This is a genomic window from Treponema parvum, from assembly GCF_017893945.1.
Classification (GTDB): Bacteria; Spirochaetota; Spirochaetia; order Treponematales; family Treponemataceae; genus Treponema_D; species Treponema_D parvum_A.
Genome location: NZ_CP054257.1, coordinates 1,038,089 through 1,153,431 on the forward strand (window position 1 = coordinate 1,038,089; position 115,343 = coordinate 1,153,431).

At 44.8% G+C, this 115,343-nt stretch carries 95 protein-coding genes and 6 tRNA genes (2 of these 101 running past the window's edge); 48 read left to right on the forward strand and 53 right to left on the reverse strand.

Going from position 1 to position 115,343, the window contains the following annotated elements; all coding sequences use genetic code 11:
- Positions 1-48, forward strand: partial view of a sodium-extruding oxaloacetate decarboxylase subunit alpha gene (gene oadA, locus HRI96_RS04660; protein ID WP_210118354.1) — the final stretch only. Its footprint begins 2,037 nt before the window's first position; 48 of the gene's 2,085 nt are visible here — the last part of the coding sequence; its start codon lies beyond the left edge, outside the window; its stop codon occupies positions 46-48.
- A 13-nt stretch (positions 49-61) separates the two neighbouring features.
- A complete protein-coding gene (locus tag HRI96_RS04665; RefSeq protein WP_210118355.1) occupies positions 62-1,489 on the forward strand; it encodes a sodium ion-translocating decarboxylase subunit beta in 1,428 nt (475 codons plus the stop codon).
- A gap of 121 nt (positions 1,490-1,610) precedes the next feature.
- Here the strand turns inward: HRI96_RS04665 and clpB are convergent, their stop codons facing one another.
- The 4 genes from clpB to HRI96_RS04685 all read right to left on the reverse strand — a co-directional run bounded on the left by clpB (position 1,611) and on the right by HRI96_RS04685 (position 9,781).
- The gene (gene clpB, locus HRI96_RS04670) at positions 1,611-4,202 is read right to left on the reverse strand and encodes an ATP-dependent chaperone ClpB (protein ID WP_210118356.1); all 2,592 of its coding nucleotides are present in this window, start codon (positions 4,200-4,202) and stop codon (positions 1,611-1,613) included.
- A 175-nt stretch (positions 4,203-4,377) separates the two neighbouring features.
- Positions 4,378-5,520 (reverse strand): hypothetical protein, encoded by a 1,143-nt coding sequence (locus HRI96_RS04675; RefSeq protein ID WP_210118357.1) that lies wholly within the window; start codon positions 5,518-5,520, stop codon positions 4,378-4,380.
- 27 nt (positions 5,521-5,547) lie between these two features.
- A complete protein-coding gene (locus HRI96_RS04680) occupies positions 5,548-8,655 on the reverse strand; it encodes an insulinase family protein (RefSeq protein ID WP_210118358.1) in 3,108 nt (1,035 codons plus the stop codon).
- A complete protein-coding gene (locus tag HRI96_RS04685; protein ID WP_210118359.1) occupies positions 8,639-9,781 on the reverse strand; it encodes a flagellar motor switch protein FliG in 1,143 nt (380 codons plus the stop codon). The genes HRI96_RS04680 and HRI96_RS04685 overlap by 17 nt, the downstream gene beginning before the upstream one ends.
- A gap of 204 nt (positions 9,782-9,985) precedes the next feature.
- On the opposite strand from HRI96_RS04685, the gene HRI96_RS04690 reads away from it, so the two are divergent.
- Positions 9,986-11,518: an exonuclease SbcCD subunit D gene (locus HRI96_RS04690; protein ID WP_210118360.1), complete on the forward strand. Its 1,533-nt coding sequence runs from the start codon at positions 9,986-9,988 to the stop codon at positions 11,516-11,518.
- Entirely contained in the window at positions 11,515-14,694 is a 3,180-nt protein-coding gene (locus tag HRI96_RS04695; RefSeq protein ID WP_210118361.1) for an AAA family ATPase, read from the forward strand. Before HRI96_RS04690 ends, HRI96_RS04695 begins: the two co-directional genes overlap by 4 nt.
- Positions 14,695-14,720: 26 nt before the next feature.
- Here the strand turns inward: HRI96_RS04695 and HRI96_RS04700 are convergent, their stop codons facing one another.
- A complete protein-coding gene (locus HRI96_RS04700) occupies positions 14,721-15,806 on the reverse strand; it encodes a 23S rRNA (adenine(2030)-N(6))-methyltransferase RlmJ (protein ID WP_210118362.1) in 1,086 nt (361 codons plus the stop codon).
- Between the two features lie 2 nt (positions 15,807-15,808).
- A complete protein-coding gene (locus tag HRI96_RS04705) occupies positions 15,809-17,845 on the reverse strand; it encodes an NAD(+) synthase (RefSeq protein ID WP_210118363.1) in 2,037 nt (678 codons plus the stop codon).
- Between the two features lie 682 nt (positions 17,846-18,527).
- Between HRI96_RS04705 and HRI96_RS04710 the strand changes: the two genes are divergently transcribed.
- The 4 genes from HRI96_RS04710 (at position 18,528) to tyrS (ending at position 24,159) form a co-directional block, all read left to right on the forward strand.
- The gene (locus tag HRI96_RS04710) at positions 18,528-19,097 is read left to right on the forward strand and encodes a TetR/AcrR family transcriptional regulator (protein WP_210118364.1); all 570 of its coding nucleotides are present in this window, start codon (positions 18,528-18,530) and stop codon (positions 19,095-19,097) included.
- A gap of 93 nt (positions 19,098-19,190) precedes the next feature.
- The gene (locus tag HRI96_RS04715; protein ID WP_210118620.1) at positions 19,191-20,999 is read left to right on the forward strand and encodes an ABC transporter ATP-binding protein; all 1,809 of its coding nucleotides are present in this window, start codon (positions 19,191-19,193) and stop codon (positions 20,997-20,999) included.
- Positions 20,996-22,708, forward strand: coding sequence for an ABC transporter ATP-binding protein (locus HRI96_RS04720; RefSeq protein ID WP_210118365.1), 1,713 nt, complete (start codon positions 20,996-20,998; stop codon positions 22,706-22,708). The genes HRI96_RS04715 and HRI96_RS04720 overlap by 4 nt, the downstream gene beginning before the upstream one ends.
- Before the next feature lie 206 nt (positions 22,709-22,914).
- Positions 22,915-24,159, forward strand: coding sequence for a tyrosine--tRNA ligase (tyrS, locus tag HRI96_RS04725; protein ID WP_210118366.1), 1,245 nt, complete (start codon positions 22,915-22,917; stop codon positions 24,157-24,159).
- A gap of 55 nt (positions 24,160-24,214) precedes the next feature.
- Here tyrS and HRI96_RS04730 read toward each other — a convergent pair whose 3' ends face one another.
- From HRI96_RS04730 to HRI96_RS04755, 6 genes are all read right to left on the reverse strand, one after another.
- On the reverse strand, positions 24,215-24,631 hold the full coding sequence (locus HRI96_RS04730; protein WP_210118367.1) for a ParB N-terminal domain-containing protein: 417 nt from the start codon (positions 24,629-24,631) through the stop codon (positions 24,215-24,217).
- 26 nt (positions 24,632-24,657) lie between these two features.
- Complete coding sequence (locus HRI96_RS04735; protein ID WP_210118368.1) at positions 24,658-27,240, reverse strand: penicillin-binding protein 1A; 2,583 nt, start codon at positions 27,238-27,240, stop codon at positions 24,658-24,660.
- 284 nt (positions 27,241-27,524) lie between these two features.
- The gene (locus tag HRI96_RS04740; RefSeq protein ID WP_210118369.1) at positions 27,525-28,523 is read right to left on the reverse strand and encodes a hypothetical protein; all 999 of its coding nucleotides are present in this window, start codon (positions 28,521-28,523) and stop codon (positions 27,525-27,527) included.
- Between the two features lie 33 nt (positions 28,524-28,556).
- Positions 28,557-29,528 carry a M23 family metallopeptidase gene (locus tag HRI96_RS04745; protein WP_210118370.1) on the reverse strand — a complete coding sequence of 324 codons (972 nt, stop codon included), beginning with the start codon at positions 29,526-29,528 and terminating at the stop codon, positions 28,557-28,559.
- Between the two features lie 4 nt (positions 29,529-29,532).
- Positions 29,533-29,913, reverse strand: coding sequence for a hypothetical protein (locus HRI96_RS04750; RefSeq protein WP_210118371.1), 381 nt, complete (start codon positions 29,911-29,913; stop codon positions 29,533-29,535).
- 74 nt (positions 29,914-29,987) lie between these two features.
- Positions 29,988-30,158: a DUF362 domain-containing protein gene (locus tag HRI96_RS04755; RefSeq protein WP_210118372.1), complete on the reverse strand. Its 171-nt coding sequence runs from the start codon at positions 30,156-30,158 to the stop codon at positions 29,988-29,990.
- A 178-nt stretch (positions 30,159-30,336) separates the two neighbouring features.
- Between HRI96_RS04755 and HRI96_RS04760 the strand changes: the two genes are divergently transcribed.
- Positions 30,337-31,305, forward strand: a complete 969-nt coding sequence (locus HRI96_RS04760) for an MBL fold metallo-hydrolase (protein WP_210118373.1) — start codon at positions 30,337-30,339, stop codon at positions 31,303-31,305.
- A gap of 8 nt (positions 31,306-31,313) precedes the next feature.
- Here the strand turns inward: HRI96_RS04760 and HRI96_RS11865 are convergent, their stop codons facing one another.
- The 3 genes from HRI96_RS11865 to HRI96_RS04770 all read right to left on the reverse strand — a co-directional run bounded on the left by HRI96_RS11865 (position 31,314) and on the right by HRI96_RS04770 (position 34,689).
- Positions 31,314-31,466, reverse strand: a complete 153-nt coding sequence (locus HRI96_RS11865) for a pyrimidine-nucleoside phosphorylase (protein ID WP_346267168.1) — start codon at positions 31,464-31,466, stop codon at positions 31,314-31,316.
- Complete coding sequence (gene deoC, locus HRI96_RS04765) at positions 31,459-32,004, reverse strand: deoxyribose-phosphate aldolase (RefSeq protein ID WP_346267169.1); 546 nt, start codon at positions 32,002-32,004, stop codon at positions 31,459-31,461. The genes HRI96_RS11865 and deoC overlap by 8 nt, the downstream gene beginning before the upstream one ends.
- A 63-nt stretch (positions 32,005-32,067) precedes the next feature.
- The gene (locus HRI96_RS04770) at positions 32,068-34,689 is read right to left on the reverse strand and encodes a hypothetical protein (protein WP_210118374.1); all 2,622 of its coding nucleotides are present in this window, start codon (positions 34,687-34,689) and stop codon (positions 32,068-32,070) included.
- A gap of 293 nt (positions 34,690-34,982) precedes the next feature.
- Here HRI96_RS04770 and thrA point away from each other — a divergent pair, with 293 nt between their 5' ends.
- Genes thrA through ilvN form a run of 3 tightly spaced genes read left to right on the forward strand, consistent with a single transcriptional unit; the run spans position 34,983 to position 40,025 of the window.
- The gene (gene thrA, locus HRI96_RS04775) at positions 34,983-37,487 is read left to right on the forward strand and encodes a bifunctional aspartate kinase/homoserine dehydrogenase I (RefSeq protein WP_210118375.1); all 2,505 of its coding nucleotides are present in this window, start codon (positions 34,983-34,985) and stop codon (positions 37,485-37,487) included.
- A 13-nt stretch (positions 37,488-37,500) separates the two neighbouring features.
- Positions 37,501-39,501 (forward strand): 3-deoxy-7-phosphoheptulonate synthase, encoded by a 2,001-nt coding sequence (aroF, locus tag HRI96_RS04780; RefSeq protein WP_210118376.1) that lies wholly within the window; start codon positions 37,501-37,503, stop codon positions 39,499-39,501.
- Between the two features lie 11 nt (positions 39,502-39,512).
- Entirely contained in the window at positions 39,513-40,025 is a 513-nt protein-coding gene (ilvN, locus tag HRI96_RS04785; RefSeq protein WP_210118377.1) for an acetolactate synthase small subunit, read from the forward strand.
- Positions 40,026-40,144: 119 nt separating this feature from the next.
- Here ilvN and HRI96_RS04790 read toward each other — a convergent pair whose 3' ends face one another.
- The 3 genes from HRI96_RS04790 to HRI96_RS04800 form a co-directional block, all read right to left on the reverse strand.
- Entirely contained in the window at positions 40,145-41,506 is a 1,362-nt protein-coding gene (locus tag HRI96_RS04790) for an MATE family efflux transporter (RefSeq protein ID WP_256729301.1), read from the reverse strand.
- Positions 41,507-41,722: 216 nt separating this feature from the next.
- Entirely contained in the window at positions 41,723-43,234 is a 1,512-nt protein-coding gene (locus HRI96_RS04795) for a CoA-acylating methylmalonate-semialdehyde dehydrogenase (protein WP_210118378.1), read from the reverse strand.
- A 124-nt stretch (positions 43,235-43,358) separates the two neighbouring features.
- Positions 43,359-44,180 (reverse strand): DeoR/GlpR family DNA-binding transcription regulator, encoded by an 822-nt coding sequence (locus HRI96_RS04800; RefSeq protein WP_210118379.1) that lies wholly within the window; start codon positions 44,178-44,180, stop codon positions 43,359-43,361.
- A gap of 303 nt (positions 44,181-44,483) precedes the next feature.
- On the opposite strand from HRI96_RS04800, the gene HRI96_RS04805 reads away from it, so the two are divergent.
- The 7 genes from HRI96_RS04805 (at position 44,484) to HRI96_RS04835 (ending at position 51,389) form a co-directional block, all read left to right on the forward strand.
- On the forward strand, positions 44,484-45,356 hold the full coding sequence (locus HRI96_RS04805; protein WP_210118380.1) for a ketose-bisphosphate aldolase: 873 nt from the start codon (positions 44,484-44,486) through the stop codon (positions 45,354-45,356).
- A gap of 3 nt (positions 45,357-45,359) precedes the next feature.
- Entirely contained in the window at positions 45,360-46,376 is a 1,017-nt protein-coding gene (iolC, locus tag HRI96_RS04810; protein ID WP_210118381.1) for a 5-dehydro-2-deoxygluconokinase, read from the forward strand.
- A gap of 90 nt (positions 46,377-46,466) precedes the next feature.
- Entirely contained in the window at positions 46,467-47,495 is a 1,029-nt protein-coding gene (locus tag HRI96_RS04815; RefSeq protein WP_210118382.1) for a TRAP transporter substrate-binding protein, read from the forward strand.
- Positions 47,496-47,570: 75 nt separating this feature from the next.
- On the forward strand, positions 47,571-48,047 hold the full coding sequence (locus HRI96_RS04820; protein WP_210118383.1) for a TRAP transporter small permease: 477 nt from the start codon (positions 47,571-47,573) through the stop codon (positions 48,045-48,047).
- A 60-nt stretch (positions 48,048-48,107) separates the two neighbouring features.
- On the forward strand, positions 48,108-49,388 hold the full coding sequence (locus tag HRI96_RS04825) for a TRAP transporter large permease (protein ID WP_210118384.1): 1,281 nt from the start codon (positions 48,108-48,110) through the stop codon (positions 49,386-49,388).
- A gap of 20 nt (positions 49,389-49,408) precedes the next feature.
- Positions 49,409-50,251 carry an SDR family oxidoreductase gene (locus HRI96_RS04830; RefSeq protein WP_210118385.1) on the forward strand — a complete coding sequence of 281 codons (843 nt, stop codon included), beginning with the start codon at positions 49,409-49,411 and terminating at the stop codon, positions 50,249-50,251.
- 121 nt (positions 50,252-50,372) lie between these two features.
- The gene (locus tag HRI96_RS04835) at positions 50,373-51,389 is read left to right on the forward strand and encodes an alcohol dehydrogenase catalytic domain-containing protein (protein ID WP_210118386.1); all 1,017 of its coding nucleotides are present in this window, start codon (positions 50,373-50,375) and stop codon (positions 51,387-51,389) included.
- Between the two features lie 383 nt (positions 51,390-51,772).
- Here HRI96_RS04835 and HRI96_RS04840 read toward each other — a convergent pair whose 3' ends face one another.
- The 6 genes from HRI96_RS04840 to HRI96_RS04865 all read right to left on the reverse strand — a co-directional run bounded on the left by HRI96_RS04840 (position 51,773) and on the right by HRI96_RS04865 (position 57,881).
- Positions 51,773-52,153 (reverse strand): DUF1667 domain-containing protein, encoded by a 381-nt coding sequence (locus HRI96_RS04840; RefSeq protein ID WP_210118387.1) that lies wholly within the window; start codon positions 52,151-52,153, stop codon positions 51,773-51,775.
- Positions 52,150-53,397 carry an NAD(P)/FAD-dependent oxidoreductase gene (locus HRI96_RS04845; RefSeq protein ID WP_210118388.1) on the reverse strand — a complete coding sequence of 416 codons (1,248 nt, stop codon included), beginning with the start codon at positions 53,395-53,397 and terminating at the stop codon, positions 52,150-52,152. The genes HRI96_RS04840 and HRI96_RS04845 overlap by 4 nt, the downstream gene beginning before the upstream one ends.
- Before the next feature lie 6 nt (positions 53,398-53,403).
- The gene (locus tag HRI96_RS04850; RefSeq protein WP_210118389.1) at positions 53,404-54,852 is read right to left on the reverse strand and encodes an NAD(P)/FAD-dependent oxidoreductase; all 1,449 of its coding nucleotides are present in this window, start codon (positions 54,850-54,852) and stop codon (positions 53,404-53,406) included.
- A gap of 81 nt (positions 54,853-54,933) precedes the next feature.
- On the reverse strand, positions 54,934-56,214 hold the full coding sequence (locus HRI96_RS04855; protein ID WP_210118390.1) for a TRAP transporter large permease: 1,281 nt from the start codon (positions 56,212-56,214) through the stop codon (positions 54,934-54,936).
- Between the two features lie 2 nt (positions 56,215-56,216).
- The gene (locus HRI96_RS04860) at positions 56,217-56,699 is read right to left on the reverse strand and encodes a TRAP transporter small permease (RefSeq protein WP_210118391.1); all 483 of its coding nucleotides are present in this window, start codon (positions 56,697-56,699) and stop codon (positions 56,217-56,219) included.
- Between the two features lie 174 nt (positions 56,700-56,873).
- On the reverse strand, positions 56,874-57,881 hold the full coding sequence (locus HRI96_RS04865; RefSeq protein WP_210118392.1) for a C4-dicarboxylate TRAP transporter substrate-binding protein: 1,008 nt from the start codon (positions 57,879-57,881) through the stop codon (positions 56,874-56,876).
- Between the two features lie 386 nt (positions 57,882-58,267).
- Between HRI96_RS04865 and HRI96_RS04870 the strand changes: the two genes are divergently transcribed.
- Positions 58,268-58,927, forward strand: a complete 660-nt coding sequence (locus HRI96_RS04870; protein WP_210118393.1) for a GntR family transcriptional regulator — start codon at positions 58,268-58,270, stop codon at positions 58,925-58,927.
- A 342-nt stretch (positions 58,928-59,269) separates the two neighbouring features.
- On the forward strand, positions 59,270-59,674 hold the full coding sequence (locus HRI96_RS04875) for an HIT family protein (RefSeq protein WP_210118394.1): 405 nt from the start codon (positions 59,270-59,272) through the stop codon (positions 59,672-59,674).
- A gap of 48 nt (positions 59,675-59,722) precedes the next feature.
- Here the strand turns inward: HRI96_RS04875 and cysK are convergent, their stop codons facing one another.
- The 4 genes from cysK to sufC form a co-directional block, all read right to left on the reverse strand.
- Complete coding sequence (gene cysK, locus HRI96_RS04880) at positions 59,723-60,655, reverse strand: cysteine synthase A (RefSeq protein WP_210118395.1); 933 nt, start codon at positions 60,653-60,655, stop codon at positions 59,723-59,725.
- A 184-nt stretch (positions 60,656-60,839) separates the two neighbouring features.
- Positions 60,840-62,048 (reverse strand): SufB/SufD family protein, encoded by a 1,209-nt coding sequence (locus HRI96_RS04885; protein ID WP_210118396.1) that lies wholly within the window; start codon positions 62,046-62,048, stop codon positions 60,840-60,842.
- Positions 62,048-63,454, reverse strand: coding sequence for a Fe-S cluster assembly protein SufB (gene sufB / locus HRI96_RS04890; RefSeq protein ID WP_210118397.1), 1,407 nt, complete (start codon positions 63,452-63,454; stop codon positions 62,048-62,050). The genes HRI96_RS04885 and sufB overlap by 1 nt, the downstream gene beginning before the upstream one ends.
- A gap of 15 nt (positions 63,455-63,469) precedes the next feature.
- Positions 63,470-64,273 (reverse strand): Fe-S cluster assembly ATPase SufC, encoded by an 804-nt coding sequence (gene sufC, locus HRI96_RS04895; protein WP_210118398.1) that lies wholly within the window; start codon positions 64,271-64,273, stop codon positions 63,470-63,472.
- A 285-nt stretch (positions 64,274-64,558) separates the two neighbouring features.
- Here sufC and pncB point away from each other — a divergent pair, with 285 nt between their 5' ends.
- From pncB to rhaD, 4 genes are all read left to right on the forward strand, one after another.
- Entirely contained in the window at positions 64,559-65,776 is a 1,218-nt protein-coding gene (gene pncB / locus HRI96_RS04900; protein WP_210118399.1) for a nicotinate phosphoribosyltransferase, read from the forward strand.
- 50 nt (positions 65,777-65,826) lie between these two features.
- Positions 65,827-67,005 (forward strand): pyridoxal phosphate-dependent aminotransferase, encoded by a 1,179-nt coding sequence (locus tag HRI96_RS04905; protein ID WP_210118400.1) that lies wholly within the window; start codon positions 65,827-65,829, stop codon positions 67,003-67,005.
- Between the two features lie 152 nt (positions 67,006-67,157).
- Positions 67,158-68,405 (forward strand): L-rhamnose isomerase, encoded by a 1,248-nt coding sequence (locus tag HRI96_RS04910; RefSeq protein WP_210118401.1) that lies wholly within the window; start codon positions 67,158-67,160, stop codon positions 68,403-68,405.
- Between the two features lie 47 nt (positions 68,406-68,452).
- Complete coding sequence (gene rhaD / locus HRI96_RS04915; protein WP_210118402.1) at positions 68,453-69,283, forward strand: rhamnulose-1-phosphate aldolase; 831 nt, start codon at positions 68,453-68,455, stop codon at positions 69,281-69,283.
- Between the two features lie 87 nt (positions 69,284-69,370).
- Here rhaD and HRI96_RS04920 read toward each other — a convergent pair whose 3' ends face one another.
- From HRI96_RS04920 to HRI96_RS04935, 4 genes are all read right to left on the reverse strand, one after another.
- A complete protein-coding gene (locus HRI96_RS04920) occupies positions 69,371-70,633 on the reverse strand; it encodes a BamA/TamA family outer membrane protein (RefSeq protein ID WP_210118403.1) in 1,263 nt (420 codons plus the stop codon).
- 261 nt (positions 70,634-70,894) lie between these two features.
- A complete protein-coding gene (locus HRI96_RS04925; protein ID WP_210118404.1) occupies positions 70,895-71,971 on the reverse strand; it encodes an ABC transporter ATP-binding protein in 1,077 nt (358 codons plus the stop codon).
- Positions 71,972-72,001: 30 nt separating this feature from the next.
- Positions 72,002-73,699 (reverse strand): ABC transporter permease, encoded by a 1,698-nt coding sequence (locus tag HRI96_RS04930; RefSeq protein ID WP_210118405.1) that lies wholly within the window; start codon positions 73,697-73,699, stop codon positions 72,002-72,004.
- Positions 73,700-73,769: 70 nt separating this feature from the next.
- Positions 73,770-74,819, reverse strand: coding sequence for an ABC transporter substrate-binding protein (locus HRI96_RS04935; RefSeq protein ID WP_256729302.1), 1,050 nt, complete (start codon positions 74,817-74,819; stop codon positions 73,770-73,772).
- A gap of 277 nt (positions 74,820-75,096) precedes the next feature.
- On the opposite strand from HRI96_RS04935, the gene HRI96_RS04940 reads away from it, so the two are divergent.
- Together HRI96_RS04940 and HRI96_RS04945 are read left to right on the forward strand one after the other, a co-directional pair.
- Complete coding sequence (locus HRI96_RS04940; RefSeq protein ID WP_210118406.1) at positions 75,097-76,596, forward strand: sensor histidine kinase; 1,500 nt, start codon at positions 75,097-75,099, stop codon at positions 76,594-76,596.
- Positions 76,593-77,282 (forward strand): response regulator, encoded by a 690-nt coding sequence (locus HRI96_RS04945; RefSeq protein ID WP_210118407.1) that lies wholly within the window; start codon positions 76,593-76,595, stop codon positions 77,280-77,282. The genes HRI96_RS04940 and HRI96_RS04945 overlap by 4 nt, the downstream gene beginning before the upstream one ends.
- Positions 77,283-77,313: 31 nt before the next feature.
- Here HRI96_RS04945 and glpK read toward each other — a convergent pair whose 3' ends face one another.
- Positions 77,314-78,810: a glycerol kinase GlpK gene (gene glpK, locus HRI96_RS04950; protein WP_210118408.1), complete on the reverse strand. Its 1,497-nt coding sequence runs from the start codon at positions 78,808-78,810 to the stop codon at positions 77,314-77,316.
- Positions 78,811-78,849: 39 nt separating this feature from the next.
- Here glpK and HRI96_RS04955 point away from each other — a divergent pair, with 39 nt between their 5' ends.
- Entirely contained in the window at positions 78,850-79,500 is a 651-nt protein-coding gene (locus HRI96_RS04955) for a glycerol-3-phosphate responsive antiterminator (RefSeq protein WP_210118409.1), read from the forward strand.
- A 4-nt stretch (positions 79,501-79,504) separates the two neighbouring features.
- Here the strand turns inward: HRI96_RS04955 and clpX are convergent, their stop codons facing one another.
- The 9 genes from clpX to HRI96_RS05000 form a co-directional block, all read right to left on the reverse strand.
- Complete coding sequence (gene clpX, locus HRI96_RS04960; protein ID WP_210118410.1) at positions 79,505-80,776, reverse strand: ATP-dependent Clp protease ATP-binding subunit ClpX; 1,272 nt, start codon at positions 80,774-80,776, stop codon at positions 79,505-79,507.
- A complete protein-coding gene (locus HRI96_RS04965) occupies positions 80,760-81,377 on the reverse strand; it encodes an ATP-dependent Clp protease proteolytic subunit (RefSeq protein WP_210118411.1) in 618 nt (205 codons plus the stop codon). Before HRI96_RS04965 ends, clpX begins: the two co-directional genes overlap by 17 nt.
- A gap of 217 nt (positions 81,378-81,594) precedes the next feature.
- On the reverse strand, positions 81,595-82,953 hold the full coding sequence (gene tig, locus HRI96_RS04970; RefSeq protein WP_210118412.1) for a trigger factor: 1,359 nt from the start codon (positions 82,951-82,953) through the stop codon (positions 81,595-81,597).
- A gap of 80 nt (positions 82,954-83,033) precedes the next feature.
- Positions 83,034-83,105: transfer RNA gene (locus HRI96_RS04975), tRNA-Gly, on the reverse strand.
- 185 nt (positions 83,106-83,290) lie between these two features.
- Positions 83,291-83,362, reverse strand: a tRNA-Gly gene (locus HRI96_RS04980).
- A gap of 32 nt (positions 83,363-83,394) precedes the next feature.
- Positions 83,395-83,474: transfer RNA gene (locus tag HRI96_RS04985), tRNA-Leu, on the reverse strand.
- A 46-nt stretch (positions 83,475-83,520) separates the two neighbouring features.
- Positions 83,521-83,593, reverse strand: a tRNA-Lys gene (locus tag HRI96_RS04990).
- Between the two features lie 26 nt (positions 83,594-83,619).
- Positions 83,620-83,693 (reverse strand) — tRNA-Arg (locus tag HRI96_RS04995).
- 38 nt (positions 83,694-83,731) lie between these two features.
- Positions 83,732-83,805 (reverse strand) — tRNA-His (locus HRI96_RS05000).
- A 295-nt stretch (positions 83,806-84,100) separates the two neighbouring features.
- On the opposite strand from HRI96_RS05000, the gene HRI96_RS05005 reads away from it, so the two are divergent.
- From HRI96_RS05005 to csrA, 16 genes are all read left to right on the forward strand, one after another.
- Positions 84,101-85,144, forward strand: a complete 1,044-nt coding sequence (locus HRI96_RS05005) for a 2-keto-3-deoxygluconate permease (RefSeq protein WP_210118413.1) — start codon at positions 84,101-84,103, stop codon at positions 85,142-85,144.
- 65 nt (positions 85,145-85,209) lie between these two features.
- Positions 85,210-86,481: a nickel-dependent lactate racemase gene (gene larA / locus HRI96_RS05010; protein WP_210118414.1), complete on the forward strand. Its 1,272-nt coding sequence runs from the start codon at positions 85,210-85,212 to the stop codon at positions 86,479-86,481.
- 193 nt (positions 86,482-86,674) lie between these two features.
- Positions 86,675-87,583: an NUDIX domain-containing protein gene (locus tag HRI96_RS05015; RefSeq protein ID WP_210118415.1), complete on the forward strand. Its 909-nt coding sequence runs from the start codon at positions 86,675-86,677 to the stop codon at positions 87,581-87,583.
- 162 nt (positions 87,584-87,745) lie between these two features.
- Entirely contained in the window at positions 87,746-88,945 is a 1,200-nt protein-coding gene (locus tag HRI96_RS05020) for an FAD-dependent oxidoreductase (protein ID WP_210118416.1), read from the forward strand.
- Positions 88,946-88,975: 30 nt separating this feature from the next.
- On the forward strand, positions 88,976-89,974 hold the full coding sequence (gene dctP / locus HRI96_RS05025; protein ID WP_210118417.1) for a TRAP transporter substrate-binding protein DctP: 999 nt from the start codon (positions 88,976-88,978) through the stop codon (positions 89,972-89,974).
- 33 nt (positions 89,975-90,007) lie between these two features.
- Positions 90,008-90,541, forward strand: a complete 534-nt coding sequence (locus HRI96_RS05030) for a TRAP transporter small permease (protein ID WP_210118418.1) — start codon at positions 90,008-90,010, stop codon at positions 90,539-90,541.
- Entirely contained in the window at positions 90,538-91,830 is a 1,293-nt protein-coding gene (locus HRI96_RS05035) for a TRAP transporter large permease (protein WP_210118419.1), read from the forward strand. Before HRI96_RS05030 ends, HRI96_RS05035 begins: the two co-directional genes overlap by 4 nt.
- 25 nt (positions 91,831-91,855) lie before the next feature.
- The gene (locus HRI96_RS05040; RefSeq protein WP_256729303.1) at positions 91,856-93,193 is read left to right on the forward strand and encodes a mandelate racemase/muconate lactonizing enzyme family protein; all 1,338 of its coding nucleotides are present in this window, start codon (positions 91,856-91,858) and stop codon (positions 93,191-93,193) included.
- 23 nt (positions 93,194-93,216) lie between these two features.
- Positions 93,217-94,146: an RraA family protein gene (locus HRI96_RS05045; protein ID WP_210118421.1), complete on the forward strand. Its 930-nt coding sequence runs from the start codon at positions 93,217-93,219 to the stop codon at positions 94,144-94,146.
- Between the two features lie 17 nt (positions 94,147-94,163).
- Positions 94,164-94,892 (forward strand): SDR family NAD(P)-dependent oxidoreductase, encoded by a 729-nt coding sequence (locus HRI96_RS05050; protein ID WP_210118422.1) that lies wholly within the window; start codon positions 94,164-94,166, stop codon positions 94,890-94,892.
- Between the two features lie 63 nt (positions 94,893-94,955).
- Entirely contained in the window at positions 94,956-95,900 is a 945-nt protein-coding gene (locus HRI96_RS05055) for an AraC family transcriptional regulator (protein ID WP_210118423.1), read from the forward strand.
- A gap of 65 nt (positions 95,901-95,965) precedes the next feature.
- Positions 95,966-96,409, forward strand: coding sequence for a hypothetical protein (locus tag HRI96_RS05060; protein ID WP_210118424.1), 444 nt, complete (start codon positions 95,966-95,968; stop codon positions 96,407-96,409).
- 11 nt (positions 96,410-96,420) lie between these two features.
- Positions 96,421-98,292 carry a flagellar hook-associated protein FlgK gene (flgK, locus tag HRI96_RS05065; protein WP_210118425.1) on the forward strand — a complete coding sequence of 624 codons (1,872 nt, stop codon included), beginning with the start codon at positions 96,421-96,423 and terminating at the stop codon, positions 98,290-98,292.
- A 97-nt stretch (positions 98,293-98,389) separates the two neighbouring features.
- Positions 98,390-99,634 carry a flagellar hook-associated protein 3 gene (locus HRI96_RS05070; protein WP_210118426.1) on the forward strand — a complete coding sequence of 415 codons (1,245 nt, stop codon included), beginning with the start codon at positions 98,390-98,392 and terminating at the stop codon, positions 99,632-99,634.
- 34 nt (positions 99,635-99,668) lie between these two features.
- Entirely contained in the window at positions 99,669-100,118 is a 450-nt protein-coding gene (fliW, locus tag HRI96_RS05075) for a flagellar assembly protein FliW (protein WP_210118427.1), read from the forward strand.
- Positions 100,112-100,339, forward strand: a complete 228-nt coding sequence (gene csrA, locus HRI96_RS05080; RefSeq protein ID WP_210118428.1) for a carbon storage regulator CsrA — start codon at positions 100,112-100,114, stop codon at positions 100,337-100,339. Before fliW ends, csrA begins: the two co-directional genes overlap by 7 nt.
- A 137-nt stretch (positions 100,340-100,476) precedes the next feature.
- Here csrA and tsaB read toward each other — a convergent pair whose 3' ends face one another.
- From tsaB to HRI96_RS05135, 11 genes are all read right to left on the reverse strand, one after another.
- Entirely contained in the window at positions 100,477-101,196 is a 720-nt protein-coding gene (gene tsaB, locus HRI96_RS05085; protein ID WP_210118429.1) for a tRNA (adenosine(37)-N6)-threonylcarbamoyltransferase complex dimerization subunit type 1 TsaB, read from the reverse strand.
- Complete coding sequence (gene tsaE, locus HRI96_RS05090) at positions 101,159-101,590, reverse strand: tRNA (adenosine(37)-N6)-threonylcarbamoyltransferase complex ATPase subunit type 1 TsaE (RefSeq protein WP_210118623.1); 432 nt, start codon at positions 101,588-101,590, stop codon at positions 101,159-101,161. Before tsaE ends, tsaB begins: the two co-directional genes overlap by 38 nt.
- Positions 101,590-101,850 carry a hypothetical protein gene (locus tag HRI96_RS05095; RefSeq protein WP_210118430.1) on the reverse strand — a complete coding sequence of 87 codons (261 nt, stop codon included), beginning with the start codon at positions 101,848-101,850 and terminating at the stop codon, positions 101,590-101,592. The genes tsaE and HRI96_RS05095 overlap by 1 nt, the downstream gene beginning before the upstream one ends.
- Positions 101,851-101,919: 69 nt before the next feature.
- Entirely contained in the window at positions 101,920-103,026 is a 1,107-nt protein-coding gene (locus HRI96_RS05100) for a PilZ domain-containing protein (RefSeq protein ID WP_210118431.1), read from the reverse strand.
- Between the two features lie 7 nt (positions 103,027-103,033).
- A complete protein-coding gene (locus tag HRI96_RS05105) occupies positions 103,034-103,627 on the reverse strand; it encodes a hypothetical protein (RefSeq protein ID WP_210118432.1) in 594 nt (197 codons plus the stop codon).
- Positions 103,628-103,648: 21 nt separating this feature from the next.
- The gene (gene fliD, locus HRI96_RS05110; protein WP_210118433.1) at positions 103,649-105,721 is read right to left on the reverse strand and encodes a flagellar filament capping protein FliD; all 2,073 of its coding nucleotides are present in this window, start codon (positions 105,719-105,721) and stop codon (positions 103,649-103,651) included.
- A gap of 31 nt (positions 105,722-105,752) precedes the next feature.
- Positions 105,753-106,121 carry a flagellar protein FlaG gene (locus HRI96_RS05115; protein ID WP_210118434.1) on the reverse strand — a complete coding sequence of 123 codons (369 nt, stop codon included), beginning with the start codon at positions 106,119-106,121 and terminating at the stop codon, positions 105,753-105,755.
- A 106-nt stretch (positions 106,122-106,227) separates the two neighbouring features.
- On the reverse strand, positions 106,228-107,082 hold the full coding sequence (locus HRI96_RS05120) for a flagellin N-terminal helical domain-containing protein (RefSeq protein ID WP_210118435.1): 855 nt from the start codon (positions 107,080-107,082) through the stop codon (positions 106,228-106,230).
- Between the two features lie 308 nt (positions 107,083-107,390).
- Positions 107,391-108,251 carry a flagellin N-terminal helical domain-containing protein gene (locus HRI96_RS05125; protein ID WP_210118436.1) on the reverse strand — a complete coding sequence of 287 codons (861 nt, stop codon included), beginning with the start codon at positions 108,249-108,251 and terminating at the stop codon, positions 107,391-107,393.
- A gap of 277 nt (positions 108,252-108,528) precedes the next feature.
- Positions 108,529-109,281, reverse strand: coding sequence for a non-canonical purine NTP pyrophosphatase (locus tag HRI96_RS05130; protein ID WP_210118437.1), 753 nt, complete (start codon positions 109,279-109,281; stop codon positions 108,529-108,531).
- A 252-nt stretch (positions 109,282-109,533) separates the two neighbouring features.
- Positions 109,534-110,574 (reverse strand): helix-turn-helix domain-containing protein, encoded by a 1,041-nt coding sequence (locus HRI96_RS05135; protein WP_210118438.1) that lies wholly within the window; start codon positions 110,572-110,574, stop codon positions 109,534-109,536.
- Between the two features lie 502 nt (positions 110,575-111,076).
- Here HRI96_RS05135 and HRI96_RS05140 point away from each other — a divergent pair.
- The 4 genes from HRI96_RS05140 to HRI96_RS05155 form a co-directional block, all read left to right on the forward strand.
- Positions 111,077-112,156 carry a LacI family DNA-binding transcriptional regulator gene (locus tag HRI96_RS05140; protein ID WP_210118439.1) on the forward strand — a complete coding sequence of 360 codons (1,080 nt, stop codon included), beginning with the start codon at positions 111,077-111,079 and terminating at the stop codon, positions 112,154-112,156.
- Positions 112,157-112,300: 144 nt separating this feature from the next.
- Positions 112,301-113,803, forward strand: coding sequence for a sodium:solute symporter family protein (locus tag HRI96_RS05145; RefSeq protein ID WP_210118440.1), 1,503 nt, complete (start codon positions 112,301-112,303; stop codon positions 113,801-113,803).
- A gap of 240 nt (positions 113,804-114,043) precedes the next feature.
- Positions 114,044-115,282 carry an AGE family epimerase/isomerase gene (locus HRI96_RS05150; protein ID WP_210118441.1) on the forward strand — a complete coding sequence of 413 codons (1,239 nt, stop codon included), beginning with the start codon at positions 114,044-114,046 and terminating at the stop codon, positions 115,280-115,282.
- Positions 115,279-115,343 carry the beginning of a hypothetical protein gene (locus tag HRI96_RS05155; protein ID WP_210118442.1) on the forward strand. The gene runs 1,189 nt beyond the window's last position, so the window shows 65 of its 1,254 coding nt (coding positions 1-65); it begins with the start codon at positions 115,279-115,281; its stop codon lies off the right edge, out of view. The genes HRI96_RS05150 and HRI96_RS05155 overlap by 4 nt, the downstream gene beginning before the upstream one ends.

Sequence of the window (115,343 nt, forward strand, 5' to 3'; positions counted from 1 at the left end):
CCCGGTTCGCAGATCAGTGCAGGACAGCTGCTCGCTGAGATCAAATAGGACGGATCGTAAAATGAATGATTTAACAAATAAAAAAAGCACTCAGTTTATGAAAGCCTGTCTGGTTTTGTTCGGAATTACGCTGGTGCTTTCTTTTGCAAGTACCGTTTTTGCATCCAATTCTCACAGGGAAGTCGCTTCGTTTAGAACGATGTCAACCGCAATAATAAAAGGGTCGGAGAACATTCCGAATATCTCGGTTTCAAAGTTTTTGATGAACCTTTATAAGACCACCGGTATTTATAAAATAATTCATACGGAAACGGCCGAAGAGATGGCTCTGGAGGAAGTTCAAAATGCGGCGCAGCACTCGGCTGCCGCTGCGGATCCGTTTGCAGGCAAGATCGTCCCAGGCTGGCAAAGGCTGATCATGGTAGCGATCGGGTTCCTGATCGTCTATCTCGGGGCTGCGCGCGGATTTGAACCGCTTCTTCTCATTCCTATAGGATTCGGGACAATTCTTGTAAATATTCCGGGCGCGGGAATGGGGGACGCTCCTCACGGAATGCTGCACATAATATACTCTTCCGGCGTAGGAAACGAATTCTTTCCGATGCTGATCTTTATGGGAATAGGCGCAATGACGGACTTCGGCCCGCTCATCGCGAATCCTAAATTGGCGCTGCTCGGCGGCGCTGCCCAGTTCGGAGTATTTTTTACCTTGTTCGGCGTTGCGCTTATGAACCTTATTCCCGGAATCGATTACAACATGAAACAGGCCTGCGCTATCGCAATAATAGGCGGCGCGGACGGACCTACTTCGATATATGTTTCAGGAAAGCTTGCTCCCGAAATGATGGCCGTTATCGCCGTAGCTGCATATTCGTATATGGCTTTGGTTCCTATGATCCAGCCTCCGATTATGAAACTTCTCACGACCAAAAAAGAACGCCATATCACTATGGATCAGCTGCGCATCGTTTCTCCGATTGAAAAGACGCTGTTCCCCATGGTTTTGCTTATCCTTGCCATATTGCTTCTTCCTCCCGCTGCGCCTCTTATCGGTATGCTGGCTTTCGGGAATTTCGTAAAGGAATGCGGCGTAGTTTCACGTCTTTCAAAGACTATGGAAAACGAATTGATGAATATCGTTTCGATACTGCTTTCTTTGGGAGTGGGTTCTCAGATGACGCCTGAAAAGATCATGAACATGAACTCGATAGGCATTATTTTCTTAGGTCTGTTCGCCTTTGCAATCGCTACGGCTGCCGGCGTTCTCATGGCCAAATTTATGAACCTGTTCCTCCGCAAGAAGGTTAATCCTCTGATAGGTTCTGCGGGAGTTTCCGCCGTGCCTATGGCGGCTCGCGTATCGAATAAGGTGGGAATGGAATATGATCCTTCAAACTTCCTTTTGATGCACGCAATGGGACCGAACGTCGCAGGCGTTATCGGTACTGCCATCGCCGCAGGCGTGTTCATAGCGACTTACGGCGGCTGATAAAGCACATTTTTTGACGGCGTAAGTTCGGAACAAAATAAGACAAAATAATGGGCGGGATTTCAAAAGTGCTCTTTTGAAATCCCGCCCTTCTTGTTTTTGAGCGGCCCCTCTAACCGATTTAATTGAATTTAAGTCCTTCTTTTCCGGCGCTCACTTTTATAATGCTGTTCTCGGCAAACTTTCCGGCTAGAAGATCCTTCGCAAGGGGATTTTCAACATAATTTTGGATGGCGCGCTTTACCGGACGCGCTCCGTAAGCCGGCTCATAGCCTTTTTCCGCAAGGAACGAAAGCGCGCTGTCGTCGAACGTAAGTTTTATTCTTCTGTCTTCCAGTCGTTCGGCAACTTTTTTAAGCTGATTGCGTATGATTCCTTGTATACAAGACATGTCGAGCCGTTTGAACATGACGATTTCATCCAGCCTGTTTAAAAATTCCGGCCTGAAAGTCGATCGCAAAAGCGACATGACGGCGGGCCTTACTGCTGCCATTTTTTCTTCACTGTCTGCGTCGATAATTATGTCGCTTCCCAAATTGCTGGTCATTATTATGATCGTGTTCTTAAAATCCACAAGGCGGCCTTGTCCGTCGGTCAAACGCCCGTCGTCGAGAACTTGCAGCAATATGTTGAATACGTCGGGATGAGCTTTTTCAATTTCATCGAACAGGACTACGCTGTACGGGCGGCGCCTTACGGCTTCGGTAAGCTGACCTCCTTCGTCATAGCCTACATAGCCGGGCGGCGCGCCTATGAGCCGGGAAACCGAAAATTTTTCCATGTACTCGCTCATGTCGATCCTTGTCAAGGCTTTTTCATCGTTAAACAGGAAGTCCGCGAGTGTTTTCGCCAGTTCGGTTTTTCCTACTCCCGTAGGCCCTATGAACAAAAAGCTGCCCTGCGGCCTGTTGGGATCTCCCATTCCGGAGCGGTTTCTTCTGATTGCGTCCGAAACTACTTGAACGGCTTCGTCTTGTCCTATTACGCGCTTGTGCAATACGTCTTCCAGCTGCAAATATTTTTGTTTTTCGGAAGAAAGCATCTTTGCTACGGGAATTCCCGTCCACGTGGAAACCACGCGTGCAATATCCTCTTCGGTAACTTCCTGCCTTAAAAGCGAACTTCGTTCGTTGTTGTCTTCGTCGGCGAGTTTTTTTTCGGCGACCTGAGCTTCTTCGAGCTGTTTTTCAACGGCGGGAATTATGCTGTATTTTAATTCCGCGGCTTTTTCCAAATTGCCTTCGCGCGTATATTTTTCAATGTTGAAACGCTCTTTTTCAAGCTGCTCTTTTAGAGCTCTTATCTTGTCTATGTTGGACTTTTCGTTTTTCCATTGAAGTTTCATAGCGTCGCGCTTCGATACAAGGTCGGCAAGCTCTTTTTCAAGCTTGGCGAGCCTTTCTTTTGACGACACGTCTTCTTCCTTTGAAAGAGACTGTTTTTCAATCAAAAGCTGCAGTATCTTCCGTTCGGCCTGATCAAGCTCCGTAGGCTGGCTTTCTATTTCCATTTTTAAGCGGCTCGCCGCTTCGTCTACCAGATCTATCGCCTTGTCGGGCATAAAGCGGTTCGTTATGTAGCGGTTCGAAAGCACTGCCGCAGCGACGAGCGCTTCGTCGTTTATCTTTACGCCGTGATGAATTTCATATTTTTCGCGTAAACCGCGCAGTATCGCTATGGTATCTTCGACCGAAGGTTCGTTACAGTAAACCTGCTGAAAGCGCCTCTCCAGAGCGGCGTCTTTTTCTATATATTTGCGGTATTCGTCCAAAGTCGTAGCGCCGATCGCGCGCAATTCTCCGCGGGCAAGGGCGGGCTTTAGAAGATTCGAAGCGTCCATAGAACCTTCGCTTGCACCTGCGCCTACGATTGTATGCAATTCATCTATAAAAAGAATGATTCTGCCTTCGGACTTTTGAATTTCGGTGATTACGGCCTTAAGTCGCTCTTCAAATTCTCCGCGGAATTTCGCACCGGCTACAAGGGAACCTAAGTCAAGCGACAGGAGCCTTTTGTTTTTAAGGCTTTCGGGAACGTCTCCCGACGCGATTCTTCTTGCAAGGCCTTCTACGATAGCGGTTTTTCCTACGCCCGGTTCGCCGATTAAAACGGGATTGTTTTTTGTGCGGCGGCAAAGAACCTGCATCACGCGCCTGATCTCTTCGTCGCGTCCTATCACGGGATCGATCTTATCCTGCCTTGCGAGGGAAGTTAAATCCTTCGTGTATTTTTCAAGAGCCTGTATTGTATTTTCAGGATCTTGGGACGTCACTCCCTGATTCCCGCGTACGTCTTTCAGAGCTTTTAAAACCGCTTCATGCGTAATTCCTGCGGATCTTAAAACCTCGGCCGTCCGTCCGTCGGATTTTGTAATTGCAAGCAGAATATGTTCCGTCGAAAGGTAGCGGTCGTGAAGGTCTGACATTTCCTTTTCAGCCTTGGCGAGAATTTTCTGAGCTTCGTTTGAAAGAACCGTCTGTGTGTTTCCGCTGATTCTCGGATCGGAATCGAGAAGTTCCTGCGTTTTTTGAATCAACGATTGAACGTTTGCCCCTATGCGTTCGATGAGAGGCGGAACCAAACCGTCTTTTTGCTGCAAGAGCGCCATGAGGATATGTTCAAGTCCTATTTCACTGTGATCGTTTTGTTGCGCAAGGGCGTTTGCGGATTGCAATGCGTCCTGCGCTTTTAGTGTAAAATGTTCTAAATCCATACTTTTAAATTACAAATGAAATACGAGAAATTCAAATTTTTATTTAGGCTGCGCGGGCGGGGAAAACTTGCCGACCGATGCTTTCCTGAGTTCCGCCAACGTTAACGCTCCCCTCCAATCCTTGCCGTAAAAAATTTGGCGTTGCTGCAGTCGCACAGGACGTGCGAACCGGACGCTATGCGTTTATGCTGTCTTCTTCGCCGTATTCGCAGAACGCGTTTGAAATTTTAGCGTATTCGAGCAGTTCTACCGTTTTTTTTATTTTTTTATACAGCCTGAGTTCTCCGCTTGTGTCTCCGCTTTCGAGGATCTTAAAAATTTTTCCGTAAACGGCGGCGGACTCGTAAGTGCGAACGCACATGCTGCTTGTTTTGCAGAATATATCTATGTCGATTATGTATTTTTTGTTATGAAGACTTACCGACCAACGCAGTTGGTCGTCTTCGTCATTTTTTGGCATTTGAGTGCAAGTCCATTCCGACGAATATGAATTTTTTCCTTGAACGAATACTATGCGGTCCGACAAAATTTTTATGAACGCGCACAGCTTATTTTCGTATAATCCCTGTATGGTAAAGCAGGTGTTTTTAAGTTTTTTTCCCGTGATGAGGCTTGTCATTGAAGATGCGGAAATATGAATGAAGGGTCTCGGAAATGCGTCGCCCCAAGTTTTATCGGTGTATCCCGAACATTTTTTAGGATTTACCGTATAAACGTTTCCGTCTACGCTTATCGCACCTGAAAAAACGGTTTCCGCTCCTGTAGGAATCCAATTGTTTCCTTTTTTTATATAGCCTGCGGGAAAATCTATGAGCCGTTCTATGTTAAGATCCCATGTTATACATCCCGCCGCGCTGTAATATTCGGGATGGCGCAGTCTGTCGTCATTGGAAAGCTCTATCTTTCCGCGCAGTTCCGAATGCGAAAAATAACAGCCCGGAAGACTTATGCTGTGTTTCTTTTTGTTATATGCAAGGTCTTTTGTTTTAAAATAATTGCTTATATACTTGGCGTTCGTGCCGTACATTCCTGCGCGCACCGCTACATACGACGGAGCTTCTACAGTCTGACCGCTTTCCTGCGAATACAGCATTTCGGAAAGTTGTTCTTGGGAATATTCGGTTTTTAACTTGGTCGAAAAAGACATTTTGTCCGGCGATATGTAAGGATTTACGACTTGAAGCTCTAAAAAGAAACTTCTTTCTTCGCCGGTCGAGTCGGACTGGGCGCACATAAAATAAAGCCAGCGCTCTATGCCTTTCTTTTTAAAAAAGCCGCCTAATTTATATGAATCGTTACGGATATTTAATTTTGACACTGCCATATTTTAGGTATCGGTATTTTTTTAGATCGGTAAAAGCATTATTTTACCGGAAGAATCTTTTGCATCGCCTGTAATGCATACCTTCGTGCATTTTTCACTCTGCGCCACCAGCCGATCGAGAGCGTTTTTAACGTCTCGTTCGGTGACGGAAAATAAGAGCTTTATTTTATGCTCGCGGTCTTTTTCCGTTATTCCGTACAGACAGCGCAAAAATCCGGTAAAGCCTCTTCCTCCGGGGGACTGCGGCTGAATTTCCTTGCTGTAGCATCCGACGACGGCTTTTTTAAGCGTTTCTTTGCCGAACGCGCCGTCCTTTCCCGAAATTTCCACCGCCGTCTTTTTTAAACACTCTAAAAGCGATTCCGCCGTTTTTAGAGGATCGGGATCCCTGTACGATGTAAAAGAAAATGTGCCTTCAATAGGATCGCTTGAAGCGTAAGCTCCGTAGGCTCCTCCTATGGTTCTAAGCTGCTCCCATAGAACTGTAGTTGAAAGCCAATGCGCCAAAACGGTTTCTGCAGCGCTTTCTTTTGTGAGCCATGCGCTTGCGGGAAACGTTTGGGCTGAAAATCCTACTTCAGTACGCGTAGTAAAAATTTCAATATCGGATTTTGCCGTGTTGCCGCCGAAGCTTATCGCGCCGCCGTCTGTTGTGCCGCCGTCGGTACGACTTCCGATGGGCCGTTCCTGTTCGCTGCTCAAATCGGCGCCTGAGCCGAAGGTTTCGGGCACGCTGTCTGCCCCTGTAGACTCCGGCGCTCTGCCGATCGCGGTAAGACCTGCGTATTTTACAAAATCTTTAAGTTTGGGCAGTGCGTATTTTAAACTTTCATCGTCCGCCGTTATGTGTAAAACAGTTCCGCCTTTTTTGATCTTTTCCAGCATGGAATTAAAACGATTCGTAAGTTTTTGCACTTCGTTGATTTTATGAATTTCAAAGAGCTGACTTAAGCCGTTCCATACTTCGTCTACGGCCTTGCTTCTGTTTACGCGTCGTTCGGCGCGTATGGCGCAAAAGCTGTGCCCCGAAGGAATGACCGATTCGTCAAGATCGTTGCGGTATTCATTTAACAGGTCTTGAAGTCTTTTTGCGTCGGAAAAGTCCGTGGAGCAAAGACAGTCCGAAACCAATTTGAGAGCGTCTTCCGTCTTCTCTTTTAGCATTTTTACGCGGAATATGATCATGTCGCGTCCGGTATAAACGGATTTTTTGCATTTCGGAGGAACGGAAGACGTAATAGTTGTCGCTTCAAATCCGCCGCAGTGCATAGCCGTAAGACCGGCCGTTTCGGCCCATGTTTTTCCTTTCCATCCGCAGTTTGTAACGGCAATTGAAAAAAGCGGTATGAGCGGATAATCTTCGTTAGAAATGACGTCTAATGGAAAGGCGATATCCGCGTACACTATTCCGTTAGTTTCTTCTTTATTTATAAAAAGCGGAATGTCGCCGTTTTTTGATTCGACATAGTCTTGTTTTGTAACGATCCTGTCAATTTTGGCCGGCAAATCGGAAGGGGATAAGTGCGGCAAGCATTTTATATCTTTTTCCGTTTCCGCCTTTTGCTGGACCGCATGAAGTTTTTCATTTTCTTGCATTACCGTTTCAGGCATCTTTGATTTTTTTCTTAATTCTATTATGGTCTGTTCAAAAATACTTCGTTCTTTTGCATATTGTTCGTCGGGAATTACCGAAACAAGCGAACGATGCATGTTCGCGATCAAGTATTTTTTTATAAGCTCCGAAACATAGCCGGGAGAAGAAAGGATCTGCTCTTCGAGCTTTGCAAAAGTTTCTCTGACCAAAAGCATGTCGGCCGGTTCTTTGCCGTAATTCCACGCTCGAAGAGCCCTGCGCAGAAGAACAAGCGAATAAGGTCCTCCGGCTCTTCTTACTTCACGGTTTGCAAAGTTAACCGACATCAAAGCTGAATCTATGTCGCTTTTAGGTATCTCTCCTGACGATAATTCGTTGAGCGTTTTAAATATCAGTCTTTCAACTTCGCGGATGTTTGAGGATTCTACGCCCCTGAGCCCGGCTGTGAACATAAGGTCGTGCATTTCATTGTATAGTCCGCTGTTGGGAGCGATGTCTTCGCCCAAACCGGACTCAAGAAGAGTGCGAGTGAGAGGAGAACCGTCATGTCCGCATATGACTTCCGAAAGAAATATGCATTCCATGTAACTTTTTAGATCGCAGGACGGGCACAAGAGCCAGTTTTCCATAACCGTTGCGCCGTGCGTATTATTTGCCGACGACGGACCTTTTTCTTCCACGAATATGGGTTTGGAAAACGGACTGACTGTTTCACGCGATAATACGGCGTCGAGTGAAAATTTTTCTTGCGCCCTGCTTGAGTGAATCTCCGTTTCGTCGAAGGTTTGTTTTTCTATGCGGTGAAGAAATTCTTTTTCAATAAAGTCAAGCTGTTCTTCCGTAGGAATATTTCCGTATAGGAACACTAAACAATTATCCGTCCGGTAGTATTTTTCGTGGAAATTTTTAAGCTTCGCATGTGTTATGTTCGGAATTATTAGAGGATCGCCGCCTGAGTCAAGCGAATACACCGTGTTTGGGAACAGACTCTTTACTGCGGCGTCGCCTGCAACGGAATCGAAGGAGGAATAATTGCCCTTCATCTCGTTGTAGACTACGCCTTGGATGGAATAGTTTCCGTTTTTATCGATTTCCAGCCGATGGGCTTCCTGCAAAAAAATTTCAGGATCGAGGCGGGGAAAAAACACGGCATCGCCGTATACGCTCATAAGGTTAAAATAATCCGCCTTTACTTGGGAACTTGCGGGGAACACTGTTTTGTCCGGAAAAGTCATAGCGTTGAGAAACGTCTTTATGCTCTGGTTTATAAGCCTTACGAACGGATCTTTTAAGGGATATTTTTGCGAGCCGCACAGAACGGAGTGTTCGAGTATGTGAGCCTCTCCGGCCGAGTCTTCCGGCGGCGTTCTGAATGAAAATGCGAACAGATTTTCTTCGTCGTCATTTAAAAGATGAAAAACTTCGAGACCCGTGCCGTTATGGCGAAGATAAATTCCGCTTGAAGCGCAGTCGGGAATATCGCGGACGGAAATAACCGTCCAATTTTTATATTTTGAATCAGACGTAAATTTCATCGTTTCTGCCCTTTATCATGAATTTTCCTTCTTCATACGCGCTTCGCATTGCGCTAATGAAAGCCGAAGTAACCTTGTCGCTGTCGGCGCGCGTAACGGGTTTTTTCAGCTGCTCCGTTTCAAGTATGATATCGCCTCGTGTCTTTGACACGTTATAAAGTATTTTTTTTCTAAAACCGTCGGGTTTTCCTGCTATGAGGACGGCGATCTTATCGTCGTCCATTTTGTGCAGCTGTTCTTGTATAAAACGGTCGTCGGCGTTGACTATGTCGTCCAAAGTAAAAAGCTGCTTTCTCAGTTCCTTTTCGAGTTCAGGCTCGCCTTCGGCAAGGTTTTGAAGTATGTCGTTTTCGGCTTTGGGAGACATCTTTTTTAAAATCTGCACCAGAGCTCCTCGTCCGTCAAGAGCATTCGATCTTTCAGCCGCCAAGGAGGAAACTTTTTCTCGCATCGTCCTGTCCACGCGCCGCAAAACTTCAGGTGAAATTGATTGCATTTTTGCAAGGCGCATTACGGTTTCCTTTTTATCCTCCGCTTCCATAAGGTCGATTATTTTAGCCGCCTTTTTAGGCTTTAAATTTGAAAGAACCAGAGCCTTGACCGCGGGAAGTTCGTCTTTAAGTAAAAGAAGAATGCGGCTTTCGTCTTCGTCTTCAAGGTATTCAAAAGGCTTGCCTTCGGCAGGATGTACCGTTTTTTCGATCATTTTTGAAGCGCGCTCGCTGCCGAACGCTTTTGACAGAATATTTTTTGCGGTTTCTATTCCGCCGCCTTCTTTTGAGCGCTGTATGAGCGCCTGAAATTCTGCGAGTATCGCGGCCGCCTCGTCGTCTTCAACGGTACGTATGGATGCGATTTCAGGAATTATTTTTTCAGTTTGCGCTTCGGACAGGTGCGGAAGAATTTTTGCCGCTTCGTCAACGCCTATGAGCAAAAGGAATTTCGCCACTCTGCGGTATACGCTGTCGCTCCCATCCTTGTTTTTTGTTTCGGTAACTTTTAAAAGACCGCCTGAAGTGAGCGCGGCTGCCGCCGTGCGCACAGCCGTGTCGGAAGCACGGTCTGTTTCGGCATATTTTTTTGCCGCATTTTTGTATGCGTCAAGGCGGTGTTCGTTTAAATTCATAAAGAATATAATACTACAGCGGCGTTTTTTTGGAAAGTATCGGTTTTTTTCGTTTTGCGTCTTTGTGTGGCCGCAAGTGCGCCGGAAAATGCTTTCACCGTCTCTCGTGTTGTATAAAAAAGGCTGCACTCACGGCAGCGTCCTGCCGTTCGCACTCGGCACAGCTCTTGTGTATTTTTTCTATCGATATGTTATAATTTTTGCATGAAATTTTTGCAGACGGGCGACTGGCATTTGGGAAAGGTTTTTTACGGCCAATCCCTGACTGAAGACCAGGCGTTCTTTTTGGAACAGATATTCGGTGAGCTTGAAAAAGCTGAAAAAGAGCTGAAACCCTATGACGCTCTCGTCGTCCCCGGCGACATTTACGACAGAGCGGTTCCTCCTGTAGAATCGGTGACGCTTTTAAGTTCTTTTTTGTCGAGGACGCATGAAAAATTTCCTGATTTGGAAATGTTTTTTCTGGCCGGCAATCACGACAGCGCGTCGCGCCTTTCTTTCGCTTCGGAGCTTTTGGGAAAAAGCAACGTTCATATCTGTACGGATACGAAACACTTGGAAGAACCTGTTATAGTGGGAAAAGGGAATGAAGCGGCGGCCGTATATCAGATACCTTTTTTAATGCCGGGATCGATAGCGGCCGCCGCTCCTGCCCATCCCGCTGCCTTTTCCGCCGATGCGGCCGGCAGAACCGACATGCCCGACAAAACAGGCGGCGCCGGGCCCAATGTCGCCGGAGCTGGCATGCCTGACAAAACCGCCCGCGCCTGCAGTGCTGGCATGGCCGATACGGCTGGCAGAACCGACAAAATAGGCGGCGCCGAGCATAATGCCTCCGACCGTAATTTTGCCGAACCGCTTCAGTTAAATGAATTTCCCGCTGCCGAGGATACTCTTTTTGCGGCTTCCGATGAGCCTGAAATTTTGCCGGATGAGCCGCTTGACTGGGATGAAGAAAAAATCCTGCGCTCGCAGCAGCAGCTTGCCGCCCAAGCGTTCGATCTTATCCGTAAAAGCCACTTAAAAAACTATCCTTCGATGCCGAGCGTAGTATGCGCCCATATGTTTGCGACGGGTGCTTCGGTATCCGAATCCGAAAGGTCGTGGGTGGGAGCTGCGGAGCAGGTGGACGTCCGTGTTTTTGAGGGCATTACATATACGGCGTTAGGCCACATCCACACGGTTCAGCGCTTGGGCGGCAGAAACGCTTGGTACTCCGGTGCCCCTCTTGCGTATTCGTTTTCGGAAAATTCCGAAAAATGCATGCTCAGCGTTACGGTTTTGCCGCCTCGCACGGATAAGGGCTGTCCCTTAACGGATATTTCTGATGTCAAAGTTGAAAAAATAGCGATAAAACCATTGCATCCGGTTGTCCGCCTTACAGGAGCCTTTGAAGAATTTTACAAGCAAGTTGTTTCAGGCCTTGAAGATAAAAAACTTAAAGAATCTTACGTTGAAATTCAATGCACCGACAAACTTCCGCATGAAAACGCGATTCAGCTTTTGCGGGCCGGCTATCCTTATCTTCTGTCTTTTACAAGGGCGTCGGAAATTTCAGATGAAATTCAAAATACGGTAGAAGCGCGTAAAGCGATCCTTTCAAGCGGCAAAAAGGACGAAGGCGGCGTTTTTGATCTTTTTATGAAAGAAACTTCAAATACCTATCAGGAAGATCCTTCTTTTTATAAAAAAGAAAGGGAACTGTTTATCGCGCTTTCGAAGGAGTCTGAAAGATGAGGCCGCTGTATCTGCATCTGGCCAACGTAGGGCCGTTTTGCGACGAAAAAATCGATTTTACCGCTCTGGACGACATGTTTTTAGTCTACGGAAAAACCGGTTCCGGAAAAACCACTATTTTTGACGCGATAACCTATGCGCTTTACGGCGATCTGTGCGGTTCAAGAAAAAAAATGGCGGCGAATTTCGTTTCCGACTTTGCGAAACCCGATGAAAAATCCTTCGTTCAATTTGTTTTTGAACTTTATAACTGTAAATACAGAATAACCCGCTCGCTTCCAGCCGTAAATTCAGGCGGAAAGAAATCTGGAGTCGAGCTTGTTTTTGAAAAGGCGAGGGACATAGGCTCTTCGGATAAGACAGGACAGGAATTCGAGAGGGTTGAAGGTCTTTTGTCGGAGTTAAATAAAAGAATCGAATCGCTTATAGGACTTTCCATAAACGAATTTACGCGGATAGTGCTCCTGCCGCAGGGCGCATTCGCTCAATTTTTAAAAGAAGGCTCCAATAATCGCCGAGAAACCCTTTCAAGATTGTTTCCCATAGATTCTTATATAAAAATTATGGAAAAAGCCAAGGAAAAGGCGGCGGTATTCCGCGAAAAGCAAAAATACTTGGAAATGCAGTCTGCCGAGCTGTATAAAATCTTTGATCCGGAAAAGGCCGCCGCCGAATTTTCAGAGCTTTCCGGCGAACTTGAAATTCTTGAAAAGAAAAGAAGCGAAGTTTTTTCACGCATCGAAAAAAAAAGCGCGGAAACGGAAAATCTGCGTCAAAAGCTTGAAATATCGGAAAACGCCGCAAAGCTGAAAGAAGAATTTTTAAATCTTGAAGCAAAAAAGAATCGCATCACGGAATTGGAAAAAAAGCTGGAATCGAGCGATAAGGCCGAAAAGCTTTTTGTTTTTATAGAACGGACAAGATCTGCGGAAGAAAAAAAGACCGTTTCCGAAAATAATTTTTATAAGGCTGAAAAACATCTTGAAGCTGAAAAGAAAAATTATGAAGTTTTGGAAGCCCAAAAAAACGATATCGCCGCTCTAAAAAAAGAAATGGAAGGCGGCAGAGAAAGAAAAAAAGAATTTGAAACCCGCATGGAAAATATTTTAAATCTTGCTGCGGCCAAAAAAAAGCGCAGCAAGGCCTTTGCCGAAAAAGAAAGCTCGGAAAATTCCGTTTCGAACAAAGAAGACGACATAAGGCGGCTGGAATCGGAACTGATTCTCGCTTTAGGCGACGGCGGGCTGGAACATGTTTTGCCTGAAAAAACGGGATCCGAAAATCCTATAAAATTCGATGCCGACGAGGTCGTTATGCAGCTTTTTCATGCGGCGGAAACTGCAAAATCCGAAAGCGCCGCCGCCGGTAAAACTTTGGAAGCCGTAAAGGATCTTGCCCAAATACAAAAAAAGATCGATGACGCGAAAACCGATACGGAACAAAATCAAAAATCCGTTTCGGAAAATAAGCGACTTTTGGAAAACGCAAAAAAGTGCCTGGACGATTTTGTTGTCCAAAAAGAAATTCAGGAAAAAAATAATTACGCCCTCGCCCTTGTTCCGTTTTTGGAAGCCGGAAAACCTTGCCCGGTTTGCGGTTCGATTGAGCATCCCAATCCCGCCGTCGTTCTGCCCGAATCTCTTGACATAACCGAAAAAATTTCATTGCAGGAAAAACTCATTGAAAAGATCGAAATAGAAAATCTTGCGCTTGAAAAAAAATCTTCATCGCTGAAAACGCTTCTGAAGGCTCTTACGGAACAGCATGAGCAATCGCGCAAAGAATTGCAGGCCGAACATGATAGTCTTCCCGCTTACGATGAAGCTCAAGCCGCTTTTGAGGCTGCAAATAAAAAATCTTCTGAAACGGCCGCTTTTTATGAAAAGGCTTCGGCGATATGTTCCGATATAAAGCGGAACGGCAAACAGCTCGATGAACTAAAAACCGCCGCCGCGGAGTTTTCAAAAACGCTTGCCTTGTTCGACGGAGAAGTTTCGGCTTTGGAAAGGCAAATTTCGGGCGGTGAAAATATGCCTGAAAGCGCGAAAGAAAAATCCGGCTGCAGGGGTGAAAATGGTGAAGCCGCGCTTATTCTTGAGTCCGAAGATCTTAAATTGCGCATAAAAAATATTGAAGAAAAACTTATAAACGATGAAAAAATCGTGAGTTCGTTTGAAGAAAATTTCAGTAGGGCCTTGGAAAATTTCGCTTCGGCAAAGACGTCTTTTGAAGAATTGAAAAAGATCGTGCAGCAAGCGAAAAAGGAATACGGCGAAGCCTTGCTTAATCAAAATGAAAATATCTTAAAGTCCGATTTCGATTCTGCGGAACACGTTGTATGTTCTATTTTGCCTTTAGGGCAAAAAGAAGAAATTCAAAACGAAGTTGATCGATGGAAAACCGACATGCACAGCGTTGAAGTTCGGCTTGAAACCCTTAAAGACGCTCCCGATCCCGAAGAGTTAAAAAAGAGTTTGGATGCGGCTAAAAAAGATCTGGGCGATCTTCGAAATTCTTATAATGCGTTTGACGACGACATTCGTAAAAAGACGGAACAAAAAACCGAGCTTGAATCGACAATAAAAAAATCCGCCGATTTGGAAGAAGAGCGCGAAAAGCTCTTGCAGGAAGGCGCTCATTGCATAAGACTTTCGGATGATCTTGAAGGACACGGTGCAAACATAAAGAAAATTCCGTTTGACGCGTGGGTGCTGGGAATGTATTTTGCCGAAGTAGTGCATAATGCAAATCCGCGCTTTGAGCGTATTTCAGGCGGACGCTATCGTTTTAAAATACAAGAATCCTCCGGTGGAAACGCTTTTAAAGGTTTGGATTTAGCGGTTTTCGACAGCTTTACCGGACGCGATCGGGACACCGCCACTTTAAGCGGCGGCGAAACATTTATGGCTTCAATCAGTTTGGCTCTCGCTTTGACGGACGTCGTTCAGGAGCAAAGCGGGGGCATACGGCTTGATTCTCTTTTTATCGACGAAGGGTTCGGCTCTCTTGACGGAGAATCGCTTGATATGGCAGTTTCGATCCTTCAAAATATCGGAGAATCCCGCATGGTGGGTATCGTCTCGCATGTGGAATCGCTTTTGCAGGCAATTCCGTCTCACCTTGAAGTTGTAAAAACTGCGGACGGCTCTCATATTAAAAGCGCTCATACTTTTTAAAACAGTACCGTGTTCGCCGCGGACAATCATGTTTTTTTTATCGTGAAAGAGCCTGTGCCGTTTCCGTCTGCAGAAAATTCTTTTACCAAAAACGGAAGAATTGTTTCCAGCCGGGTATCCAACATATACGGCGGATTTATAAAAAAAAGTCCGCTTCCGTACATACGTGAAACGGTCGTCTGCGCTGGAAAAGCCGCCGTGTTAGGCGCCGCTATTGTCGTTTTAGTGACCGCTCCCGCTGCTGCGGCTGCTGAAGCGCAATGCAAGCCGGCGCAATTTTTTTGCAGGCTTTCGTATTTTGCCGCCGTGCCGTAACGTTCTTTTGACGGATCCGTAATAAATTGGACGTCGAGGGTTTCACTCATATTATTGCCCGACTGTGCCGCCGCCGTAATAAAGCGCTTCATGTCCGAAATTTCCTGTATTTTGTGCGTCAAAAGCGGATACCACAGCATGATCGTTCCGCTGCTCCATCTTTTATGAACTTCGGCAATGCATTGTGCCGTGTCGCTGAAGTCGCTTTGCACTTCATAGCTCGGATCGATCACTGCAAATCCGCGCCTTATATTAGGCGGAGAAAGCGCTCTAAGCGCTTCGTATCCTGATCTGTGGTGTATATGAGGTCTTACCGGTCTTAGCTTCTCCGTTGCGCCGCTTCGGCTGTCGTCTACATCGCCCTCGTTTTCATCCTTAGGCCGGATTTGAAGCAGAGGTTCTTTTTTCATATTTTGTTTAAGAATGTCTATTTCCGTATTGTGAAGTTCCGTCAAAATAAGGGCGTCGTTTTGCGTCATAAAACACCTCTCTATTTCGGGCGACCCGGGATAAAGCCCCCTTTTGGCATAGGCCCTGCATATGTCAACGTAAGTATGCATTTCGCCGGGAAGCTCCGAGTAGGGCAGGGAAAGCAATTTTTTAATACCGCTGTCGGCTTCTCCTGTTTTTACAGCTCTTTCGTCACAAAGATCGTATATCCCCGCGCCCGCATGAGTGTCAAAAACCGTAAACGGCTTAGCCTTTGATTTGAATTTTTCAAGCGCCAGCGTTAGAGCGATGTGTTTAAGTATGTCTGCGTGATTTCCCGCATGGAAGGCGTGTCTGTAGCTGAGCATGATTATTTAAGTTTTTCAAGCTCGTCAAGCCATATCTGTGCGTTTGCGTCGCTCGGCATTTTTAAGTCACCCCTCGGTGAAAGCCCTACGGTTCCGACCTTCGGGCCGTCCGGCATACACGAGCGCTTAAACTGTTGGCTGAAAAATCTTTTGTAAAAAATCTTAAGCCATTTAAGGATTACCTTACCGTCGTAAACTTTGTAAAACGCCTGTTTTGCCAAAAAAAAGATTTTTGCGGGCGAAAAGCCGAAGCGCAGCATGTAATAGATGAAAAAATCATGAAGCTCATAAGGACCCACAAGATCTTCGGTCTTTTGTGCGATATTTCCGTTTTCAGGCGGTAAAAGTTCGGGGCTGACTGGAGTATCGAGAATATCTTTAAGCACTTCCGCCGTGCGTTTTTCATTGTTTTTTAGAGCTTCTTCGGCAAACCATGCTACAAGGTGACGTACCAATGTTTTCGGGATCGAACCGTTTACGTTGTACATGGACATGTGATCACCGTTGTAGGTCGCCCATCCCAACGCGAGCTCCGACAGATCTCCCGTCCCGATAACAAGCCCTCCCGTCATATTTGCAATATCCATTAGAACTTGAGTACGTTCGCGGGCTTGAGCGTTTTCGTACGTAGAATCGTGTTCGTCTTCGCTGTGGCCGATGTCGTTTAAATGCTTTAGGACGGAGTCTTTGATGTCTATCGTTTTTAGATCCGCTCCCGTTTGTTTTGCTAAAGCGCAGGCGTTTTCGTAAGTTCTGTCAGTCGTCCCGAAGCACGGCATTGTGAGAGCTTTTATTTTGTTTCTGGCGATACCGCACATATCGAACGCTTTACATGTGACAAGAAGCGCCAGTGTGGAATCAAGTCCGCCTGAAAGTCCTATTACCGCATGTTCCGCTCCCGTATGGCGGATTCTCTTTGCAAGACCTTCGGCTTGAATATCAATAACTTCACGGCATCTTGCCGCTCTTTCCTCTTTATCTGCGGGAATAAAGGGATGAGGATCGATGTTCCGTTCAAGTTTAATGTCGTTTTTTGAAGACTCCGGCAAGTTTACCCATACGGTTTTATATGAATTGTTTTTTGATAAAAAGCTTGACGTATCGCCGCACTGAAAAAAGGCAGATGCCTTTGATCTTTCCTGTGAAAGTCTTTCCAAATCTATGTCGGCAAAAATCAGAGAGCCGTTTTCATCGTTTTTTTCAAACGCTTTTGATTCGGATAATATCGTTCCGTTTTCGCAAATAATATTTTCGGATCCGAACACCGCATCCTGTGTGGATTCGCCGCGGCCGGCTTCCGAATACACATAGGCGCCCGCAATCCGCGCCGAATGGGAAGACACGAGGAGTTTTTTGTATTCGTTTCCGCCGATGATTTTGCTTTTTGCCGAAGGGTTTGCGATTACATTCGCTCCTAAAAGCGCGTGGCGGGAAGAAGGCGGCGTTAGAGCCCATAGATCTTCGGAAATTTCCACCGCCATAGCGAAGTCGTCGTTCCATGAAATTTTAAATATTATGTCGGTCGTAAAAGGAATTTCACAAGCTTTACCGGATCCGCTTTTTTTAGCCGATTCCGATGTTCCGTTTTGCACGATCCTTTCAAGATTTATAAAAACCGACGTTTCGCCGGCGTTTTTTAAGGCGGAAGAAAAATACCGCTCTTCATAGAATTCGCCGCCTCCGGGTATGAACGTTTTGGGAACAAGAGCCAAGAGCTTTCCTCCGCTTACAACGGCCGCACAGTTGTATAAAAATCCGCTTTCGGCAAAGGGTAGGCCGAGCACTGAAATACAGCCGTCTTTTTCCGTTTCCTTTATTATGCGGAAAAGTTCTTTCAGTGCGGAATCAAGCAAAGCCTTTTGCCAAAACAGATCCGCGCATGTGTAAGATGTGATACACAGTTCCGGAAAGACGACAAGCTGCGCGCCTCTTTCGTCGGCCTTGTGTATGCATTTTATAATACAATCCGCGTTAGTCTTACATTGAGCCACCGTAACATCGGGGCTTGCGCTGCACACGCGAAAAAATCCGTATTTCATAAAATCAATATAGCACAAAAATCATAATTTAAGAATACGAACAAAAATATTTCTTGTTTCTGCAGCATTAGGTAGCCGGCTTCCGTCGCACAATAACGTCTCTGTAGTCTGCCGCATAGTTGCCGTTTGCCGCAGTTTTTGTTCCGGCGCCGCGGTTGAGGCGCAAGGTTTTCCCTGCAGAATGACCCTTGCCGCGCGGACAACCCTTGCCGCATTTCCGGCGCCCGTTTTGTCGGCAGCGTGAACTCAAGCGGATATAATTTTACTTTTTCGCGCATGCAAAAAGGTCAAAAAATGCTCGGCCTCTGTCTGGATAAGGGCGACGCTAAAGCCTCAGAAAAAATCGACGAATGGGTAAAAGAGGTAAAACCGGCTTTTTCCGTATAATGTTGTTCAGCAGCTGCAAAAATTAAAGATTCTCACAGTCTCAGGCGGTCGGCACTTCGGCCGCCTGATTGAATTTTATCGAATCGACAAATCGGCTTATCAAAAACTTGGCCGCAGCCGCAAAATTTCCGAACGGTATATCCGTCGGTTTCGCTGTTGATAGACTTCATGCTATGCATAAGTCATGTGTGCTTGTTTTTGATAGTGTGCGCTTATATAGGCTCTTGACCGTATTTGTAAAGTCGTATAATTTAATACTGAATATTAATTCTGTTTTGAACGGAACTGTTTTACAATGCCACAAGTTTTAAAAGAAGAAATCTACGATCGCATTTTTCGAGCCGGAATCGAAGTTTTCTATGAAAAAGATTTCCGCAGCGCAAAAATGCAGGACATTGCGGAAAAAGCGGATATTCCGGTAGGCCTTATTTACACTTATTTTAAAAATAAAAAAGAGCTGTTTGAAAAAATCGCTGCATCCGTTCCTGTCGATTTTCAGCGGATCATTAAGGAAGAAGAAATGGCAAAGGGGTTGCCGTCCGAACGATATGAAAATATTGCCGAAGGTTATCTGCTGGAGCTGTTGAAGCACCACAAGGTTTTTGTCATCGTGATGGATAAAAGCCGCGGGACAAAATACGAAAATGCAAAAGAGGAAATGATTGTCTCCATCGGCGCCCATATCAAACGGGAGCTTTCCAAAAAAACGAAGCGTGTTTATCACAATATGCTCATTCATATTCTTGCGTCCAATTTTACCGAAAGCCTTTTGGAAGTTGCGCGCCATTACGAAACGCAGGAAAAAGCAAAAGAACTGCTGCGCCTCCTAACGCAATGCTATTATGAAGGGGTAAACTCGCTGTGAAAAACGGTATTTTTACCGATTTTTTATTTTGTTTAAAACTGAATATATATTCGGTATTTAAAATACAATGACCGAAATTGGAGGATGAATATGTTGGAGCAAAAAAAACTTGTCCGTCAAGTAAAAGCAAAAAACAGGATTTCCAATATTGCGCTCTGTTTTAAAATTGCGCTCGATCTTATTCCGCAGGCGCTGATTATTCATTTGATCGCTTCGGCGTTTTCGGGACGGCTTTCGCTTCGGCTTATTGCGTTCTATACAGGTGCGATGCTGGCATGTTTTGTTTTAAAAGCTGCGTGCGGGTATCTTGCTGTATGGAAGGCGCACGAGGCCGCATACAATGCGCTGACGGATTTGCGGATGCGGATTATCGAACACTTGAAAAAGCTGCCCTTGGGATTTTTTCAGGAGCGCAAAACCGGCGATCTTACAAATATCGTTGAACATGACGTAGAACAGGTGGAAGTATATTTGGCGCACGGCTTACCGGAAATTACGGCGGCGCTGTTGCTGCCTGCGCTGATTTTTGCCGTTATGCTTTTTATCGAATGGAGGCTTGCGCTTTTGATGATTGCGGGTATTCCTCTTATGGGGCTTACTCAGTTCGTTTCACGGCCGCTGTGGAAGAAAAACTTTAGAATTTTTGCGCAAAGCACAAAAGAAATGCAGGAAAACCTCATGGAATATGTTGCAAACATTTCCGTGATAAAGGCGTTCGGTAAAGAGGAGCGCAAAACCGAAAAAACAATCCGTTCGGCGAAAGATTATGTGTATTGGGTAAAAAAATCGATGACGGGAATAAGCGTACCGATGGGGCTGATAGACTTTTTTATGGAATCCGGTGTCGTCCTCGTCATGATCCTCGGAACACTGCTGTTGGCCTCAGGTTTGCTGTCTGCTGCGCGTTTTATCCTTTCCGTTATTTTGGGTGCCGCCTTTACGGCTTCCGTCGCAAAAACGGCGACATTTCAGCACTACGGCGTGGTATTTAATCAGGCAATGGCGGGTATCGGATCTATCCTCAATGTCGCCCCTCCCGAAAAAAAATCCGCATCGGATACGCACGCAAAGTTTCCGGCAGCAGAGAAAAAAAATCCGGCAACATCCGAGATGAATACCGTTCCCGGTGCAAGTGTGCCAAATGGCGATATAGAAATACATGCTGTGGATTTTTCATACAAGGGCACACAAAAAACTTTAAAACACATCAATTTGACGTTCAAAAAAGGAAGTAAAAATGCGCTGGTCGGTTCTTCGGGCTGCGGCAAAACGACGCTTGCGAATCTTTTGATGGGCTTTTGGCAGCCGGACAGCGGGAGCATTCGAATCGGCGGGACGGATATACAAAGCCTTTCGGACACACAGGTCAATTCGCTTTTTTCTATCGTGCAGCAAGAAACATTTTTGTTCAACTTGAGCATAGAAGAAAATATCCGCATCGGAAAACCGGGTGCATCGAAAGACGAAATTATCGAAGCGGCGAAAAAAGCGCGCATTCACGATTTTATCGTGTCGCTGCCGAAAGGCTACGATACGGCCGCAGGGGAAGCGGGCGTAAAATTTTCCGGCGGAGAAAAACAGCGCATTTCGATTGCGCGGATGATTTTGAAGGACGCGCCGATTATCATTTTGGACGAAGCGACGGCAGCCGTCGATGCCGAAAACGAAGCGGCAATACAAACCGCTATTGAAGCTCTAAGCCGTGATAAAACCGTCATTACAATTGCGCATCATTTGAATACGATTCAAAATGCGGATCAAATTGTCGTAATGGATGCGGGAGCGGTCATCGACAGCGGAACGCACAAAGAATTGATGCGGCACTGCGCGCTCTATCAAAAAATGGTGAGCGATCAAAATAAAGTGGATCACTGGAACATAAAAGAAGGAGTGTCGCTATGATTAAAGAAATATGGAATACGCTCACCGGCAAGGGAAAGAGATCGCTTTTGTTCAGCATTGCATGCTTTACCGTGTATGCGCTGTCAGGGACTGCGATGATGCTTTTAACGCTGCACGCAATAAAAGCGATTTTTGCGGGAAATGTAAGATTGCATCGCTATTGGCTGCTGCTTGCGCTCTGCCTTTTCGTCAAGGGCGCGAGCAATATGATTGCGGATATGCAAAAGCACTTTGCAGGCTTTGACCTTGTGTATGAAATCAGAGCAAAAATCATTTATCGATTAAAGACGTTTTCGCTCGGCTTTTATACAAACGAGCGGCTGGGAGAAATCGGTACGATTATCCATAGAGATGTAGATAATATGGAAATGGTTGTCGCTCACGTGTGGACGCGGATGTGCGCCGATTTTATTGTGTCGCTGCTTTTGCTCGTCTTTCTTTTTTCCGTAAATGCGGCGATGACGCTGATTATGCTCGGCGTTCTTCCGTTTGCGCTGTTGTTTCTTTCGCATGCATTAAAAAAAGCCGATACGCTTGAAGAAAAAACGGGCAACAGTCTTGCCGATATGGTGAGCCTTTTTGTGGAATATGTAAAAGGTATTCCGCTTTTAAAAGCCTTTTCCGGAAGCAGGCAATTTGATGAAAAACTTGCCGCGGCAACAAAGGACTTCGGCGCACACAGCAAAGGGGCTTCAAAAAACAAAGCGGCTGTGTTGTCCGTATACGGCTTTTTTATCGATTTTGCTTTCTTGCTCACGGCTTCGGCGGGTATTATTTTTACTGCACGCGAATCGTTGTCGATAGCGGAATATTTGATTTTTATCGTTTTAAGTCGGGAATTTTATAAACCCTTTGCCACAATGGACATGCACTGGGCGAATTACTTAAAAGCGGCGGACAGTTTTCGGCGTATCAAAAAAATCACGGAAGCGCCTGCGGTAATCGAAATTGCCGAACCCGAAAAGCCGGACGGATTTTCCGTTACCTTTGATAAAGTCGGCTTTGCGTACGAAGCGGACGGCTTTGCACTGAAAGATATTTCTTTTCATACGCCGGAGCATACGCTCACCGCCCTGGTCGGGGAATCCGGTTCGGGGAAAACAACGGTAACCAATCTGCTGCTCCGTTTTTGGGATACGACTGCGGGCGCGATTAAAATCGGAAATATCGATATTCGCGATATGAGCTATGACGAACTGCTTTCTTCCGTCAGTATTGTAATGCAAAACACACAGCTTTTTGCGGATACTATCGAAGGAAATATCCGGCTCGGAAAGGCCGATGCAACGGAAGCGGAGGTTGTTGAAGCGGCAAAAAAAGCGCGCATTCATGATTTTATCATGTCGCTGAGCGACGGTTATCGGACGCTTGTCGGAGAAAACGGCGCAGGGCTTTCGGGAGGACAAAAACAGCGGATTTCCATCGCGCGCGCTTTTTTAAAAGACAGTCCCATTTTGCTCCTCGATGAAATGACGAGCAATGTCGATCCCGTGAACGAAGCGCTGATACAGGAAGCTGTTTCCGAGCTTGCCGCTCACAGAACGGTGCTCGTTATTGCTCATCATTTAAGTACGATACGCTCCGCCGATCGGATATTGGTCTTTAAAAACGGCGCGATTATGCAGGCGGGAACACACGACACGCTGCTTGCCGATACAAGCGGTACTTACTATCGGCTGTGGAGACAAGGGGTAAGGATATTTAGCTGAGTGATAGAGGTTCGCGTTTATGGCGTAAAGTCGATAATTGAGAGTTGAATATAAACCGAGTGGCTGCATTATGCATAAGCCCTGACGAAATTCTCACTCTCCCGTATTTCCTCATGTAAAAATCTAAACTAAATGCGTCTCCTTGAAGTTCCGGTCATGATTTGTTAAAATGTTGCCGTTAATCTGATTTTGTCGAGGTTTGCGAAATGAATGCGGCGCTTGAAATTTTAAAAGAACGAGGATTTTTTTCCCAGTGTACCGATATTGACGGCCTTTCAGCTGCTATGGATAAGGGTCCTGTAACCTTTTATGTGGGATGTGATCCTACGGGGCCGAGCCTTCACATAGGACACATGGTTCCGTTTTTTGCGCTGCGTCATTTGCGCAGCGCCGGGCACATAGGTATTGCGCTTATAGGCGGGGGAACGGCGAGAATAGGAGATCCCAGCGGCAAAACCGAAATGCGTAAGATGATTTCATATGATCAGCTTGCAGAAAATGAAAAACACATTGAAGCTCAGTTAAATAAATTTGTCGGGTTTGACGGTAAGACGGCGTTCAGCGACAATAATAAAAATTGGCTTGCGGATCTTAACTATATTGATTTTTTGCGCGATATAGGCTCGTGTTTTAGCGTAAACAAAATGCTTTCTTTTGAGGCGTATAAACAACGCCTTGAGCGCGGGCTTTCGTTTATCGAATTTAACTATCAGCTTTTGCAGAGTTATGATTTTCTTATGCTGCATCAAAGACACAACTGTACGCTGCAAATCGGCGGCGACGACCAGTGGGGAAACATAACTGCAGGGGTGGATCTTATTCGCAGAAAGCTCGGCGGAACGGTAGAATTAAATAAAGAACACGAAGTTTTCGGCCTTACCTTTCCTCTTGTAACGCGTTCGGACGGAAATAAGATGGGAAAAACCGAAAAGGGCGCCGTCTTTTTGGATTCAAAAATGACAAGTGTTTTTGACTTTTTCCAGTATTGGCGCAATGTTTCCGACGAAGACGTAAGAAAATTTATGCTTTTATTTACTTTTTTGCCCGTCGCTGAAATTGACGCTTTGTGCAGCGGAAATATCAATAAAGCTAAAGAACGTCTTGCCTATGAAGTCACTCGTATCATTCACGGTAAAGAAGAAGCCGACAATGCCGCTTCTGGCGCAAGAGCCGCTTTCAGCGGCGCAGGCGATAAGGAACATATGCCGTCGGCGGAAATTTCAAAGGCGGAACTTGAAAAAGGAATGGGCGTAATAGATCTGTTTTTTGCGGCAAATATGGGTTCTACAAAGAGCGATGTGCGCCGTCTTGTTCAGCAGGGCGGGGCTGCCGTAAACGGTAAAACCGTAGACGATATAAAGGCCGTGATTTCAATTGCCGACCGCGATGAAAACGGAGACCTTATCCTTCGTTCCGGAAAAAAGAAATTTGTCAGAATAGTGTTAAAATAAAATCCTTAAAATGCGGCATTGCAGAAAACATCAATTTGCAGGATATTTTTAAAGCTTATTTTATGCTCTTAGGAAACACTCTCTTTATTCCGTTTATGATCCAAGTGATTACGGATATGATGAAATTCCATATCCTTTTAAAAAATCCCGGATTGCGAAGTTTTTCGAGCCTTTTGTAGCCTGCAAGCAGTTCCGCGTTCGAAAATTCTTTTCTCTGGTTATTTTCTTCGATTTCAATTTCAAGTTCGGAAACAGGATCTACGCCGTCTAAAATTACGGCGTCTATGCTTGCCCAGCCGATAGCCTTTGCCGCTTCGAGGCGGCGCTCTCCGGCAATGAGCTCGCGTTTTTCATTGAGAGTTATGGGGTTCAAAAGTCCGTATCGGCGAAGGCTGTCTTTTAAATTTTCAAGATCGCCGAGATCCTTTCTTACTCTTTTTTTTACCTTTATGCTATCTATATTGACAAGCATTATTTCTCCTGTTTACAGTATAACACCTAATTCAGCAAAAAGTTATAGTCCGGGCCTTTTTTATAGTCGTCTCGGTCTTCAAATTCGTCTTCATCATCTTCTTCCTGCACGGAACCTTTCCCTTCCAAAAAGCTCAAGTCGACTTTAAGAGGATTTGTGTCTAAAATTTCCGTACGTTTGGCTCCCGACTGATACATTTCCCGTTTTATGCGCCACAGGGCGAGCGATCTGCTGTCGGAATTTCCTCCGTGTACGCTGCATAATTGCGTAGGCTGTGTCCCTTCAAGAAACCACTGCCTTGTGGTATTTTTGCCGCATTCGGGGGTTACAAGTCCTCCGCTTTCGGAACAGATCGTTACTTCTATTACGCCGTTAAGCGGTTTTGTAAAATCTTTAAACGGCAGGCCGCTGTGTATCTCCCCAAAATAGTCGCCCCATGCCACGCCCGCTAAGGTTGAACCTGTGATGCTAAGTCCCAAAGACTGACCGGGTTTGTCGAACCCGAACCAAAAGGCCGCCGTATAATAAGGCGTGTATCCTACAGTCCATGCGTCGGCCCAGTTTTGCGTCGTTCCCGTTTTGCCTGCGGCGGGGATCCTATAGGTTTTCCCTTTTTCATCCTTGTAGGAAAGTTTTGATCCGGAAGGTTCCTTCCAGTTTGTAGATTGACGGTTCAATCCCCATGCCAGCGTACCGGAGTCGACGGTATTTTGAAGAAGTTTCGTCATGACAAAGGCCGTTTGAGGAGTGATTATTTGAGCCGCTCCTCCTTTGTTTTTTTGTTTTTCAAGGATGTCCCGTTCCGGATTCAAAATCACATTTCCGTTTTTGTCTTCGACGGAGCGTATTGCGATCGGAGTGATTTCTCTTCCGCCGTTTGCAAAAATCGCAAAAGCGCGCGCCATTTCTATAGGCCGCACGGCGCAAACCCCAAGACCCAAAGGATACCCGGGTATAAATGCGCGGGAAGGCAATTCTTCCTTAGGAATGCCTAAGAGCGCGACGGAGCGTTTTATCGCCGCGTCGAAACCTATTCCATCAAGAACTTTTAGCGAAGGAACGTTCATGGAATGGGCTAGGGCGTACCAGAGCTGCACGTTACCCATCCATGCGCCTTTAAAGTTTTGAGGAATGTAAGGCTTGCCGTCGGCGGTATAAAAAACAACTGGAGTGTCGGAAATTTCCGTTGCAGCGGTAAATTTTTTGGAATCTATGGCGGCGGAATAATAAAGGGGCTTAAAAGTAGAACCGGGCTGAAGCTTTGCCTGCACTGCGCGGATAAACTGATTTTCCTGATCGAATTTGCTTCCGCCCACGAGGGCCGTTATGTAGCCTGTTTCGTTGTCGATGGAAATCATCGTTCCCTCTATCGTCGTCTTTTTTTCCGCCTGTTTTGCCAGTGAATTTGTTCTGTTTACGACGCCGATTTTAACGCCTTCCATTCCGAACATCAGCGACATAATATCTATTACGGGATTTATTTCATTTATGTACTTCGAACGTGAAACCGCCTCCGTCCTCTGTTCCGAAACCTTTATTGCCGGTAAGTCGAACGTAAGCGATAAAAGTTCGGTTATGGGGATATATTTACTGAATGAAGTCGACATTCGGCCGCTGCTTGACTGCTGATAAAGCCTGTTTGCGCGGGCGATATATGTGTCCATAACTTCCTGTGCCGCTCTTTGGTGCCTTAGATCGAGCGTCGTATTTACGGTAAAACCGCTTGTGTAGATGTCTCCCGCGCCGTAGATCATGTTTCCGAGCTCGCGTCTCACGTATTCGCTGAACCACGGAGCCTTATCGTCCCTCATAAAATAGGCCGACGTGCTGGTTCTCGTATAGTCGAAGTCGAGCCAATAATTGTTAAAAGATTCGTCCGCTTCCGCGCGGGTTAAATATCCCGCTTCCACCATGGAGTTAAGAACGTCCTGCTGGCGGTTCATCGCCCTGTTGGGATGATCGAAAGGATTGTAAAACGCGGGATTCGACAGCTGTATGACAAGTATTGCGGCTTCCGCAGGAGTTATTTGAGTCGCGTCATGCCCGAAATAATATTTTGAAGCGGCGTTGACGCCGTATGTTCCTCCGCCGAAATATATGCGATTCAAATACAGCTCAAGTATTTCATTTTTTGAATATCGCCTTTCCATCTGAATCGCCCACCACAATTCTTTTATCTTTCTCATAAGCGATATTTCGGTACGGTCGCAGTAAAGAGTACCCGCGATCTGCTGCGTAAGAGTGGAGCCTCCCCCTAAGGACCGACCCGTAAGCTTTCCGGCTACGGCTCTCAAAACGGCTTTTACGCTGAACCCTCGGTGCTCAAAAAATATTTTATCTTCTCTCGTGATCAAAGCGTCTATCATATGCTGCGGGAGGCGCTGCAAGCTGATTATTTCACGTTTTTCATCGGAAGCGAATTCCGTTATGAGTTCTCCGTTTATATCTAAAAGTTTTGTTGACAGTGCGGTTGTAAATTCCGTAAAATTTTCATTATTTTTTATGTTTAAAGTCGCTGCGATTCCGGCTCCGAGTGCAGCTCCTATGCAAATTGCGCCTAAAAACAAAAGCGCCGCCAAAACAACGGTGGCCCTGCGTATTTTTACCATAGATAAAAGAATAGGAAAATTATATCTCTTTGTCAATTAAGCGTTGAATCGCTCTAAACATGCGGCATTAAGGGGCGCCATGTGACGCGAACATGGAAAGTCGAAAAGCCGCGCATTGAATCGTGCTAAGGGGCGTCATTTGCGTGCAATCCTAAAAGCCGTAAAAAAAATGGCCGGTGTGAACCGGCCAATGCCCCATCAGGCAGCCGGAAACATGGGTGGGAGGGGAAATGTTCCCGGCATTTAAATTATCGTCTTTACGGTTATAAAACTTTAAACAAATATCAGTTTTCTTCCGAAACCACGGCTTCGATATTGAGCGAAATGGCATACGATTGCCCTTTTATTGCGGTAAATTTTTTTACAACTTCATAATTTCCTAAGACAAAATTGACGGTGTGCTCGCCTTCGGAGATGACGAATTCTTTTACACCGGATCCGATCCTGTTCCCGTCAAAAAAGACCGCCGTGCCGTCGGGCGCATTCAAAATCGCAGTCGGTTCAATGCTTCTCAGCCGGATATGCATCTCTGTGGTCTTCGCCTGTTCAACATGAATGGTTCTCACTTCGTTGCGGTAGAATTCCGAAATCAAAGAAAGCGTATGATTGCCCGGATCCAAAAAACTCTCTCCTGCGGTTAAGTCAAAGGGTTTTTCATCGAGGAAAAGGGAATAGGCGGAAACTTCTTTTCCTCCGTCAGGATTAACGATTTCAAGCTCAAGCTTTCCCTTATTGATAAGAATGGGTTTTACGGTTATTTCAAATATCAGGTTGTCGAATTCGTCGGGAGTGCCTTTCATGACTTGCTGCAAGCGCAAAAGAATAAATCCGCTTTTGGTGTCGGGAATAAAACCCATCTTCGCCGAATACGGATTGTCTTTTATCGTGTTTTTTTCAATGAGAGGAATCGAAACAGACCACGAAAGCCTTTGCGGCAAAAGTCCCGAGGCGATCGAAGTTCCTGAATAGTCGATGCCGTTTTCCGACGGGGCGGGGCTTAATTCATCGAACAGCGACCACGCCATTGAATCCTGCCATACGGCCGCCATAGAAGGAATTTTTACGTCTATGTAAAGTCCCTGTAAATATGTCATGTCTTTAGGGAAAAAAACGGCCAGAGCGTCGTTTATTCCGAGCTTTAACGGCGGATTTTTACCCGTTACGCTTAGATCAGTGACGACGGTTTTATGAACCCGGAACATTTGCGCTTTAAGCAGAATTCCCGAGGATAAAAAAAAGAAACAGAGAATAAAAAATTTTTTAGAAAAAGAATACTTTTTCATACTTTTAAGGAAATTTATCCCCCTGTCAACGGTTTATTTTTTTATCATTTTTTGCGGGTCGGAAGGCACGTTGTTTACACGGATCTCAAAATGCAGATGGGCTCCGGTCGCCATTCCCGTGTGTCCTACCTTTCCTATCACCTGTCCACTGTAAACCGTTTCTCCTTTCTTTGCAATTATCCGGGACAGGTGAGCGTAGATGCTCGTTATTTTGCCGCCGTGATCTAAAATTATATAGTTGCCGTAAATTCTGTCTCCGTATTCGCAGACGGCGACAGTCGCATTCTTGCACGCCATTACGTCCGTTCCTTCAGGAACTACAAGGTCTATCCCCTGATGAAAGTGCCACTGCCCCGATATGGGACTGATCCTTTTTCCGAACACGGAAGAAATTTGAGCGTGAGCGACGGGAATTCTCATCATCGAATCCAGAAAAAAGGCGCGCTCGGTAGGACTGAATCTTTCCTGAGGAAAAAAATAATATTTTTTCTTGCCGATATTATAGCATATTACATCGTTTTTTTCCAACAGCCGTCCGTCGTTTTTTGCGTAGAGAAGTTTTTCAAAAGGATATTCGGGAGGATCGCAAACAAAAATTCCCGCTGCGGTAGGCAGTAAAAGTTCTTTGCCTTCCAATGAAACGTTTTGATCTTCTATTGAATTCACGGTAGCAAGCGTTTCGTAGGGAATGGAACAGCGGGAAGCTACGGCAAACAGGGTATCGTTTTTTGAGCCGGTATAGATATAGAATGACTGCAAAGGTTTTTTGTTTTTTGCAAAGTCCATGTACGCCTGTTCCGTGTCGCTGTTGTATTGTTTGAAAAGTTCGTCTTTTGCCGACAGTCGATATATGCGCGGCATGTGATTCTTGTCAATCGTTACGGATCTTACCACGGCGGCCGTTTGAGACGGCGCTGTTTGTCCTTCTGCCGCAGCACAAATCGTATGAACGGATAAAATAAAAAACAATGTGAAAATGCATCCGGCCTTTTTTGTCATAAGCATAAATTCATTTTTGATGCAGGCCGAATTTTACGATTCCGAAACTTATAAAAAAAACGACTGATGAAAGCAGAGCGAGAAGCCGCTGCCCTTTGAACACAAAATATACGAAAAAAAACAATCCTGCAAAGACCAGCAGGGCTTGAATAAAGGTGAAAAGCACGGACTTTGCAGAACTTTTTTTTATCGAACGGATAATTAAAACGCAGATAAAGATAAGAGCCAGAGCTAGAGTACACAAGGTGTAAATGTGCGGGGCTTTGCTTGCAAAATACCACAAAGGCCAAACCGCGCTAAGAGCGGCGAGCGTGCAGAATATAATAAGCGACAGGATTTTTATTATGGAAAAAAAGAAAAGCTTATAGCCTTTTAAAACATTTTGTAACATATTCCGAATAAAAAAGAACGGAGCTGCCCAAAAACTTCAGTTTTCGGACAGTGTCCATTCTAAACTATTTGCACTCAGCCTGCTTCAATCGCATTTACAGGACATTCCGGTGCACAAGTACCGCAGCTGACGCAGCTTGCTTCGTCAATCACGCGCGCCGTTCCCGTCTCGCTGATCGCTCCGACCGGGCAAACAGGTTCGCATGATCCGCAGTTTACGCAAGCGTCCGTAATCTTGTAAGCCATATACGACCTCCTGATCGTCAAAATTTGTTTCCCTACGGATAACTATACTCTAAAACAATGACGCTTGCAAGCGTAAATAGGTTAGTATAAAATTATTGTGCACATTAAAAACGCGCACCGCCGCTTGAAGTTTTGCTGCGGTTCTGCGGCGAGTTTGTTGGCTTTATGGATAAGAATTATGGATAAAAATCTGAATCGCATATGTGAAAACGTGTATTTTATTTCCGACAGCACCAACATAGGCGTAATAAGCGAAAAAACTCCAGACGCCTTAAATATTTACCTTGTAGACGCCGGATGCGCTCCCGACAGAGGCAAAATCATACTTGACATTCTTGAAGAGTATTTTTATAAAAAGGACAAGACGAAATGCAAGATCAAGGCGGTTATTTGCACACATGCCCACCAGGATCACGTACACGCCGCTTTTTATTTTAAAGAAAAGACGGGATGTGAAATATGGTGTACGCGAAAAGAACGAGGAAATCTTGAAAACCCTGAATATGAACAGGCGATCATCTGTGGCGGCTTCCCCTTGCCGGAACTTGAGGCGCCTCTTTACAAAGCAAAACCCGTTTACGACGTTAAGATCGTAGAACCCGACAGCGCTTTTACTCTTTCGGACGGAACTGAAATAAACCTGATTGGACTGCCGGGCCATCATTTTGAAATGATCGGAGTGCTTGTAAAGACAAAGACAGAAAAGACCGTGCTTTTTGCAGCCGACGCGATATTCGGCCGCGCTCATATGAAAAAGTATTGGATCCCGTTTTTGCTTGACGAAGGAAGATTTAAAATGTCGCTTAGGAAGATAACGGATCTGCATTCGGACTATCTTTTGCCCAGTCACGGGGAGCTATTAAACAGCGCAGAGGCCGAAGCGCTTGCAGAATTGAATCGCTACGCCTTGGTTTCGACGGAAAAAGCCGTACTTGAAATTCTTAAAAAACCGCACACTGCTGAAGACCTTTTAAAAGCGATAGCGGACATAAATCATATCAATTTGGGCTTGGCGCAATTTATCCTTATAGGCTGTACGATAAGGTCTTATCTATCGTATTTATACAGGTCGGGTAAGATAAGCTTTTTTATAAAAGACAACCGCATGCTTTGGCGTGCGGTTAAGTTAAAGAAAGGCGGTCAATAACCGGCTGCTCAATTTAAACTTTTTAATTCCTGTAAGATCTTTACTCCGCTTGAAGTTCCGATACGGCTTGCGCCCGCCCTTATCATTTCCAAAGCTTTTTCGGCGTCTCTTATGCCTCCGCTCGCCTTTACGCCCATTGAGTCTCCCACGGTCTTACGCATGAGGCGGACATGATCTGCCGGAATCTTTTGGCGTTCCGAATCCAGTAGAAGTCTTTACGAAGTCCGCTCCTGCCTCTTTCGCCGCAGAACAGCAAAAAACTATTTCATCGTCGGTTAAGTAGCAGGTTTCGATTATGACCTTAACACGAACCTCTCTTTTAAGCGCTTTTCCGTTTTTACGCGCGATGTCAACAACAGTGCGGATGTCCTTTTTTACGTCGTCAAATCTGCCTTCTTTAGCGGCTCCTATGTCAATCACCATGTCGACTTCACAGGCTCCTTTGTTTATCGCATTTTCCGCTTCAAAAGCTTTTACTTTTGAGGGTGAGGCGCCGAGAGGAAATCCTATTACGGTGCAGATTCCTACGCTGGATCCTTTTAACAGTTCCGCCGCATAAGCAACGTGTATGGGGTTTACGCATACGCAGGCAAACCCGAATGATATTGCTTCGCGGCACAAGGCTTCGATGTCGGATCTTTTTGCAAATGCGGATAAGAGAGTGTGGTCTATCAATCCTGCGATTTCTTTTTCAGTCATAAACTTTAACAACTCCTTAAAATTTCAGCTGCCGGCACCGCCCAGAAAACTAAGCCGCGGCTCCTATCTTTCGTGCGCGCTTAAGCCTTCAAATAAGACGGTTTTTTTATCGGACGCATAGATTGTAATTGCCGAGCCGTCCCAAGAAAAATATCCGCCGTTTTTTATAAATTCTTTTAGACGTTTTTCCATTTTAGTCTTATCTTTATTTTCCGTCATAGAGCGCAAGGTCGCATAGCATCTTATGTTGTCTTTTTGCTGTGTAAAAATTGCGTTTATGAGGTCGGGGATTTCTATGAGTATGATAAGAGAATCGTTTTTCGTATTTATGGAAAGCTGCATTCCAGCGTACAGCGGAATGTCGGGATAGCGCTCAATAGTCGCCTTAGCCGACATCAACGGCGAATATCCTTCTTGTTTTGGAGGAAGTCCCGCTTCTTCAAAGTATTCAAAATAAGAATTTTTTAGGCGGGGATCTATGCGGCCGGTTTTGCCTTGGAGAATATCTTTGAGCAGTTTATCGTAAACTTCGATCCGCTTTTGTATAAGTCTTGTAATAAAAGGATATATGAACGAACGGTATTCGGCCAGCGATTGCATGGAAGCGGCGTTTGTAGTCATTATTGTGTTACCGTAAGAGGTCAGGGTCTTTATTTTGGGAAAATCTATCTTGTTCAGCAGCGTTATCGTCGTAAGAAAATCGACTAGACTGTATCCCCAGCGGGATCTTGTAGCGTTTCTGCTGTAAGCTTGAAAAATTTCTTCATCGCTTGAAAGTTTTTGTATTTGTTCTTTATTGTTTTGTATCTTTTTATAAATTTCCGGTGCGTCAAAGACCGTGTAGGTCTTGTTCAGGGGCAAAAGCAATTCCGATTCTTTTACGCTGTTTTCAACCAGCGGATGCTTGAAATAAATGTTTGTCTTATACTCCGCAGGCGAAAGGTCGGTTTCTTCTTTTGTAAGAAATATATTGTAATCCATGGAATTTTTGCAGTCTATTTCAATGTAATCCGTCGTAGCGTGGGCGGTAAAAGCGTACAATTTTTTATTAGTGCCGTCAAAGATTTCTCTAAAAATATCGGTCAACGAAGGATTTTGGCCGGTGTTTGCAGATGCACCGGGGAGCAAAGGAGAAGATGCGTCCGACATTATGACCGAATGCATGCCGAAGTCCGCCGGAGACGCGCCAAGGCCGGAAGGCTCAGAAACGGGAGGCAGCGTCATCATATCTTTTTGATTCGCTTGTTCCGCAGAACGTTTTTCTTGATCTTCCAGCAGTTCCTGAGAAAATTCGGGCGTTATAAAAAAATTACGGGTAGTACCGTCGAACCCGGGATCGTCTTGAGTGATATAGGTCCAAATTTCAAGCGGATAAAACAGCGCCCTCTTTTTTTTCTGCGTTTTTTTATCATATATTATAAACGAGCAAGAGCCTTCGGTGGTAAGCGTAAAATCCGGAATACGGCATGTAAAACCGTCGATCTTTTTATCGCCTTTGTAAATATGGCCTACGTATGAAAATTCGTGCTTGTTTCCTCTAAGCGACGCTCTTATCGATTTGTCTGTTGAGTTTTTTTGATCCGCATACGGTAAAAACGAAGTTTGCTCGAGATGCAGGGCGGCGCTCGTAAATTTCCAGTCGCTTTCATCTATCTGTTTGTGATAAAAACCCGTCTTTCCTTCCGGCGAAAGCCCCGCAACCCTGAGTTCCCTTGCGGAATTTCCTCTTCCGTTTTGTATTATGCTTATGTATTTTGAAAGACGCGCACGGCCTGTAAGCGGAATGTCGGGCTGTTTTTTCCAGTCTTCGTTGGGAAGCCCCCAAGGCGTATAATTAGAACGGTAATCGGTGCCGGAATATTTATATTTTTCGTCATTATACGTGTATTTAAAAAACATCGGATCGCAGCCCATAGTGTCGTAATCTATGAGGCGGGTATACATTTCACCCGCGCCGTTTATCAAAAACAGCGTAGAGCCGCTTACGCTCATGTTTTCGGAAATAAAGCTACCGCGTTCAGGGCCTAAGATCGTTTTGCTGAATGCCGCAGGAAGTCCCGAATCCGTAAAACGTATTTCTTGTCCGTTTTCGCTTAAAAAATAGATCGTTTCAAGTCCCATCGTGCCGTAGTGATGTTCGTTGCCGTAGCGGTCGGTATACCATAAAACGTCTTTTCGCCTTACGCCTATTCCCCAGCTTCTCGCTTTTAAAAAACGAGCGTCTTTTTTTAAGATCTGTTTTTGCGGCCAGCCGAAGTTGTTCAGCCATTCAAAAGGTCTGTCTGCTGTATAATCTTGCGTATAGCAGCGGTACATTAAGTCTTTATCGTCGAAGGCGAATACGGCGTCTCCGTCGGCGGCGATCTGTTTTATTGACGCTGCCGGAGCAAACCAGTCTTTGCCTGCAAGCTGAGGAGTCTTAGGATTGTAAGGAACGCCGGTACCCAAAAAAAGCGACCATTCTTTTTGTTCGGGCTTTTTTGTCCAAATTTTTCCGTCGTAGACTGAAAATTCAAATCCTTTGCAAAAGGCTTGCGTAAGGGTGGAAATATACAGCGTTTGCGGCATAAAACCGTTTATGTTCGAGTTCTCATTTTTATGCGCGCTTTCCTGCGTGTTTCCCCGGACAAACGAGACGCTGAAAAATAGGATAAAAATAAAACAATATTTTTTGACCCCGATCATCACAGTATACTATACAAAAAAAATGTTTAAATTTCCATAGGCTTATAGGACGTGTGGCCTATGGATATGGCGCCGACATGGTACGCCGTACGAAACTCGCCTGCATAAATTTTGACCGCAGCACATAATCGCCGCTCAATGTACGCCGCCAGCACTAGCCGCGACTAGGCAGCAGCAGCGCATTGCAACGGCACATAGCCGCCGCATCTAGCTGTGCCCGCTCTATTTCCCTTAATTGATACAAATACGCGTTTTCGGTATCATGTATGTGATTTCGGATCAAGGAGAGGTCTATGATAACACTTAAATTCGGCGGAACTTCTATGGCAAGCGCAAGTCGGATCATGAATTCGTCGGATATTATTATAGGCAGGGCGAAGAAAACTCGGGTGAGCGTAATTGTTTCTGCGGTTGCAGGAATTTCAAACAGCCTTCAGGAAAGCATTGACAGCTGCATAAAAGGAGACCTTTCGGAAAAATTCGTTACGCATGTGCGATCGGCGCATGAAAGCATATGCAGGGAACTTGAATCCGAGCTTCCCGGATTCGAAGCCACTTCGGTTATGCAAAAAATCGAACCCTTGCTTGCGGAATATAAAAAGCTTTTGCAGGGAATAACCGTCTTCGGCGAATGTCCCGAAACGGTTCATTGCCGCATAATGGGAATGGGAGAGCTTATGAGTTCACCCGTCATGGAAGCCGTGCTGCGCGCAAAAAAACAGAGCGTAGTGCTGTTGGATTCCAGAAAATTCATCATTACAAGCGGGGATCAAAAAGAAGGAGACCCCGACTATGTTTCTACGGGAAGTCTCTTGCAGCCTTACCGCGACGGAGAAGATAAATCGCAGACGCAGATACTGCTTTTCCCCGGATTTATATGTTCGTGGATAGGAGGAACGGGCAAAGAACCAGTTCCTGGCCTTTTAGGTAGAAACGGATCGGATTTTTCCGCTTCCATAATAGGATCGTCCTTAGGCGCGGAAAAAGTCGAATTTTGGACTGACGTCGACGGCATTTACACTGCCGATCCCCGCATTGTCAAGGACGCCCTCGTCGTTGACGACATGAGTTATGAAGAAGCGATGGAGCTTTCTTTTTTCGGTTCCAAGATACTTCACCCCAAAACCCTGGCTCCTTTGGCGGCCAAAAATATTGAAGCGTGGAGCCTTAACAGCTTAAAACCTTCCGTCCGTGGAACAAGGATAGGAAGAGGTCCTTTTGAAAAGTCGGGAGTTATAGAAAAAAACGCCGTCAGAGGTATTTCATGTCTTAAAAACGCTTCCATGATCAGCGTCAGCGGTACGGGCATGAAGGGCAGGGCAGGCATGGCAAGCCGCGTTTTTGCGGCCGTTTCAAGAGTCGGAGTTTCCATTCTTCTTATAACTCAGTCTTCTTCCGAATATACTATTTCTTTTTGCGTTCATAGCACGCAAGCTAATACGGCCTGCGATTCGATCGCAAAGGAATTTGAACTTGAAATACAGGAAGGCATTATAGATCCCGTGGAAATTCAAAAAGATTGCGCTATTGTTTCCGTCGTCGGCGACGGAATGATCGAAAAGCGCGGAACGGCCGGCAAATTCTTTGATTCGCTTGCCACATACGGTATCAACATAATCGCTATAGCTCAAGGGTCGTCTGAAAGATGTATTTCCTGCGTCATAAAAGGAGATTCCGGCGATTTGGCCGTTAGAGCTGCGCATGTGTTTTTCTTCCATTCTTCTCAATCTATACAGCTGTTTGTTTTCGGAGCGGGCGGGATAGGAGGCGTTCTTCTTGACCAAATATGCGCGCAGCAAAAAAAACTGCTTGCCGATCAAAATATAGAAATAAAGGTTATGGTGATCGCGCGATCAAAATTTATGGCGATGGATCCGTACGGAATAAAACTTAAGGCGTGGAAAGAGACTCTCGCCGCTTCCGAAAAAAAGACCGGCATTGAAGATGTTCTCAAATTTGTAAACGAGACAAAACCTCTCAATCCAGTCTTTGTGGACTGCACAGCGAGCTATGAAATTGCAGAGCGGTACGTCGATCTTCTCAATATGGGGATGCACATAGTGACGCCCAACAAACGCGCAAATTCGATGTCGATGGATTATTATCGAAGTATCCGTTCTGCGGCAAATACCATGCACCGCCGGTTCTTGTACGAAACGAATGTGGGCGCGGGGCTGCCTATAATCGACACCCTGCAGAATCTTTTTAAAAGCGGCGACCGCCTTACGGAATTTAAAGGAATAATGTCAGGTTCGCTTTCTTATATTTTCGGGCAGTTGGATGAAGACGTTCCGTTCAGTCGGGCTGTGATCGAAGCCAAAGAAAAGAAATTTACCGAACCCGATCCCCGCGACGATCTCAGCGGTATGGACGTGGCCAGAAAGGCGCTCATAATCGCCCGCGAGGCCGGTCTTGAGATTGAACTTCCGGACATAGTTATAAACCGCGTTTTCCCTGAAAATTTTAACACCGAAGGCAGCGTCGACGAATTTTTGCACAGACTGCCTGAAATAGACTCTTATTTTACAAAAAAGATGAGCGATCTTAAAAAACAGGGCAAAGTTTTGCGTATGGGCGCTTCGATCGCGGGCGGAAAGTGTTTTGTCGGTATGCTCGAAATTACTGCGGACGATCCTCTGTACGGTGTAAAAGGCGGAGAAAACGCTTTTGTATTCCATACGGAACGCTATAGCCCGATTCCTCTTACGGTTCGCGGGTACGGCGCCGGCGCGGCGGTAACTGCGGCGGGCGTATTCGGAGACATACTGCGTACTGTAAATTTCAATTCCGAACTTTAGACTTGGAGAAATTATGGTAATCGTATTAAAAAAGAGCATTACGCCCGCAGAAAAAGAAAAACTCGCTTCGTTTTTAGGATCCCAGAATTTTAAAACAAATGAGATAGTCGGAGAAGAAACTACCATTTTAGCCGCCGTAGGTAAGCTTAAAATGGATCCGCGCGAGGTTGAAATATTGCCCGGCGTCGAGCGGGTTATTCCGATAAGCAAGCCGTACAAAATGGCGAGCCGGGAATTCGATCCTCACGACACGATAGTTGAAATTCCGAACAACAGGGGGCAAATCGTACGTGTGGGCGGGCAGCGCATAGTTGCGATCGCAGGGCCGTGCGCCGTAGAAAGCCGGGCGCAGATGATGAGTGTCGCTGCAAAGGTTGCCGAAAGTGGAGCCGTAATGCTTCGCGGCGGCGCATATAAGCCGCGCACGTCTCCTTATTCTTTTCAGGGATTAGGTGAAGAAGGAATAAAAATTCTAAAAGAAGCGGGAGACGCTTTCGGGCTTCCCGTAGTTACAGAAGTGGTAGCGTCCGAATACTTACCTGTCATGGAATCGTACGGAGTTGACGTTTACCAAGTGGGCGCGCGCAACATGCAGAATTTCGAACTGCTTAAGCGGCTTGGAAAACTGAACAAACCCGTCATCCTGAAGCGCGGGTTGAGCGCAACTATCGAAGAATGGCTTATGTCTGCCGAATATCTTCTTTCAGCCGGAACCGACCGCGTTATTTTGTGCGAGCGCGGAATACGTACGTATGAGCAGGCTACGCGCAATACTCTTGATTTAAGTGCCATTCCTATACTGAGAGGCCTTACCCATCTGCCTATAATAGTAGATCCGAGCCACGCAGTGGGGATCCGCGATAAGGTAAGCCCTATGGGGCTTGCAGCGGTCGCCTCGGGCGCCGACGGAATAATCGTCGAAGTTCACTGTGATCCTGACAAAGCGCTCTCTGACGGCGCTCAATCTCTGTATCCGGAACAGTTTGACAAACTTATGCGCGACATAGAAGCTATGTCTCCCGTGCTCGGAAAGCAAGTGGCTCACATCCGGCAGGAACGCCATGCAATAAAAGTTTCGGGGCGGGCGGATAAGCGCAACGGTAAAACCCTTACCTGTTCGTTTTGCGGAAAACGCGGCGCGTATGCGGAACAAGCTATAGAAAGCTATTTCGGAAAAGAAGCCGAAGCCGTTTCGGTAAATTCTTTCCGTGAAATTTTTAAAAGCGTCGTTTCAGGAGAATCGGATTACGGCATGGTTCCCATTGAAAACAGCCTTGCCGGTTCCGTTTATGACAATTATGACAACCTCGTTCAATTTGCCGACATAAGTATCGTAGGTTCCGTAACGTTAAGAATTCAGCATTCGCTTTTGGGCATAAAAGGCTCGTCGATCGATAAGATAAAGACAGTCTATTCACATCCTCAAGCGTTTTCGCAGTGTTCCGATTTTCTTTCGTCCCACGGCGACTGGACAAAAATCGATTCGGTTTCTACGGCTTCAGCCGCCGAATACGTCGCGAAACTAGGCTCGAAAGATACCGCGGCCGTCGCCAGCCCGTTAAACGCAAAGTATTACGGACTTGAAATTCTGCAGGAAAATATCGAAAACGATCCCAGAAATTATACGCGCTTTGTGCTGATAGCGTCCGATGCGGCGACGTCAAACACGGCGGCGCCAAATAAGCCGGCGACGGCTAAAAACATCACCGAAGCCGCATTCATAAGTCAGCGCGTAGCGGGAGTTCGGCCTAATATGGCGTCGTTTGTTTTCAGTGTAAAAAACGAACCCGGCGCTTTGTACACGTGTCTTGGAATTTTCAATAAACATAACTTAAATTTGACAAGGCTTGAATCGCGGCCCATCTTGGGTAAACCCTGGCGCTACTGGTTTTACGCCGATGCGGAACTTAAGAATGAAGGCGAACAATCCGAAGAATATGTGAGCAGGGTTCTTGACGAACTTAAAAATACCGCAGAAGACGTTCGCCTTCTCGGAGTTTATGCAGGCGTATAACGGGGGAAAAAATGACCGATCAAAAAAAAGAAAATAAACAGTATGTCCTTTCGGTATTGGTTGAAAACCATGCCGGTGTTCTCAGCCGAGTTTCAGGGCTTTTCAGTCGTCGCGGATACAACATCGATTCTCTTACAGTCTGTGAAACTCATAATTCGGGGCAGTCGAGAATGACGATCGTCGTCCGCGGGGACGAATACATCTTGGAACAGATAGAAAAACAGTTGTCAAAGCTTGTAGAAGTCATTTCCATAGAGAACTGTAATTCCGACAACTTTTGCCAAAGACAGACGGCTCTCATAAAGGTAAAAGCCGTAGGCAATAACCGTGCGGTGATCATAGAAACCTGCAATATTTTTAGAGCTCATATAGTAGACGTGAGCGTAGAATCCGTCATTGTAGAAGCGACGGGAAGTGAAAATAAGATAGAAAGCCTCATACGCCTTTTGGAACCGTTCGGCATACTTGAATTTGCAAAGAGCGGACTCACGGCTATGTCGCGCGGCAAAGAAGTGATGAAATAGATTTCGCTTTCGGATAGTGTGCGGATCGCACTGCACGCCGCTGCATTGCGCTTCTTGCCCCAGTGTTACGATTTTCCTGCGGTGCTGCGCTTCTCAGCGTGCCTTACGGCGCAACCCCGTCACATATTCCGCAATTTTTTGTTGTAGATCCGCCGCAGGAACAAAAAACAGCATAAAAGCGAAATCACTTCCGCTATGATAAAGCAAAACCAAACATTGTCGATCTTTCCCGTAAATGAAAGAAGATAGGCGATGGGAAGCAAAACTATCAGCTGCCTTGTGAACGAAATTAACATGCTGTACACAGCGTTTCCCAAGGCTTGAAAAACGCTTATGAGAATTATTGCAAATGCGGCTCCGAAAAAACTCGGCGCAATGGTTCGGAGCGCCGGTATTCCGATTTCAAGCATTGCATTGGAAGCGTTAAACAGCTTCAGAAGCGCAGCCGGCGCCGTTTCAAACAGTATAACTCCTATTGTCATTATCAGCAAAGACAGCGAAAGAGCGCTTTTGATTGTTTTTATGATCCGGCTGCGCTGTTTCGCGCCGTAGTTAAACGCAATTATAGGAATCATTCCGTTGTTTAGTCCGAAGACGGGCATAAATATAAAACTGTTGAGTTTAAAGTAAACACCGTAGACGGCGATGGCCGTTGAAGAGAAAATCCCCAAAACCAAATTCATTCCGTACGTGGTTATTGAATTTATGGACTGCATCAAAATGGTCGGAACTGCGATCTTGTAGATGTGCAATATTATCGTTCCGTCCGGACGGAATTTTTTGAATTTGAATTTAATGTCGTTGTTAAAACGCATGTTAAAAATGAATGAAAGAATTCCGCCTAAGATCTGTCCGATAACGGTCGCAAGGGCCGCGCCCTGCATTCCCATTTTAGGGAAAGGCCCGATCCCGAAAATAAGGATAGGATCAAGAATGATATTTGTCAGGGCTCCCGTTATCTGCGTTATCATAGTATAAAAAGTGCGCCCCGTAGATTGAAGAAGCCTGTCAAACATTGTTCCCAAAAATGTTCCGAGTCCCAAAACCACAATGATCTGCATGTATTCCACGCCGTAAGCGATTATCCTTTCATCGCTTGTCTGAGTTGAAAAATACGCCCTCAAAAGCGGGAATACTATTACGGCAAATCCTATATAATTGCATATTCCGAGGAATATACCGTTTACGGCCGTTTTATTTACGGCTTCTTGATTTTTTTCTCCGAGCCTCATGGACAAAACCGCCCCTACGCCGACGGAAGTGCCTATCCCGAAGGCCATCGCCAAAGTCTGTAAAGGAAAGGCAATGGAAACGGCGGTAAGAGCTTCTTCGCTTATCATCGATACGAAAATGCTGTCTACGATATTGTACAAGGCCATTACGAACATCGATACCATTATGGGAAGCGACATGCTTACGAGAAGCCTTGTGACGGGCATATTGCCCATCCGGTTTTCTTTAGATAAATTGCTTGTACTCATAAGCGATAATGATATACAAATAATTAATAATGTCAAAGAAAAATGCTGCTATTTGTTTACAAGCATAGCAAATAAAATTGTTAAACCGCTTTATGTAATGGTAGAAGCGCTGTGAATCCGTATCCTAGCAGCAAAAAACCGGACGCATTCTGTATCATCGGCATTTTTTTGATAGTACAGAATTATGTCCGGTACGCTCGCTTTTCATTACAACGGTCAGATTGTACCGTCCCATGTACTTACTGTCGTCGACTTACCTTCTTCTTCATCGAACCAGCGAGTTGTTACCGTTTTGCTGTCGGTAAAGAAACGGTAACCGTCTTTTCCAAGTACATGCAGATCTCCGAAGAATGATTTTTTGTGGCCGGAAAAGGTAAAATATCCAACAGGAACAGGAATACCAACGTTTACACCAACCATTCCTCCATCAGTGTGGCGGACAAATTCCCGTGCATAATGACCGCTTTGTGTAAAGATAACTGAACCGTTTGCAAAGGGATTTGCGTTCATGATAGCCAGACCTTCCTCAAAGGTTTTAACACGTTTTACGCAAAGAACAGGCCCGAATATTTCCCTGTCACCTACGGTCATCCCCGGTTTTACGTGATCAAAAATTGTCGGACCGAGATAGAAACCGTCATCGTGCCCGTTCACTTTTACATTCCGACCATCAAGAATCAGTTCTGCACCTTCTACTATCCCTTTTTCTATCCAGTCAAGAATGGATTTTTTGTGCGCCGCATTTACTACCGGACCTAGTTCCGTTGTTTTGTCGTAAGCAGGACCTACTTTAATATTTTTTGCCTGTTTGACAATTTCATCAACCAGTTTATCTGCGATTGCTTCTTCAACGACAATGACAGGTAACGCCATGCAGCGTTCACCGGCACAGCCGAAAGATGCATTGATAATACCTGCTGCAGTTCTTTCTATAGGAGCATCTCTCATGATCAATGCGTGATTTTTTGCTTCGCAGAGGGCTTGTACCCGTTTTCCGTTTGCTGCCGCAGTAGCATAGATGTACTGCCCGATTTCTGTTGAGCCGACAAAAGTTATGGCTTTTACATCAGGATGCGTTAAAAGAATTTCTGCTTCATGACGTGAACAGGTAACGACATTTACGACACCGTCGGGTAATCCAGCTTCCTTATAGAGTTCTGCAAAACGTAGTGCCGACTGAGGGGTAAACGTTGCGGCCTTAAGAACAATCGTATTTCCGCAGGCAATACAGATTGGCGTCATCCAGCCCATCGGTATCATGGATGGGAAGTTGAACGGAATAATACCGGCGCAGACTCCGAGTGGTACACGATACAGGGTCGTATCATACCCTTTGGAGGCATCCATAAGACTTTCGCCCATCATAAGCGACGTTGCTGCGATAGCTTGTTCCGTTCCTTCCTTTGCTTTCAGAACATCCCCTTCAGCTTCTTTCCAGTTTTTCCCATTTTCCTGTGCAACCAGATACGTTAGTTCTTCCATATGCTCTATAATAAGTTCCCGTACCCGGTAAAGAATCTGTACCCGTTTGGAAACCGGCACGGCAGACCATTCAGTGAAAGCCGCTTTTGCACTTGCTACGGCTTTTTCAACTTCATCCGGAGTACAGCGCGGTACTTTTGCAATAACTTTTCCTGTGCTGGGGTCATATGCGTCATTATATACATCTGTTGACGATTCCACAAATTCACCGTTGATAAATGGTTTCAGCTTTTTAACGTTATCCATTCTTTCCTCCATAAATAGTGAATATAAATTGATTATATTATGATTATATTGTGGTCTTTAAAAGATGTAAAGCAAAAAAAATGTAAAAATACGGTCAAGACACTGTCAAAATATTTCCCACAGTCTATTCGGCAATGATAATACGGACTCCATGCGCGTTCATAAAATCACAGATGTCGTTTGACGGCTGCGCATCGGTAACAAGTGCGTCGATTTTATCCAGAGAACAGTATGTCATGAGCGAGATGACACCGTTTTTCGAACTGTCCGCCAGAAGATATGTCTGCTGGCTTCTCTGTACGGCAGTCTGTTTTATTTCTGTTTCCAGCGGAGACGAATTTGTTACTCCGTTTTCAACTGAAAAACCCGTCGCAGCCATAAAAGCTTTTCCTATATTATAGTTTTGCAGAACTTGTGCCGCCATCATACCGGTGAAAGACAGTGTTTTTCTGCTGAGCGTCCCTGACAGCGAAATAATTTTGATGTCTGGGTACGGTACTGCCTGCACAATGATTTCAAGATTATTGGTAATTACGGTTATATCTTTTTTTTCTTTCAATGCTTCTATCATATGAAACGTTGTCGTACCGGAATCGATGAAAATAATATCGCCGTTTTCGACAAGCGAAGCTGCCTTAATGGCAATCCTCTCTTTTATTTCTTTGTTTGCTATGTTCCTTTCATCGAATGGAACCAGTTCTTTTCGTTTTGTTGTTGTTACGCCGCCGTATATTTTTTTTATATCTTTTTCCTGCAGAATTTCTTCAAGATCTCTGCGGAGCGTGCTCATTGACACTTTAAATTCCCTACAGAGTTGTTCAAGAGTTACTGTTTTGTTTTGATAGATATAACTTTTTATTTCCTCAATTCTTTTTGGTCGTATCGGCATACTGCTTATCTCCTGATAATTATTTTTCCCTTCTTTATTTATAATGAATCTGACCATATGTTGCAATTCATTTTTTATTTTTGGAATAATTTCTCCTGTTTCGACTTTTATTTTTTTTCTTGCTATCCATCATTTTATGTCATCATAGTATTGTTTTGAATAATGTATGATCATGTTATTGCTTTGAAACCCATTTTTATGAATTTATTTTGATAATTATTTAAATAAAAAAGTTGACAAATGATAAAAACATGATAAACTTTTTATAAAGTTGGTCAGTTTCTGAGTGGTAAGGTTATTACTGCTGATCGGAAGAATTTAAAGTGCTGATTAGTTGATTAGTATAGAGGAGTTTTGAAAATGTCACTTTGTTTAATGCGTGAGTTACTAGATCTTGCCGATAAGAATAACCGTGCTGTCGGCGCGTTCAATGTCGTCAATATGGAAAGTGTTCGGGGAATTGTTCAGGCTGCTGAAGAAGCTCAGACTCCTGTCATTTTGCAGATAGCTGAGAAACGTCTTGCACATGTACCTCTTGAATTGACCGGTCCCATGATGATGAGTGCAGCACGTGAATCATCTGTTCATATTGCCGTTCATTTGGATCATGGTAGTTCTGATGTGGTGATAAACAAGGCAATGTCATATGGTTTTTCGTCCGTGATGTTTGATGGATCTGTCCTCTCAATCGATGAAAATAAAAAGCGAACGGCTGTAATTTGCAAGAAGGCTGCAGCACAGTCCGTAAATGTTGAGGCTGAACTGGGAGTGGTTGGGGGAAGCGAGGGCGGGGCCGATATGCAACCGCTCTGTACGGACCCGGAGGAGGTAAGATTTTTTTGCAAAGATCTCCCGATTGATGCGTTGGCTGTTGCTATCGGAAATGCTCACGGCCATTATAATGGAACGCCACATCTGAACTTTGATATTGTCCGGCAGATTCATGCCGTAACTGATGTACCGCTGGTATTGCACGGCGGAAGCGGAATATCAGACGAAGACTTTCGGAAATTGATAGACGCCGGTATCAGAAAAATTAATATTGCGACAGCAAATATGGACGTTATGCTTCAGTGTGCAAAACACTATTTTGAAGTTCATGGAAGAAATACCGATTTTTTTGAACTTACGGATCTGCTTACGGATGCCGTGTACAAGGCGACACTGCATTATATACGGGTATTCAATAACAAAGAATCTTTGGAAATTATTAATCAGACAGAAGGAGGATAAATTATGGCGTACATACAGTTTGACGAGGGTAGAGCCCGTGATCTGGTAGCTTTGGGCCGAGTGGCAGTCGATTTTAATCCGGAAGATTATTACAAAACGCTTGCGGAGAGTACTAAATTTATAAAATACTTGGGAGGATCTCCGGCAAATATTTCTGTTGGACTTGCCCGGCTTGGTAAAAATTGTGGTTTTTTGGGATGTGTATCCGATGATCGGTTCGGTGAATTTGTCGTTGATTTTTTCAATAAGGAAAGGATCGATACATCGCATATCGTTCGGGCAAAGCATGGAGAAAAAATAGGTCTGACGTTTACGGAAATACTGAGCCCGAAAGAGAGCAGTATCTTGATGTATCGCAACTGCATTGCAGATCTGCAACTGAGCGTTGACGATATAGATGCTGATTACATAAAAAGTGCAAAAGCTCTTCTTATTTCCGGAACAGCCCTATCCGAGAGTCCTTCACGTGAAGCTGCACTGAAAGCGGTAATGCTGGCCAAACAGACCAATACTCCTATTATTTTTGATATTGATTACCGGGAATATAACTGGAAAAATGCTGACGAAACTTCTGTGTATTATTCTCTGGTAGGTAGTGAAGCCAGTCTAATTATCGGTTCACGGGAAGAATACGATTTGATGGAACGGCTTATAAAACCGGGAATGACTGATAAGGAGAGCGCTGACTACTGGCAGGTACGGAAAGCAAAAATAGTGATTATCAAGCACGGAAAAGAGGGATCGGATGCGTATACATGCGACGGTAAACAGTTCACGATAAAACCGTTCCCGATTAAAAAACTGAAATCGTTCGGCGGCGGCGACGGGTATGCATCCGCATTTTTATACGGATTGTTTGAGGGACTTGAAATAAACGAATGTCTGGAACTTGGAAGTGCTTCTGCTTCATTACTGGTCGCCAGTCATGGCTGCAGTGCATATATGCCTACTATAGACAAAATTCGCGATTATATTTCCCAATGTAAGCGTGAATATGGTGAAATGGTTGCACGGGGTTGAAAACTGGCAATTGTCCAGATAGGAAAAACAATAACGGCTATTTTTACAATGAAACTACTATATAAACGATGGTACTTTAAGGAGGTTCGTATGAAGCGGTTTACAGGGAAGTTGATGGCAGTGGTATGCGCTGTTTTTTTTGCTATTTCATTCAACGTATTTGCGAATGGAGCAGAAGACAGTTCCGGCAAGGGCAGTAGAGGCGTAAAGACACGGACGTTAACATTGTCCTGTCATGTGACGGATAATGACAGTAACATGGTTTTGTTCAAGAAATTTGCAGAACTGATAGAACAAAAAACGGGAGGTGTTTTAAAAATCGATATCTATCCTAACGGTCAGTTATATGGACAGAATAATGCACTTGAAGCATTAAAGCTTGGAACACTTGATTTTGCTATGTCCGATACATCATTATGGGCAAACTATGATGCTGGCTGCGGTTTACTGGATCTTCCATACATGTTTAAAACACGGAAACAGGCTATCAATGTCTGTTCTTCAGACATAATTAATCCAATAAAGGAGCGACTTGTAAAAGTTGCTGGTATCAGACCCATTACGGTTGAGTGTCTTAATTTTAGGAACTGTCTGGTTAAAAATATGAATGTTAATTCCTATGCACAATTCAAAAATCTTAAAATGAGGACTCCTGAAGCACCTACAATCGTTAAATTTTTTGAACTGATTGGTGCTAATCCTAGTGTTATTGCTTCTGGGGAAGCATACACAGCTGTCCAGACCGGTGTCGTTGACGGTTTGGAGGGGCATGCAGAATATATGGTTTTACAAAAGTTTTACGAAGTAGCAAAGAATTATGTCCAGACGGAACACGTTATGACATTTACAGCTCTTAATATGAGTGAAAGAGTGTATCAATCTCTCACAGATTCACAAAAAACTGCAATGGCAGAAGCTGCACAGGAGGCGCTTAAGTATTTTTACGAATACACTGATAAGCTTTTTAGTGAAAAATATCAAGAGTTAAAAGACTATGGAGTAAAAATTACTATGGTTGATAAGACTCAATTCGAAAATGCAGTCAGACCGTATATTGAAGATTTTGTGAAAAAGTATCAGGAAGAAGATCTGTATAAAAAAATTCAGGAAACAAAATAAGTTGTTATTTTTAGGCTGTTCTGCCGATTTGTATGCATAATATATATCGGCAGGACTTCTATGGAGGTCGTGAAGATGAAGCTGATTCGGTTGATTATAAATGGAATTGTTGTAGCTCTGTTTGCTTTGTTAGTCATAATTGTTTTTATGCAGGTTCTGTTTCGCTATGTTTTTCAGTCAGCACTCCCTTGGGCAGATGAAGCCGCACGGTACTGCTTTATCTGGCTAATATATCTAGGTGGAACAATTACTATCAGAAAAGGAATGAATATTACCTTTGATTTGTTGCTTGATTCTCTTAGTAAAAAATATGGGCTCGCGTTTTTATTTATTGTAAATATCTGTTGCGAATTATTTCTGCTTACCATGGTGGTATTAGGAATCAATCTTTGTTGGGTGAACCGTGTCCAGTTTTCTACTATTTTGCATTTAAACATGGGACTGGTTATGATGGCGATTCCACTTGGTGGTGCACTGATGTTTATTGAACAGATTTTATATCAGAAAAATAAAATCGATGAAAAAGCAGCGGTTGCCGACTGCAAAAAGTAGCCATTCAAGGATATAAAACTCACGTTTTCGGTAATAAGTTTTTACAAGGAAGGACACAATATGTTTACTGTCGCATTTATCATATTTTTTATTTTATTGCTTTTAGGTGTACCGATTGCTTTCGCAATGGGACTGGGATCTGTTATTGCAATATTTACTTCCAGTCTCAATATAAACCCTGTGTTGGTTGCGCATAAACTGTTTTCCGGTGTTGATTCATTCAGTATGATGGCGATTCCGTTTTTTATGCTTTCAGGAGAGTTAATGGAACGGGGCGGAATTTCTAAGCGTATTGTCGACTTGGCCCATTCCCTCGTTGGACATATAACAGGCGGCTTGGGAATGGTTGATATTCTTACCAGTGTCATTTTTGCCGGAATATCGGGTTCCGCTGCTGCTGATACTGCAGCTTGTGGCAGTATGCTTATCGGCCCTATGAAAAAACGCGGCTATCCTTCAGGTCTTGCTGCGGTAATTCAGGCTTGTGCGGGCTCTCTTGGTCCTATAATTCCGCCGAGTTTGACGATGATTATTTACTGTTCTCTTACAAATACCTCAATTGGCGAAGTATTTATGGCAGGGGTTATCCCCGGTATTTTAATTGGTCTTAGTCTTATGTTTGTCACCTATTTTTATGCCAGAAAGTATAAAATTAGGTCGGAGCATCGTGCAACTCTGAAAGAAATCGGAACTGCCTTAAGGGCTTCAGTATTGGCTCTTGTTATGCCGCTTATTATTGTCGGTGGCATTGTAGGTGGAGTTTTTACTGCAACAGAAGCTGGTGCTGTTGCATGTGTTTATGCATTTATCGTCGGTTTTTTTGTGTACAGGGGTTTTACACTCAAAGATATTCCTCAAATTATCTGTAAAGCGGCTGGGATGACAGGTATGTCTTTATTGATTGTTGCTACTGCTGCTGTATTCAGCTGGTTAGTCGCTTATGTAAAATTACCGCAGACTATTGTTGCTTTTCTGACTTCAATTACTAAGAGCAAAATTATTATTATGATGCTTTTGGTACTGTTCCTTTTAATTGTAGGAATGTTCATTGAAACGCTCTCTGCAACGATAATTGTTGCACCGATTCTGTTTCCTGTAATGGCCCAATATGGAATAAATCCAATTCAATTTGCACTTGTTATGGTTATTGTTCTTGTTTATGCAGGGGTAACACCGCCTGTCGGAGGTGTTTTATATATTACAATGGGAATTGCGGAAGTAAAAATGAAAGATGTCCTTGGATTCCTTGGGCCGTATCTTATTGCGGTATTGGCAGTTATTTTTTTAACGATAATGATTCCGCAGTTGTCCACTTTTATTCCAAATTTGATCTGGCATTAAACGTACGAGGAGATTGATATATGAGTAAAACATATCCCGATTTTGAAGGATCCGTAGCAGTCGTAACTGGTGCAGGAGGGATCTTGTGTAGTGAATTTTCTAAGACGATAGCGCAGACAAAGGCAAAAGTTGCGTTACTTGATGTAAATTATGATGCTGTAAAGCAGGTAGCAGATGAAATTTCTGCGCAGGGTGGAACCGCGCTCGCTGTACAATGCGATGTGTTAAATCCGGAGTCGTTGAAGACAGCACATCAGAATATTTTAGAAAAATTTGGTACATGTAATATTTTACTAAATGGTGCCGGAGGTAACAATAAAAGGGCTACTACGACGAGCGAACATTACGTATGTGATGGTACAAATGAAGTCTCATTTTTTGATTTAAAAAAAGAAGGCATAGAATTTGTTTTCGGATTAAATTTTATGGGTACACTATTACCAGTTCAGGAATTTGCCCGCGACATGCTTACAGGAAAAGGTAATAACACAATTATCAACATATCCTCGATGAACGCATTCCGTCCGCTTACAAAGATTCCTGCTTACAGTGCGGCGAAAGCTGCTATAAGTAATTTTACACAATGGCTTGCCGTATACCTGGCCGATCAGGGGATCCGTGTAAATGCACTTGCTCCCGGTTTCTTTTCTACAAAGCAGACTCGTCCTCTTTTTTATAAACCGGATGGTACGTGTACAGAACGCTACAAAAAAATAATTTCTCATACGCCGATGCATCGTTTGGGTGTCCCGCAGGATCTTGATGGTACCTTACTGTGGTTGCTTGATCCAGATGCGTCTGGTTTTGTTACAGGAGTGGTCGTTCCTATCGATGGAGGTTTTTCTGCATATAGCGGCGTTTAAATTTTTAACGGTGATGCCTGATAGTATATGATGAATAATGTCATGTTTATTATAAAATTGTCTCCATATTTTTATTTTATAAATAGAGAAAATACATTTACTGTAGGAAAGGAGAATATGAATGAAGGCTATACGAATTGATTCACCGCGTCATATTGGGATCTGTGAAATTCAGATGCCCATCCGTATGGATGGGCATGCGATAATAAAAGTTAAAAGTGTTGGAGTTTGTGGTACCGATGTTGCGACATATCGTGGAATCAATCCGAATGTCACGTATCCTGTGATTATAGGGCATGAGACTGCTGGTGAAATATATGATATTGATCCTGATAATGAATCGGGGCTTAAAAAAGGGGATAGAGTTATTCTTGATCCGTATATGTATTGTGCTCATTGCTATCCATGTTCAAAAGGGAGAACTAACTGTTGTGAGACATTGAAATGTCTGGGTGTTCAGACAGATGGATCAATGTCAGAGTTTTTTGCTCATCCGATAAAACAGCTTGTGAGAATGCCGGAAAAAATGTCATGGGAACTTGCACCTATATCCGAACCGTTGACGATTGCTTTGCATGCTATTCATACCGTTGATTTGCAGTCTGGAGAGCATTATGTTATTAATGGTGCTGGCCCTATAGGCCTTCTTGCTGCAATGGCCGCAAAAGTATATGGTGGTACTCCTGTTATTCTTGATATTGATGATTCTCGCCTTTCTCTGGCCAGAGAGTGTGGAGTAGAATATGCGATCAATATTCTGAAAGAAGATCCTGTAGAAAAGTTAAAGGATATTACTCATGGACGAATGGCAGAATGCGTTATGGAAGCCTCTGGGGCTGCAAAAGCTGTTGCGTCGTGCCTTTCATTTGCTGCAAGTACGGGGCGTATTGCGCTGACGGGGTGGCCGAAAGACAAAGTTTTGATGGATACGGCCCTGATTACACGAAAAGAGCTTCAAGTTCGTGGATCGAGAAACAGTGTCGGTGAATTTCCTGAAGCTATAGAACTGATAGCTTCGAATAAAGTAGATGTAAGAAAAATCCTCAGCAGAGAGGTTCCGTTTAATGAACTGCCTTTGAGTATAAAAAATATAGATGAACATCCGGGCGATTTTGTAAAAGTTGTCGGGCTTTTATAAATTCCTGATATGGTTGTGGTTTATTGGATATGATTTTTTTATATTACAATAAACCACCGTGTTATGGCTTTTGTCATTATTACAATTTTTTTTAATATTATTATACATTTGTATTACTATTGAATCGCGATTAATCGGTTAACGATTCACGTAATACTTCTTGTTCGACCGCTTTTTGAATGAATTGATTTAATGATATATACGTAAAAAGAAGAATACTATATGATTACCGATGCTTTTCAACTTAAATATCCGCAAATTCAAATAGAAACCGTCCAAGGCGGTGAAAGCGGAAGCAACTATAATTTTGCCGCACTCCAAAAAAGCTAAGGCTTTTGTGATTTATCATAGAACCGCCTAAAAGCTCCGCTGTCATTGGGGTGTTATTTTTTTTCAGAAATCTTTCCGACGGATTTGGTTGCGATCAGATCGCTGTCAAAGCCTAACACGGATTTTTTGACTACGGTTCCTACAGCCACAGGCGCCTGCAGTGTAATTTTCTTTATTTCGTCCATAACGTCAAAAATCCGTTTTTGAGGAACGGGTTTTGTCAGGCGGACGGAAACGAGGGGAAGTTCTCCTCCCTGTATGCGGATGCTCGAAGTAACCGTCCTTAAAGGCTCCGTAAATTCCTGCCGTGCATACTGTTCGCCTTTAGGGCAGGCATACCCTTCTATGGAGATAATATCGTTTGTCTTTTCGTCCGTTTCAACCGTAACCGTACAGCCGTTCGGACAGATTATGCATGTAAGTTCCTTTTTCATCTTATGCAGACCTCCAGATTACAGTCGGAATTCAGTTTGTCGCACATTACAGGAATGCGGATCATTTCAGCCGGGGTCATTTTCTTTATTTTTTTCACCAGAACTTCCGAACCGCCTTGCATAATTGCCACCGATTTTCCGTAAAGCTCACGTGTAACTCTAAATGACAGAATTATGTCTTTTTTTCCGCTGATTCTCTGAGGCACAACATGGTTTATATTCCTGTCATAAGAAATATCTATGCCGCTTTCAGGCAAGAACTGAGTTCCCAGATATTCCGCCACGGAATCGGCAAGAGATTCTGCTTCGAGGGAAACATTGTCAACAAGATCATGCACATGAAGAACGTTCCCCGCCGCAAAGATACCTTTTACCGATGTCTGGAAAAATTCATCTACTACGGCGCCCTTTGTATGCGGATCAAGCTTTATTCCGCAGTCCAACGAAAGCTCGTTTTCAGGAATCAATCCTACGCTTAAGATCAGCGTATCGCACGGGATTTCCTCTTCGGTTCCGGGAATCGGCTTCATATCCGAATCAACCTTTGAAACAACAACAGACGTTATCCTTGAACCGCCCTTTATGTCCGTTACCGTATGACTTAGGTACAGAGGAATATTGAAATCTTCAAGACACTGACGGATGTTCCGCGGAAGGCCTGAAGGAGTACTCTGAATTTCATACACCGCATGGACATGCGCGCCTTCAAGGCTCAAGCGTCGTGCCATTATCAGCCCTATGTCGCCTGAACCGAGAACGACAATTTCCCTGCCGATTTTTCTGTTAAAAAGATTTATGTATGCCTGAGCAACACCGGCGGTCAGCACTCCCGACGGCCGCTCTCCGGGAATCTGAAGCGCGCCTCTTGTTCTTTCGCGGCATCCCATCCCCAAAATTACAGCCTTGGCCTTGATTGTGATAAGACCTTCGGGAGATACGGCCGTTACAATATGCTCCGGAGAAATATTTGTAACGCTTGTATTTGTCCTATACGGGATTTTCCTACTTACGACTTCCTTTATAAAGCGGTCGGCATATTCAGGCCCCGAAAGAAGTTCCCTAAAACGTGTAAGTCCGAAACCGTCGTGTATGCACTGTCTTAAAATTCCCCCGAGACTTTTTTCACGTTCCAGAATAATGATGTTTTCGATTCCTTTATTATACAGCTCTACAGCAGCGGCAAGGCCTGCCGGGCCGCCGCCCACAATTACCACATCTCTTGTTTCAAACGTTTCAGCCGCCATATCAAACTACCTCATCTGCCCAATAAAAGGATTCGAGCCTTTGCGCTCATACACAATCTCTTCGGGTTTCAATCCAAGCTCCTGTTCCAGAAGCTGAGCCAAACGCATCCGACAGTATCCGCCCTGACATCTGCCCATCATAGCACGGGTTCGGTATTTTATTCCCGTCATCGTATGGACTCCAAGCGGATTATGAATTGCCCTTACAAATTCAGCCTTTGACACTTTTTCACATCGGCAGACCAATTCACCGTAATCAGGCTCCTTTTTTATCAGGGCAGAAAGTTCTTCCTCATCCAGTTCTGCGAAACGCATTACTTTCGGCAGTCTGGGATTATAGCCTTCTTTTTTTTCTAGATTTACGTATTCTTTCATCATGCCGATGACATGGCGGGCGATTGGAACTGCAGCCGTTAAGCCCGGAGACTCAATGCCGATAAGGTTTACAGCATTCGGCGCAATGTCGTTTTTTATCTCTATCTTAAAATCCTGAATACTGCCGCTGTCGTCAACGAGCTTCGGCAATATGCCCGAGTAGTTTCTTATGCAGTCCCCGCGGTTGATACAAGGCCAAATTCTTGATGCGCTTTCAACAAGATAGTCAAGATTTTTCTGAAGGACGCCGTAATATGCAAAATCGTTCACATTATCCGCATTAGGCCCTATGATGACATTTCCGTCGGTAGTATTGGTCACATGAATTCCCATGTAGGTATTTGACGGAACAGGGTACACGGGCATAGGAAGAAGAGGTCCTGTCCTTTTGTCAAGTATTATATAGTCGCCCTTAGAACCGATTATCTTGTAGCCTTTTATTCCGAGCATATCTGAAACGGCGCCGCAGCCAAGTCCTGCGGCATTTACGACCCATTTGGAGGCGAATTGTCCCCTGGAAGTTTCCAGCATCCACAGTCCGTCGCCGCGCCTTATTGCACCGACCTTAGTGTCAAAAAAATACTTAGCCCCATTCAAAACTGCGTTTTCCGCGAGTGCGATCGTATAATTAAAAGGATCTACAACTCCGGAATTTTTAGAAAACATTGCGAATTTTCCTACGGCCTTGGGAACAAGGCGGTGGAGCTCATTCTCGGAAATAATGGATAATTCCGTCGCTCCGTTTTTTCTTCCTTGAGCAACGGTTCTTTCAAGAGACTTCCTCTCTTCCAAAGTATTGCCGACAAGAACCTTACCGCACCTGTCGAATCTGAAACCAAGCTCGTCGGAAAGCTGATCCATCATCCTGTTGCCTTCTACACAGAGCTTTGCTTTCAGTGTCCCTGTGTCATAAGCAAAACCGCCGTGAACTACCCCCGAATTTCTTCCGCTGGTTTCATTGCAGACATCAAGATTCTTTTCCAGCACACCTATGGACAGTTTATATGCGGACAGTTCCCTGGCAATGGCGCTGCCTACAACTCCGCCGCCAATGATAAGCACATCATATACAGTTTTCATCTGTTTTCCTCGAATATAATCAGATTGTCGGCTCATAAGCCGCAGTTACTTCTAAAAACCGCAGTTTTTAGAGCTTTCCTGTCAGTAAATCAGATTGACAAGCCCTGTTGATATCCATGGGCAAAAAGCTATAAGGAGCATGCAGATAAACAGCATAATGTAAAAAGGAATGGACTCCACTATAAAATCCTTTATGGTACATTTTGTTATTCCGCATGTAACAAATATAAGCGTTCCCACAGGAGGCGTTACGCCGCCGCAGGCCATCGTAAATATATAGACCATCGCAAAATGGATCGGGTCGATCCCATAAGCGTTCGCTACAGGGGCGAGAAGCGGAACAAGTACGATAAGAGCCGCATTCCCTTCTATGAACATTCCGACCACAATGAGAAATAAGATTACAACTATCAGGAATACATATTTGCTGTGAATAGTTCCAATCACAAGCTGTGTGAATTTCTGTGGAATCTGCCCTCTGGTTAAGACCCACGCGAAAGCAGACGCGGCTCCCACAATTACCATAATCGAAGCGGTGGTTGCAACGGTCTCTTTAAGTCCTATCTTGATGTTTTCAATCTTAAGCTCCTTATAGATAAGTCCGAGCACAAGAGCATACACTATGGCGACAGAACCTGCTTCAGTGGCGGTAAAAATTCCGAGTCTTATTCCTCCAAGAATTATGACAGGAAGGCACAACGGAAGAATCGCTCCTCGTATAGCTTGCGAAGGCTTAACCTCAAGTTTTTCAATCGATTTGTAGCCTCTTTTTTTTGAAATAACGGCAACAAGAATCATCATTGCGACACAGAGCAACAATCCGTTTCCTATTCCGGCAATAAAGATTTTCCCTATGGAAATATTTGCCACAGACCCGTACAGGATCATTGCAATTCCGGGCGGAATCAAGGGCGTGATCATAGAGGACATTGCCGTAACTACCGTGGAAAATTCTTTTGAGAAGCCTTTTTTTTCCATCTCAGGGACAAGCATCTTGGATTCCATCGCCGCATCGGCAAGATTGCTCCCTGAAAGTCCGCCCATAAGAGTTGAAAGAAGGACATTTACCTGTGCAAGCCCGCCTGTCCGCTGTCCGATCAAAAGGTTGCAGAAGTTCATTATCCTTCTTGTAACTCCTGAATAATTCATGAAGACCCCTGCCGCAACAAAGAAAGGAATCGCAAGAAGAGGTATGCTTTCCACGCCGGACAGGATTCTCTGGCCGAGCAGCGTCGTAAGAGAGCCGCCGGAAAGGAAAAAGTATGTTACGGAACCTGCCAAAATGGAAATAAAAACAGGCACGTTCAGAAAAAGAGATGCAAGAAGAACTGCAGCGGCAAGTCCTATAAGCGTTGTCTGCATAGTTACTCCTCCCCGGTTTTTTTACAAAAATTGTTTATTACAATCTGCGCCGACATCAGGACACAGCCGATCGGCAGTGGTGCGTAAATCAATGCAAATGGAATACGCAGTATGTTTGTGACACGAGAGTTATTCAACATCTGCAGCGTGTATCTAAAACCCTGCAGTCCGGCGTACAGCAGAACCGTGATCGAAAAAAGAATGACAGCGCACATGAACGGTTTTCTGATCTTTTTTGGGAATACGTTTACGATCATATCAATAGCCGGATGGCTGCCGGTCACAAACGCATATCTGCCGCCAAAAAACACTACCCATACAATAAGCGCCAGCTGAACTTCCTCTTCCCATGCAAACGGACTTGAAAAGACATAGCGCATAACAACACCGACAAATGTTACTGCGACAAGTAAAACCAAAGCCAATGCGGCAATCACAGTGTCAAGGTTCTTCAAGGCATTTATGAGCAAGGGCTTTTTACACATTTTCCACTCCCGGACGTACGGGCATTAACAGAGTACGCACATACGTTTAATTGATAAAAAACTGTTTTTTCAAATTCAAACTTTTATGTTTCGGCAGTTTTTACGATTTGATTGCAAGAAATTTAGCTTTCCGGAGTTATGCTGCCGCTATGAACGGCAGCATAACCTGAGATGTTATTTTATAATTTTGCGTATCGTGTCAACTATATCGGGAGACCACATTTTCTTGATTTCAGGATCGCTGTAGAACGATTCGGACGCTTTTCTGAAGGCCTCAAGGTCAATATTTGTCACAACAACGCCCGCATCCTTCAGCTTGTTCAAGGCATCCTGTGTAAGAGAATCAAGCTGCTGATTATTGTATACTCCGGCTTTGTTTCCACAGTCAACAAGGATCTTCTGCTGTTCCGGAGACAGTTTTTCATAAAATTTAGTCCCTGTGATCCAGCATGTTTCGTCATAGATATGTCCGTCAAGAATTAGGTATTTTGCAACTTCCTGAAAAGCTCCGTTCAGAATTACCGGAAGAGGATTTTCAAGACCGTCGATTACACCCTGTTGAAGCGCCGTATAGACATCACCCAAGGACATAGGCGTCGGAGTTGCGCCGAGGGCGGCGGTTCCTCTAACCTGAATAACATTGTTCGGTACACGGATTTTTTTTCCTTTCAGGTCTTCAGGGGTCTTTACGGGAGCCTTTGTGATAGTATGGCGAACACCGTAGTTCCATGACGTCAATATCTTGAGATTGCACTGTTTTTCCAGCTCATCGCATTTTTGCTTCCACCAGTCGCTGGCCATAAGCTTTTTGAAATCATCCCAAGAGCCGAACAGGTACGGTGCAAACACTATTCCGAAATCCTTTACCCCCCTGTCCTGAAAAAAGGCGCCGTTTGCCAAAGTGATTACAGGTTCGCCGTTCACAGCTTGGTCAATTATATTGTCCTTTGTTCCAAGCTGACTTGACGGATAAAGCGTGACCGTCATGGAACCTTTGCTTTCCTGCTCTACGTATTCCTTCCATTTCTGACAGGCAAGGTCAATCGGTTCTCCGGGATTGTTCTCATAACCAATCATAACATTTACGGCCTTCTTTTGCGCGCTTTGATGAGAGGACTTGCTGCAGCCCACTAAAAAAATCCCAAGAACAACGGCAAACACCAGAATCAATGTTTTTTTCATATAGACCTCCTAATCAAAAACCGAGAAGAATATTTTCAGCATTCAATCGGTTTTTTACCCACGTCCGCAAATGTATGAGAACGCGATATTAAATAATCAAGTTTTCAAAAGAAAACTCGGTAAACAAAAGCTGTTCTGTTCCGGCAGTTTTTGTTTTACATTCCTTGATAAATTAAGGTATGCCGCTGATATATTCGTGATATATCACAGCCATAATTAGATTATAGGTCTACTTTATTAAGCCGTCAAGTTTAAAAATTAAAACCTATAAAAATCGACAATCTCGCCGCCCGACGGCAAGAAATAAAACCTTGTTTTTTCATTTTTTTTTGTTTATAGTTTTTATATTGTTTTAAGGAGATGTTATGTTATTTTAAGGATGAGCCATGATTGAAAATGAAAACAAAAGCCTGAAAGAGCAAGCCTACTCACATATCAAAAAGCAGATTATCAATAATATTATCAAACCGGGCGAGCCTATCGATGAAAAAAAATATGTTTCCGAACTGGGCATAAGCCGAACGCCCGTTCACGAAGCTATAACAACATTATCTACGGAAGGCCTTGTTTCCATAATCCCCAGAAAAGGGATAACCGCCTCGTTTTTACGGATCAGGGATATTCTTGGCATTTACGAGGTACGGCTTATGCTCGAGCCTCCAATCATACGGAAAATAGCCGACTCCGTATCCGCAGAAAAGCTTTCCGCCTTCAAAAGGGAATTCAATAATACGAAAATGATTTCCGCTACGGCCAGCGGAAGGGATCTGGACAGCGAATTCCACCTTTATCTTGCAGAATGCACGCGTAATCAAATTCTGATCGACACTGAAGAGCGGCTGCTGTCTCAAAGCCAGCGCATAAGGATTCTGTCGTCATTTGCGGACAGCAAAAGCGATGACGATGCACGGCACGAACACATTGAAATGATTGATTCCATCCTCTCGGATGACATAAGCCGTGCGGAAGAAGTCTGCCGCAGCCACCTTGAAAAATCCGTAGAACGGTACAATACCATTTACGCCGCAAGCAACTTCATCATTTAGTTTTTAGCAAATCTCGAATAGCTTCTGCTGCGGATAAAGAAAAATCCATTGTCAAACCTAACCTTTGGCTTTATCATAGGCAAACGCTGTATATTTTGCTGTGAGTTTCTGTTCGTATAATTCTTCTGTCAATATTTTTTATCGTGACGCACTGTTGCCGCATTCGTCTTATGCTGATAAGATATTTTTTAAAAGCGCGTGATTACGATAGCGACAGATAAAGCGCCGAAAGACTTTTCGAAAGTTGATTCTGAATCCGCGAAAGCGGACGTTTAGGATCGGTTCTTTGCAGAACGAGAGCAAGCTTCAACTTTCTGCAAAAGTTTTTACAGGAGACTTATTATGAGCGATGATGTCTTTTGCAGGATAATTTCGGGAGAACTTCCCTGCCGTAAAATTTATGAAGACGAACACACTTTGGTCTTTTTGGATGCGGCAGACGATGTTGACGGTCACACTCTCGTAGTTCCTAAAAAGCATGTGAAAAATATTCTCGATTGCGACAAAGAAACCTTAGCCCATGTTATTGAAACCGTGCAAAAGGTTGCAAAGCACTATGTGGACGACTGCGGGTGGGGTGGCGTCGACGTTATGAACGCCAACGAACCGTGCGCGGGGCAGACGGTTTTTCACTTGCATTTTCATTTGGTGCCGCGGAAAGCGGACGACGGGCTTCCGTCTTTTCCGAAGTATACGGGAACGAAGCTGTCAAAAGACGAATTATGGCAGCGACTTAAAATGGTCTGACGCTTATCGCGATTTTACCGCCAGCCGCTTTTCCGCAAATTTACATCGTCATTCCGAAAACATGGGCGTAGAAAGGTATCTTTCGCCTGTGTCGGGAAGAATCACGACGATAGTCTTTCCTTTGTTTTCAAGCCGTTTGGCAAGACTGATAGCAGCCCATACCGCAGCTCCTGAAGAAATTCCTACAAGAATTCCTTCTTTTCTGCATAATTTTCTTCCCGTTTCAAACGCATCTTCGTTTTCTACGGTTACGATCTCGTCGTAGATCTTTGTGTCAAGGGTTTCGGGAACAAATCCCGCTCCGATCCCTTGAATTTTATGCGGCCCGGAGCGTCCTTCGGACAAAACGGGCGAATCTTTGGGTTCTACGGCGACGATTTTTATTTTTGGATTTTTTGATTTAAGGTATTCTCCTGTGCCGCTTATAGTACCGCCGGTGCCGATTCCTGCAACAAAAATATCCGTTTTTCCTTCCGTATCGTTCCAAATTTCAGGTCCCGTAGTCTTTTTGTGCGCTTCGGGATTTGCGGGATTTTTAAATTGCCCGGGAATGAAACTGCCGGGTATGGATTTTGACAGTTCTTCGGCTTTTTCTATTGCGCCTTTCATTCCCTTAGCCCCCTCCGTCAAAACAAGTTCCGCTCCGTAGGCTTTCATAAGATTCCTTCGTTCGACGCTCATCGTTTCGGGCATTGTAATTATTACCCTGTAGCCGCGCGTGCAAGCTATTGCCGAAAGTCCCACTCCCGTGTTTCCGCTTGTCGGTTCGATTATCACGGAACCCTTTTTTAAAAGTCCCTTCGCTTCAGCGTCGTCGAGCATTGATTTTGCCGCTCTGTCTTTTATACTTCCTGCGGGATTAAAATACTCAAGTTTTGCAAGAATTCTTGCCTGTAAGTTTTCGTCCCTTTCGATATTTGAAAGTTCCAGCAGAGGCGTGTTTCCTATAAGTTCGTCTATTGATTTATATATAGGTTTCATATAATTATCCTAATAAAAAATTTTGCAGGCTCTCGCAGTTAAGCTTCAAGCCGGTTTTAATTTCCGAAAAAGTTTTTAGCCGTGCGCAAAAGCGCGCATGCCAAATTAATTTATGCGCTGTCCGTAAAAATCCGCCTGAGCGATCCTGTCTTTACGGTATATGCGTTTCCCTTACCGCCCTCAATCAAAACGTCGTGTCTATATGCGATACGGTTTTTTCTATTATTTCCTTGCTGGGAATGCGGTTTATTATGTTATATAGCTTTCCGTTTGCGATCAACCGCTTTGCGCTTTGCCCGTCAAGTCCCCTGCTGCCCATATAAAACAAAAGGTTTTCGTCTATCTTTCCGAGCGTTGCGCCGTGGTTACCCGTTACGTCTTCTTCGTCGCACAGTATTACGGGCGTAGATTTATTTATTATATCGTCGCTTAAAAGAAGAACGTCTTCTTTTTCTTCTCCGGAAGAAGACGAACAGCCTTTTATAAAATCTATAGTTCCCTTATAGTTTTTATATGATTTTCCGAGCATGACTCCTTGCGAATTAAAGCCGCTTACAGTCCGCTTCCCGTAATGAATGCCTATGTCGTTTATGTCTAAAGTCTGGCTGTCGTCCGTCATATAGGCCAGTTTGCTTTCAATTTCAGCTCCGTCGCCTTTAAGTGAGGTTTTTGAGCCCAGCCAAGATTTTTCGGCGCCGAAATTTCCGCGTATCAGAGTGAGCTTTGAGTCCCGCTTTTCAAGAGCGCCTATGTCCGAAAGATAAGCGGTTTTTTGTCCCAAAAACTGGATTTTTGAAATTTCCAAGGCGGAATTTTCTTCAAGGCAGCATAGGACGAACACGGCCAAAAATCCTTCGCCCGTGTTTGAAAAATTCGTGTTCTGCCGGCATTCGAAGATGAAGCGCGAATTTGTTCCTTTTTTTGCGTGGATGACAAAAAGAGACGCGTGTTTCTCCTCGGCCTTCAGTTCAATTGTGATATGAGCCGGAAGAATATCTTTGCCGCCAGGACGTGCAGGGTCTGCGCCAGCCGCGTTTAGTCCCGTAAGGCCGTTTGCTTTGCCGCCGCGTTTTTCAGCATCGGAATTTTCCAAGTCCCGGCCGGACTTTGAGGCTTCTACGGTAAAAAACATGCATTTCAGGTTTTGATCCGAAAGCCATTTTTCGACATTTTCACCCAGTGCGCCCGAAATCTTTTCGCCTTTGAAAATTTTAAGCGCTTCGTTCGCATCTGTTCGTAAAAGTTTTATGTTTTCAGGAAGGCATTTTACGCTGCATTCGTTTTCGCTTTTTATTTTTTTCGGTACGGGAATATCGGTATCGTTTATTTTGAGAAAATTCCATGTTTTTGAGGGAAGAGGGCTTGCTTTAAGTATAAGTTCATCGTTTTTCATCAACCTATCGCTCCTTCCATTTCAAGTTTTATAAGATTGTTCATTTCTACCGCATATTCAAGCGGCAGTTCCTTAGCTATGGGATTTGCAAAGCCCGTCACTATCATAGCTCTTGCTTCTTCTTCGTCGATTCCGCGGCTCATAAGATAAAAAATCACTTCTTCGCTTATCTTGCCTATTTTTGCCTCGTGCCCGATATCCGCGTCGCAGGTTCTTACGTCCATTGAAGGAATAGTATCGGATCGCGATTTGTCGTCCAGCATGAGCGATGTGCATGAAACCGAAGATTTTGCGTTTTTGGCGCTCTTTCTTATCTCTACCGAACTGCGGAAAGTGTTGCGGCCGCCGCTTTTTGATATGGACTTTGCATTTACGAACGAAGTGGTGTCCTTGCCTATGTGGACTATTTTCGTTCCCGTGTCCAAGTCCTGTCCGCTGCCGGAAAACGTTATTCCCGTGTATTCGCTTTTTGATCTGTCGCCTTTTAAAATACTGTTCGGATAAAGATATGAAGTGTGGGATCCGAAAGAGCCCGATATCCATTCTATAGTGCCGTCTTCTTCTACGAGCGCCCGTTTTGAATTAAGGTTGTACATGTTTTTTGACCAGTTTTCGATCGTGGAATAACGCACAGTGGAATTTTTTCCTACGTATATTTCTACGCAGCCTGCATGAAGGTTTGCGACGTTGTATTTGGGCGCGGAACAGCCTTCGATAAAGTGCAGGTATGCGTCGTCGTCGACTATTATTAGAGTATGCTCGTATTGTCCTGCGCCCGGCGCGTTAAGGCGGAAATACGATTGCAGAGGGATATCCAAGTGAATCCCCTTGGGAACATATACGAACGATCCGCCAGACCAAACCGCTCCGTGCAGGGCCATAAACTTGTGTTCCTGCGGCGGAAGCAGGCGCATGAACTTTGATTTTACAAGATCTGCGTAAGGGCCTGTAAGGGCGCTTTCCATGTCGGTGTATACGACGCCTTTTTTCGTCACTTCCTCTTTTACGTTGTGATAGACAAGTTCGGAATCGTATTGGGCTCCGACTCCCGCAAGAGCTTCCCGCTCCGCCTGGGGAATTCCAAGCCGCTCGAAGGTGTTTTTTATGTCGGCAGGAACTTCTTCCCATTTGCCTTTCATGCTCGTGTTTGCGCGCACGTATGAGGAAATATCTTCCATGTTAAGTTCATCAAGCGGCGGCCCCCAGTCGGGAAGAGGAATTTTATTGTAAAGTTTTAGAGATCTCAGCCGAAATTCTCTCATCCACTCAGGATCGTTTTTTTCTCTGGAAATGGTTTCTACTGTCTCGCGGGTAAGTCCGCCGCTCAGACGGTAAAAATCGCTTTCGTCGTCTTTAAAATCGTAAAGATTGCGATTTATGTCATCTATCTTTGTTTTCTTTTTCATGATTTAAACCTTGCATCAGAGCTTTGCCGTCATTTGACTTTGATTAGGTTTGCCGCCTGCGAGACTTTGCGATGCCCCGCCGCCGAATTTTTCAAAACCGTTTTTGTTTATCTCTTCGATCAAGGAAATATCACCGGTTTTTACTATTTGTCCTTTTACGATAACGTGCACGTAATCCACCTTGATGCTTTCAAGGATTTTTGCACTGTGCGTTATTATTAAAAGCGAGCCGTCTCCTTCTTTTTGGAACTCTTCGATACCCCTTGAAACCGTGCGCACCGCGTCTACGTCAAGTCCGGAATCTGTTTCGTCAAGGATTGCGAATTTAGGCTCCAGCATGAGCATCTGAAGTATTTCCGTCTTTTTTCTTTCTCCGCCCGAAAAGCCTACGTTGAGGTCGCGGTCGGCATAGGAAAGATCCATGTTAAGCAGATTCATTTTTTCTTCGATCTTTTTTCTTACCGTAAAGAGATTTTGGCGTTTTCCCGAGCGCTGTTCCATAGCGCTTCGAATGAATTTTGCGACGCTTATGCCGGGAATTTCGACCGGGGTTTGAAAGGTCATAAACATACCCATTTTGGCTCTTTTGTCGGGTGGAAGACTTGTGATGTCTTCGGAATTGAAGTAGATGTTGCCGCCGCTGATATGATATGCAGGATGCCCCATTATAGCGTTGCCGAGAGTGGATTTGCCCGCTCCGTTGGGTCCCAGCAGGACGTGCGTTTCTCCGGGCATTATATTAAGATTTATGTCAGAGAGAATCTCTTTGTTTTTGATTCCCACCGACAAATTTTTTGCGGATAACAATATATTATTCATACGGAACTCCGTGAATTTAAAATTTAAACATTACTGTATGAGTTTAAATAAAATAATAAAAATATACAATGTCAAGTTTTTTCTGAACTCTTTCGTTGTTCAATGAGACGGCGAGGTTCCGGTTGCGTGCCGCTTTTGCCGGCATTTTTGCGGCGGCACCGTTTTGCCGTGCCGCGTAGTGTTTTCGCGGGCCGCGATGTTTTTTCGCCGTGCCGTTTCACAGCCTTGCTAGTCTGCCGATTTACTGCTATTCTTAAATTGCATGTTTTTTTATCGAGGCAAAGCATGGAGCAGATAATAACAAGTCTTTTGGATACCGATTTGTATAAGTTCAGCATGGGGCAGTTCGCCATGCGCAGATACGGCGACGCAAACGTAGAGTGGAAATTCGTATGCCGGACTAAAGACGTTCATTTTACCGCCCCTATGATCCGTGAAATAAAGCGCCAGCTGGAATTATACTGTAAGTTGAATTTTACGGTGGAAGAAATAAATTATCTTTCGTCTATAAAATGGCTTGACAAGGGATATATTTCGTTTTTATCCGTATGGCATCCGATGATGGAACATTTTATTATTTCCGATGATGCCGACTGCGGTTTGAATATCAGAACGGTAGGGCCGTGGTTTTTAACCATATATTACGAAACTCCGGTTCTTTCTATAGTAAATGAAGTTTATTACAGTTTTAAATATAAAAACGAATACGATAAAATAGCGCAGTCAGCCATCGAACGCACAAAGCAAAAAATCGCCGATCTCGGCAGCAAAAAATATGTCATCGGTTCTTTTTCCGAATTCGGAACGCGCCGCCGCCTTAATTCTCACATTCAGCTCGAAGTGATACGCATGTTCAAGCAGGCGGATCTTGAGAGACGTTTGGGCTCTTCTCAATTCAACGGAACTTCAAACGTTATGATCGCAATGCGCGAAAACATAAGACCAATAGGTACTATGGCCCATGAAGTTTTTATGGTGACGGGGCAGGGATATCCTGAACGCAATCCCGCATATTCCAATAAATTTGTTATGGACGAATGGCACGATTTATACGGCATACAGCTGGGCATCGCGCTTACGGATTGCATAACCACCGACTGTTTTTTGCTGGACTTTGACATTAAAAATGCAATGCTCTTTGCCGGCGTAAGAAACGATTCCGGCGATCCGTTTGAATGGGCGCGTAAGATGATCGCTCATTATAAAAAACTGGGCATTGATCCCAAAACAAAAACCCTGCTTTTCAGCGACAATCTTGATTTTGACATGGCCGATAAAATTTACAGGGAATTCGGCGATCAGGCGCGGGTTTCCTTCGGCATAGGAACGTTTCTTGTGAACGACACTTACGTTCCTTCTTTAAACATAGTGATGAAAACGGTTCAGGCAAACGGAATCCCCGTCGTGAAAATTTCGGATTCTCCCGGGAAGGGCATCGGCGAAGATAAAGCTTACGAAGATTATCTGCAGCGCGCCATAGATTGGCGCATAAGCAACCGCTAAAAGCTCTTTTACGCATTTTTAGCTTATGATACGGACAAAGGACAATAATTATGGAATTATCTGAAAAAGCGAAGGCCTTGTCGGCGGGAAATTCCGCTATAAGAAAATCTTTTGAAGAAGGCGCCGAAATGGCGAAAAAGATCGGGGCTGAAAACGTTTTTGATTTCAGTCTCGGAAATCCCTGCGCACGAGTGCCCGCTAAGGTCAAAGAAAGCATCCTGCGCCTTGTAAACGAATGCGACGGTCAATATCTTCACGGATACATGAAAAATGCGGGCTACGACGAAGTGCGAGAAGCCGTAGCGGAATTTTTGAACCGCCGCTACGGCATGAAATACGATGCAAAAAATATAGTCATGACGTCGGGAGCCGCAGGCGGACTTAACTGCATTTTTCGTACGTTTTTAGATCCCGACGAAGAAGTTGTGTGCTTTGCACCTTTTTTCGGCGAGTATAAAAATTATGTCTCAAGCGCAGGCGGAAAACTTGTCGCCGTTCCACCGGACACGAACACGTTTCAGCCTAATCTTGACCTGCTTGATTCTTACATAAACGAAAAAACAAAGATCATACTTTTGAACAATCCGAATAATCCTACCGGAGTAATCTATTCGTCCGAAATTTTTAAAAAACTTCAAGAAAAAATCAATGAAGCGCAAAAGAGGATCGGACACGAAATCTGTGTAGTTTCTGACGAGCCTTACAGAGAACTCGCCTATGACGGAAATACGGTTCCGTATGTTCCTCGTTACATAAAAAACTGCATAGTAGCGTATTCATTCAGTAAATCCTTGTCCCTGCCGGGAGAAAGAATAGGCTACGTTGCCGTTCCGCCTGATATGCCTTTAGAAATTATTTCGGCTCTTATCGCCGTCATGCGGGTAGGGTACGTCAACGCGCCTTCGCTTTTTCAGCTTGTGGTTAAAGACTGTCTTGAAGAAAGAGCCGATCTGGAATTTTACGACGTTAACAGAAGATGCCTTTATGAAGGGCTCACCCGGTTGGGATTTACCTGCCTTAAACCGCAGGGAGCGTTTTATCTGTTTTTAAAATCGCCGGTTCCGGACGAGGCCGATTTCGTTGCGGAAGGCAAAAAACACAACATACTGATGATACCGGGATCCGCCTTCGGCTGCTCAGGTTATGTGCGCCTTGCCTATTGCATTCCACAGGATAAGGTAAGAAGATCGCTGGCCGCGTTTGCAGAATTGGCCAAAAAGTATTTTTAGATAAGGCCGCTGTACTGTCTGCCGTTTGGGGCGCATAGTTTGGCATCTCTTGGTTTTGCCGAAAATGCCGCTGCGGTATTTGACCGCGCTTAAAGTGAAAATTTGCTCTTGCATAATTTCTTATGCTATAATTCTTTCAACGGAGTGTGTATATGGATTTTAAAAGTGCGAAAAGCGAATATTCGGATTTCGGCGTAGATGTAGATAAAGTCCTTTCCAAACTGGAAAAGATTGCGATATCCGTACATTGCTGGCAGGGCGACGATGTGGGAGGTTTCGAGCGTCCCGGTTCCGTTTTAAGCGGCGGTGGCATTCAGACGACGGGCAATTATCCCGGCAAGGCAAGAAACATTGACGAACTGAGAAGCGATTTTGAAAAGGTTCTTACGCTCGACGGTGGCGCGCACCGCATAAATCTTCATGCAAGTTACGGCGACTTCTGCGGCGGCTTTGTAGAGCGTGATAAAATCGAAGAAAAACATTTTCATTCATGGATAGACTGGGCCAAAGAAAAAAAGATTGGAATAGACTTTAACGGAACGTTTTTCAGTCATCCCATGGCGGAAAGCGGTTTTACCCTTTCGAGCAAGGACAAGACCGTTCGTGAATTTTGGATAGAGCATGAAAAACGATGCCGCAGGATTGCGGCATATATCGGCAAAAATATGGGAACGCCGTGCATCCTTGATACGTGGATTCCTGACGGTGCAAAAAACATTACGGCCGACAAAATCGGTTACCGTGCTGTCTTAAAAGATTCCCTCGATAAAATTTTTAAAGAAAAATACGATAAGCGTCTCATGCGCGACGCGCTTGAAACAAAGCTTTTCGGTATAGGTTCCGAATCGTTTGTAGTCGGTTCTCACGAATTCTACATGAATTATGCGGCAAGAAATTCCCTTATGCTTTGCATAGACATGGGACATTTCAATATAGGAGAAGACGTTTCGGATAAACTTTCTTCGATTCTTCTTTTTGACGATGAAGTTCTCATGCACATAAGCCGGCCGCTGCATTGGGACAGCGATCACGTCGTTTTGTTTAACGACGCTGTAAAATCGGTGGCGGAAGAGCTTGTAAGAAGCGGAAAACTTACGAATGTTCACATAGGTCTTGATTTTTTTGATGCTTCCATAAACCGCATAGGAGCGTGGGCAGTAGGCACGCGTTCAACTCGCAAGGCTCTGCTTTTTGCTATGCTTGAACCGCTGGACACTCTTATAGAACTTGAACAAGCCGGGAGAGAATTTGAAAAAATGGCTCTACTGGAGCGGCAAGCGACGCTTCCTTTCGGTTCCGTCTGGAAAGAATACTGCCGTAGAACCGGCGCCCCTGACGACGATGAAATGGTAAAGGCTGTCTGTGATTATGAAAAGAAGGTTCTGTCCGGCCGGAAATGATTTTCGGCAAAGGTTAAAGAGTCGGCGCTTTTTTATTAGGAGATGTTATGGAATCCATTTTAGATATTGAAGTTATACAAGGGTACGTAAGGATGTGTAACGACGGCTGGCTTTTAGGCTGGCACGAAAGAAACGGCGGAAATTTGACATACAGGATGAAAGGCGAAGAAGTAGAAGCCTGCCGCAAGTTTTTTAAAAAGGCCCCCGGCGATTGGGTTTTAATGGACGTTCGGGCCGAAAATCTTAAAAACGAATATTTTATAAGCACAGGAAGCGGTAAATTTTTTAGAAACGTCGTTTTAGCGCCTCAAGATAATATATGTATTGTTGAAATAAACGGCAGCGGCGACGGTTATCGTATCGTTTGGGGGCTTGAAAGAGGAGGGCGCCCTACGAGCGAATTTTCGTCTCATTTTTTAAATCACAGCGTAAAGAAGGAAATAACGAACGGAGAATACCGCGTCATCTATCACGCTCATCCTGCAAATTTAATTGCAATGACTTACGTTCTGCCCTTGACGGCTAAGGCGTTCAGTCGTGCGCTGTGGCAAAGCGCCACCGAATGTCCCGTCGTGTTTCCGGGAGGGGTGGGAGTTGTGGAATGGATGGTTCCCGGCGGAGCGGACATTGCGCGAGCGACAAGTTCCCTTATGAGAGAATTTGACGCGGCTGTGTGGGCTCATCACGGGCTTTTTTGTGCGGGGCCCGACTTTGACATAACGTTCGGTCTCATGCATACGATAGAAAAGTCCGCTGAAATATACGTAAAAGTCCTTTCGACGGGCAAAAAGGTTTTGCAGACGATCACCGACAAAGACCTTCGTGCCGTAGCCCGCGATTTTAAGGTAAATTTAAACGAAAAATTTTTGGATAAGTGACACTCGTCGATCCGCTCCGACCGCCTTAAAGCGTTCCCGCGACAATTGCAAGCTGGCTTGCGAAGCAAGCCGTTTGCTGCAAACTCGCTAAAATCTCATGCCCAATGAAAACGTGTATTGAAAAAAATCTTTCGGAACATTATACGCCAGAACAAAGCTGAGCGCGGGAATCATGATCTTTGAAAGATACATTTTTATTCCGCCCAAAGGGCCGTGACAAATTAAGGAAGTTTCGTCCCAGTCTTCTGCGGCGCAAAATTCGTACATACCGTATACTGAAAAATTACCTATCTCCGTTTTAACGGCGATTGCTTCAAATCCTGCCGATGCGCCTGCGATCTTTTCCGTAATAAAGTCGTTGGGCAAAGTAAATATTCCTACGGAAGAGTTTGAATTATATTCCGTGCGCAAAAGGTCTATACCGTATGACATGGCTGCATGAGAGACAAATCGCGTACGAGGGAACAAAAGTTTTTGAAAATGAAAATTTATTTCCGTATTTTGTGAAAATCCGTTAAGGTCGGAAAAATAAACGGTTCCCTGCAAAACGGCGGAACGTTCGGAAATATACCAACCGTCCCAATCCGCTTTACTGAATGTAAGGTTCGGTATGACGCAAAAACTGCGGCTTGATTTGAATATGTCGGTAGGATCGTCTATCTTATGTTGCAAATATGCAAAGCCAAGGCCGCCTGAAAATTCTTTCGTAAATTTTTCAAGCAGGGAAACCGTAATGTTCCAGCTGAAAGCGTCGTATTTCAGCAAAAGTTCATCGGACGAATTTGTTATTTCATTTGTCCTGTTTGACAGCATTCCGAAAACCGCAAATCCCGGATGTGAAATATCCGTGGCTCCCTTGGTAAATGACGCCATTCCTAACGCGGCTTCTTTTGAAAATATACCGCCTACGACGAACGAATCCTTTCGGCCGAAGGCGTTAGTGTCCATAACAAAGCCTCCTCCCGAAAAAGATCCGTTTGAATATGAGGCAATCGGGAGGGGTATAAAACTTATTTTTTCTTTTACCGTAATATGAAGAATCGGCGCATCGCTTTCCGTCTCTTCAATCGCAATTTGAATGTCCGAAAAAAGCCCTTCTTCTATGAGATCGCTTTCAACGTCTTTAAGATTAATTTCGCCGCAGTCCATGAGGGTGTATTTTTTCAGCACGTTTTGAATGTAAGAATTACGCGTTTTCTTTAGGCCGTCCACTTTGATCTGTGAAACGGGCTCCGCATAAATACAGCCTGCCGCCGATAGATAAAGAGCCGCCGTAAAGACGGTTACAAATGCGGCTGCACGGACACGGTTATGCAATAAGATTTTTATAGTTTTTATAAGACAGATCATTTTTTTATTTCCTTAAATTAGCTTAAACTTCAAGTTTTATATTTTATAATGGGCGGCATTTGTCGCGCATGGATGTGCGATTCGCTAGTAGTGCCGCGGGAAGCTCAAGATTCAAGCCGTTTAGGAAATTATTATATACCATATGCATAAAAAATAAAATACGGGGCATAAGCGCAGTAAGCGGCGCATAAGTGTGCATTGTGTCGGACATGCAAAAAAAACGCCCTGACCTAAGATCAGGGCGGAATGAGGAGATTTTTTTCAAGTCAAAATTTTATTATATGAATCATTTGTACCGTCGTCGGCATAGACAAGGCTGTCCATCAATTTGAGGTTAATTTTTTGATCGATGCCGATATTGTCAAATGCATGGGGATCGGAAATAACACGAACCGAAATTCCGCCGCCAATATCAATCTGGCAATCATTTTCATTTCCAAGGTAATAGATTGTCTTGAGAGTTCCGGTCAAATCGCCGCCGTCAGAAACGATTTTCACATTTTCAGGTCGAAGTGTAAGGACCACATCGCCGGTCTTATCGCCGCCATAGGCAATACTCTGTTCCGTCCCTTTCAGGAACAGACGGCCGTCTTTTACCGTGCCTTTTAGAAAGTTTGCCTTGCCGACAAAGTTTGCAACAAACTGGTTTACCGGATGACAATAAATTTCAAGCGGAGAACCAACCTGTTGAACCACGCCATTGTTCATAAGGAACACACGGTCGGACATTGTCATTGCTTCAACCTGATCGTGGGTCACATATACAACCGTAATTCCAAGTCTTTTCTGAATTTCCTTTATTTCAAAGCGCATGCTTTCACGCAGTTTTGCGTCAAGGTTCGAAAGCGGCTCATCGAGCAACAGAAGTTTCGGCTTTGCAACCAACGCACGGCCAAGAGCCACACGCTGCTGCTGTCCGCCTGAAAGCTGAGACGGCATACGGTCTTTATACTGCCCCAGATGAACAACTTCAAGTATGCTTTCAACATCCTTCCTTATCTGCTCTCTGCTCATCTTCAGTATCTTCAACGGATAAGCAACATTGTCAAACACATTCATATGCGGCCAGACCGCATAGGTCTGAAAGACCATTCCAATTCCACGTCTTTCAGGCGGCAGAAATACCTTGTCATCTGAAACGACATTGCCGTCAATCAAGATAGCGCCGCTTGTCTGCTTGTGAAAACCTGCAATCATCCTAAGGAGAGTGGTTTTCCCGCATCCTGAAGGACCGAGAAGAGTTATGAACTCCCCGTCTTTTATCTCCGCATTGAATTTTTTTATTACCACTTCCGGACCGAACGCTTTTACAACGTCTTTTATAGTTACTGTAGACATTTTTTTCCTCCTAATCGGCTAACTTTCAGGTTAGATTGAGAACTTACCCTTTGTCATTTTATTCAAAACCGTGTTCAATATGATGACGATGATCAAAATCCCTACCGCCAGGGCCGAAGCCGTCTGCTGGCTTGTAAATGTCTGATATTCGAACAACTGCACGCCTAAAGTCATAGTATCTTTTGAATACAACAAGGTAGACATGGTAAGCTCATAGAAACATGGCATGAAAATCAGAAACCAGCCTGCAACGGCAGACGGGCTTATAAGCGGAAGGACAACATCCTTCAGACGGCGAAGCCATCCGGCTCCCGCAATCTGAGCCGCTTCTTCCAGCGACGGACTGATCTGCGTAAAAGCGGAAACTACTGTCCGCATACCCATCATCATGTATTTGATCATGTAAGCAATAACCATGATGCTAACCGTGTTATATATGTTTATTCCAAACTTTCCGGTCATCGTCATGATCAAAGCCAATGCGATTACAACACTCGGTGTTCCGGATCCCACGGTGATAAGGAAGTCGGGAATTCCACGGCCTTTTGTAGTCGTACGCTTTAAAAGCCATGCCATTGTGATGCTGACCGCCATCCCGAAGGTTGCCGCCAGAATCGCCATGTAGACACTGTTCTTGAATGCCGTTATGATCGCCTTTCTGGAAAGGACAATTTTCCAATATTTCCATGTTATATTCTTAGCGGCAAAGAAGGGTTTTCCCATATTCTGCGTGATTGAAGTCGCAATCACCGTCCAGAACGGTATGACCACAACAACAACGGCAAACAAAGACACAAGGGCTGTAATCGGGATTCTCCAACGGCCAAGGTCAACAATAGCCGGGTGTGTGGACTTACCTGAGACCGTAATATAATCTTTCTTACCGACAACAAAGTTTGAAACATATAGAATTATCAAAGCAATGACCATAAGGAACACCGCAAGACAAATCGCATGCGTAAGGCCTTCCGAGTTGCCGATCTGAACATAATCGACGATTCGAGTAGTCACGGTATAGATCTGACCCGGAGCGCCGATGATCGAAGGAATTCCATAGGCCGAAGCCGATGCCACAAACATGAGCAATGACGCTGCAATAAGGCTGGGCAAAGTTAACGGAATTGTAACCGAAAGCAATGTCTTCAGTGGCGATGCCCCTGAAATTCTCGATGCCTCTTCCAAAGAAGGATCCATTTTCTCCATTGCTCTTGAAATAGTGATGAAAGCATAGGGATAATAGAAGGTTGTAAGCACCCATACCACACCGCCGGTCGTATATATGTTAAACGGACAGGAAGGCAGATGGAATATTTTCATCAAAACAACGTTCATCGTTCCTACCGTAGGGTTTAAAAGGCGGAGCCATGCCATAGCTCCAACATACGGCGGAACCATATATGTCATAACAAATATCGTCCTGAATAATTTCTTTCCATAAAGGTTTGTGCGTCCGACAAGCCACGCCAAAGGGAAAGCCAGCAAAACGCCGAAAACCATTGTAAGCGTTGCCGTAACAAGAGTTGTCTTTAAACAAGTCCAGTTAAGCGCATAAGAATAGATGTTCTTAAAACCGGATAATGAAAAGCTGCCGTCTATATAAACGGAGCGGACAATAAGATAAAAAATCGGGAACACTTGAAAAACAAGCATGAATCCGACAATTACAGATATGATTATCCACTTGAAATCAAAATAGAATTTCTGATCCAGTGTTTCTTGCTGATTCATATTCCAGCTCCTGAAAAGGGAATGCAGCCGTCTGCGGAAACTACAGACGGCTTTAAAAAATTAGATGAAACTACTTCTTGATTGTGATTTTTTCTTCAAACATTGTGCGGATGGAGTCACGTTCCTTGTAACATTTCTCCCAGTCAATATCAATTGTCTTGGCAAACATCTTATCGTTTGGAAGAGAATCATACGGCGTGTAATCAACGTCTTTTCTGACAGAGTGCATCCAGCCTTTGACAATAGCTTTCTGTCCTTCTTTTGAAAGGAACCAGTCTGTAAGAACTTCACAGGCGGGAATGTTATTATTTGCACTGTATTTCGCTTCAACTGTCATGATCGCAGACGGGCATGAAAGGACACCGTCTTCAGGATATATGCATTCGATCTTTGAACCTTCTTCTTCACGTTTCTTTAGAACAGACTCCTCAAGGATCATGATCTGTTTGCATTCACCTGTCTCAAGTTTTGTAAGAGCTACGGAACCTGATTCTACAGCCACTTTCTGCTTATTAAGAGCCTTGAAATAGTCTTCGCCATAAGCGCCGAGAAGACCGACAATTGAAGCCATTGCCGTTCCTGATGTAAGCGGATTGGACATGGAGATATATCCTGAAAGCCTTGGATCTGTAGCAAATTCCTTAAATGTTACGGGAATATCCTTGCCCTTAGTATATTTTTCAGGGTTATAGGCTAATACCATAGTGCAGATACGTACAGGATACCAGGAACCGTCAGCGTCATAGGCAAATGCGAGATTTGCGGCTTCCGGTGTCTTGTATTTGTGGAGAAGCCCCGCTTCCTTCAACTCAAGTGCATAGGCAGGTTCTGCAACCATTAGAATGTCGCATCCTAATTTTCCGCTTTCTTTTTCTGCAGCAATCTTTGCCTGGAGTTTTCCTGTTCCGCCATAGAAAAATTCCACATCGCAGTTCGGGAAAAGGGTTTCAAGTTCCGTATCAATAGCATCGATAATGTCCTGATACATTGAAGTGTAGATAACAACCTTGCCGCTAACATTAGCATTTGCTCCGGCCGAAGCGGTTTCTTTCTGACCGGCCGCAAAAACCATTGAGCATACGGCAATCATAGCCGCAGGAACAATAAACTTTTTCATCATATCCTCCTATAATAATCGGTAATGTACTTTTACCTTTTATTCAGTATAATTTAGAAAGGCAGGATTCATAGTGTTTGTAAATTTTTTTAAGTTTTGTAACTTATGTAAATCACAGATACATAAATTAGCTTCTCCACTAAAAAAACGTCCCATTTTCTTTCAGATATTCTTCGTCAACACTGCCATTTCAATTTTTGCAATCAGCTTTGTTTCCATTACAATTCTTTCGACAAATCTGGAAAGAACAAAGCAACTTCTCATTTCAAACTGTGAAAACATGGCTACAAGCCTTGCGGAAAACTACATAATATATGATGCGCTGGTTTCAAAAATGGCTACTACAAGACTTATCACATACCTTGACAACATCGTAAAAAACTCCACAACAATCGACAGCATCACTATAATCGACACAAAACGGATATGCATCTATCACTACGACGGAATGCCTGTCGGCACGGAAATTCCTATCCTTCCGCTGAACGACAAGAAAATCCAGACCCAGACGATAGAGATCGGAACCGACAACAAGGGGCGGCCTATCAAGCAGCTTTGCGCCTTTGTTTCAATCAAAACCGAAAGCGGAGTTATATACGGGTATGCAATCGTCGGAATTTATATGAACACATTGAAAAATCTTAATCGTTCGTATATACTGCGCTACTTTCTAATCGTTTTGGCGATTCTTGCCACGACGGTTTCAACCTCTTATTTTATCATTTCACGTATCAGAAAAAGCCTTATGGGCTACGAACCGGAATCGTTTGCGAACCTGCTTATCCGCCGCAACAAAGTTCTTGACAACCTTGAGGAAGGTCTGATCGCAATCGACACGAACGGAAATATCAGCGTATGCACGGAAAGCGCATGCAGACTTTTTAATCTTCCAAAAGGAAATTATGAAGGCAGAAACCTCAAAGAGCTGAAAATCTGCACGGAATTGCTGCCGGTCATTGAATCCGGTAAGGCGGAATACAACGTTCCGCAGACCCACGAAACGAATTCTTTGATCACAAATTTTATGCCTATGAAAGAAGGAGATCACATAATCGGTGCGGTTGCAATCATCAGAGATCACACGACATTCAAAAACATGGCCGAAGAGCTTACAGGATTCCGTTTCATAGTTGAAGCCTTGCGCTCAAATATGCACAACTTCAAGAATGAACTGCACATCCTGCTTGGAATGCTTCAGCTCAAGGAATACGACCTTGCAATGAATTACATAACACATTTCAATTCATTGCAGACATCCCAGAACACCGTAATAAAAAACATACAGAACAAGACGATTGCCGCTCTTATCCTGGGAAAAACGAATGAGGCGAAGGAACAGGGCATTGACCTCCTTCTGGAAAACACAAGCACATTGCCGCGGCACGATCCGTATCTAAGCACATCTCAACTTACAATCATACTTGGAAACATCCTTGAAAATGCGATTGAAGCCACAAAATCAATAGAAAAGGGCGGACAAATCAAACTTTTCATTTCTTCTGATGTTTCCTGCCTGCGCATAAATGTGGATGACAACGGATCCGGAATTCCAACGGAATTCCAGGATAAAATATTCAATCGGGGTTTTTCAACCAAAAAAGAAAAGAAGGAGAACCACGGAATCGGCCTTTATTCAGTAAATAAGATAATTCAGGACTGCAAGGGCATGATCCAGATTGACAGCGCTCCCGGCGAAGGCACTTCCATTTCCATTCATATAAACAAAAAGCGAGGGGCAATAATTTCACCCGAATACGCTGAAAAGGATACCGATATATGATCACAGCAGCTATTATTGAAGATGACCCTATGGTCTGCGAAATAAACAAACGCTATCTGGAAAAAGACGGAAGGATGGATGTAATTACTACATTCAACAACGGAGTTGAAGCCCTGAACTACCTTACGTCAAATGAAGTTTCCCTGATACTCCTTGATGTCTACATGCCGAAACTCAACGGCTTTGAATTCCTGAAGACGATCCGCAGCAAGAACATCTGTTCGGACGTTATCCTTGTAACCGCCGCGAACGATTTTGCCAGCATGGAAAAAGCGCTGCAGCTAGGTGCTCTGGATTATCTTGTAAAACCTTTTGAATACAAGCGCTTTACTCAAGCCTTGGATAAATTCTTCTTCAAGCAGAAGATGCATGGAAAACTCCATGTTCCACTTTCCCAGAAAGAAGCCGACGAGCTGTTCAGCAACCAGGAAAATTTGAACACAGAACCTTTTGTGAAAGGGATCCAAAGCCGTACGCTTAAAGTGATAAAAGACCACTTCACTAAACACAAAGGCAAAAAGTTTTCCGGCACGGAACTTGCAAAAGAGATCGGACTTTCCCGAGTGACAGTCCATAAATATCTGAATTACCTTGAAACACAGAAATTCCTAAACACCGAAATAGACTATGAAACCGATGGCCGCCCGCGGCTTTTGTACTTTACGGCTGAAAACCGGAATGCATAGTCGTCCGCTTCAGATCCTTTGCGACAAGTTTTTATTCGTCTTTTGCCCAGTCAAAGGCATATTTTACGGCCTTTTGCCAACCCTTTAATATTTTAAGGCGCTCTTCGGACGGCATTTCAGGTTTGAAAAGTTTATCGACGGCGCGGTTTTTAATCACGTCGTCTTTGTCTTTCCAATATCCTGTGGCAAGACCTGCAAGATAGGCCGCTCCCATGGCCGTGCTTTCGACGCAGCGCGGACGCTGGATAGGCGCATTTATGATATCGGCCTGTGTCTGCATAAGAAAATTATTTTTACACGCTCCTCCGTCTACTTTCAATACCGAAAGATCTATTCCCGAATCTTTTTTCATGGCGGAAAGAACGTCGTTTGTTAAGAACGCTATGGATTGCAGCGTTGCCCTTATGATGTGGTACTTATTGACTCCTCGCGTTATTCCAACAATGATGCCGCGAGCATATTGATCCCAGTACGGCGCTCCAAGCCCGGTAAAGGCGGGAACGACATAGCAGCCGTGCGTGTCTTTTACTCGCGTCGCCATGTATTCCGAATCGTGAGAAGTATCGATTATGCGAAGTTCGTCGCGAAGCCATTGGACGGCGGCTCCTGCAACGAAGATGGAACCTTCGAGCGCATAGTTTATTTTTCCGTCAATTCCCCATGCGATCGTCGTGATTAGCCCGTTTTTTGACGAAACAGGTTTTTCTCCCGTATTCATAAGCATAAAACAGCCGGTGCCGTATGTGTTTTTCGCTTCTCCCGCGTTAAAACACGTCTGCCCGAATAATGCCGCCTGTTGATCGCCTGCAGCCCCCGCTATTTTTACGGCTTTTCCGAAATAAGAAGAATCGGCTTCGCCGTAAACGCAGCTTGAAGGCCTTACTTCCGGAAGCATGCTTTTAGGAATGTTTAAAATCTTTAAAATCTCGTCGTCCCACTGTAATGTGTGGATGTTGAAAAGCATTGTCCTTGAAGCGTTCGAATAGTCCGTTACGTGAATTTTTCCCTGTGAAAGTTTCCAAATCAGCCATGTGTCTATGGTGCCGAACAGAAGTTCGCCGTTTTCAGCCTTTTCTCTTGCTCCGCGAACGTTCTCAAGTATCCAGCGCAGTTTTGTTCCTGAAAAATACGCATCGAGAATAAGTCCCGTCTTATCCCTAAACAGATCCGAAAGCCCCTGCCGTTTAAGAGAATCGACAAATTCCGCCGTTCTGCGGCATTGCCACACTATCGCATTGTAGACAGGTTCGCCTGTGTTTTTGTCCCAAACTACGGTAGTTTCCCTTTGATTTGCGATTCCTATAGCTTCGATGTTTTCCGCCTTGGCTCCTATTTTTTCCATAGCTTCAACGGCGACTGCGTACTGCGTTGCCCAAATTTCATTTGCGTCGTGTTCCACCCATCCGGGTTTAGGATAGATCTGCCGGAATTCTTTTTGCGCCGTACCGCATATGCGGCCTTTTTTATTAAAGAGGATACAGCGATTGCTAGTGGTTCCCGAATCCAAAGACATAATATATTTAGACATTTTATCCCTCCTAAAAATTCGGCAATTTTTTGTAAAGCTGTGATCTATCCGGTTGTACTTACAATAATTTTACCAGCATTTGACACTCCCGACAATCCTATGATAGCCTGTACATACGGGAAACTTAAGCGGGGCATGGCGATGGATTTTTTTTCGGATTCAAAGATTATTACGGCTGTAAGAAACGAGGATACTTTTAATAAATGTTTGAAAAGCGATTGTAAGGTTGTTTTTCTTTTATTCGGCACTATTCTTACCGTTTCCGACTATGTGCGAAAGTTAAAGGAATATAATAAAACCGTCTTCGTTCATCTTGATTTGATCGAAGGGCTTTCAAGCAGCAGGTCGTCGGTCGACTATATCGATAAGATGACACAAGCCGACGGAATAATTTCCATAAAGCAAAGTCTTTTGAAATACGCCAAAACGCTCGGTTTTATAACAGTCCTTCGCGTTTTTATGCTGGATTCAAAATCGATAGAGTCTCTTGAAAAAATCGATTCGGATCCGTCCGTTGATATAATAGAAATGATGCCCGGCGTAACGCTTACCATTTTATGCAATGAAATCGCAGGCAGCAAAAAGACGATTATAGCAGGCGGCCTTATAAGAAGCGGGGACGATGTTACGAGGATTCTCCGCTCGGGCGCGAGCGCCATCTCCACGTCCGACAGCCGCCTTTGGGAATAAGCGCTTACGCGGTTTGGGCGGTTTTTTGTTCGGTCAGCAAAGAGGCTATGTCGTCAATCTTTTGCTGCCGCACGATCGCCTTTGTAACTTCAAGCTTTTTTTTGCCTTTTATGCTCGGAACTTCAAACATAAAATCCATGAGGATTTTTTCGACTATTGTGCGCAGTCCTCTGGCCCCTGTTTTTTGCTTTATCGCTATATCCGCTATCTCTTCAATCGCCTCGTCCGTAAAAGACAGATTAACGTCGTCAATGGCGAACGACGCCTTAAACTGTTTTGTGATGGCATTTTTAGGCTGGGTCAGAATTGCTACCAAGTCTTCCTTTGTGAGCTCTTTTAAAGCTACCGTGATAGGCATACGGCCGATCAGTTCCGGAATAAGACCGAATTTTACCAGATCGTCGGGACACACCTGATTCAGCAGCGCCATGCGCTGTTCGCTGTTCATCGTGTTTATATTCGAGCCGAAGCCCATAGAATGTTCGGATATGCGCTGCTCGATTATTTTATCGAGCCCCACAAATGCTCCTCCGAGTATGAAAAGAATGTTTGTGGTGTCTATTTCAATCATTTCCTGATTGGGATGTTTCCGCCCGCCTTGGGGAGGAACGCTTGCCTTTGTGCCTTCTATTATTTTAAGCAAGGCTTGCTGAACGCCTTCGCCTGAAACATCCCGCGTTATGGATGTGTTTTCACTTTTACGTGAAATTTTATCGATTTCGTCGATAAAGACGATCCCGCGCTCCGCGGAAGCTATGTTACCGTCTGCAGCGTTTATAAGTTTTAAAAGCACGTTTTCGACGTCTTCGCCTACGTAACCCGCCTCGGTTAGCGTCGTAGCGTCGGCTATGGCAAAAGGAACCTTTAGTCTTTGGGCGAGAGTCTTCGCAAGCAAAGTTTTACCGCTGCCGGTAGGGCCTATTAAAAGAACGTTAGATTTTTCGATCTGTATGTCGTTTTCCTGCTTTTTATTTGCGGACTTGGACATTCTTTTATAATGATTATACACGGCCACTGAAAGAATTTTTTTTGCGTCGTCCTGTCCCACCACATATTGATCCAAATAGCTTTTAAACTCTTTTGGAGAAGGAACCTCGCTCATCTCTATGGGAGAAACCGAACGCTCTTCCTGATCGAGGACGCTCTGACATACGGCCGTACATTGATCGCATATAAAGATATTTCCTGCAGGTGCCGCCACTAATCTCCGTTTTTCGTCTGCGGGTTTGCCGCAAAAAGAACAATATTGGGACGATGAATTACCGAATCTTATCATCTTTTTTTCTTCCCTCCATGATGTGGTCGATAATGCCGTATTCCAGCGCTTCTTTTGCCGGCATGTAAAAGTCTCTTTCCATATCGGCTGCAACCTTCTTTTCCGGTTTTTTCGTTTTTTCGGCAAAGTATTGTATCGTAAGCTTTTTTAGCCTTATGATCTCTTTAGCCTGAATTGCGATGTCGCTTTCCTGACCTTGAACTCCGCCCCAAGGCTGGTGGATCATTACCCGTGAAGAGGGAAGGGCGAACCTTTTTCCCTCCGAACCGCCTGCAAGCAGGATTGCCGCCATACTTGCCGCCTGTCCCATGCATATCGTCTGAATATCGCATCTTACGTATTGCATGGTATCGTATATTGCAAGCCCTGCCGTAACCGAACCGCCCGGAGAATTTATGTACATGCTTATATCTTTTTCGGGATTTTCGGATTCGAGAAACAGTATTTGCGCCACAATTAGATCGGCCGTAGCGTCGTTAATCTCGCCGTCTACGAATATGATTCTGTCCTTTAAAAGCCGTGAAAAAATATCATATGTGCGCTCTCCGTTTCCGCTGCGTTCCACAACATACGGCACAAGAGAATTCATCCGTTCGTTCATTATCTACCTTCCTTAAAAAACGGCATACGAGGAAATTTCAATTTCCGAGAATGCCGTTTTCGTGCGCAATAGCGCACAGTTGTAAATTAAATCGGCAATATAAAATTATATCCTATAATATACAAATAAATAAGCGGTTAGGCAAAAAAATAGGGCTGCCGAAAAAGTAACCGACTTTTGAGACAGCCCCGTTTGGTCCCGCTCCTGCAGGAATATATCAGCGTTTGAACAGATCCGCAAACGCGATTTTATCGCCTTTGACAACTTTTACTTCGCTGTAAAGCTGTTTATAAAGTTTTTGCTCCTTTGCTTCGTCGATAAGATATTCTTTGGCTCTGGGATCCGCATAGCGTTTTTTTATTTCATCTACGGTCGCGCCGCTTTCTTCGGCTATGCGCTTGTATTCTTCGTCAATCTCTTCGGGCGTTATTGAAATATTTCGGTCACGCAAAAGCGATTCCACTATAATTCTCGATTTGAGCATCTTTTCACTGTCGCCTGTCCATTCCTTAAGCATTCCTTCTTTTGACTGTCCTGCCGAGCTTATCATTTTATTGAGCTGCTCGGTTGTCGTTTGGAATTGCTGCGCCATCATCTTCCAGCGGCTCTGAAGTTCCGCGTCAAGCATCGAAGACGGAATGTCGAATTTGTTTTTTTCTATAAGCTGAGAGAGCAAGTCGTTGTTCTTCATTTCCGATATACGGCGATTTTTTGCAAGTTCAAGGTTTTTCGTGATATCTTTTTTGAGGTCGTCAAGGGTTTTGTATTTTTCATTTACGTCCTGCGCCAGTTCGTCGTCAAGCTTGGGCAAATTCCTTATTTTTATTGCCGTAACCGTCACGCTGATTTTTTTTGTTTTTCCGGCGAGCTCTTTGTTGTCGTCGTCCTTTTTATATTTTTTAACGATGTCCTTTGTTTCGCCTTTTTTCATTCCTATTATATCATCGTCGATCTTATAGATATTTTCTCCGCTGCCTACGGTAAAGACAAACCCTTCCCGTTTTGACGATTCTATCACATTGCCGTCGTCGTCCGTTTCGCTGTAGTTGATCGTAACTATATCGTCCTTTTGAACTTTTTCATCGTCTTTTTTGTCCATCACTGTGGCGTTACGATCCTGAACGGCCTTGAGCTCTTCTTCAATTTCTTTTTCGGTTATTGTTACCTGCGGTTCTTTTACTGTGACGCCTTTGACATCGATGTTTTTTACTCTCGGAAATACGTCGTATGTTACGGAAAAAGTCAGATCCTTAGCAGCGTCGAACTCCGGAAGAGTGTCCATTGCCGGTTGCGCATACGGCAGCGGGCGAAGTTCTTTTTCATTTTCGTCGGAAAAAATTTCGTTTAACGCTTTGTCGATTAAGTCGGTCATAACGTCGGCTTTAAGGGCGTTTCCGTATTTTCTTTCCAAAATGGAAACGGGTACGTGGCCTTTTCTGAATCCGGGAACTTGGGCATTTTTAGCATATTTTGTGACGATTTGCTTGTAGTTTTCAGCTACGTCGTCTTTATCAACGGTAACCGTCAATTTGACGGCGGATTTTTCCAGTTCTTCAATCTTTTTAGAGAGTTTCATGCATACGTCCCCTTAAAATAAAATAGGTGAATATAAAGTAAAAAAGCGATCCGGATCGCTCCGCATCGCCGTTTTATAAGAGCGGGAAACGGGAGTCGGACCCGCGACATCCACCTTGGCAAGGTGGCGCTCTACCACTGAGCTATTCCCGCAAAAATTATGGTAAAAACCGTTCCTTAAAATCGCGTCGCCGCAGAAATCGTCAGATTTCGAGGGTGGCGCAATTAATGCGCATATTGCGCACAGTTATAACCAGCGACGTTTCGGCTTTATCCAAAACTCGTCGTTTAAGCACCGCCATATAGCGTCGGTTTTTGCACCGCTTTATCTTTATAAGAGCGGGAAACGGGAGTCGGACCCGCGACATCCACCTTGGCAAGGTGGCGCTCTACCACTGAGCTATTCCCGCAAGTATTTTGCGCATACTTTAAAACTAAAATATGCGAGAGGAGGGACTTGAACCCTCAAGCCTAAGCACTAGATCCTAAGTCTAGCGTGTCTGCCAATTCCACCACTCTCGCGTTCGGACCGTGAGCCTGTTCGCTTGGATCGATAAAGGCATTTTAATGAGCCATGCCGGCTTCGAACCGACGACCCGCAGATTAAGAGTCTGCTGCTCTACCAACTGAGCTAATGGCCCTTGTTTGTTACTTATGATATGGATATTGCGTCCGACACGGCTCGAACGTGCGACCTACGGATTCGAAGTCCGTTGCTCTATCCAGCTGAGCTACGAACGCATATCAACAGGTTACAGCCGCGCTGTATCTTGTAGCAAGGGTGCCGGGTGGGATTTGAACCCACGACAACCAGATCCACAATCTGGCGCTCTACCCCTGAACTACTGGCACCAAGTAACTGATAAAACCTAATATAACAAAAAAAAGTTTACTTAGTCAAGCCGGCGGGGCGGCGAAAAAGACGGAGGCAAAAACAGCGGATGGCACACTGGGGGTGTTGTTCGTAACGGTGGCGGCGCCGCGCGCAACAGCAAAAAAGGCGAATACTGCAGCGGTGAAAATGGAAGATGAGACACTGGAGTATTGTGTATAACGATGGCGGTGTCATGCGCGCGGGATTCTATTTTCTTGACAGAATTTGAAGCGCAGGGTTACAATTATTTATCACTTTAATCGTGGAGGAAGATATGAAACTTGGTCAAGTTAGGGTCCTTGACACTATCAACAAAATCCCCGGCGGATTGATGGTTGTTCCGTTGATTCTTGGAGTAACCGTCAATACTCTCTTTCCGGATTTTTTGAAGATCGGAAGCTTTACGACGGCGCTTTTCAAAAACGGGGGTAACTGTCTTATTGCTGTCTTGTTCCTTTGTTCGGGTGCGCAGATTCAGTTTAAAAGCGCGGGACAGGCGCTGTATAAAGGCGTCGTCATCAATACGAGCAAAGTGTTGTTCGGCGTGTCGATCGGCGTTATCCTCGCGCGGATCGGCGGGCCCGGCGCCGTTATACTCGGCATGACGCCGCTCGGCCTTATCGGCTGTATGTCGAATTCGAACGGCGGTTTGTACACTGCGCTCGCTACGAAATACGGCGACAAAACCGATGTCGGTGCCATCGCGGTCATCTCTTCGAACGACGGTCCGTTTTATGAAATGCTGTTTATGGGACTCGGCGGCGTCGCAGCGATTCCGGCGAAAGCTTTGTTTGCCTGTATTTTCCCGATTCTCGTTGGAATGATACTCGGAAACCTCGACGATAAAATGCGCGATTTTTTAAAGCCTGGTATGCTCATATCGATTTTCCTCTTTGCTTTCCCGCTTGGTGCTGGTATGAGTTTTAAAACCTTCATCACGGCCGGTATTCCCGGTATCCTTATCGGTCTGCTTACCGTTGCGTGGACGGGTATTCCGACATATTTTATCTACAAATTGCTTATCCGCAAAAAGAACCGCCGAAGCTGTGCCGTCGGAGCTGCGGTCGGTACGGCGGCGGGAAACTCCGTCGGAACGCCTGCAGCCATAGCCGCCGTCGATCCGACATGGGAACCGTACGCGGCCGCGGCTACAGCGCAATGCGCCGCTGCGGTTATCGTGACGGCGCTCGTTACGCCGATGGTTGTAAATGCTCTATATAAGTACGAAGAAAAGCATGGTCTTATCAATTACGACGTGCCGCTCGCTTCCGAAGATACGGAGATGGAAAAAGCAGCCAAGAGCGAACCGAAGCTTTAATCACTTACGATAACAAAGGCCGTCATAAGGCGGCTTTTGTTGTTATGGGCTAATATGAGGTATATATGAATCTGTCGTTTCCTTACGGAAAAGAATTTTTAAAAATCGATATTCCCGACGAACGCTTAAAAGGAGTCATCGTTTCAAATCTTCATCATTATACGGCGAAGAATACGCCTGAAGCGCTCGTCGCTGAGGCGCTTGAAAACCCTGTCGGTACGAAAAAACTTTCGGAGCTCGCCAAGGGGAAAAACAATATCGTGCTCATTGCAAGCGATCATACGCGCCCCGTTCCGAGCAAAACGATCGTTCCGCCGATGCTTGCCGAAATCAGAAAAGGAAATCCGAATGCCGACATTACGATTCTCATTTCGACCGGCTGTCATAGGCTTTCGACGAAGGAAGAGCTCATCAGTAAATTCGGGGAAGAGATCGTCAAAAACGAAAAAATCATCGTTCACGACTGCGACAATTCTCCGCTTGTAAAAATAGGAACGCTGCCGAGCGGCGGCGAATGCATTATCAATAGACTCGCCGTAGAAGCCGATCTCCTCGTCGCGGAAGGTTTTATAGAACCTCATTTTTTTGCAGGTTTTTCGGGAGGTCGAAAAAGTGTCCTTCCCGGCGTCGCGAGCCGTACGACTGTGCTTGCAAATCACTGTTCCGAATTCATCGCCGATGCGCATTCCCGTACCGGCATTCTCGACGGAAATCCGATCCATAAAGATATGGTGTGGGCGGCGCACAAAGCAAAACTAGCGTTCATCGTGAACGTAGTTATCAACGAAAAAAAAGAAGCGATCTATGCGGTTGCGGGAGATATAGAAGCGGCGCATAAAAAAGGCTGCGACTTCCTTTCGTCGCTGTGCAAAGTCGACGCGTTGCCTGCGGACATTGTCATATCGACGAATGGAGGCTATCCGCTAGATCAAAACATCTACCAAGCAGTAAAGGGTATGACGGCGGCAGAAGCGACGGTCAAAAAAGGCGGCATCATCATCATGCTTGCAAAGTCGAACGACGGTCACGGCGGCGAAGGGTTTTATCACCAGATGGCCGACGAGCCGGATATTCAAAAGACGCTCGATCTTTTTATGAGCCGCGGCAGAAACGAAACGAAGCCCGATCAATGGCAGACGCAGATTTTTATCCGTATTTTACAAAAGGCGCGCGTGATTTACGTTTCGGACGCTCCCGATGAAACGGTGCGCGCTCTGCACATGATCCCCGCGCACAGTCTCGAAGAGGCTGTAAAAGAAGCCGAAAGACTCTGCGACAATCCGAATGCGACGTTAACCGCGATTCCCGATGGCGTGTCGGTCATGGTTATCGAATAAAGCAACATAGCTGGCGGTTTTCCGCTTTTATGCGGTGCTCTGCCGGCGGGGCGGCGGCACACAGCTGTCCGGCAAAACGTTCATCACTCGGCGCCCTGCGGACACTCGGTAAAACATCCGTCGACGGAAGCTGCCTGAAACCGAAGCTTTCGGGCAGTTTTTTTGATTTTACAGAATTCTATTCTTTTTTATTATGGAAAAAATCATACAAAAAATAATCGAAAATTATTTATTTTTACTTGCGGCCTTTGCCCTTGTTTATTTTAATCAAAAAAGAGTCGGGTTCGTGTCCGTAAAAAAACGGCGTGCGGTGTTTATTATGCTCATGCTCGCCGTATTTTATTTGGCGTTTTTACTTTTGATTCAGCGGATGCATTGGAATCCGTATTTTGCGATTCCGAGTTTTATCGCGGTTGCTTTTACGGGATTTTTGCTCCGCCGTCATACGTGGCCTTTTAAAAGCCGCTGTCAAAAATGTGGAAAGCGGTTGACAATTACACAGATGCTCACAAACGATAAAAATATCTGCGGCTCGTGTTTTATTGAAACGCATCCCGAGTTTGCGCCAAAGACGGAAGCGGATATCCAAAAAGAATTTGATGACGAATGGGCGGCGTGGAAGCCCGGAGAATACGTCGTTTTGTGTTTTATTGTAAATGCGCAGAACCAAGTGCTGCTCATTGAAAGGAAATATATCGAAAAAGGATCAGGGAAAGTGTCTGGGGCGATGAGTCGTTTAGGAGCGAAAGAAAATCCCCTCGACGCGTGCAAACGATGTGCGCTAAAAGAAACGGGACTCGCGATCGAAGAAGTGCGCTGTCACGGAAGATTGAATTTCGCGATTCCGGGACGTGATTTGCGCTGTTACGTATTTGTTGCCGACGATTCATCCGGTACAATCAAAGAGACGGATAAAAATCGACCGTACTGGGTAAGCGTTAAAAAATTGCCGTTCGGAAAAATGTCCGTAGATTGCCGCGTGTGGCTCCCTATAGCCCTTGACCGCGGTTATTTCGATTATTACGGTATATGCAATGAAAAAGGCTATGTCGTCAAAGATACGCTTCGCAAACATCTTCCTGAAAATCCTTTCACCTCATAAGACAGAGTAAGGTTACCGGCTGTTCGGTGTATTGCAAACATGAGCCGAAATAACGGTAAGTCTAAACATACGGTTCCTCTTTTATAAAAATCAAAAAATAGTGCCGGTTTTGGATAAAATAAAGCATGAAATCCCGTACTGCATAACCTATGCTTTATATATATGACGGATTATGTATTGGAAAGAGAACGCAAACTGCCGCTTACTTCTTATTACGATATAGTCGTCGTCGGTGCCGGAATAGCCGGTGCTGCTGCGGCGCTTGCTGCCAGCAGGCATAATAAAAAAGTATTGCTTGTAGAGCGCATGTATGCGATCGGAGGGCTTGCCACGCTCGGTTTAATTACCATATATCTTCCGTTGTGTGACGGAACAGGGCGTCAAGTTTGTTTCGGTTTAAATGACGAATTTTTAAAACTTGCGATAAGCCGCGGTTATGAAGACAAATATCCCGACACATGGCTTCCTCGTCCCTCACATGAGCACCATGGACAGCGTTTTGAAGCCGGCTATAATGCGCAAGTTTTTGCAGTTCTATTGGAACAGGAATTATTAAAAGCCGGCTGTACCGTTTTGTACGGCACCTTTGCCGCTTCCGTTATTAAGAAAAATAGCGTTATAGATTCGGTTATTATTGAAAATAAAGACGGCAGACAGGCAATTAAAACTCATGCTGTAATCGATGCGACAGGCGATGCCGATATCTGTGCCATGGCAGGCGCAAAAACGGCGGTATTTTCGGACGGCAATCCGCTTGCAGCCTGGTTTTACGAAACTGCCGAGGGAAAAACGAAACGGAGAATGCTCGGCGCAGCCGACGTTCTTTCCGTAAACCCGTTTGCCGAAGCGCCTTGTCGAATTGAATCAAAGCGATATTCCGGACTTGACGCCGCAGAGGTTAGCGAGATGACGATCGCATCGCATAAGGCATCTCTTGACGAATTTTTTAAAAACGGAAATGTGTCGCAAACGCACAGCCTGACGGCGCTTGCCGCAATTCCGCAGCTTAGAAAAACAAGACGGCTTGTCGGCAATTATGAAATGAACACTTTTCAGCGGCATGAATATATGCGTGACAGCATAGGCCTTATCGGCGATTGGAGAAAAGACGGACCGGTATACGAGCTTCCGTTCGGAAGTCTTTTTAGCGATACCGTTCCGAATCTTGCCTCGGTAGGACGCTGCATTTCAGTTTCGGATGATATGTGGGATATCACACGCGTTATTCCGCCGTCTGTGGTTACTGGACAAGCTGCGGGAACTGCGTTTTCGTTATGCAGCGATCTTACGGCGCTTGACGTAGATGTTTTACAGAAAACGTTACATGATGACGGAGTGGTCATTCATGAGCGTGAATTATAATAAGCGAGAATTTTTTATTAGGAGGAAAAAATGAAAAAATTCTTTATCGGTTTTTGTGCTCTAATCGTTTGTTGTGCGGCGATTTTTGCCGGCGGGTCGAATGAAAAATCGAAATCGCTTCATTTCAGAGTTTCGATGCCGGAAGCGTCGGCCGACAATAAAGCCGTTGCGATTAGGCAGGTCGTGGAAAATATTCAAAAGCGTACTGCGGGCAGAGTTACGTTTGACGTATACTACAGCGCCGAACTTGGTACGTTTACGGATACGATTGAAAGTATTGCGCTCGGATCAAACATTATCGACGGTACGTCAGGAGATGCTTATGCGCCGTACGGTTGTCCCGATATGACTGCACTTAATCTCATGTACATGTATCCTGATTCGAAATCCGTTATGAAATTCAACGACTCGTCCCTTTTTAAAGATATGACGGCGGAGCTTGAAAAAAACTCCGGCATCAAAATGATCTGTATGAACTGGTGCGGCGCTCCGCGCGAAGTGCTTTCTACAAAACCGATAAATTCGGTTGCCGATTTAAAAGGCAAGCTGATCCGCGTTCCGCTTCCGCCTTATGTCGCGTTTTTCAAACGGCTGGGCTGCAGTACCGTCAATATGACGATGGCTGAAGTATATACCGGTATGCAGCAGGGAATGCTCGAAGCCTGCGAATTTCCGCTCGGAACGATTTTTACCAATTCGCTTCAAGAAGTTGCAAAATACTGTTTCTTGTCGAGTCATACTTTCGCTCCGACATGCTGGGGTATGAGTGCGGCGCTTTTTAATAAAATGTCGCCGGACGATCAGAAAATTTTTATAGAAGAATTTTCGAAAGGCGGTGAATATTTTACAAAGCTTAACGCTGAAAACATGGCCGACTATCGCAAAAAGCTGGAAGCTGCAGGCGTAAAATTCGTCGAACCTTCCGATTCGGATAAGCGCGCCATGTCCATAGCCGCAGCCGATGCTGTAAACGATTTCCCCGAATTGAGCAAGGGGCTTGTAGACAAACTTCGCGCTGCGATGAAATAACAATTTAGATATATAGGGAAATATACATTGAAAATGAAAATAATGCCTATTTGGATCATTAAAAATCTTGAAGAAATGATTTGCGCCTTTGCCGCATTTGCTATGGTACTGATCTGCACTGCAAACGTATTCGGACGCTATGTTTTCAATCATGCGATCAGCTGGGCGGATGAAGTCGACATTTGTCTTCTTGCGTGGGTTACGTTTGTAGGTGCGGCGGTAGGCTATAAGCGGAACCGGCATTACGGTATGGATTTTATTTTGGTGCGGCTCCCGGGAAAAGAAAAAAAAATGCTGCGGATAATCCTCAACGGCATCATTGCCGCAACATGTATATTTCTTACATATCACAGTTTCGTATTTGCCGCCAATGCACGAAAGGTCATGCCGTATACCCGGCTTCCATACAAGTATATCGACGCATCCGCCGTTGTCGGTTTTGCAAGTATGACGGTATATTCGATTGTCTTTTTGATAGAAGCCTTTGCGTTTCCAAAAAAGTATAAAGAACGCTATGACGAGACGGATGACAAGGCTTCGGTCGTAAATGGGGAGAAAACACAATGACGTACATTCCTGTTATTTTACTTGCCGTTTTATTCTGTATGGGACTCCCGATAGCGTTTTCGCTTATCGTATGCTGTATTCCGTATTTTCTCTCCGATCAGTATTTATCCGCATCGATTATAATTCAAAAAATGATAACGAATACCGAGTCCGTTTCGCTCATGGCGGTTCCGTTCTTTATTATTGCCGGCGCAATTATGAATGAGTCGGGAATCACGGAGCGGCTGCTGGATTTGGCGGATGCGCTTGTCGGGCACTTTACGGGAGGCTTGGGACACGTCAACGTTTTGCTTTCTACTTTTATGGGTGGAATTTCCGGATCGGGAGCTGCAGACATAGCAATGGAATGTAAAACGCTCGTTCCCGAAATGAAAAAACACGGATACGATATGGGTTTTTCAGCTGCGGTCACAGCCGCTTCCGGCTGCATTACGCCGATTATTCCGCCGGGTGTCGGTCTTGTTGTGTACGCATGTACGGTTGAAGGTGTGTCCGTCGGAAAGCTGCTCATGTCAGGATATATACCCGGCTTTCTTATGTGCATTCTCATGATGGTCGTCGTTTACTTTATTTCAAAAAAACGGGGATATAAGGGCAACGGCGGACGCATGCTTTCGCCTAAGGCCATCCTCAAAAAGGCGGGAAATTCCGCGTGGGCGTTATTTTTGCCCTTTGTGCTTATCACGGGATTGCGTTTCGGGATATTTACCGCAACCGAGGGCGGAGCACTCATGGCGGTGTATTCGTTTATCGTCGGGAAATTTATTTATAAAGAACTCGATATGAAAAAACTTCCCGGAATTTTTCTTGACGCGGCTCTGTCTACGGCAACGGTTATGCTCATTATGTGCGGAGCGAAGGTGTTCAGCCATTATTTGAGTTGGGAGCGGATTCCCCATGCAATGACGGCAGGGATCATGCATATAGCAAAAAATAAATATACGTTTTTGCTGTTTGCAAATATTCTGCTGCTCATGCTCGGTATGTTTATGGACGCCATGCCGTGCATGATCATTATTGCGCCGCTGTTGGCTCCTATTGCACAGGCCTTCAAAATCAATATGATCCACTTTGGAATTATGATGTGCTTGAACAGTGCTATCGGTGCGATTACGCCGCCGTTCGGAAATTATATTTTTCAAACGGCCGGTATACTTAAGATTAAAACTCAGTTGTTGTATAAAGAGCTCATTCCGTTTGTCGCGGTATGCCTCATCGTGCTTTTTATGGTGACGTATATTCCATGGCTTGCAACAATCGTTCCAACATTGGTTTACGGAGCGTATTAATAAAAATAATGATAGGAGTATGAAGATGAACAATAAAATCGATCCGCGTACGCTAAAAATTACCGATATGCGGTGTATCGACATAGACGGAGCGCCGAAGCGGTGTACGCTGCTTAAGATACTGACGAATCAGGGTATCGAAGGTTACGGTGAAGTACGCGACGCTGCGAGTAAAACATTCGCGCTTATGCTGAAGTCGCGGATTCTGGGGGAAAATCCGTGCGATGTGGACAGAATTTTCAGAAAGATTAAACAGTTCGGCGGTCACTCGCGGCAGGGCGGCGGTGTCAGCGGTATCGAAATTGCGCTGTGGGATATTGCCGGAAAAGCGTGGGGCGTCCCCGTATATCAGCTGCTCGGCGGTAAATTCCGCGACAAAATCAGAGTGTACTGCGATACCGATGTGGACGGAAAACACAGCGGGCACGATATGGGGCTTGAGCTTAAAAAACGCATGGAGATGGGATTTACGTTTTTGAAAATGGATCTCGGAATCGGTTTGCTGCTCGACGAACCGGGCTGCATTACGGCTCCGCTCGGAAGCATCGACGATATGAAAAAATATACGCCGCACTTGCTTAACGTTCAGGACGGATCCGTTACCGCAGAAATGGTACACAGACAAAAAAGTTATCAAATCGTTACGACGCCGCATGCGATGACCGGCATCCAAATTACCGAAAAAGGACTCGATATTCTTGAAGAATACGTAAAGCAGGTGCGTGAAGTTATAGGGTATGAAGTACCGCTCGCGATCGACCACTTCGGACATGTATGTGAAGAATCGATACTACGGTTTTTAAAGCGTATGGAAAAATACAACCTTGCGTGGGCGGAAGACCTGATCCCGTGGATGTGGACTGAGAGTTACGTTCGCTTGAGAAATGCCGCAACGGTACCGATCTGTACGGGAGAAGATATTTATTTAAAGGAAGATTTTGAAAAAATTATTAAATCGGGCGGAGTGTCCGTTATTCATCCCGACATACTGACGTGCGGCGGTATACTTGAACTTAAAAAAATCGGCGACATTGCTGCGGAAAACGGCGTGGCGCTTGCGATTCATATGGCGGAAAGTCCTGTGGCTTGTATGGCAGCCGTTCATGCCGCCGCTGCAGTGCAGTTTATTCTTGCTCTGGAATATCATTCGGTAAAGGTGGCGTGGTGGCAGGATATGGTAAACGGTTTACCTAAGCCACTTATTCAAGACGGATTTATCCGCGTTCCGGATACGCCGGGTCTCGGTATAGAATCGTTAAACGACGCCGTTCTAAAAGAACACGTTAATCGCGATATTCCCGGTATTTGGGAAGATACGTCGTGTTGGAACACGGAATTTTCAAACGATAGAATTTGGAGCTGAATTTAATAATCCGGAGCATGTACATGCATTTTAATAATAGAGAAGATATAATTTCCATGACAGCGGCATGGAAAGGGGAACGTTTTTCCGACGGTCGGCCGAAAGTGGCGGATTCGTATCTCGATGCTCTTTACGGAATGACGCTTGAAGAACTTTGGAAACCGATTTTTATTAAAGGATATGAAAATCAGTTTGTCGCCATGAAATCGATTCATCCCGAATTTAAAGAAGACGGTTCGGTGAATAAAAAACTTATCGGCCGCGCCGTTACTGCCGTGTACGCTCCGACGCGCCCCGATTATTACGAAGCCATGATGACATCTGCAGTCGCACAGGGATTGACGGGTACTCCGAACCAGTGGGTGCTGGATTCTCTTTGTTCGCGGGACGTTATCGTAATCGATATGTATGATAAGATATTCAAGGGTACCTTTGTCGGAGGAAATCTTTCAACTGCGATAAAGCAAAAGACGGGTACGGGCGGCGCCGTTATCTGGGGCGGCATACGCGACGTTGAACAGATGCATAAGATTCAAGACATACAAGTATATTATCGCGGCATAGATCCGACTCCCATCCGTGACTTTGTGCTTACGGGTTTTAATGTACCTGCACGGCTCGGAAGCGGACGTTCGGCTGCGATCTGTTTACCGGGCGATGTAGTGTACGGTTGCAGCGGAGGCGTTCTTTTTATTCCGCCTCAGCTTGTCGCCGATGTTGTAGACGGCGGTGCAAAGACGCAGATCAAAGATATTTTCGGTTTTGAAATGATTACGCAGAACAGATTTACGACTGCGCAGATAGATAAGAACGTATGGTCGGCTGAAATGCTTGACCTCCTTGTCGATTTTATTAAAAATGATCCGAAAGGCAAGAATTACCGCCATTTGGATTGGAGCGCGGAATACGAGCTTGCCGATAAAGCGGGAAGCGATATGCAGTCGTCGCTATGATCGGCAGGAGAAAACAGATGTTTGACGTAAAAGGGAAAAAAGTCCTTGTCACCGGTTCGACGCAGGGTATCGGAAAATGCATTGCGATGAAATTTTCAGAAGCGGGCGCAGACGTATGGATTCACGGTTCAAAGCGGGAAAAAACCGAACGCATCGCTTGTGAAACGGGTATGAGCTGTAAAGCCGTCTGGGCCGATTTATCCGAAGCGGACTGCGCGGAGACTATGTATGCGCGTACCGGCGATGTCGACGTTTTAATTTTGAATGCATCGGTACAATACAGAAATCCATGGAAGATCATTACTGCCGAGGAATTTGAAGTGCAGATGCGCGTCAATCTGCTGAGTACGCTTTCACTGATGCAAAAATATGTTCCGTTTATGGAATCGCAAAAATGGGGAAGGGTTATCACTATAGGCAGCGTACAGCAGCTTGTTCCGCATAAAGATATGGCGGTCTATGCCGCTTCTAAAGCCGGCATGGATAATCTCGTAAAAAATGTCGCTAAGCAAGTTGCGCACAATAACGTTACTGTCAATAATGTACTGCCCGGTGCAATGGCGACTCCGCGGAATGCCGCCGTCGCGGAAGATGGCGCATATTTGGCGAAAGTGCTTGAAAAGATTCCGCTCGGACGTATGGGCTCAGCCGACGATTGCAGTGGCGTGTGTTTGCTTCTCGCATCGGAAGAAGGCTCATATATAACAGGGGCTTCGATCTGTGTTGACGGCGGCATGAGTTTGTAGGCGAATTTACTATGTCCGTCTTGCATCATATACGTTTTTTATGACGCAGGCAGGAGAAAAACAATGACAGATGTATTCAGCGCTGCACCGGGCTTTGATTCTCATCGATTTCTTGAAATGGAGCTGCCGTCGCAAGGGAATAATCGACATACGGTACGTCTGTATTACAATCGCCTCGATCCCAGGCAACGTGAAGAAGTCAGACATTCTCATCTTGCAGTTGAAATAGATATGTTCGGCGACGACTGCTACGGAACGTATGTCATAGGGAAAAAGCGATATGATATTTGTCCCGGCGATATTTTTATTTTGCGCAGTAACGAGCAACACAGTATTGTCGATATGAAAAAGGGAGCGAATTGTATTTGCACCGGAATACAATTCATACCGGATTTTATTTGGTCACCGAACAGCGAACTTGAAAATTTTTCATATATGTATGAAATATCCGTAGGAACGGATACCGCTTTTAATCATAGAATTTCAAGCGATAATGAAATCGGAAAACGCATCAGGCAGGAAATCGAACATATAGTTACGGAATTTACCGTTCGGTCGACAGGATACGGTTTGATGATAAAAACAAGGCTCATTTCGATTCTTGTCATGATGGCGCGGGAATATAAAGCGGCAAACGGTTTGCCGGACGGTTTTACGATCAGGGCTGAAAAGCGACGGACGATAGAACAGGTTATGCGCTATGTCGACGATCACTATGCCGAACCGGTTACATTGGAAAGCGTTGCGTTCGATGCAAATATGAGTCCTTCATACTTATCATTTTTGTTTAAAAAATTAAACGGATTTACCCTTTGGGATTATATACTTTCAAAGCGCATCAATTGCGCAAGGCAGATGTTAACCGCCACGGAAGATCTCATACTCAATATAAGCCTTGAATGTGGTTTTAATTCGCTTACAAATTTCAATAGGGTTTTTAAGCGAATAACCGGATTGTCTCCGAAAGATTACAGAAAAAAAGCATTTCATCAAGAACCGTTAAATTAGAAGTTCTCAGATTTTTTTATAAAGCCGTTTTTTTTTATGCCGATAATGATAACGGAGAAGTGCAAATGACAGAAATGGAAAAAACGCTTGAAATTACCGATATACTTAAAAGTCAGAATCTTATCCTTGATTCCATTATTTCAGCTCAAGTAAAAATACGCGAAGCCGTAAAAGTAAAAGACTGGAAGGTTCTTCAGGACAATATCGAATTGATTCAAAAAAAATCTGCGGTTTTTGTAGCCTTGGATAAGCAAAGAGAATTCCTTTCGTCTTCGCTTTCACCGGAAGAATTGAAAAGTCAAATTCCCGCCGTAACTCAGATACGCGGAAAACTTATAAAATCCAAGATTGAAAACAATACTCTCGGAAACTACGTAAATTCCGTACGAGGTTTTATACGCGGTGTGCTTGATACGGTAGTCCCGCAAAGGCGCAACACTCTTTATTCACGCAAGGGAAATATAATACATCCGAGTCCCGAAAGCGTTGTCGTAAATAAGTTATTTTAAGGCGGTAGACTATGGCATCATCATTCGCAGGAATTGAAATAGGAAAAAGGAGCCTTAACGCTCATAATCAGTCGATCACTACTGCAGGACACAATATCACCAACGCGGGCACTGAAGGATATTCCAGGCAGCGGGTTGAAATAAAGGCGTTTGATCCGATTTACAGGCCGGATCTAAGCCGAGCGGAAGTTCCCGGCCAGATAGGGCAGGGGGCGGCAGCACAGAGCATAAACCGTCTGCGTGACGAAATGCTTGATCAGCGTATTACCGCACAGGCAAATCAGGAATCCTATTGGGCTACGCGCGAAAAATATTACGTGATGCTCGAACAGATCTATAACGAACCTGCCGATGTTTCAATACGCAGCAATATGGATAAGTTTTGGCAAGCTTGGCAGGAACTTTCCGTTCATCCTGAAAGTCAAGCTGCCAGGCAAGCCGTCGTAACGCGCGGAGAAACCCTCACGGAATCCATTCATCAAAGATGGGCTTCGCTCGCCGGAATCGGGAATCTTTTAAACGGCGATATCGAAGCTACCGTAAAACAAGTAAATAATTTTGCAAATCAAATTGCAAATTTGAACGGTGAAATAGTACGTTCGCGAGCCATGGGAGACAACCCGAACGATCTGCTCGACCGCCGCGATCTTTTAGTTGAAAAATTGTCCGCCCTTGTAAATATTACAAGCGATCAACGCGATAAAGACGAATTTATGATCCACGTCGACGGACAAATCCTTGTACAGGGATCCGTCGCAAGAAATTTTGACGTTCAATCCGTTATCGACAACAACGGTTATTCTAAAGTTGTGTGGAAAGATACCGGAAACAACGCCTTCTTTACGGGCGGCACGCTGGGCGCTCTTATCGAATTGCGCGACGTTGACGTAAGAAATGAAATTCAAAGTCTTAATACGATGACGCTGAATTTTGCAGACCTTGTGAACGACATCCATAGAAACGCGATAGGCGCTAACGGGGTTACGGGCCAGGACTTTTTTGTACAGCAGCCCTTTGTCACGAACGTAAACGGAAACTACGACTCTACTGGCGACGGTAACTTTGACAGCACTTACGTATTTCGCTTTACGGGAACAAACGCTCTGGACGCTCAGGACAATATAGGTCTTGAAGGCGTTATAACTCTTTCCGGTCAGGACGGGAACGTACAAGTTCCGTACTATGCGACGGATACTGTTGAAAAATTAATAAACCGCATAAACGACAGTACGGGAGAAGTAAAGGCTTATTTGGATAGAAATAACGCCCTCGTTTTAAAAGCCACGCCCGCGCAGGATGTAGAACTTCCTGATTTTGTCATTCGCCACGTTGAAGATTCCGGTTTTTTCCTGTCGGGTTACGCGGGAATTTTAAATGGAAGCGGAGAAGAGAACGCATATGACTTTGCTCAAGCGGATGCAGTAAACGCTCTTAACGGCGCACAGATTGCGGTGTCGCCTGTCTTAAATCCCGCGGCATATATTGAAATAAATAAAGTCTTACGCAACGACGTCATGGGCGTCGCCGCAGCTTATCCCGACGCCGCCGGAATGATGAATCTCGGCGACGGAAAGGCCGCTGTGGATATTGCCGCGATAAGAAACACTCCGATTATGATCGGGCGGCTCAGAACGCTTGACGATTACTTTGCGGACTCCGTCACGAACGTAGGTTTAAAGGGCGAACAGGCGGAAACAAATCTTTTAAGTCAAAACGCTCTTATGGCCGATTTGAGAAATCTCAGGGATTCAATAAGCGGAGTGAATATTGACGAAGAGCTGGCAGATATAATGAAATTCCAGCACGGGTACAACGCGGCTGCAAAGTATGTAACCGTAGTGGATGAAATGCTTGATACGATCATAAACAGGCTCGGCGTATAGGATTCGTGCAAATTTTATCGAATTGCGCGTAAAGCGCGCACAAAAACGGCGTTAGGAAACCGGAATTTCCTTGTATGCCGTTCTATGAGGTGAATAAATGAGTAGAATCAGTTCAAATATGGCAAACACTTCGGTGCAGTTTAGTCTAAGAAACCAGGAGGCTCGCGTAAATAAGGCGAATAATCAAATGGGAAGCCAGCAGCGCATACAGCAGTTGCGCGACGATCCCATTGCTGCCGGTCATCTGGTACGTTATCAGTCATATTGGACGCGTATAAATAACTTTGAAAAAAATGCGCAAACGTTAAGCGACGCCTATATCGTACGCGAAGGGTACATGTCGAGTTCCCTTGATATGATGCAAAGGATAAGAGAACTTGCCGTCACCGGTGCGAACGGCGTCTATCAAAAAGACGATCTTAAAAACATGGCGTCGGAAGTTGATGAATTGCTTCAACAGCTTGTCCAAAATGCAAACGCCATAAGTTCCGACGGTAACTCGCTTTTTGCAGGAACAAATCTGAAGACAACCCCGTTTGATATTGAAATGGGCAGTATTCAAGGCTATCCGGATCCTGTTATTTCAAACGTACGATATAACGGTAATATCGATACGAATAAGATCGAAATCGATGAAAATAAGTACATAGTTTCGGACAGCGCGGGTAACCGTGTATTTTGGGCGGAACAGCAGCAACTTTACGGCGGGCGGGATCTTTCAAGCTGGCAGGCCGATGCGGACAGCGTTATTTCCGTCGACGGGACACAAGTTAAAATTTCCGCAGGAGATAACGTATACGCTCTTATTTCAAAGATAAACGACAGCGGAGCTCCCGTAAAAGCTTCCATCGACCCTGTGACAAACGGTTTAAACCTTGTAACCACAGATCCTCATCAGCTTTGGCTTGAAGACGTACAGGGCGAGGTTTTGAGCGGACTCGGCATAATAAAGGATTCAAGTCAGAGACCGCCGTATAATATCGGCAATAACGTGCGCGTAGCAGGCGGTTCCATGTTTGATGCCGTTATCGCTTTGCGCGACGCGATGCTTTCAGGCGATACTGAAACAATAGGCGGACGCGCTCTAGGCTTGATCGACGGCGGCATTTCAAACCTTGTTACGCGGCTTGCAAAGTCCGGCTCCGAATATGAGCGCTTGCAGCAAAACGTTATGCGCAATTCACAGACAGCTCTCAATGTCGATCAGCAAATATCCCGTGAAGGCGATCTTGATTTTACAAAAGCCGTTACGGATATGAAGATGTTGGAATATGTTTACCAAGCGACTCTTCATACGGCGGGGCAATTATACAGAAATTCGCTTTTAAATTATATGAGATGAGTCTTGTAGCAAAATAATTTGGAGTTAAGCTTACATGGATGTTAAAACGAAGAGCATGGGGATCATTTCCGTCGACGAAGATCACGTGATCACTTTACCGGACGGACTGTTCGGTTTTGAAGATTTTAAAAAATATGCCTTGGTAGATTCGCAATACGAACCTCTGCTATTGATGCAGTCGCTTGACGAACAAGGGCTTTGTTTTTTTCTCATAGATCCGTTTCTTATCTGCAACGATTATGAAGTCGACGCGGACGATAGAATTCTTGAAAAAATAGATTTAAAAGAACCTTCGGACGTCTGCGTTATGGCCATAGTGACGGTTCCCGCGCACGGTTCTCACGTTACGGCAAATCTTCAAGGGCCGCTTATCATTAACCGTAAAAACCGCAAAGGTATGCAGATCGTGCTTCCGAATGATAAATATACTACAAAGTATGATATTTTAAAGGCTCTTAAGTCGGGAGGAAAGGCCCAATGCTGATCCTTGCCCGAAAAATCGACGAAAAGATCAAAATAGGCGAAGACATCACGTTGACGATTATTGAAGTACGCGGCGATCAAGTAAAGATAGGAGTAGAAGCTCCTAAAAACATAAGAGTTTTCCGCCAAGAGGTTTTTGACGCCATTCAGAGTGAAAATAAGGCGGCCGTCGCTCCCGAAAACGAGTCCTTGGACGAAATTTCAAAACTGTTCAAAAAGTGACGAATCCGTACGGTGAATACGGTTTTCCGATTCTTTCGGTGTTCAAGAAAATAGCGCGTTTTGAAAACGAGATACTAAAGGCGAGGTTCCGTAGCCCTCGTTCGGACACAATACGGCTGGAAAAGCCGGGTACGGGTTTATTCCGAAAGATTTTTTTCAGCTTCGCTTAATCGCAAATATTCAGGTCCCTCGTAGTCCGCAAGCAGGGCTTGTTTTTTTTCTATCATTTCTTCGGCAATGGCAAATAAACTGTCCGTTGAAGGAATATTTCCTTTTATATGATTTATCGAACCTTTAAAATCCGGCAGAAGATTTTTTAGAACAAAAATAAACGCCTCATAGTCCGGCCCGCAAATGAGTAAATTTTTAAAGTTTTTAAGACTTTCTGCAAGATCCTTTGCTTCATAATCTTCTTCTTTTAGGATCGTTTTTTCACCCTCGTATGCGGCCGCATAAAACCTGTCCCGTTTTGCGTCTATAACGGGGACTATGACTTTTGAAAGATCTCTGAACGGGTACGCATAGGTTTCAAGAGATGAAATTCCGTAAATCGGAATATCGTGCGCCAATTCAATAGCCTTTAACGCCGAAATCCCGAGCCTCAGTCCCGTAAAAGAGCCAGGCCCCTTGCACAAAACCGTATAATCAAGATACTTGCTCTCAAGATCGGTCTGTTTAAGCACGTAGTCTATCGCAGGAAGGAGATTTTCGGATTGCTTCATCGCTATATCGAATACGGCGGTTACCGTTTTATCTTCATTTTTAGCGGCTATAAAAATTTTTCTGTTTGCACAGTCGACGGCTAAGGCTTTCATCTTTTTATTCCAAGGTTCCGTAAGGCCAGTTGTCGATTTCAACGGTTCTAGTTCCGTCGTCCTCAGGTTTAAGGCGGATCACGATCGTCTTTTTAGGGAGTTCTTCCATTATTTTTTCACTCCATTCGATAATGCTCACTCCGTTTCCGTAAAGCATATCGTCAATGCCCAAGTTTATAAAATCCTGCGCCCCGTCCAAGCGGTATACGTCCATGTGGTACAGAGGCATGCTTCCTTCGTATTCGGAAATAATGCAAAACGTGGGACTGGTTATGGTATCCTTTACTTTTAAACCTTCCGCTATGCCCTTCGTTAACGTTGTCTTTCCCGCGGCGAGAGGCCCCTGCAATGCTATAATATCGCCTTTTTTTAAATATGAGGCGATTTTTTTACCGAGTTCTATCGTTTCTTCGCTTGAGTTTATTTTTAACGTAATCAGGGCAGTTTTCCTTCCGAATCCATCGTAAGGATCATCTGTGACAAGGCGTTTTTTATCGGGATGAGAGGATAATCCGGAGCCTTTAAAAAAGTGATCTCCACTTCCTTGTTGCCGAGGGGGCCGGTTTCGATCGTAAAAAGTATGGGCAGCTCAAGCGTCGAGTTGGGGACTGAAACAGCCGCTTCTGCGCTGAATTTACGCCTGTAATACAATTCTTCTTGCGTGCGTTTTATTTGCCGTAGTTCAAGAATTTCCATCGTAGCTAAAACATCCTGATATTTAATTTTATGGGAGCCTCGAAAAACCTCTGTCTTTGGAAGATGCCCTTATGTGTTAAAATTGTAAATATATGCGCATATCCTGTTCTGATCTTTGAGCGCAATTTTAATAAATTTTATATGGAGTGTAAATACGGCTCTGTCGGGAGCTTTTTCAACATCGCGAACCAAACCTATCACTCTTTCGATTTTAAAGGAATTTATCTCTCCGATTTCAAGTCCGATGTATTGATCCTTTTCTACGGCAACGGCCGCGCTCATCGCGCATCCTTCTGCCGAAATATTCGTTAAAAACCCTTGAATGCGCTTTTCATCGGGAATATAAAGAATTTCGCCGGATTTTCCGTTATTTTTCGCTTCCACCTTTACGGACGAAAAATAACAGTCCCTGTTAAATGACAGCCGCTTTGTTCCCCTGCGGGCGAGCCGCGTCAAATCGTTCGAATGAGTAAGCAGCATTTGGAATGTTCCGTCGGTTGTAGTCTGATAACGTATGATACGCGCGTGCATTTCATACTGTGCGTTTCCCTGCAGCATAAACATTATCTTTATCTTTTGAAGCTCTTTGGGTCTTGCCTCTTGATCCTTAAAAAGCGGCGGAACTTGAACGTAAAGCGCGTCTTTGTCATGATTTACAAGCTTTAAAAGAAATTTCCGTTTGTGGTCGTCGATATAGACCAATTCAACCCCGTCCGGAATGTTTTTTGAAGATTTTATCTCCCGTGAAATAACGTACGCTTGCTCAAGTTTGTATATGAGGATGTACAGCAGCGCTATTTCCTTTTCTCCGGCTTTTTTTTCTTTAAGATATGAATAGTGTTTTTTGAATAAGTCCGTAAGCTTTTCAGGAGAGTGTATGAGGTATTCGATGTTCGGCGCAGCTTGTACGCGGCACATATCCCACAATAAATTTTTTTCATCTTTTGAGAGGTCGTACTTAAGAACTACGGCGTTTACGTTTTTGAGCTTTGTGGGCGCGTTTTGCTGTTTTGAAGCCCATTCGGGCGACGAATGCCTTTTTAAAATCCTTAATAAGACGGCCAACAAAAGCAAAAGGCCGATAACAGCCAAGCCGAGAAAAATAACACCTGCCCATTGCGTAACATTCTGGCGCGCAAGCAAAGGCGAGCCAGGTACTGCAGCCCAATTATTCATGTGGCTCCTATTGAATTGCGCTCAAGGCTTCCGCCATATCTGCGATCCTTGGACAAATTTCATATTCCGCAATATCCCCTATCGTGACGGTGTCTTTCGCTTCAAGTGCATTTTTAAAATCGCCTAAAATTTTAGAGAAATCTTCAAAAAAATCTTGCAGAGTTTTCGTACCGATCTTAAACACATTAAATCTCTCCGGAAAAAGGGCGGAAAAACTTGCCGCGTGGCAAAATTGATCTATTAGGTCTGCAAGCGCGGTTATTATCTTATGCGCTTTAGGATCTTCTCCCTTTTGCAAGAGCACAGGAATTTCCATTATGTCCTTTTGCATGTCTGTGAACGGCTTTTTTAAAGACGATAAAGATTCTATAACATCATATTCTGAAATTACGGTTAATTCAAGTCTCGTATCGGGTTTTAAAGGCTGCACGGCGATTTCGTCAAAATTTTCCGCCGGAATATTTTTGCCGTCAAGGTTTATCGCTACCGTAGCGGCCTTGTTTTCTTCGCAGGTTTTTGCAAAGGAGCGTAAAACGTCTCCCACCGTCTTTTCGTCTTCGAGAGTTACGCCTATCAATTTGCCGTTTATGTAAAAATCCATCTTACCTGCCTTTGTTTTACTCTATTGAGATCTGTTTTTGTTCATGTTGTTCGAAAAATTAGATATGCTCCGCTGCTGATTTTCAAGGCTGTTTAGAGAGCTTTCCATCTGTCCGTATTTTTGTTTTAATTCCGATTCCTTTGCGTTTAACTGCGTTTCAAGGCGGGCGATCTTTGTTTCCGAGGATTTTATCTGCCGGTCGAGCGAACTTGTCTTATTTGCAAGTATGCCGCCGGATTGTACGTAAGCGGTAAGCTGGCGATCCAAGGCGTAGCCTATACCGGCATCCACTATGAGGTCGCCGTCCGTATCGTAGCCGAAAATACTTTTTATCGATTCAAGGTTGTTTTCGATATTGCTGTCCAATTTTTTTTCGTCGATTTCAAGGTAGCCGCGGAGCCTTCCCGGAGAATAACCGGTAGCGCCGCCCGCCGCGTTTGTCGAAATGCCGATCTGATCCAGCATGGTTATTTCCGCCGTTTCGGAGTACCTGTACTGAGAAGAAATTATAGTCTGCAGCTGGTTTTTAACGTTTGCAAGCGAAAAATCGCTGAAAAACAGGCCGAGCTGTTTTTGCTTTTCTTCTTTTTCACTGTCCGTCAGATATTCCAATTCGTCGATTATTTCAGGCTTGTTTTGTGAAAGTATGTTTATGTCGGCTATAGTCTTATTGTATTTGCCTACGAACTCTATGAGCGCGTTTTTTGCCGCGTCTTTGTCGGGTTTTACGGTGATAATCGCAGTTTCCTTTGTCGGGTTTTTTATGTTGAGGGTGACGTTGGGAACTACGTCGTCAATGGAATTTTCCGCTCTGCGAATGGTTATTCCCTCATATTTTATTTCCGCATCCCCTGCGGTAGAAACCGCGTTTAAAGGCGCAAAACCGGATGCGGTTTTGCGCTCATAGACTGAAAACGGCGAAACGATAAGTTCCTGTCCCGTATTTCTGTTTCGTATCACTACGGCTTCTACGCCCTGATAATCTGCAGAATTTAGCGAAACGGACAACAAACCGGTGTTTTCGTCGGTGGATAAGGATATTTTGTCGGCAAGCCGCTCGGTTCCGTCGGCAAGACGGACGTACACGAAATTCCTGTCTTCCACGGGCTCTATAGGGCCCGTAAACTCCGGAGAGGGCAGGGCGGTTTCCGACGGTTCGTTTTGTACGGTAATACCTTGAAATTCCGCTTCGCCTGCGTCGGGCAGTGAAGGTCTGCTTAAATTTTCATTTATTTCGATTGTGACATCGACGACGGGTGCCGTTTCCACGGTAAAAGCGATGACGGAATCGGCTTTAAATTTTTGAGGAAGCTCTACGGAAAATCCGCTTCTGGGAGGAACCGTAGTTCCTTTTTCGCCCGCATAAACTTTTTTGTTTGAAATATCGGGCAGGCCTTCCTGCTCTTCGAGCGGAGGATTCAAATTTCCCACGTCTTTCAGTTCGCTGTTTTGCTTTCCGAACAGAGTAGCTTCGGGTTTTACAGGTCCTATTATGTTTACGGATTTTGCAAATGTTAAGGCATCGTCGTTAAATTCCAAATGATTTACCGCGCCTGTTTTTAGGGACTCTATTAAAAGCGAAATTTTGCCGTTGTTCATGCCTACCGTATCGGCCTTTATAACGGAGTTTCCCCTTTTGTTCAGCGAAGAAACAAAGTCCGAAATTTTTCCTCCGTTCCATTTAAAAGAAACTTTTTTATCGTTTACCGTAAACGTGTATTTACCGCCGGGAACTATATAGTCTTTAGCAATTTCGGAAGACATAAACCTGTCGGCAGTGGCGGGAGTGATCACATCGATTTTAAACGATTCGTATTCCGCGTCGCGGTTTGCAGTTGCGGTTACGGCATATTCGTCGGTAGAGGAGGTGAGTTTATTGTTAAAGGGATTATCGAAAGAATACAGCGATTTTACGCTGGTTCGCAGAGAAGACATGTCGGAATTAACGCTCCGCCACGCACTTTGCTGCTCCTTATAATTGTCGAGATTCTCCTTCTCTCTTGTAAGAGGGATCCTCTCGACTTTCATAAGGCTTTCTACAAGATCGTTTGTCTTGTACTGATCCGATATACCAGGTATGTTTATTCCGGCCATAGTTTAGTCTTTTTCTGCAGCCAGAACACACTTAAATCATTTCATCAAATAAAAGCCCTATGGCTTTTCTGATTCTGATTTTAAGTTTTTGTATATCTGCAGACGGTATCTCCTTAATAACTTGCTCCGTATTAGGATCTACTATCTTAATAATGACGCTGCCCAATTCGTTGTTTACGTTGAACTGCAGCTTGCGTCCCATCACCATATCCGACAGCCGTTGAAGCTGCTGGACATCTTTTTCTATGTTGGCATTGTTTTCGACAATATTATCGATAACTTGTGAAGCTCCGACCGTAATGTTTTCTATAGGCATTGCCTTTGTTGCGATCGATGCAGGATTATAGTTTATACGGCCTTCCTTTGCCAAACTTTGCCCTATGTTACTTATTGTATTCATGGGCTCTTTCCTCCTGAAAGAAGAACCGGATGGGGGCGCACCCATCCCGTCCACGTATTGCTGTCAAAAAAACGACATCCAGGAGTTTCTTTAGCAGCTTTACGATTTATCTCAGCAAAGCCAGTACACTTTGTGACTGGGAATTTGCCTGAGCGAGCATTGCAGTACCGGATTGTGTGAGAATCTGGTTTTTTGCAAAATTTACCATTTCAGAAGCCATGTCCGTATCGCGGATAAGCGATTCCGCCGCCTGAAGATTTTCGGCAGCTACGTTTACGCCGTTTGCAGCCATTTCAAAGCGATTCTGATATGCACCGAGGTCGGCTCGCTGTTTTGAAACTATCAGCAAGGCCTGATCTACGGAATTGATCGCCATATTGGCCATATCCGGTGTGGAAATGCTTATTCCGCCGTCAGTACCCTGAACGCCCTTAAGTCCTAAGGACTGAGCCGTCATAGTACCGATGAAAACACGCGCATTCTGATCCACATTTGCTCCGATTTGGAACTGCATGATCCGGCCGGAAGCCGAATCGGAAGCGAAACTTCCCGTAAGAATGTTCATTCCGTTAAATTGAGCCTGACTTGCTATGCGGTCTACTTCAGATACAAGCTGTGATACTTCCACCTGAATCTGCATGCGGTCTTCATCGGAATAAATACCGTTTGCAGACTGAACGGCAAGCTCGCGTATTCGCTGAAGAATATCGGTAGTTTCCTGCAAATATCCTTCCGTTGCCTGAATAAAAGAAACACCGTTTGAGATGTTCCGACTTGCCTGGTTCAAACCGCGGATCTGGCTGCGCATCTTTTCGGATACTGCAAGACCCGAAGCGTCGTCGCCGGCTCTATTAATTTTCTCACCGGAGCTGAGTTTTTCTATGTTGCCTGAAATCTCGTTGTATGAAACACCCAAGGTGCGGTTAGCATACATAGCACTCATATTGTGATTAATAACCATGTTATACCCTCCATGTTAAAAAACCGAAGCGTCTTGCTTCAGCTTCTGCGTGTGCGGGCTGCTCCGGTTATCGCGCCCCCGGAACAGTTTCAGACCCTTACCGCAGAGATCGTAAACCGTTAAAACAGATTACGGTCTCTGCGGCCGCACGCACATAAAGGATAAAATTTCAAAGAACAAAACGTGTCTGAAAACACGTTAAAAAATCAACAGTTACGGTGATAAGTTTAAGAAAGGCTTTTGAAGAAACACCGCGTTCTCTTGGGTATTTGCAATTCCTGCCAAATACCCAAGAAGATTATAGTACACTATCTCAGCAATGACAAGACATTCTGTGACTGTGTGTTTGCCTGTGCCAGCATGGCAGTGCCTGCCTGCTGCAATACGGAATTCTTTGTGAATTCGACCATCTGGCGGGCCATGTCCGTATCGCGTATGCGAGATTCGGAAGCCTGCAGGTTTTCTGCAGAAACATTCAAGCCTTTGACGGTCATTTCCATACGGTTCTGGTATGCGCCCAGATCTGCACGCTGTTTATTGATGCGCTTGAGAGCTTCATCAATAGTTCCTATTACGCGGTTGGCCTCATCCGGCTCCTGCAGAGAGATTTTTCTTTCAGTACCTATTTCACGGATTCCCAGTGCGTCTGCCGTCATTGTACCGATGAACATTTGCATGCGCTGATCCATATTGGATCCTATGTGGAACCACATTGATGCGGTAACTGCGTTCTCTCCCGTAGGCCGTGCAAAACGTCCTGTCAGCATATTCATTCCGTTAAACTGTGCGGAACTTGCTATGCGGTCAACTTCAGAAACGAGAGCGGATACTTCGACCTGAATCTGCATGCGGTCTTCATCGGAATAAATACCGTTTGAAGCTTGTACTGCAAGTTCACGGATACGCTGCATTATGTCCGTTGTTTCCTGAAGATAGCCTTCCGTCGTCTGAATAAAACTGATCCCGTTTTGAGCATTCTGTGCAGCTTGATTTAAACCGCGGATTTGACTGCGCATTTTTTCCGAAACTGCAAGACCTGAAGCATCGTCGCCGGCGCGGTTTATCCTTTCGCCTGAAGACAATTTTTCCATGTCTTTTGCAAGACCAAGACCTGTAATTCCTAACTGACGGTTAGCATACAGCGCTGACATGTTGTGATTGATGACCATAGATATTCCTCCTTGGAATATATTTATAAAACGGCGTCCCTGCCGTCTTTGTGAAAGTGGTTTCGATCGTTTATTATCGATGCATTTTCACGTGAATAATTGCTGAAAATTATCTAAAATTTTACCGCATAGTTATTCTTGTTTATTGTCGGAAAGAAGGAGGAAAAACTTTAACATTAAATTTTTATTTTTTTCCGAATCTTCTGGTGTTCAATAAAACGGCGCGTTTTGAAAGCATAGCAGTATCGGCTGATGTTTTATAAACTCGAAATTCGGCCTAAATGAGGGGGAATATTTTTTTTACGGCTTGCACGGCTTTGCCGCGATGTGAAATCGCGTTTTTTTGTTCCGCCGTAAGTTGTGCCGCCGTACAGCCGTATTGGGGCAAAAAGAATATGGGGTCGTACCCGAAGCCGCCGGTTCCTGCCGATTCGGATATGTCTTTTACAAGGCGGCCTTCCATGGTTTCTTGCGCTACGAAAAATCGGTCTTTTGACAAAAACAGAACCATCGAGCAAACGTAACGGCATGAACGCCCGTCGTACGACTTGTCGAAATGCCCGTTCTCGCCGTGCAGTTTGCCGTTTGGAATTTTTAGAGCGCGGCTGTCCGCATTGCCGCAGAGCGGGGCAGTTTCCGCGGCAGGGCAAGGGCTATCGTAAGCTTTTTTATTTTTTAGAGCCTCGTTTGTCTGTTCGATTAAGAGCCTGTTCTGTTCCGCTTGAGGTATTTTTACCTTGTCGGGTCTTCCCTGCGGAAAATCCGGGCCGGCATACCGTGAAGAATATACTCCCGGTATACCGTTTAAAGCGTCTACGCATATGCCCGAATCGTCTGCAATCACCGGGCAATGAACTATTTCCCACAGCGCGCGCGCCTTTATCAGGCTGTTTTCATAAAAAGTCGTGCCCGTTTCTTCAGGATCGAAATTAATGCCTTCGTCGGAAGGGATGACAACCGTAAAGTCCGTAAGAATTTCGGACATTTCTTTTTTTTTGTTCAGGTTTCCCGTGGCAAGATAAATTTTCATTTTTTTTCCAAATCTTTTGTTGTTCAATAAAACGGCGAAATGACGTGTTTTGAAAACTAGATATTCAAGGCGAGGTTCCGGCCGCGTGACGCTTCGAGCGTTATGCTTACAGAATTCTACCCTAAAAGCTCGACCGCGGCTAAGCGGACGTGTTCTCGCCGAAAGTTATTATGTCTTACTTTCAAAACCCGACACATTAATATTATCGAAAACATTTTTTCATGTCCAGTTTTATCTTAACCCTTTTATCCTTTATCCGCGCCCTCTCCGTTTTACAATGTCTGTAAGCGAATCGCATCCGTATTTTGCCGCGGCAATGTAATAGCTTACCTGCCTTTCCGAAATGCCTATCATGTCGGCGATCATCTTATTGCTCGGACATACCTTGTAGCGGTTGTTTCTGAGCATACGGTTTTTGAGCTTCCAGCAGGCCGTGTGGTGCAGATATTTTTTATACGCTTCTTCCTGCAAGGGACTGCCGTTTTCAAGTTTTTGAATTTCAATGGCGTATTTTTTGTGAAAAAAATACGCGTTATCTCGGCGCCGGATAAAGTTTTCTCTGATTTCCGCTTTTTTATAAAGGGAATCCCGCAGCGATCTGAGCTTTTCTTCTAAAAAATCCTGTGCGCAGCCGCATACGGCGCTCAGCTCCGAAAGCTGCTCGTCGTGTATATAGTAACAGGCCTTTAAGGCGATTATAATCATCTTTTTTTGATTAAAAGACTTTTGCGTCCATTTCAATAAAAGTTTATTCTTTTCGGCCGCGTACTCCGGCGGCGGGTTTTGCGCCTGCATTTTGATTCTTTTCGAAAAAAAGGATTCGTCTATTTTATTCGGATTATATTTATTCCGTAAAACTTCCGCAGTATTTTGAACTCTTCCGGCAGAATATGTTTGCATAGGCGAAGCCGCTTCGTACAATCCGGAATATTCCTGTTCAGCGTATTTTATACAGGAATCTTCATATAGCTGTATCGAACTTGAATCCAAAACTTCCATTCCATAGCTTTCTTTTATCCGGCTTCTTTGCCACGAATAAAACGCATTGGACACGTAATTTGTAAAGTATGCGGAAAAAGGGCACGTGTCGGGATTGTAACGGGCGATGAGTTTTTTTATTTTTGGCTGAATGTTGATTACGAAATCGCTTTTCGTATCCTCGTCAAGATAGCGCCCTGTAAAGCGGTGGGGATTTTTATAAACGTCCGTAAGCAGTTTCCATACAGCGTCCTCATAATCTAAAAGTCTTACGTTGATCTTCCCGGGAAGGCTGTCAATCTCGTTCCAATCCATATTTTCCTCCATGACAAATAAAAATTCCGCTTGTGCGGCGAGTGACGTTTAGCAAAAAGCGTGCCATGTGAAAAAGCGTAAAAAAGAGATAGAAGACGGCCGGGGCATGCAGCATAAAGCCGCTTGTAAGCAAATTGCTTCACATTCCTGCATTTTGCAGGAATGTGAAGTTTTTCGACGGGATTTTCAGGGGGAATTTTGCGGAATTTTATGGCGGCACGGAACGTAGCTGACGTTATGACGGATTTAGGAATCGGCAATGCGGCGATCAGCGGCGGTATGTCGCGGTTCGGGAAAGACGTTATGACGGATTTCGGCGGGGCATAGAAATATTATTCTATACTTTGGGGATAAAAAAATCGAATTATTCTCATACTTTGAGGCTTTGTTTTGCCGCCGTTTTATTTTTTTTCGTTATAATTCATTGCAATGTAACAAATTAAAATAAAAATAATCGTTGACAAATCGAAAAAACGGACTTAACATATAGTAAACGTTTGCTATGGTGCAGGATATGCAGGATAAATCGAAAAAGAAAACGACTATTTCCGACATTGCAAAAAGGGCGGGGGTGTCTTCTGCTACGGTATCGCGCGTTTTAAGCGGTTCCGATTATCCTGTAAACCGTGAAGTCCGCAAAGAAATAGAGAAGATCGCCGTCGGCATGCGCTACAAGCCGAATGTTTTCGGACAGCTGCTGAGAGGAGGAACCAGCAGGGAAATCGGCGTAATCATTCCGTCTCTTTCCAATCCTTTTTACGCCGAACTTGTGTCCGCAGTGGAACGCGAATGCGTCGATCGCGGCTACATGCCTATAATCTGTTCATCGCAAAATCAGTTTCAGCTGGAAACAAAGCATTTGGATATATTCCAGCGAAAACAGGTTGCAGGCATTCTTTTGTCGAGTATACATCTTGCCGGCGCTTTTTTAAGGACTCTCAGAGCTCTTCCCGTGCCCTTTGTGCTGTTCGATCAGCCGTATGCTTATGCGGGAATCGATAGCGTCAGTTTCGATTTCCTCGACGCAGGATATAAGGCCGCCCGGTTTTTGTTCGAGGAAGGGCACAAGGACATAGTTTTTGTATCCGGGCCGCTCGACAGGTTCAGCCGGAAGCGGCTTTTTGAAGGATATAAAAAGGCGTTTAGAGAAAGGAGAAGACGCTTTTTGCCGCAGAATGCCCTGATTGCCGTTTCGGATCGGCAAAAAGACTGCTTCGACGACGGATTTTATATCGGACAATACGCCGCAGAATTGCTCATGAAGCGGAACTATCTGCCGGACGCCGTTTTTGCCGTAAACGACATGACGGCTATAGGCTTGATAAAAAGGTTCGAAAAAGACGGTGTGCGCGTACCATCGGATATTTCGGTGGTCGGCTGCGACAATATTCCGTTCAGCGAAATGTTCGTGCCCGCTCTTACTACGATCGATCAATCGGCTGATGAAACGGGACGTCTGGCGGCGGATATTTTGCTTAACCGCATTGAAAATAAACCGGTTGCCGTAAATCGGATAATGCTCGAGCCTAAGTTAATCATACGGGAATCGGTACGTAAAATTCATTATAAAGTGAGGCGATGAGGATGAAAAATAGGTACCGCATATGGAGGATGCTTAATAAATAAACGGTTTATTAAGTTTTTATAAAAAGTTATGCGCAAAAGCGCACGGATCGGATCGTTTTCAAAACAGGGGTTTGTTTACGGTTCGGTTCAAGGAGGAACAATGAGTTGGGTCGATTACGGTATGGTCGTCGCATTTCTTGTCGGAATGGTTCTCATCGGTTTGTATTCCAAAAAGAACGTCAAGACAGCGGAAGACTTTTACGTCGCAGGCGGTAAGGTTCCCTGGTGGCTGGCAGGGGTTTCTCACCATGTAACCGGATATTCCGGCGTAGTGTTCGTAGGATATGCGGGAATCGCATACGCGACGGGAACGCAGATTTATTTTTGGTGGGGCATGAGCATCGCGATCGCCGTTGCGCTCGGTTCGATAATTATCGTGCCGCGTTGGCCGCGCTTAAGGAAATTCCTTGGCATTCAGTCTCCTACGGAATATCTAAAAAAACGCTACGATACGGCTTCCCAAGTAGTCGTCGCCGTTGCAGGTATAGTGAGCAAGCTTATCGACGTAGGCGCAAAGTGGGCTTCAATCGGCATCCTTGTGCAGGGCTTTACAGGCATTCCGTTTTGGGTCGGCGTATTGAGTTCCGCGCTTGTTTCAATTTATTATATGTCCGTAGGCGGCTTAATCGCCGACTTGTGGACGGATTTCGCCCAGTGGATCATTCAAACCGTCGGCGGCATAGTGCTCTTTGTCGGTACGATTATCTTCTTGAAGAGCGAAATGAACCTCGGTTTATTCCAAGCGTTTCAAGCGCTCCCTGCAGGACATGTTTCCATCTTTAATCCCGGACGCGGGCAGGGATCCGTTACGTGGTCGCTGTTTTATTTCTTCGTCATTTTCTTGAGCTATAACGGCGGTACTTGGAGTTTGGCTACGCGCTTTATTTCCAGCAAAGACGACAAAAACGCGCACAAAGGGGCACTGCTTTCCGCACTGTTGTATTTGGTATGGCCGCTCGTAGTCTTTACGCCTATGTGGCTCGGCCCGATCGTATTTCCGGGATGGACTCAGGCGGAAGCCGCAAAGAATTTATTCGCCGCGCTGAGCAAGAAATTTTTGCCGACGGGATTAATAGGTCTGTCCCTCGCCGCGATGTATGCGAATACGCTTTCCATGTGTACGTCGGACTGCAATACGATTTCAGCGGTTATCACGCGCGACATACTTCCGATTTTCAAAAAGAATATCGATCAGGAAGGCAAAGAAGGGCTTCACCTTGCGCGTGTTACAACCTTTGTCTTTATGGCGCTTACCGTCATCATCGGTTTAATCAATCAAAAATTCGGCGGCGTCGCCGGAATGATCCTTTCATGGTTTGCCGCTCTGCTCGGGCCGACGGCTATTCCGCTTTTGCTTGGACTCTTTCCCGCATTTAAACACTGTGACGGAAAGGCTGCAATCCTTTCGACTCTCGGCGGATTTTTGGTATTTGTGCTCACAAAGGCCGGAGCTTTAAAACTGCCTCCGGATTTAGGGCTCGTCATGCCGACTCTCGTCGCCTTTATTGTGTACTGCGTTGTCGGATTTGCTAATAAGGCGAGCGGCAAAAAAGTACCCGATGAAGTGGAAACCATGCTGCAGCATCTCGGAGAAAAAGCGTAAGGACGCCTGGCTCTTCTGCCGGGGCTGTTTCAAAAGTCGCCTGTTTTTACACAGCCCGATTTTAGATTGAAAAAAACTGAAGTTTTGGACAGCCCCGAGTTTTTGATGTATAGTGGTTAAAATTGAAAAATTGAATCGGCCGGCTGAACTGAAGCCTGCCGGTTCGCCCTGCGTATCCGAAAAGACGGATACCCTTTAAGCGAAAATCGATTGAAAGTCTCGTTACAGGGGGAGACATAAATGAATTATTCCGCCGAAAAAAAAATATATGTAGATCAAATTCAAGATAATTTTTTGCCTTATTGGAGCAAATTCGTAGATACCGAAAACGGAGGAATACTCAACTGTATTAACAATTACGGCGATAAAAAAATAAGCGATAATAAATTTACGTGGTCCGAGGGAAGATGGCTGTGGATCTTGTGCCGCTTGTGCGATTCTGCAAAAAAAAAGATCTTGCCGAACGTCGACGCTTCGTTGCTTGAAACGTGGGCGGACGGTACTTGGAATTTCATTAATTCCCATTCCGTCATGGAAGATAAAACGTGCTGTTATCTTCTCACACGCGACGGAAAAAGAATAAGAGACGAACGCACCGGACGCTTCGACGCGAGTATTTATGCCGACTGTTTTGCGCTCATAGGTTCATCTCAGTACGCTATTCTGTCGAAAAAACAGGAAGCGATCGATACGTCAAAAGCGCTTTATGAAAGCATCAAACGGCGAGTAGAAACGAATAATTTTTTAACGGAACCGTATCCGATTCCCGAAGGCTATCGCCCGCACGGAATTCCTATGATACTTACGAATACGGTGTACGAATACATACGTATGCTTGAAGCGTTCGGGCTTTCCTCCGACGATGCGGTCGAATTCGGAAAAAAGAACGTAAAGTTTGTGCTCGACCGCCTTATGAACGAAGATGGCTACATAAATGAATTCATATCCGATTTTTCCGACAAAGAAGAGCGGCTGCTCGATCGACATATTAATCCCGGTCACACGATCGAAGATATCTGGTTCCAAATAGAATTTCTTCAGGCCTTCGGTTCGCTTGAAAAATATCTTCCTCGTATCTGTAAAACAGCAAAACAAACGTGGCGACTCGGCTGGGATTCGGAATACGGCGGACTGTTCCGTTTTGTGGATTTTGAAGGAGGAAAACCGCACGGCACGTCGACGGGCTCTCAGTATGAAAAGCTCATAACCGATACTTGGGATATGAAACTTTGGTGGCCGCATTCCGAGATTCTGTATACGTATATTTTGCTGTATAAGCTTACCGGCGACGAGGAATTTAATAAAATATACAAGCAAAGCTTCGACTATATTTTTAAAACCTTTCCGAATGCCGAAATTGGAGAATGGATTCAGATACGCACGCGTGACGGAAAACCTGTGGATAAACTTGTCGCGCTTCCGGTAAAAGATCCGTTTCACATCTTACGCAATTTTATAAAAATCACGGAGCTCATATGATACGGCTCGGCATTGCAAAATTAATGATTTCTCCGGACATACCGCTCAGATTATGCGGCTA

Bases quoted from the DNA above. Each gene is read 5' to 3' on its own strand.
- pncB (WP_210118399.1), top strand. From the start codon at position 64,559: ATGGAGCAGATAATAACAAGTCTTTTGGATACCGATTTGTATAAGTTC.
- tyrS (WP_210118366.1), top strand. From the start codon at position 22,915: ATGAATGCGGCGCTTGAAATTTTAAAAGAACGAGGATTTTTTTCCCAG.
- HRI96_RS04845 (WP_210118388.1), bottom strand. From the start codon at position 53,397: ATGGCGGCTGAAACGTTTGAAACAAGAGATGTGGTAATTGTGGGCGGC.
- HRI96_RS04745 (WP_210118370.1), bottom strand. From the start codon at position 29,528: ATGCTTATGACAAAAAAGGCCGGATGCATTTTCACATTGTTTTTTATT.
- flgK (WP_210118425.1), top strand. From the start codon at position 96,421: ATGGCATCATCATTCGCAGGAATTGAAATAGGAAAAAGGAGCCTTAAC.
- HRI96_RS04905 (WP_210118400.1), top strand. From the start codon at position 65,827: ATGGAATTATCTGAAAAAGCGAAGGCCTTGTCGGCGGGAAATTCCGCT.
- HRI96_RS05005 (WP_210118413.1), top strand. From the start codon at position 84,101: ATGAAACTTGGTCAAGTTAGGGTCCTTGACACTATCAACAAAATCCCC.
- thrA (WP_210118375.1), top strand. From the start codon at position 34,983: ATGATAACACTTAAATTCGGCGGAACTTCTATGGCAAGCGCAAGTCGG.
- deoC (WP_346267169.1), bottom strand. From the start codon at position 32,004: ATGACTGAAAAAGAAATCGCAGGATTGATAGACCACACTCTCTTATCC.
- aroF (WP_210118376.1), top strand. From the start codon at position 37,501: ATGGTAATCGTATTAAAAAAGAGCATTACGCCCGCAGAAAAAGAAAAA.
- HRI96_RS04665 (WP_210118355.1), top strand. From the start codon at position 62: ATGAATGATTTAACAAATAAAAAAAGCACTCAGTTTATGAAAGCCTGT.
- glpK (WP_210118408.1), bottom strand. From the start codon at position 78,810: ATGTCTAAATATATTATGTCTTTGGATTCGGGAACCACTAGCAATCGC.
- HRI96_RS04925 (WP_210118404.1), bottom strand. From the start codon at position 71,971: ATGTCTACAGTAACTATAAAAGACGTTGTAAAAGCGTTCGGTCCGGAA.
- HRI96_RS05015 (WP_210118415.1), top strand. From the start codon at position 86,675: ATGGAAAAAATCATACAAAAAATAATCGAAAATTATTTATTTTTACTT.
- fliD (WP_210118433.1), bottom strand. From the start codon at position 105,721: ATGGCCGGAATAAACATACCTGGTATATCGGATCAGTACAAGACAAAC.
- HRI96_RS04920 (WP_210118403.1), bottom strand. From the start codon at position 70,633: ATGATCTGTCTTATAAAAACTATAAAAATCTTATTGCATAACCGTGTC.
- HRI96_RS04695 (WP_210118361.1), top strand. From the start codon at position 11,515: ATGAGGCCGCTGTATCTGCATCTGGCCAACGTAGGGCCGTTTTGCGAC.
- HRI96_RS05135 (WP_210118438.1), bottom strand. From the start codon at position 110,574: ATGGATTGGAACGAGATTGACAGCCTTCCCGGGAAGATCAACGTAAGA.
- HRI96_RS04840 (WP_210118387.1), bottom strand. From the start codon at position 52,153: ATGAAAAAGGAACTTACATGCATAATCTGTCCGAACGGCTGTACGGTT.
- HRI96_RS04760 (WP_210118373.1), top strand. From the start codon at position 30,337: ATGGATAAAAATCTGAATCGCATATGTGAAAACGTGTATTTTATTTCC.
- HRI96_RS05095 (WP_210118430.1), bottom strand. From the start codon at position 101,850: ATGGAAATTCTTGAACTACGGCAAATAAAACGCACGCAAGAAGAATTG.
- HRI96_RS05100 (WP_210118431.1), bottom strand. From the start codon at position 103,026: ATGAATAATTGGGCTGCAGTACCTGGCTCGCCTTTGCTTGCGCGCCAG.
- HRI96_RS11865 (WP_346267168.1), bottom strand. From the start codon at position 31,466: ATGCGTAAGACCGTGGGAGACTCAATGGGCGTAAAGGCGAGCGGAGGC.
- HRI96_RS04795 (WP_210118378.1), bottom strand. From the start codon at position 43,234: ATGGATAACGTTAAAAAGCTGAAACCATTTATCAACGGTGAATTTGTG.
- HRI96_RS04710 (WP_210118364.1), top strand. From the start codon at position 18,528: ATGCCACAAGTTTTAAAAGAAGAAATCTACGATCGCATTTTTCGAGCC.
- dctP (WP_210118417.1), top strand. From the start codon at position 88,976: ATGAAAAAATTCTTTATCGGTTTTTGTGCTCTAATCGTTTGTTGTGCG.
- HRI96_RS04965 (WP_210118411.1), bottom strand. From the start codon at position 81,377: ATGAACGAACGGATGAATTCTCTTGTGCCGTATGTTGTGGAACGCAGC.
- HRI96_RS04735 (WP_210118368.1), bottom strand. From the start codon at position 27,240: ATGGTAAAAATACGCAGGGCCACCGTTGTTTTGGCGGCGCTTTTGTTT.
- HRI96_RS04805 (WP_210118380.1), top strand. From the start codon at position 44,484: ATGTCACTTTGTTTAATGCGTGAGTTACTAGATCTTGCCGATAAGAAT.
- HRI96_RS05120 (WP_210118435.1), bottom strand. From the start codon at position 107,082: ATGGTTATTAATCACAATATGAGTGCTATGTATGCTAACCGCACCTTG.
- HRI96_RS04755 (WP_210118372.1), bottom strand. From the start codon at position 30,158: ATGGCTTACAAGATTACGGACGCTTGCGTAAACTGCGGATCATGCGAA.
- HRI96_RS05145 (WP_210118440.1), top strand. From the start codon at position 112,301: ATGAGTTGGGTCGATTACGGTATGGTCGTCGCATTTCTTGTCGGAATG.
- HRI96_RS05130 (WP_210118437.1), bottom strand. From the start codon at position 109,281: ATGAAAATTTATCTTGCCACGGGAAACCTGAACAAAAAAAAAGAAATG.
- HRI96_RS04815 (WP_210118382.1), top strand. From the start codon at position 46,467: ATGAAGCGGTTTACAGGGAAGTTGATGGCAGTGGTATGCGCTGTTTTT.
- clpX (WP_210118410.1), bottom strand. From the start codon at position 80,776: ATGATAAGATTCGGTAATTCATCGTCCCAATATTGTTCTTTTTGCGGC.
- HRI96_RS05045 (WP_210118421.1), top strand. From the start codon at position 93,217: ATGCATTTTAATAATAGAGAAGATATAATTTCCATGACAGCGGCATGG.
- HRI96_RS04820 (WP_210118383.1), top strand. From the start codon at position 47,571: ATGAAGCTGATTCGGTTGATTATAAATGGAATTGTTGTAGCTCTGTTT.
- HRI96_RS04865 (WP_210118392.1), bottom strand. From the start codon at position 57,881: ATGAAAAAAACATTGATTCTGGTGTTTGCCGTTGTTCTTGGGATTTTT.
- HRI96_RS04825 (WP_210118384.1), top strand. From the start codon at position 48,108: ATGTTTACTGTCGCATTTATCATATTTTTTATTTTATTGCTTTTAGGT.
- HRI96_RS05030 (WP_210118418.1), top strand. From the start codon at position 90,008: ATGAAAATAATGCCTATTTGGATCATTAAAAATCTTGAAGAAATGATT.
- HRI96_RS04875 (WP_210118394.1), top strand. From the start codon at position 59,270: ATGAGCGATGATGTCTTTTGCAGGATAATTTCGGGAGAACTTCCCTGC.
- HRI96_RS05140 (WP_210118439.1), top strand. From the start codon at position 111,077: ATGGTGCAGGATATGCAGGATAAATCGAAAAAGAAAACGACTATTTCC.
- sufB (WP_210118397.1), bottom strand. From the start codon at position 63,454: ATGAAAAAGAAAACAAAGATAGATGACATAAATCGCAATCTTTACGAT.
- iolC (WP_210118381.1), top strand. From the start codon at position 45,360: ATGGCGTACATACAGTTTGACGAGGGTAGAGCCCGTGATCTGGTAGCT.
- larA (WP_210118414.1), top strand. From the start codon at position 85,210: ATGAATCTGTCGTTTCCTTACGGAAAAGAATTTTTAAAAATCGATATT.
- HRI96_RS04680 (WP_210118358.1), bottom strand. From the start codon at position 8,655: ATGAAATTTACGTCTGATTCAAAATATAAAAATTGGACGGTTATTTCC.
- HRI96_RS04930 (WP_210118405.1), bottom strand. From the start codon at position 73,699: ATGAATCAGCAAGAAACACTGGATCAGAAATTCTATTTTGATTTCAAG.
- HRI96_RS04835 (WP_210118386.1), top strand. From the start codon at position 50,373: ATGAAGGCTATACGAATTGATTCACCGCGTCATATTGGGATCTGTGAA.
- HRI96_RS05060 (WP_210118424.1), top strand. From the start codon at position 95,966: ATGACAGAAATGGAAAAAACGCTTGAAATTACCGATATACTTAAAAGT.
- HRI96_RS04740 (WP_210118369.1), bottom strand. From the start codon at position 28,523: ATGAAAAAGTATTCTTTTTCTAAAAAATTTTTTATTCTCTGTTTCTTT.
- HRI96_RS04935 (WP_256729302.1), bottom strand. From the start codon at position 74,819: ATGATGAAAAAGTTTATTGTTCCTGCGGCTATGATTGCCGTATGCTCA.
- csrA (WP_210118428.1), top strand. From the start codon at position 100,112: ATGCTGATCCTTGCCCGAAAAATCGACGAAAAGATCAAAATAGGCGAA.
- HRI96_RS04945 (WP_210118407.1), top strand. From the start codon at position 76,593: ATGATCACAGCAGCTATTATTGAAGATGACCCTATGGTCTGCGAAATA.
- HRI96_RS04800 (WP_210118379.1), bottom strand. From the start codon at position 44,180: ATGGTCAGATTCATTATAAATAAAGAAGGGAAAAATAATTATCAGGAG.
- HRI96_RS04910 (WP_210118401.1), top strand. From the start codon at position 67,158: ATGGATTTTAAAAGTGCGAAAAGCGAATATTCGGATTTCGGCGTAGAT.
- HRI96_RS05125 (WP_210118436.1), bottom strand. From the start codon at position 108,251: ATGGTCATCAATCACAACATGTCAGCGCTGTATGCTAACCGTCAGTTA.
- HRI96_RS04705 (WP_210118363.1), bottom strand. From the start codon at position 17,845: ATGAAATACGGATTTTTTCGCGTGTGCAGCGCAAGCCCCGATGTTACG.
- HRI96_RS04870 (WP_210118393.1), top strand. From the start codon at position 58,268: ATGATTGAAAATGAAAACAAAAGCCTGAAAGAGCAAGCCTACTCACAT.
- sufC (WP_210118398.1), bottom strand. From the start codon at position 64,273: ATGAATAATATATTGTTATCCGCAAAAAATTTGTCGGTGGGAATCAAA.
- HRI96_RS05150 (WP_210118441.1), top strand. From the start codon at position 114,044: ATGAATTATTCCGCCGAAAAAAAAATATATGTAGATCAAATTCAAGAT.
- cysK (WP_210118395.1), bottom strand. From the start codon at position 60,655: ATGAAACCTATATATAAATCAATAGACGAACTTATAGGAAACACGCCT.
- HRI96_RS04885 (WP_210118396.1), bottom strand. From the start codon at position 62,048: ATGAAAAACGATGAACTTATACTTAAAGCAAGCCCTCTTCCCTCAAAA.
- HRI96_RS05055 (WP_210118423.1), top strand. From the start codon at position 94,956: ATGACAGATGTATTCAGCGCTGCACCGGGCTTTGATTCTCATCGATTT.
- HRI96_RS04770 (WP_210118374.1), bottom strand. From the start codon at position 34,689: ATGATCGGGGTCAAAAAATATTGTTTTATTTTTATCCTATTTTTCAGC.
- HRI96_RS04750 (WP_210118371.1), bottom strand. From the start codon at position 29,913: ATGTTACAAAATGTTTTAAAAGGCTATAAGCTTTTCTTTTTTTCCATA.
- HRI96_RS04850 (WP_210118389.1), bottom strand. From the start codon at position 54,852: ATGAAAACTGTATATGATGTGCTTATCATTGGCGGCGGAGTTGTAGGC.
- HRI96_RS05105 (WP_210118432.1), bottom strand. From the start codon at position 103,627: ATGGATTTTTACATAAACGGCAAATTGATAGGCGTAACTCTCGAAGAC.
- HRI96_RS04685 (WP_210118359.1), bottom strand. From the start codon at position 9,781: ATGAATTTAAACGAACACCGCCTTGACGCATACAAAAATGCGGCAAAA.
- HRI96_RS05070 (WP_210118426.1), top strand. From the start codon at position 98,390: ATGAGTAGAATCAGTTCAAATATGGCAAACACTTCGGTGCAGTTTAGT.
- HRI96_RS04855 (WP_210118390.1), bottom strand. From the start codon at position 56,214: ATGCAGACAACGCTTATAGGACTTGCCGCTGCAGTTCTTCTTGCATCT.
- ilvN (WP_210118377.1), top strand. From the start codon at position 39,513: ATGACCGATCAAAAAAAAGAAAATAAACAGTATGTCCTTTCGGTATTG.
- HRI96_RS05035 (WP_210118419.1), top strand. From the start codon at position 90,538: ATGACGTACATTCCTGTTATTTTACTTGCCGTTTTATTCTGTATGGGA.
- HRI96_RS04690 (WP_210118360.1), top strand. From the start codon at position 9,986: ATGAAATTTTTGCAGACGGGCGACTGGCATTTGGGAAAGGTTTTTTAC.
- HRI96_RS04730 (WP_210118367.1), bottom strand. From the start codon at position 24,631: ATGCTTGTCAATATAGATAGCATAAAGGTAAAAAAAAGAGTAAGAAAG.
- HRI96_RS04830 (WP_210118385.1), top strand. From the start codon at position 49,409: ATGAGTAAAACATATCCCGATTTTGAAGGATCCGTAGCAGTCGTAACT.
- HRI96_RS04720 (WP_210118365.1), top strand. From the start codon at position 20,996: ATGATTAAAGAAATATGGAATACGCTCACCGGCAAGGGAAAGAGATCG.
- HRI96_RS04700 (WP_210118362.1), bottom strand. From the start codon at position 15,806: ATGCTCAGCTACAGACACGCCTTCCATGCGGGAAATCACGCAGACATA.
- fliW (WP_210118427.1), top strand. From the start codon at position 99,669: ATGGATGTTAAAACGAAGAGCATGGGGATCATTTCCGTCGACGAAGAT.
- HRI96_RS05115 (WP_210118434.1), bottom strand. From the start codon at position 106,121: ATGAATACAATAAGTAACATAGGGCAAAGTTTGGCAAAGGAAGGCCGT.
- HRI96_RS05050 (WP_210118422.1), top strand. From the start codon at position 94,164: ATGTTTGACGTAAAAGGGAAAAAAGTCCTTGTCACCGGTTCGACGCAG.
- HRI96_RS04790 (WP_256729301.1), bottom strand. From the start codon at position 41,506: ATGAGTACAAGCAATTTATCTAAAGAAAACCGGATGGGCAATATGCCC.
- clpB (WP_210118356.1), bottom strand. From the start codon at position 4,202: ATGGATTTAGAACATTTTACACTAAAAGCGCAGGACGCATTGCAATCC.
- rhaD (WP_210118402.1), top strand. From the start codon at position 68,453: ATGGAATCCATTTTAGATATTGAAGTTATACAAGGGTACGTAAGGATG.
- HRI96_RS05040 (WP_256729303.1), top strand. From the start codon at position 91,856: ATGAACAATAAAATCGATCCGCGTACGCTAAAAATTACCGATATGCGG.
- tig (WP_210118412.1), bottom strand. From the start codon at position 82,953: ATGAAACTCTCTAAAAAGATTGAAGAACTGGAAAAATCCGCCGTCAAA.
- HRI96_RS05020 (WP_210118416.1), top strand. From the start codon at position 87,746: ATGACGGATTATGTATTGGAAAGAGAACGCAAACTGCCGCTTACTTCT.
- HRI96_RS04940 (WP_210118406.1), top strand. From the start codon at position 75,097: ATGGCTACAAGCCTTGCGGAAAACTACATAATATATGATGCGCTGGTT.
- HRI96_RS04860 (WP_210118391.1), bottom strand. From the start codon at position 56,699: ATGTGTAAAAAGCCCTTGCTCATAAATGCCTTGAAGAACCTTGACACT.